Here is a 115343-nt window from a genome sequence, read left to right as displayed (position 1 = left end):
CTAACGATATCAACTATTCGCTGCCTTATTCTAAACTCATCATATTCACATTCATTGCACAATTGTCTGAAGCTGCCTTCTTCAAGTTTTATCTGCTTTATAGCTAATCTGATTTCACCCTTTCTTAACGCTCTTTTATTGTCAAGGCGCCATGCGGTAACAGGAATAAATCCTTTCGGTTCAATTACTCTATCTTGCCCAAAATTAACCATCATACCCTCCTTATCGTCTATCGTTTTATTAGATTCGTCATATCTAAAATCATCTCCGTCAAATGATAACAACCTTCTGCCCCGCCAAACAAAGAAACAACCTGTTTTTTCTCCACCTGATACATATTTTCTCCAAGTAATTTATTTGAATGAATCGCATTTTCAAAGCAGGCTTTCCCGGGAGCTCTGCAAAACTCAATATTGGCAGTTACTATATTTCCACTGGATTGGGAAAAAATAATATCTACATTTATCTCGTGGAAACTGTCCGAGAAAGAGCCTGTCATCACACAAAATTCTTTGTTCTTTTCATATACTCTGTAATTCTTCATCCGGTTGAATAAGTTTATTTTTCGCATCAATGGGGGAACATAATCCATCCACTTCAAATCCATTTTATCCGGTCGACTATACATTCTGCATCCGTTTTCTTCTGCTAAATCCCAATACGCATTATATTCTTCCTTTGTTCTAAAGCCTCTTTCTTGATATACATATGTCTCTGACTGAATTAGTCCGTTGATACACTGACCGAACAGGTATTTAAGAATTTCACCTTCCGGCAATTTTAACAAATCATTTAATTTCTTTTTCCCTGCTATATAACCCATTTCTCCTTCTAGCAGTTTACTTTTATGTATACCGGGCCTTAAGAAGGTCATGCTACCCGAATCCACTTTTAAAGTCTCCCAAAAAGCTTCTTGTATTTGAAAAGAATAGATGTCCACGATCATTGTAGCCGTAATTTCTAAGTCCCTATTCAGTAAAGTTGTTTTTGAAATCAGGTTTTTATTTTTATGTTCAACAGTATTCACTATGTTTTCCTGATATATTGTTTTCATATTTACCTCATTTCTGTTGATGGAAAAATTAAATTTACTGATTTATCTAACTGCTGTTATAAAACTATATTTAAATAAATGCAAGATTCATGCCTTTTTGGTTCAACAAATAATGTGTTGAAATTTCAACATTCTATAAACAATCACCTCTTATATGATAGCATTATCGACTCAAATTTCGATTCATTCGAACCGAAATCAGTTCAAAATTTTTCGTCATTTATTTATAAACAAATAAAGACCGCACAGGTTGGCTGTACGGTCGTAATTCTTGTAGCTCTATTATTGCTGATTATACTGTTTTGTTTTCTCCCTTTACATTAATTTATTTAATACATATGTATTAAATCTCTGTAGATCACAACAACACAGGTTAATTATTTTTCCGCTTAGTCTTCAAGCATGTCCTGTACAAGTAGTGCAACCATCTTTGCAGTTTGAGCACGGGTAGCCTTCTCCTTAGGAGCAAAGCTTCCATCGCTTCCTCCGCTAATAATACCTGCACGCTGCATCGCGGTCACAGAAGAAGAGGCATAAGAAGAAATCTTTGCACTATCCGTAAATTCTACTGCTTTGTTGGTTTCCGTCAGCTGATACTTCGCAACCTTTTCGACATAACGCGTCAGCATTACAGCAATGTCCTGACGGGTAAGCGTATCATTCGGATTGAACTTGCCGTCGGAACCATAAACAATGTCGTTTTCATATGCCCATTGGATAGCCTTGAAATACCAATCACTTACTGCCACATCAGAAAAGGATGACGCAGCAGCCCCTCCCACATAATTATCTGAAAAGTTTGCAAGAATCATCACAAACTCAGCTCTTGTAATATTCGCATTTGGGCTGAATTTTCCAGCACCGGTACCGTTTATAAGTTCTCTTGCTGAAAGGAAGTTGACATAAGGTGCATACCATCCGGATACATCCGAAAATGCAACGTCGTTATAACCAATCGCATAAGATGAGAAATGGGTGGTTTTAAACGTTACCGTTCCGTTCGATTCATCATAGATGCAATCGGGAATCATCGTGAGTTGTCCACTATTTGAAATATAATAAATAACTAGTTTACTTGTATCCTCTCCTTTGACAGGCGTATATGGTATACTTACCGTTGCCGTACCTCCACCAAAGTCTGTTATGCTTGTACTGCCGGAGTTTATCTTCAAATCATACACCGGTCTATCCCCTATCATTGCCTTATCCTCATTAGAAAGGTCATCCACATTTGCTTTAAGTACCGTAATAGTAAGCTCTCCGGCTATATTTTTTCTAATTTGATTCAACACGTCCTTATCCAAGTTTACTGTAAAAATAGGAGATGAAATGATGAGTCCATCTGCACCATCGGTCAATGTGGTGACTGCTTCCTTTGGAATAGTTACAGCTATACCGCTTACGGTCTTATCCGGCTTGACCTTAATTTCCAGGGCTATTTGCTTATTCTGCTCCTGCGCTTTTTCCTTAGCTGATTTGATCATGTCTGAAATCTGATCCTTGGTCACACTGCCCGTCGCTACACCGTTTGTCCCGGTGACTGCCGCGATGGTTTGCGTTACGATAGCCTTACTGTCGTTTGTCGTTACCGCAAGAGAGCTTGCCGCCGCCGAAGTGCTTACGCTAGAGGAGCCTCCTGACTTAGAACCGCCTGTATTTCCGCTGGAAAGATCCGACACAGTAAGCTTATACCGATCTCCGGATGCCTTCACATACCTTGTGTAGAAAATATTTATATCGCCCGTTGTCGCATCCTGAGCGTAAGTAACCGGATTCCCGTTCACATCGGAGAACACAGTCGTGTCTATATTATAGTTATACATCGGTTGATAATTAACATAGGAAGTATACGCCAATGCCTCCCCCATCGTTGTTCCCTTGGCAAAATAAATAGGATAGTTCGCATCTTCGATCAAGTTGGGCCCATTCTCAAATCCCATATTTTCGCCGAGATATTGATAAACCTTTACCGCAGAGCCTACCTTAACCGATACCTCTGTATCAGAGTAGGTTTGATTATTATACCCTACCGTTACCTTCACGATATATTCTCCCGGAGCAAGGTCTGCTTTGCTTTTCAGTAATCCGTCTCCACTCACTGTAAAATTTGCATCCGAAGCGGAAAAGGTTGCGCCGGATATGGTTTTTCCATCAAGCGCTGCTATCAACTGAGTCTCCACATCCGTCGTCGTTTCCTCTACAGGAAAATATTCTTGCTGAGTTTTAACCATCATGCCCATCTGGGTCGGAACAGCAATGCTTTCAAAAACACCGGTGATAACCGTATCTTTTGTTACGTTAAACATGTAGGTATCAGGGACCTTAACCATGACGTGTTCTTCATTAGGTAACTCTAATTCTTCCAATTTCGTTGTACCATCCGTTGTTTTAATGCTGACCGATATGGACTTTGTTATTTTATCTCCCGATGCATTATTCATGCCAAAGGCTTTCAGAACCAACATATTACCTGATGGCACCTTTACCTTTTCTCCTATCGGAAGAGATTTCAGCCCTATAATATCAAAGGTATTTAGAACCCCTCCTTTGACATTTTCAATGGATACCGTTACTTCATCAACCTGAGGTTCCTCATTGGAAAGAGCCGGTACTGTAAGCGTATACCGCTGTCCGGATTCATTGACATATCTGGTGTAGAAAATATTTACATCATCTGTTGTCGCAATCTCGTCGGAAGTAACCTCATTTCCATCTGCATCGGAAAAAACAGCCGGGTCTATGTCATAGTTATACATTGGTTGGTAATTAAGCGCGTAAACCTTTTCCAATGCCTGAGCTATTGTTGTTCCTTCCGCAAAATAGACAGGATACGGGTCTCCTGGATTGCCTTCTTCTACCACCAGGTTCGGTCCGTTCTCAGCTCCCATATTCTCGCCGAGATACTGATAAAATTTTACCGCAGAGCCCACTTTTACCGATACCTCTACATCGGAATAGGTTTGATTGCCATACGTCACCGTTACGTTAACGGTATATTCCCCCGGAGTCAGAGCCGCGTTGCTTTCCAGTATTCCTTCTTCAGTGACTGTAAAATTTGCATCCGAAGCGGAAAAGATTGCGCCGGATACAGTTTGCCCATCAAGTACCGCTGCCAACTGCGTTTGAACCTCTGCATCTGCTCCTGTCACCGGGAAGTACTCTTGTTCGGTGTAAACGGACATCCCCTCCTGTGCCGGAACAGCAATGCTTTCAAAAACACCGGTGATAACCGTATCTTCGGTTACGGTAAACATATAGGTGTCAGGCCAACCAGGAAATTCTGTCAACGTTTCTGTTTCAGTCCCGATTTTTGTACTCACCGATACAGATTTTGTTATTTTATCTCCCGACGCATTATTCATGCCAAAAGCCTTAATAACTAACATATTACCGGAGGTTATCTTTACCTCTTCTCCTATCGGAAGAGATTTCATCCCTGTCATATCAAAGGTATTTATTACTCCTCCTTTGACATTTTCAACCGATACGGTTACTTCTTCGGCTTCCTGAGCGGATGTTACCGAGCTGCCAAAGTCTGCCGCAAAGGCGCTGCCCATTCCGGACAAAACCATGCATAGGACAGCCAATAAGGCGATTGCTTTCTTCATGTTCTCACTCTCCTTTTATTTTTAATCCTTTTTCCCTCTTCAAAAGGGTGGATTATCAAGGGGGTATCCGGTTAGCTTATGCTAACCTTTCGTCAATATTTATCCTCCCGTTTAAACACCAAATAAACTATGTCGTGTCTTGCTGATCCCAATGCATTTCTCATTCCTCTCTTCAAACTTTATACGACTATTTTTAAATAAACGGTCGTATAAAATCTATCATTTATGTTTTTATTTGTCAAGGAAAATGTAACCATCCTGTCAATATCGCAAGCGATATTGACTATATAATAAAAAATAATTGAATGGAACGTATCTTCAATGATAAAATAGGATTGCAATCAACAAGATTCACTTGAACGCTATGATTTTATACGGAAGGTCATGTTGACATGAAATCTTGATTTTAGAAAGGAAAGCACTCCATGTCTCCTAAAATATTTACACTTAAAGAAAGAGATGCTGCAAGAATAATGATGCTCGATGCCGGATTTGACCTCATTAAGGAATACGGATTAACCCATACCTCTGTTGACAAAATCACAAAAGCAGTAGGATTGGGTAAAAGTACATTTTACAACTTTTTTCAATCGAAAGAGATGTTTGTTTACGAGATTATCAAATATCAGCGTGACCGTGCAAAACAAATTTTTGTGGACACACTGGGTGGACGAGATAAGATGACGATTTCCGAAGCGAAGGTATTTCTGAGAAATATCATTTTTAGTGAAGACAGCATTTATCAATACCTAACTCCTGAAGATGTAAATAAGCTAAAATCCGCACTCCCACCTGAATATCAAGTCAGTTCCGAAGGAGAGACGACCATTATGGATGTTCTGTTTCGGCATATGGAAGGGGTGAAACAGGATCTTGACTACCTGGTCATTGCCAATCTGATCAAAATCATGGCACTCATCATGTGCAATCAGGATTCCCTTCATTCGGATGCTCTAAAAAGAACGCTGGACAGCATCTATGATCTTCTTTTTTCTCACATATTCGAGGAAGAGTTGTATGATATAAAATAATTGAAGGCTGCCAATTCAATATTGACAGCCTTTGAAACATGTGTAAAATTATATTAAATTTGAATCTTCATTAGCTGTTTGCACTGGCTACAATAGTTCATCAGCTATTACATATTTTTCAGCTTCATCATCCATCATTTTCTGATTTTCTATAAACAAATCGGAATGATGCTCTTCAAAATAGTCCAGTAATTCTCTTAAATTTAAATACTCAAAAAATATAGTCTTTGAGACTTGTATTCCTAACTCATTTTCTATCTCTTCGGTCATCTCTAGCATCATGAATGAATTAATACCATACTCCTGAAAATTCATTTCTAAATCAAACTCTTCTAATGGTATAGCGGTATATTTCATGATGATTTCTTTCAAAAAATTTTCTATTACATTTGTACTTTTCATTATTTCTCCCATCCCGCGCCGCATCCCTTGCGGCACAAATAATCTATTAACATGAATGTTCCTAGTACACAAATACATTGGCATAGTCTGAATTGATCACTTGTTCTAGAACTCTGCATCCGGTGTTGTTCTCTATCGGGTATTTTCCTTCTTTCAGATATTTCTCAAGCATATAATCGGGCATTTTCATACCGCCGTCTTTCCAATATCCCCATCCAATCGATGCGATATGGAAGCCTGCCGGTGTGCTGCTTGCTAAACGATTGACGAATCGATTCGCATAGGCATAATCACACTGTCCAATCAGACCCATTTCAGCTGAAACAGAAGAGAACAGGATTAAAAATTTGATCTTGCTGTCTTTAAAAAGTCTATAGCTATTAATGGACCCTAATACCTTCACTTCAAGAACATCTCTGGCTTGTAAAAAGTCTTTATTCATTATAAACGCATCGCTCGTGATACCGGCGCAATTAATGACCCCATCGATCCTGTCCTTATATGGTGCGATTTGGGAAAGACTTGACTTATAATCGGTTATGTCCATTTGTACATAAGTAATTTCTATTCCATATTTACTCATATCTTTCATAAACCGGTCCGTATCTTCATCGAGCCTTCTTCTTCCGGTAAAAATAATATTGGCTTTATACTTCGATATAAAGAATTCAATCAAGGTTCGGCCAATATGTCCGTTTCCTCCAATGATTAAATAGGTATCCCCGTTGTTCATGCGAAGACTGGAACTGTTCAGCTCATCAAGCTTTGTCAGTACGTTTTCGCTTCTGGACCAATGGTCATTGTATTTAATCAGGTTATTGGCGAATCCACTTAAAGCCTCTGTGCCAATGGCCTCTTCTAGTTTTTCTTTATCCATAGAAGGGACTTCCAGTATTTTATAAGTGATCTTTGGCATTTCATTTTTCACAACTCTCATGAAACTTTCTAACGATTCATTCAGCATATTGGATATGCCATTTCCAGAGAAATATACAAACATCATTTTTATCTTTTTAGCCTTTACTCTACTTATGCTCTTTATAAAATCTAAAACTCTTTCAAATGCATCAAAATAAGAATTGTATTTTTTATCAAGCATAACAAGTACACTTAACGCCTCCGTTTTTTCCTTCCATTCAATACCGGTTGTGTTCTCATGCTTCGTTATTTTTATGGCTGTAAATTCATAGTTCTCATCGCTGATCAAAAGATCAAACGTTACCTCTGAATTTGGTAAATCAACAGGATTATTTACCGGCTTCCATAACGGTGTGTAGAACCCTACTGTTTTTTTAGCCGTTGCTAATTGAAAGCCTTGTATTTTACCCAAATAGTTCTTTTCTTCATCGAACAAATGAATATTTATCGAATTATTCTTCGCATAACCCAATGCGTAGATTTCTTTCTGCTCGTCGATTTCAGGCAGCAATTCCATTTGTGACAGATAATAAGGCACAATTGCTTGTTTATTATTTGGGCATAACATATAGGCCATAGAATGCATTGCTGAATCCAATAAATAGCAACTATTGTTTTCCGGATTTTTAGAAATGAGCCGGGCTAACGCATAATCCGTTCCATTCTTTTTTCCGAAATGAAGCGTTTCACATATCCGGTATGGCGTTCCAAATAAAATGTGCTGCGATCGATAAAAATCATACATACCTCTGCTATTTTCACGCTCATCTATATGATCCATTTCCAAACTTTGCGTACTGCCGAAAGCCTCTATTGGCAATGCTCTGCCTGTCGCTGCCAAAACACCCTTGTTTTGCACTTCAAAAGTCAGATTAGGTCCCTTTTCTTTAAATAGAAGCACGATTTCCACGGAGCCATTCACAACAATAGGATGAATAAAATAAATATTTTCCAACCGTATATGGGCAGAGTCTAATAAATAGGAGGCATACGTTCTGACTTCTTCGATAATGGCGGCAGCCGGCAACACTTTATTATCCTCTATGATGTGATTGCTGACGCGCTCCTCCGTATCCTTTATGCTTACACGATGAACCATTTCCTTTTTTATTTTAAGAGGTCCAAAAACATAGGTCGGTAATGAAATAACAGTACCGGCAGGCTCAATAAAATCTGCCCATACTATGTCTTTACCCGATTCATACTGTTCCATAAGAAATCTGTCCTGATCCGAAAGTGTTTCATAAAAACCACCGTTTTTCTCTTTAAAACCCGATTTTTTATAAGTCTCCAAGACAAGCATCAACTGATCTATATCCTTCACAACGAGCAATTTACGGAATTCTTTAAAATGGGTTCTTCCTTTTTGCAGCGTATAACTGATATCCTGTAGTTGCAGCCGTTCTTTATTCTTCTTGATATAATTCAATAGGGCCGCTGCATTCGCCTCAAAGGATCGTTTGGTCTTGGCCGATAAAGGGATATAGTATGTACCGGCGTTTTCTTCCTCCGACAGTTCTCTTTGCGGAGCATTAGCCAGCAGTACATTCGCATTGGTGCCCGAGTAGCCAAATGAATTGACCGCTACGATATTCTTCTTTTTACAATCAATCGGTTCCGCTTCTTTCGCGATATAAAACGGGCTTTCTTCCATATGCAATAACCGGTTCGGTTTTTGGAACTTAATTTGAGGGGAAAGAATGCCATATTTTAAGGATAAGCAAGCCTTGATCACACTAACGATACCCGCCGCTCCTATGGTATGTCCGGTATTTGCTTTCACACTCCCAAGCGAACAATACGGAACCCTGTCATCCGAACGCAGCACTTCCGACATCGCGTTAAATTCGATGGGGTCGCCTAATTTTGTAGCCGTTCCATGGCTCTCCAAATACCGAATCTCCCTTGCGTTTATGTTGGCGCGATATAGGTTTTTACGCAGTAACGCACTTTGTGCCCTTCCATTCGGAGCGGTTATCCCATTGGACTTCCCGTCTTGATTGCACAGACTGCCTTCAATAATGGCATAAATCTGATCCCGATCTCTGACCGCTTTTGAATAGGGTTTTAATAACACAAATCCCACCGCTTCTCCCGGTACAATGCCTGAAGCCGTGTCATCGAAAGGCAGGCACTCCCCGGTATCAGAGAACATCCCAAGCGCACTGGTATCCTCAAAAAATTGTTTAGAAGTAATGAGGTTGATTCCGCCTGCTACCGCATATTCATTATCCTCATACAAAATACTTTTGCATGCCTCGTGCACAGCGACCAGAGAAGAAGAGCACGCCGTATTGATCGTTACACTTTCTCCGTGCCAATTAAAGAAATACGACACTTTTGCAGAAATCATAGCCGTATCGTTCCCCATTTTATAATACTGGGTATTGGACGGTTCTCCCTGATGTTGATCTTTATAATGATCGGCTACCCCAATAAAGACGGCGATTTCTTTATCTTCCATTTCGCTCTTCGTCTTTCCGGCATCCTCTAACAATTTCCAAGTATACAATAACGCCTGTTTTTGTTCTTCACACATCCATTTTGCTTCTCTCGGAGCTATGCCGAAGAAAACAGGATCGAATTCATCGAATTCATCCAGATATCCCCCTGAAATCACACTGGAATCCGTTTGCATTCCGATCTCTTTTTTTCTCGCGGAAGGAAATTCTTCTACCAGGCACTTTCCTTCTGCTACTGCTTCCCAGAACGCTTCTGCATCCCGATTACCGGCAAAAGTTCCGCTGATACCGATGACTGCGATTTTTTCTTCTGCTTCCTGTTTCGAACTATTTTTCTCTTTCACGCTTTTCTGTGTATGTTTTAAATATTCGCCTAACATACGTATTGTCGAGTACTGATATAATTCGGTTACACTGAAATCAATCCCATAGAGTTCGCTTATCCGGTCCGCTAATTCGATCATTTGGAAGGAACTGATACCCATTTCATGAAAGGACGTATCGTCTTCCGGCTGACAATTTAAGACTTTCTCAAACAGCTCCGTCACCGTATGCTTCCCGTTGAAAGAATCTTGTTGCAGCATTTTTCGCAGTTCGGCAATATTGATTTTACCGGTCTTCGTTTTAGGCAGTTTATCAATGACAATCATTTTTTCCGGAATCATATAAGACTCGATCGTATTGGCCAAAAATTTTCGCAGCTTCAGCAGCTCCGGTTTCTCATGCTTAAACACGATAAACGCAATGATCTGATTTCGTCCATCCACCGTATCGGTAATGACTTTGCACTCTTTCACCTCTTCAAATAGATAGACGGCCTGTTCTACTTCTAACAGTTCTACCCTTTTTCCTTTTATTTTGCATAGAGAATCTTTCCGGTTACGGTATTCTACCAGTTCCGTTCCGGATAGGTAATTCCCATAATCGCCTGTTAATAACATCTTCTCATTCACGTCAGAAATCCATGTAAGCTCCATATGTTTCAGATTCGTTTCAATGGTATTGCGTTCCTTGAAATAGTAACAGGTGGCAATTTGTCCGATGATTCCTTTTGGAACGACCTGCTTGGCATCGTTCACGATTGTAACAAGATAGTTATCAATAGCGTGGCCAAGCGGCACTTTATCATATTTTTTTCGCTGCAAGTCGTCTGCTAATAAAATCGTATTGCATTCCGTCATTCCATAGTTGTTGATGACCTTTATATGCGGATATTTTTCCATAAATGCATATAACAGGTCTGCTTTCAATTCTTCGCCTAAAGGAACGGCATACTTTAAGGAATCGAATGAGAATCCACTGTTTACAAAATAGTATTCCATCAGTGTCGGAACGATTTGAATCCAGGTGATTTGCTTTTCATTGAGATACTGATTGAATTTTTCCGCATCAATCAATATTTCATCCGAAATGAGAACGGTTTTCAAGTCATACACAATTCCCAAAAAATATTCGGATAAAGACGGAATATGCTGTAATGGGGAACGCTGAGCGATACTATCATCGGCCGTAAAGTGGCATGCTTTATGATGCGCAGCAACAACATTCATGATCGGGATCTGATTATGTTCGACAATCTTTGCGGTACCGCTGGTGCCGGAAGTTTGCAGCACACAAATGGTGTCCGTCAGCGATGTATTTTTATTTTCATATACGTCTTGATAGGCCGCTGATTGTTTATGAATTTCCCGATACTGCAAGCAAACGATAGGTTGGTTGATCTTCTCGCTGGCGGTATCGGTCAGGATAACCGCAATATGTAACCGCTCTGTGATATCGGTAAGCTTCGCTGCCGGTATACTGTCATCCAGCGGTACATAGGCTCGTCCGGATTTAATAATTGCCAATAGGACAATAATTTGTTCCAGACTCCTCTTCCCCATAACCGCTATGTATGTTGAGTCACACGTTAAATCGTCGAAGAAATGGCAAATTTGATTCACTCTCTTTACTAGTTCTGCATTCGTTATGAATGAATATTCATCTTCCAATGCAATCCCGTTCGGATTCTGTACGGCATTCTCTTCCATATATTGAATAACGGTTTTATCCATATCGCTGTGGTTCAATCGATTTATGGAAGGATCATCCAACGGAAAAGAACGGTTTGATACGTCCGTCTCCATTTCCTTATATTTAAACACCGTATGAATTCCATCAAGGATACATTCTATACTGCTTTCTACATATTGATTTTTATAATATATTTTTAGCTCCGCAGCCCCTGATTGCATTAAAAACAACAGCATAATATCCGGACAATCCGATGAATACTTGAGCTCTATTTCTTCTGCCTTTACCCCCGTCAAAAAAGTCACACCCAATTCCGGATTTGTCTGGGAAGAATTTTTATATAGTTTAACTGGATTATAGATAAACTCCTTTATGGTTGTTTCGGTAATATTCGGATCAATCAGCATATTAAAGTGCATGCAACTACTGCTCTGCGGATTCTCCGGCATATAGACCGCATAGGTAAAATGGACATTCCCTATCAACCTATAAAACAAAATATTTAACGCGTTTATCCAGCATTCAACCGGATAGTCTGCAGGACCCCACCGGTGAATTTTCTCAAGCATAGGCTCCGCCTGCCGGCTATTGTATCTCGGAATACAGTTCGACGCGTACACAACATCGGACTCCTCTGCTTCCTGAGCCTTTTCAACCATTTCAATCTTAGAATCCATCACCATGTTGGCAGATGAATGGTCTATCATCAACCTGTTTTCTTTAAATTCCAACTGAATTTTCTTCATATTATTTTACCTCATCTATAAAAAAGACGTTCTCTTTCTCAATAAATCGCTTAATTCCCTGGAAAACTTCTTCACTGATCACATGTTCTATCCGGCAAGCATCAAGTTCCGCACGTTTTTTTGAAACTTTCGCTATTTTTTGGAAAAACAGTGCTAATATCTCCTGCTTCTCACAAACTCTCAGTGCAATCTTACGCCCTGTTTCCGTTAGTTCCACCGTCCCATTATGGTTTATATACAAATATCCTTCCTTGCCAAGAATCCGAACTGCTCTGCTAATACTGGGCTTGCTATAATTCAAACTTCTTGCTATATCAGCACATCGCACATTACCATTCTCACCAGATAACTTGTTTATGGTCTTTAAGTACATTTCTCTTGATTCATTCACTATCGATTACTCTCCTTCACCTTAGTCATTCCGTTCTCCTCTCTCTTCCGATTCTGATAATTGCGTCTTTTCCTGCTTATGCGTTGTTTCTCCATTTCTACAGGCCCGGATTCCTCTTTATTCAGCCACTTTTCAAGCGTATGGATAGAAGGATAGTTTAAGATATCCACCATTTCAATATCATGTCCGGTGTATTTCTTGATCTCGATCTTTAATTTGTACAGCAATAAGGAGGTTCCTCCTTGTTCAAAAAAATTCTGCGTAATGGATACGTTCTTTACATCCAATGCCGCTTGCCATGCTTGGATCAATTTCAACCGAAGATCAGAGCCTGATACCGTTGCCGTATCTTTTGCTTTAGCAGTAGTAACGGAAAGTTCGTTTAAAAGCATTCGGTTTATTTTTCCGTTATTATTCCTCGGCATTTCTCGTAAAAATATATAGGTTCTGGGGATGGCTGTCTCACTGACATAAGATTTGAGAAATTTTTGTATCTCCGGATGGTTCACTTCTTGTCCTGTGCGTGTTGTATAAAAGGCAACAAGATGATGATCGAGCACATTCACGGCACAGTGCTCGATCTCCGGATATCGGCTAAGGGCATGTTCCAACTCTTCCAGTTCAATTCTCTGCCCGTTTATTTTTATTTGATGATCTTTTCTCCCTATATAATAGACTCGGCCGTCTTCATCGTAAGTTGCTAAATCCCCTGTGTTATATAATCTGTCTTCCATACCAAAAGCATTGGAAAGAAATTTATCTTGATTTAATTCTGATTTCGTATAGCCGTTGATTAATCCTTCCCCGCCTAAATAGAGGGTTCCGATCATACCCGGCAGACACAGATTCCCCTTTGAATTGAATAGATATAATTTTTTTCCGTTTATGGGACAGCCAATCGGCACTTCATCCATCGGCAGCAATTCCTTTTTACTGCAGTGATAATACGTCGATACGCTTGTGCATTCCGCCGGACCATACACATTGGCAAACCGGGCATTGCATCGATCCAATCTCGCCCACTTTTTTACCGCAGACGGCTGAAACGTTTCCCCCCCTAAAACAACCTCTCTTACCGATTCCAAGTCCGAATAATTTTCAATCTCGACGGTCTTTAATAGGGCATCAAATAACCCCGGCACACAGTTTAAATGGGTCACTTTGTGAGATGCAATAATGGCTTTTATGTCAAACGTATCAAATAAATTCTCCGGTCCCATTACAATCCGGCCTCCGGCCATAAGCGGAGCATATATGTTTTTAATAGAAGCATCAAAACTAAAATTATTGAGGAGAATAACGTTCGATTCTTCATCTATTTTAAACTCCTCTTGATACCACAAGCACATGTTTAACATATTTCGTTCACTGACCAAACAGCCTTTGGGTTCTCCGGTCGTACCGGATGTATAAATCAAATAACTTCCCTGTTCCTGCTGCAAAAGCTCCTGATTTCGCTCAATTGCTTCGGCAGCTTTATCGTCATTTACGCCTTCAAACGCTTTGATCGTCGTTCCCTGTAAAATATAACGCAGGCCGCTGTCAAGCAGAATACGTTCCCGTTTTTCAGCTGGTAAACTGGAATCCAGCGGGACAAATATCCCCTTTACTTTCGCAATGGCCACTATACTGATCAATAGCTCCGGATAATTGGCACATTCTACTCCGATGGCTTCATTCATGCGAACCTGTTTCTGTGCCAGCTGTTCCGCTAACAGGTGTGCTTTTTCATCCAACTCCTTATAGGTAAAACTTCGTTCTTTACCGGATACCGCAATGCGGTTCGCATAGTTTTCAACGGCCGTTTCAAACCATTCCGTAAAAGGTTTTATCCTTTCTGTCCGGGGTTTGCCCTGCCATTCATAACAGATTTTTTTTCGTTCCTCTTTATTCTCAAGACAATAACCATGAATAGGCCGATCGGCATAATCGTCAATTGCGGTTACGATCCGTTGAAATAATTCAGAAATCAACGGATAGATCCGCTTTTGAGACAAGGCATACTTAAAAGAGAGGATTCCTTCACTATAATATAGGATCAGTTTGCTTTTCTCTTCGGTCAGCTTATCGCCATACTGATGTTGAGCAACCGTTACATCATAACTTCCTTGTATTTCTGCTGATTTTCCTTCCTTGCTCACGCTAAGAAGCATTTGCATCAAACTCCGCAAGGTCAGCTCCTTATGCAGATCAACCTGAACGGATAAATTGGTCCACTTATTGGACCAATGGATGCTCACCTTGTCTTCATCATAAAGGTAATAATGAACGGCGATTAGAATGGCTGCGTACAGAATCTGTTCGAGTTGTTTATTTTCTTTCGTTATTTTCTTTACATGTTCATAGGTTTCTTGGCCTAATACTAATTCTTTTTCATACAAACTGATATCCTCCTCATTTGCAGCCTCTGCATACCGTTTTTATAATCTGCAGCATCTCCTGCTGATGGTCTGTCAAATAGAAATGTCCCCCGTCAAAAAAGGTTTCTCCAAGATAGTCAGAACTGCTGTTTTCCCATGTACGCATTTTCCCGATGGATATACTGTCATCCTGTTTTGCCCCAAACAGATACAGCGGGCACTTCAATTTTTCTTCTCCGTATTTCCACTCATAATTGCTGAACAAACTCAGATCCTTTGATATGACCGGCAAATAATATTGCATAAAGAGTTCGCTGCTATACAATTCTCGATCAGCATCCCCCAAAAGATATAACTTTTCCCGTATTTCTTCCTCATCGAAAGGCGCTGTCACTTTCTTATCTTTTGGGTAGCTGGTCCCAGATACAAACAAACAGGTGCAAGGTCGTGCCTTTCTTTGCTGTAATGCATAGACTAATTCCAACGCAAAAATGGCTCCTAAACTATGACCAAAAACCGCATAGTTTTCTTGAAACAATTCTTGATTTTCCTGTAGAAATTCATCGACAACCGCTTCGATGCGATCCGGCAATTTCTCGCTATACCTGTTTTCACGCATGGGCAATTGAATCGGGAATACATTGATTTCCGGTTCGGCAATCTGCGCCCAATCCTTATATAACCGCGCACTTCCTCCTGCATGCGGAAAACAAAACAATTGAAGTCCGCCTTGAGGCGATCCTTTTCCGCTATATTTAAACCATCTGCTATTTTTTCTCTCCATCTGCTAATTCCTCAAGTATACCGTTGAATAAGGCTTCCGCTTCATCTTCTGGTGTGCTTCCTTCCCCGGCTCTTTCATTCATTTCCTTTTCCATTTCATTCAATTTCTGAAAATCTACTTTTCCATTTGAGTTCAACGGTATTTTCTGAACCTTCACCCACTTGTCGGGTACCATATAATCCGCCAAAACGTTGGAAGCCTCTGTTCGTAAATAGTGCGTACTGAGGTATGATGCGGAGGTATAATAAGCCGTCAATAAAAAGGTTTCGTTTCTTTTTTGAGGAAATACCACCGCTTCCTGGACGCCTGTGATCCCATTGAGCCCGATTTCGATTTCGCTGATCTCCACTCGAAAACCATTTAATTTTATTTGATTATCTTTTCTGTCAATAAAGTCATAAATCCCATCCTCAAACTCCGCTACAAGATCGCCGGATTTATAATATTTTTCTCCTTCGTAGAAAAAGAAACGTTCCCGATTCAATTCCTCTCTTCTATGATATCCTTGGCCCAGACTGAAGCCTCCGATACATAATTCACCGGGGTCCCCTTTTTCTACAGGATGATGATGTTCATCCATAACCAATAATTTTACATTTTCTAAGGCTTTTCCTATTGGCATTCGTACTCTTTCGAAGTCCTTTGCGTTGATTTCATGTATTGTTGTATATACCGTATTTTCAGTTGGACCATACGCATTAAAAAGTCTTAAGGAGGGGCAGGTAATGTACACCTTTTTCAGATGTTTCACACTGGCGATACTCCCGCCTACGATTAAGCAATGCAGATTTCTGAAAATTTCAGGTTCCATTTCACTCATTTGATTAAATAAACTTGTAGTGATGAACATATCGGTTATGCCAAACTCATCAATCGCACTTTTTAGCCGCTCCGGATCTAATATTTCTTCTTTATCCAAAAATACAACTTTTCCACCCCACAATACCGGGCACCATATTTCATAGGTACAAGCATCAAAGGCCGGTGAACCCATCTGCAAAATAGTAAGTTCCGGAGAAAAGTTTGTAAACAATTGATTCAGGGTAAAATTCAACACATTTTTGTGTGTGATGGAACAGCCTTTCGGAAATCCGGTCGTTCCTGACGTGTACATCCTGTATATCAGCTCATTTTGATTGTCACAGCAGATATTTTCATCATCTTCCACGAAGCACTCCTGCATAAACAAAAGTGCTCCTTCATCCTGAAATATATCCTTTTTATCCGCAGAACACATACAAACATATTGAATATCCGAATCCGCCAAGCAATGCAGAATTTTAACTTTACTCTCTTCATCACTTAAGGGTACATAATAGCATCCGGCTTTTAGAATACCTACTATTGCAATCAAAAAATAGAGATTTCTGCCGGAATATACGCCCACTGCCGAACCACTAACGGCTCCCAGTTCAAACAATCTTTTTGCAACGGTATTGGAGTAGGCATTGATCTGACTATAGGTATAGGATGTCGACTTCCAGACAGCAGCAGGATAGTCGGGATAGGCCTCAACCATTTCATGAAACCGCTCCGTTACACGGTTATAGGTCAAACTCTTCGTATTCAAATTCCTCCTCCTTTCTTATAAACTCCCCTATTGTTTTCTCTAAAGAGAACGCCAAGAACCGGTATAACATCCTCTCAAAGGAAGTTCGTATATGTTGAACATAACCCGTTTCAAATTTCCCCTTCTTATAAACAAAGCTGGCTCGGAACTGGCTGTCCTTCTTTCCGATAATCAATTCAAAATCGCTGAGTTGCTGCTGTTTAAGGAAATTCAGATTGTTTACAATAAGATCTTCCGATACGCGATCTTCGTATTCTTCTTCAATGTAATTAAAATGAATTTTATGAGGCAATTCCTTCCACGCTTTATCGTTGTCAATCATTTCGGCTATATATCCAAAGGGGAACACAGAGAACTCAATATTTTCAAAAATTTCCTGTTGGTTCCTTTTAACAAAATGAAATATCGATTCTTTTTCATCGACAGCAGTTGTCGAGATACTCTGACTCACATATAGTCCCGGCTCCGTACTTGCTCCCGACTTTGCTCCTGCGCGTATTGGAAAACCAATCAACACATCGTTTTTATTTGTAATTTCATAAATAAGAAGCTTATAGAGACTTAAAAAAATACTGTAGAGAGAACTTCCGCATTCTTTTGCCATACGGTGTAACTGCCGCCCTTCGTCTTCTGTAATCTGAAGTTCGACATATTCCGGTTCTTGAAACGCTCCGGTATCCTCATTGTGCATGATTTTCAGTGAACTTATATTGGTGGCCTCCGCTAATTTTTTATTCCAAAACGCCATATACGGTTCCTTCTCTTCATTCTGCTGCAGGATACTAAACTGCTGATAGGCAAAAGAGGGAGGTAAGCGGTCCACGTAATCTTGGCCGGTATATGCTCTGTACCGGTTCCAGATTCCATCCAGCACTATTTTTGCAGTGCTTTCATCTCCCCATATATGATGAAGCCCGATAAAAAGCCGGCTTTCCTGTAAGCTTGATTCTTTATGATAGAAGACTACTTTATACCGGTCCGGTTCAATACCGATCACCTCGTTTAACCATAATTGAATGTCTTGATCGTTTGCGTCTCCGTCTCTCCATAAAAAACGAACCTTGTCTTCTGCCACACAATTGTAGAGATCTGTTTCTATTTGTATTTGAGTGCTGAATAACAGATAGCTTTCGATCACATCACGAATGGATTGCTTCAATCTTTTCTCGTTTACTTCTCCGTGAATATCAACCGAAGCGATAATTTTAAAAGCATTCGTTTTATAAAGGATGTCATGCGCTAAAATTTCCTTTTGCTGTATGGTCAGCGGAATCTTTTTGCCTGCATAATGCGCCAGTGATACGGTAGGGATTTCAGAATCTTTCGTTTTAATTTTATCGATGATCTCCTGAATGGTAGTGCTTGTAAAAATATCCGGATAGGATAGTTCCGCCTGATACCTTTCCTGCAGAATACTGATAATACGTCCGGCTTTCATGGAATCGCCGCCTGCAACAAAAAAATTGTCTTCTTTTTTCAGATCCCGGTTATTGCAAATCTGCCTGAATAATTCTAACATTTCATTCATCATCCCGCTCTCCTAGTCTCCTCTATTTGGGTCATTTCCCGTATCGTCGGATGCTGGAATATGTCAGCCAAATCAATCGTCAGAACCCCTTTCAGGTCCGTTATTAAATTGACACTTTTAAGGGAGTTCCCTCCTAAATCAAAAAAGTTATCATCCAAGCCGATCGGCGTAATTCCCAATACGTTTTCCCATATCTGCGCCACTTCTTTTTCCAAATTCGTAGCTGGAAACTCCTTCTTCTCCTTTTTGTCCAAGTAATCCGGGATGGTCAGTACCGATTTATGATATTTCCCGTTCTGATTGAGCGGGATTTCATTCAGCTTTACATAATATTGCGGCAGCATATATACCGGGATATTTTTCAGCAGGAAATTGTCGAGATATTCTTTATCCATTTTGTATTCGGAGGTGTACCACGCACACAGGATCTTGTCGCCTGCGTGATCATTTCGTACATCTACCACCACTTCTTTTATATAAGGATTTTTAAGCAGCGCGAGCTCCACTTCTTCTATTTCGATACGGTTTCCCCGTATTTTCACTTGATTGTCCGCCCGGCCCTCAAATAGGATGTTTCCATCCAAAAGAACCCTTCCCAAATCCCCTGTCCGGTATATTTTTTCACCTGTTTCACGAAGAATGCTGAATTTCCGTTCGGTCAGTTCTTTATCATTGGCATACCCTAACGCGATCCCATGTCCGGCACAGCAGATTTCACCTTTTGCACCGGTTGGGAGCAGGTTCCCCTCTTCATCCACAATATAAATTCTCGTATCCGCTATCGGTTTGCCGATTGGAATTCTAGGCAGGTTTTTCTCCAATTCATAAGTGGTTACAAATACGGTCATCTCAGCCGGTCCATAATTGTTATAGACGGTGTAGTCAGCCGGTCTGAATTTTGTTAATTTGTCGCCTCCGGTCAGCACACACTTCAGTCCTGTCGGGGAATATCTCATAAATTTTTCATAGATTTGAGTCGGTAAGAAGGTATGTGTAATTCCGTTTGCTTCCATATAGGTTGCTAACTGTTCCATATCATATCGTATATCGCGGGGTATAATATTGATTTTAGTGCCTGCTGTCAGCGGTGGGAGCATCTCCCAAACAGCGGCATCAAATCCGAAACTGGCATACCTAGTCATCGTACTTGAACAGTCAAACTTAAACATTTCTACCGTCTTCAGGCATAAGTGTTCAAGCCCTCCATGGGAAATCATAACGCCTTTTGGTTTTCCGGTCGTACCGGAGGTATACACCTTATATACGGATTGATTTGGATGGTATGCAACGTCCAAACCGGTTTCTGTCACATTATTTAAGTTACCCATGGCTAACTGTAGCCGAGTCTTTTTTCTTGTGCTCCGGCCGTCTTTATTGATATGAATCAACGCATCATACCGAAAACGTGTCAGCTCATTTTCAATCGTATGTATTTTGGAGGAGAACTCCACCTCGGCTATCGCCGGAAACTCGGCTTGCAGTTCCTCTAAAAAAGCACGGGAAATGAACAATTCTTCCGACCAATCGGTCTTTGTATTCTTATCGTTATGCAAAGACGCATAGCCGCGAAAATCCGCTATCAGTTCTTCGCGCAAGTCTAAATCCATCAAATCACCAAGGAAAATCAAGGCCTTGTCATTCGCCGCTTCGATGATATCTTTTATCACCTGTTTCAAGTAATTGTATCCGTTAAAGCATTGAATCACGCTGTTCAAAATGATGATATCAAACGAGTCTTCTTCCAGTTGTTTGAGCTGATCCGCCCGGCAATATTTCAATACGATATTTTGTATTTTCTTCTCTTTTATATAGGCTTGATTTTTTTTCAGGATGCTTTCTGAAAGATCAATTCCATAGTATTTGCCGACAAACGGTGCAATCCGAAACATCGTGATTCCTGACGCGCAGCCGATTTCAAGGACTTTAGAGGAATCACATAAATAGGGTTTCAGCTTCTGCAATGCGTTGTCGCCATATTCATTCATCTCCGCAGCACTAAGGTCTTCCCCGGAATAACTATTCTTCCAGCCGCCTCCGGACACTTCATCATAAGCGCGTTCTCCTACATATTCCCATAATTGCTTATTCATCAACCGATTATCCGCCTCATTTTCTTCGCACAGGTTGTGACTATCCATGCAAAAGATATACCGGAGGCTGTCACACATCCATTGAAGCCGGTTCATCGTACCCACATGGCGTTTGGATGAAATCAACAGCCCTGCGTTCGAATCCTTGATAATGTGCTGAATCCGTTCCAAAGGCAATTCCGAATCCAACGGAATATAGACTAATCCTGCTTTGATCACACTGAGGACTGCAATGAATTGCAGGATGGAATTTTCCAGAAGAATGACTACATCTCTTAATCCATTTTCTTCATAGATCCGTCGAATCAAACCAGCCAACCGGTCACTCTCCGAATCTAACGCCGCATAGGTCATGCTCTTTCCCTGCTCTTCTATGGCAATATGTTCCGGATATTTGCAAACGGTCTCCTTAAACATTTCAATAAAACCTTTGCCCGGCAGCGGCTGAATGTTCTTGTTGAATTGATGCAATACACGCTCTTTTTCGTCACAGGATAAAAAACTCAAATCGCAGATCGGAATATTGATGTTGGTTTCTATACTCCTAAGTGCAGCTATCAACCCGGATAAAATGCTTTCGCATTCTTCCCGGGAGTAGATCTGTTCATTATATTTCAGCCGTAGCATACCGGATTCATTGGTTCTTTCATATAAAAAGATCAAATCCGCATCCAGAACCTGACGCTCCACGTAATGGTCGTATAGATCAAAAAATAGGTTATATCCGCCCCATAGCTCCGGCGCATAGAGCTTATTAAGAATCGCGTCCAATGGACAATTTGCATAGTTTAGACTGTTTACGGCCTGTTCTTTTACTTCTCCTAACAGCTCGATAAAGGGCTGATTTCTCTTTATTTCATATTTAACAGGATAGTGATCGGTATGTTCATTTCCTTTTTCGGCACCTACGCCAACATAGGCCAGCCGTTCCCCATTGTAGACTGCCGCCAAACAAAGCAACAGACTTCCGAAGAGCAGTTTTATTCCAAAATCGGCATCATTGGTTCCTCTTTTGATCCATTCCGTATCCTGAATACTCAGTTCTTTTTTTATGTCCAGAAATTTACGTTCCTGCCCCAGCATGGACCGGCAGGATTTAAACGGAGCGATGCAGTTATTCAAAAACGATTTTTGTATATACGCCGTCCAGTATTCTTCACACTCCTTATAGGCTCCGGTTGACAACATGATCTTTTGTTCATATAGACTTTTCATTTACTTTACTCCCTTTCCGGTTGCTTTCATCCGCTCTTCTTTCCGCTTATAGCTCTTACCAGCTGCGGATTAAAAGAAAAATTGAAATCCGGATAACACTGCATCCGTTTGCTGTTTTTCCGTATCACAATAATCCATTCCCAATTCAGAAATCTTTTTTTGGTCATTTTCCAAAACATCACGCAGAATGGACAAATAGAGTTTTATCATACGATGGATCGTCTCTTGCTTAAATAATTTTTTCCAATACCGGATACTAAAGACGATGTCATCCTTGTCATGATAACCGGAAAATACCATATCAAATTTAGCAGTTTTATCTTCATTGATATATTGAAATTCGGTGTCTTCCAAGGTTTCTGCAGGCATCTGCAATTCCTGCAGAACAAATACACTGTCAAAAATCGGATTTTGATTGGCCTGCCGCTTTATGTTCAAGATGTCCACCAATTCATTAAACTGCGTATCTTGATTATGATAGGCTCCGATCAGTTTACCTTGCAGTTCTTCTAAAAACGCCTGATAGCTTTTATCCCCGGTTACGTTCATTCTGATCGGCAGCATATTGACAAACATTCCAACGATGTGTTCCATCTGGGCATTGCGTCTTCCTGTAACAGGAACCCCTACCACAAATTCATCCGTATAGCTGCTCTTCAATAACGTAATGTAATAAAAAGATAACAAAATCGTATTCAACGTCACTTTGCATTTCTTTGTCAAATTGCGCAAGCCGCTTATTTGTGAAGCTTCTATTCGGAATTGAAGAAGTTCTCCGTCATTATCCCGTTTAGCGGGACGACTGAAATCTTTAGGGAGCATCGCATCTTTCTGAATAAAGCCCTCAAACTCGTTCTTCCAATAAAGATCCTGCTTCTTTTTAATCTCTGTTTTAGCATAATTTCTCTGCCAATAAGCGAAATCTTTATAATCCACGGTATTAGTTTCTAAATGGCCCCCCATATACACCTTCCAAAAATCACCGCTGATAATGCCCATCGACGTCCCGTCTGAAATAATATGATGCATGTCCATCAACACCCAATACAATTTTGAATGAATTTTAATAATAGAGATCCGAATAAGCGGTGCTTTTTCCAAATCAAATTCTTGTATAAAGGTTCTTTTATACGTTGCCGCCTCCGTCTCGGAGAGCTCCAAAACCGCCACATTCAAATCAATATGGTCGTGAATCTTCTGCACCGGTTTTCCGTTGATAGAATGAAAGGTCGTCCGGAAAGCTTCATGGGTATCGGCAATGCGCTGAAAAGCAGTTTTAAACTTCTCTATGTCAAGACTTCCTTTAATAATCATCGTGGATGGCATATTGTATTCTGTTTTGTCCTCTGCAATACTGTTCATGAGCCACATTCTCTCCTGCGCATCGGACAACTCATAATACGCACGAGGCGTCAATGGGGTAAGGGTATATTTATCAGCTGTTTGAAGACCCTTTTTCTGCCGTTCTGAAACAATATGCTCCGCCATCTCCGCGATAGTAGAATAGCTGTACAGATCGTCCATTTCAAATACATCCCCATACAAACTGTTAATCGACTGCACCAGCTTTATCCCGACGATGGAATTTCCTCCTAACTCGAAAAAGTCCTCTTCCGGATGAATCTCCTTCAGACCTAAGCACCTTGACCATATCTTTTTAAGCGAATCCTCAAGGGAAAGCTCGGTTATCGCCTCTGCGGCGGCCTCCCTATCGTGGAGCACCGTATGGTTGGCTTTGCTCTTTATTTGGGGCCAGCAAGAGATTCGTTCAAACGGAGTCGCCGGTAAAGGAACTTTTGAAACAAGCTGCTTGTAATACTTCTCCCAATGAAAGTTCACGCCTTTTAAATAGAGTGCAGAAAGAAACTCTTCTTCATCCGATGCCATTACCATTCGGTCTGGATCAACTTTACGGCTTACCATATCGAATAGTTCGCCTTCCGCTTCTAACACTACATAGACGATATCGGGCTTGTCCAATTGTTCCAAATATTGATGAACGCTAGGTTTGTCTAACGGAAGGGCTTCAAGTTTCGCAAACTCCCGACTGATCTCCTGCAAATTCTCTTTTGCAGACCATACCCTTGCCGCTATATTTCCGCCTTGACCCCCTATGATACCGTCCATTTGAATGCCTAATTCATCTGTAAACCTTTTTAGTCGGTCATAAAAATAGGCGTACTGCTCCTCAGCGGTCCCCTCTTCGTGCCCGATCTTCCTGACAATGTTCCACTTTTTCCATAGTGCATGCTCGCCGTCCCGCAGGCCGCTGCAAACAACATACAGCTTGGGAGCGGCTGGAACATGCTTAACCACAACTTTTTTTAACTGCTCTGCTAGCTCTTCTTTGTCCCTATATACTACCGACACCCGATACGGATAGTGGACTCTTCCCAGCGTAAGCGTCTGCGCGATAGCCTCTTCTTTTACCGCCGGATTTTCCTTTAAAAACGCAGCCATATCCGCCGCATATTCCTTCAGCAAAGGCTCTTTTCTGGCACTCAATGTAAAAATATGTTTTTGATCGGTATTGCGTTCCTCCGGTTTATTCCATCCCTCCAGAAGAATATGTACATTGGTTCCGCTTAGTCCTAATGCGGTTACCCCGGCCCGGGGTACCGGTTCTTGAAACTGCCGCATTTCCGCCAGGGGAGTAATAGGTGTCCGGTTCCAATCAATCAGGGTATTTCCCTTTTTAAAATGAACTAACGGATACATTTCATGATGATATACACTTAATACCGTCTTTATAAAGGAGGCTGCGCCTGCTGCCATTCCCAAATGCCCGATATTCGTTTTAGCAGCTGTAATGTATACCGGAGCTGCCTTTTTTATGCCGAACACATTCGTCAGTCCCTCTATTTCGATCGGATCACCGATTTTAGTACCGGTTCCGTGTGCTTCTATCATTTCAGGAAACTGACCGGATTTCAACAAACGATCCCATGCCGTTTCGACAACTTCCTTCTGCCCTGCCGGGCTGGGCGCAGCCATACTATTGGACCGGGCTCCGCTATGATTGACGGCTCCGCCTTTTATCACGGCATAAATACCATCTTTATCTTTAATGGCATGCCGCAATTTTTTTAACACTACAAAGCCTGCCCCTTCTCCGATTCCTGTGCCGTTCGCCTCTTCATCAAAGGCTTTGCTCCGCATATCTTTTGACACCACTCCGGTTGCGCCATGATCCATTTCCCTTTTGGCTTTTGGCCTCACGATCAGTGAAACACCTCCTGCCAAAGCCATATCGGCTTCATCCTGGATCAGTTCTCCGCACGCTTGGTAAACGGCCAGCAGAGAAGACGCACAGGTGGCATCAATCATATAGGCTTTTGCTCTTAAGTCCAGCAGATAAGCAATATTCCCCGCTATCATTCCGGGATTGTTTCCCATTTGAGCGACGCTTGCATTTTCTTCGGATAAATACTCCTGATACCCGCTGTTACCCGCGGATAAAATGACAGCGGTTCTTGTTCCCTTGATCTTGTCAAGGCTGTACCCGGCGTGTTCAAATGCCTGGCAAGCCAGCATCATGGCCATTCGTTTCTGCGGATCCATAAGCACCGCTTCCCCTTTACTAAAGCCAAAGAATTCGTAATCAAAAAGATCGATTCCTTCCACATAACCGCATTCAAGATAGTCTTCATTCTCGTCTAACCCTAACAATTTGAGCCTGGATTTAGGCGCACTTCGGATACTATCCTTTTTCCTTCTCAAGTTGTTGCAATACGTCTCTATATCATCGGCTTCCGGAAATACGCCGGCCATTCCAATCACTGCGATATCTTCCCAATCTCTCATGTGAGCACTCCTTTTGTATTTAAAACATATGAATCTGTACGGAACTGTCTTCTTTGCGGTTTCCATTTTTAGAGCTGATATACTCTGCGATCTGACGAATCGTTGTGTATTCAAACAGATGCGCCATTTTAACGGAAGCATCATACTTGTCATTTAACTTTTTAAGCAGCTGAAAAGAATTGATGGAGTTCCCTCCGACATTGAAAAACGGCTGTGTCACCGAAAATTGGCGGTGCCCTAAAATATCTGCCCATAGTTCCGTAATTTCGTTTTCCGTTTCCAGCCTGTCCGTCACGTTATGTTCCGAAATCAGATTTTCAGAACATGTTCTTTTCCTGAAACGCTGAACAAACCGGCTGCGGTATTCCTCCCTGAAAATGTCTGCACCGTTTAAAACCAAATTTAATAATTCAACATAGTCATCCCTCATTTGTATCATGTCAGATTTGGTAAAGTACTCCCGTGCATAACTGAATCCCATGGAAATTCCATCTGTTGTTTCCACCACCGTCAGCATAAGAGCAAAATTGGTCGTTCGGTATCTGGAATAGTAAGGGGAAAAACGAAAAGAATGATGTTGAATCTTTTTGCATTCTCCCATCCCGTTTTTCATTAAGTTTTTGCCCTGCATGGAAAACATCATATTAAACAGCGGATTATGATCAATAAGTCTAGGTACATTTAGTTCATCCACTATCCATTCAAAAGGAATATTGGCGTTCTCTAAATGGCTGACCATCTGATCTGTAATACGCCGTAAATAGTCCCCATAGTTTTTTATATCTTGAACGCCCGATTTGATTACAACCGTATTGGAGAAATAGCCCACCGTATTTAACTGATTGGCGGATTCCCTGTTTAATACCGGCATTCCTACGTTCACGTTTTCTCCGTCATTATAAATTTCCAGCAGATATAGCAAAACGGATAATAATACGTTATAGGTACTGGTCTTATTTCTTTTTGCAAAATCATGTATGTGGTGCTCTATTTCTTTATTTGGCAGAACATACACGTTTTCGGCGATATGTTCAGGATTTTCTTTTTTTTCCAAAGGGATTCCGGTTAAATGTCCGTCCAAATAAGTCTTCCAGTACGCCATTTTCTCCCGGCTGCGAATAAGTGTCTTCCGCTCTTTCAGTTCTTTTATATAATCAAAATAGTCATAATCCATGCTTGCTGGTTTCCTCACTTCATCGGACAGCAGGCCTTCGCACTGTTCATAAAATTCTTTTAGAAGGATTCCGATGGACCAGCCGTCATGTGCGATATGATGGATATTGAGCACGTACCAAACTTCGTTTTCACGCTGTACATACCATGCCTTTACCGGGATCTCCGAATCAATATAAATCATATCCAAACAGCACCGGTCAAGCTCTTCTTCACTCATCCTGCGTCCATCCAGAAATTTGGACGAGAAGCAAGGGATGTCGTTCCATGTTTGAAAAGGGATGCCTTCAATGGATAAATACGTTGTCCTCATGATCTTATGACGCTCGATCAGATTCCCCATCACTCGATCTAAAAGTTCTTTCTCAAAATTCGTATCGATCACGAACCGGAAGCGGCTTATATAGCCCGTATCTTCCTTATCCAGATGGTATAAAAACCACATTCTGCTTTGCTGGGGTGAGAGCGTATAAAGCCTATACTTCTGTCCATTTTCCTGAACCTTTTTCAGCATTTCCTTTTGTTTGTGCAGTGGTAACTGTGCAATTTTCTCTGATAAATTCATCTCTTCACCTACAGTTCTTCAAAAAGCAACCGGATATCGCCTTCTTCTGTGATAAGTTCTTCGGATTGCTCCGTCTTTTCTTTGCCGGAATGATCCTGGATCTCCGCTGCCAGTTCATGGATATCGGAAAATTGATACATTTGTTCAATTTCTATTTTATAGCCAAATTCTTTTTCAATTTCTGCGATAAGCAGTAACAGGGACAACGAATCAAATTCTTCTATAAAATGAGGGGAAATATCCGGCATATTCAGTATGTCCGATATGATCTTTCTGAGTTGGGCCGATATACTGCCGTTTTCTTCTTCCTCCGCCTGCTCTTCGTATCCTTCCGGCAATAGCAGTTCAGCTTTCGGATATTGTTTTTCCCAATCCTCCTTCATCTTTTGAATACTGCCTTTCGAGTAATCCGCCACTTCACAAATTTTAATATCGTTGTTTTTTCGAAGCAATTCTTGTTTTCTTTCCGATATTCCTTCGCTGACATAGGCTGATTTCTCGGATAAGCCACCTTCTGTTTTTGGCTTTTGTCCGATAAGCAGCATGGCGTTCGATTGGTCTTCCTTCCCTTTTTGCGGAAACGTTTCTATTTGTTCAATTCCGCATTCACGCCAAAAATCAATCCAGCCTTGATGCGTAAAATAAGGCATGCGGCGGTTATAGGAATCCTCCCGATAATTCCACCAGCCAGGGGAAAGTCCAAAGATCATTTCCTGTAAATCATGGATGCGGTATAGCTGTACCATGCAAAGATATCCATTTGGTTTCAAAATATCCAGCAGATTGTTCATGGACAGCTTGATATCATTCGTTGCCTGAATGACATTGACCCCTAGTATCATATCGATACTTTCTCTGCCGATCTTCTGTTCAACCAGCGGTCTTGTTATATCAACTTTTAAAAATTCCACCTTCTCTAGCAGGTCGGCAGATAGTTTCTTTTTATAAATGGCTAGGAATGCCGCACCGATATCGGTAAAATAGTATTTGATTTTTCGGTTTCCAATTCTGCTTAACACCTGATCGGTCAGTTCGCCTGTACCGGCCCCTATTTCTAAAATGCGAATTGTTTGTTCACACTCCGGCATTAGTTTATCTACCATATCGGCTGCAAGCTTGCAGTAGATTCCTTCCGCCGTACCATTTTGCTCGATTCCTTTCAGCATGTCATAGCTTCCATTCGGATACAGCACTTCACTCCCTGTTTTTTCTCCTTGAAACACCTCCATATAGTGTTCCGAGCAGTACACCAAGAGCTTCATCAAGCCATAACCGTCCGGCAAGTCCGCTTTGATCTGAGCCAGTTTATCCTGAATCAACGGTTCGATATCCTGTTCCATTTCGTTTTTTAACCGTATCGTTTCTTCGTCGATTTCCACCAGTCCATATTTCTGAGATGCCTCCATGATAAACGTTACAAAGTGAGTGAAGTATGCATCCACACCGATTTCTTCCAGCACCTGAGACAGGTTCCTTGTGGTTTTCTCCTCAAAAACACCCGTCTGCAGCCAAAACCGTTTGAGGCATAAGAGACACATCTGATTGATTTGCTCTTCCGCCTCCGGATCCCTGTGAAGAAAATGCAGCTGTTCTTTCCTTATGTAGTCATTCTCCAGCTCCGTTATCACTTGTAAAAAATTTTTCGGTTTTATCCATTCAATCGGTTTCTCCGGCTCTTTCTTTTTTTCAAATACCGTCAATGCCATATTCTTCTGTTTTGCTAAATACTTTGTCAATTCGAATCGGCTGTCAGAAAAGGCATCCACAATCCCAATCGGTGTTTTTCTATTTTTTAAGTCCAGCTGCGGCATAAAGAATGTATGCCGCTCAAACGCATAAACGGGCAAACTTATTTTGTATGGCACGTCTTTAAAAAGGGTTTTCCCATCATGAAACCTTCCTGCAAGCCATGCTTCTGCCACGGAAACCGCGTCTCTTAGTGCCTCCCCATCCGCTTGTTCGAATCCATCTCGTTTTAGCTCTTTTCTGCTGTCAAACTCGTATAGTATCTCTCCCCTGCCGCTGCATATAAAGAACGCCCGGCAGCTAAAGTGTTCCCGTCCAGTCCATGATACGTATGATATCTTTTCAATCTCATCCGGATGTTCCAAAATAAACTGCCTGATATTTTTTTGGTTTGCCGCTAAACTTCCGTCTGTCTTTGCAGTAACCGGTATAATATAAAACGGATTTTTATTTTTTACCGGCTCTTCCATCGGCGGTTCTTCGAGGATGATATGGCCATTCACTCCGCCGAACCCGAATGAGCTTACTCCGATTATGTTCAATTTATCATCGGGCAATTGATAGGCTTGATCGGTTACGGTTAACCGGCCGGATACTTTCAATAGTTCCGGATTCGGCGAATCATAGTTGACAGAAGGCGGAAAATACCCATGGTTCAATGCTAAAACACTTTTCATGATGCCCGCAATCCCTGCTGCCGTATTTAAATGTCCTATATTGGATTTTACGGAACCCAATATACAGCTATAGTCCCCCTCCTTTATGTACTGATAGGCTTTATCGATTGCTCTTATTTCCACACTGTCTCCCAATGGTGTCGCCGTACCGTGACCCTCAATACAGCAGATATCTTCCGGAAAACGCTCTGCTGTTTCCATCGCCCGGATAATAGCTTCGGCCTCGCCTTCTACACTGGACGCATGGTAGCCTGCTTTTCGATTTCCGTCATTCACAACTGCAGAGCCGGTAATAACGGCGTAAATGTGATCGTTGCTTTCGATTGCATCGTCCAGCCGCTTTAACGCTACCAGTCCCAGACCATTTCCCGGAACGAAACCGTCTCCCATCGCATCGTAAGCCCTTAGCTGACCATAAGCGGAAGACATCCCTTCTACGATGGGGTATCCCGACTCTAACCATTTGATATTGACACCGCCTGCCAGCGCCATATTGCAGTCAAAATTGAGCAGGCTTTCAATTGCCATATGTACGGCAACCATAGAGGTAGCACAAGCGGCTCTTACCACAACAGCAGGTCCTGTCAGATTCAGATTATAGGCAATCCTGCTTGCAAGGGTATTTTCTAAAAACATCCCGATGCGGTCAACCGATTCATTTTTTAATAATTTTTCGAATACATGATTCCAAACATAGAACGTTTCATCTGCGCCAATAAAGAGGCCGATACTGCAGTCCCTGTCCGGATTACCATATCCGGCATCTTCTAACGTATGGTATGCGCACTCTAAAATGCACCTGTACTGAGGATCGATATGGAGCGCATCGGATGCATTCACATTAAAAAACGCATGATCGAAATATTCCGCACCGTCCATCAGCCCTTGCGCATAAATAAATTTTCCGTCTTCTTCCCCTTTTCTGGTTATGCACTCTCTTCCGTTGATTAAGTTCTGCCAGAACTCATTTAAATCGTTCGCTTGAGGCATCCTGCCATTCATGCCGACAATGGCAATATCCGTATCCCGAAAAATCCGTTCTTCTCTTTTCATTTCATGATCACCGTTCTTTCCAGATATGCCATTACGTCATCCGCTACCTTTTTCGGTTCTCTATCAATAAAGAAATGATCTCCTTCGTATGATAAATACTCGATTCCATAATCGGTATAATTTTCCCAGTCACGTACCTGAGAAAACGGCTGTAGTTCCAAATCGGAGTTTCCATATAAAACGCATATCTTGCATGGTATTTTCTTTACCTCTTTTGGACTGTAATTTTCACACATTAAGCTATCCGCTCTCAGAATCGGGAGAAAAAAATTGCGGTAATTTGCGTCCCAGCTTTCCACAAGTTCCTTCACCCCATAATGCGCTAAAAATTGGTCCTGCTCCAAATCCTTTGTGCTTATCATATTCACCTTTCTGGGAGAAACCGCGGAGGAAAGAAAAGCGGCAGCCGGTGAAACTCCATAGTGTTCTTTTGCCGCAATTCCCACTTCATAGGCCACATGGCTTCCCATACAATGACCGAACAACGCATACGGCGCCTCAAATAATTCTTCACTCTCCGTTATGAATTGTTTCGCTAATTCCTGAATGGTATCCGGCATCGGCTCCGTCATCCGGTTATCTCTCATCGGGTACTGTACCGGCAGGATATTAAAACGTTCGTCGAAAAAACGAATCCACCGTGCAAAATATCCGGAACCGGCTCCCGCATAAGGAAAGCAAAGTATATTGATTTTTCCTTTTTCGGCACCCTTACAGTGATTTATCCATTTCATACGCTGACCTCACTTTCTCTTATCGCAAGACTTCATGGAGTATCTCCTCGATATACCGTTCTCCCAGATTATGAGGAAAGAAATGATTGCCTTGAAATTCTTTTATTTTGAAGCTTCCATTCGTCACTTCTTCCCACGGTTTCATATGTTCGTACCTTGAATCAACATCCTCTGAACCGGAATGGGCAACAATGGGCGCATGGATGATCTCACCGGTGTATTGATAGTCTTCATGGAGGGCATAATCATCCCGTATGATCGGTAAAAAGAAATCAACAAATTCCTCATTCTCATAAATATAACTGTTCTCCGGGTTTAGCTTTTTCACTTCTTTCAGCAAAGCCTCCTCTCCCATGGACACTCTAAAATGTCCGGGGTCCTCCATGGCAGGAGCAAACCGTCCGGCAACGATCACTTTATTCGCTTTCAAGTGATACCGGTGTTCAAGCTCATGTTCCACCGCAAAAGCTAAAGCGGCTCCCATACTATGTCCAAAGAACGAGTAGCTTCTGTTTTTTACCAAATCCGCCACTCCGTCTACGAGATCCCTCACAACATCATTGAACCGGTCGAGAAGGGGTTCCCTCCTTCTATAGCCATGTCCGGCCAGTTCGACCGGTACAAATTCCGCCGGATGTCCGGTATGAACTTTCATCCAGTTTCTAAAAGCTGCTCCGTTTCCTCCTGCATGATGAAAACAAACAACGACATGTTTTTCTCTATCGCCTAATTCCTTATTATAAGGAAATAATCGTGCTCTTCCTTCTGCATCCATCTTCGATTCTCCTTCCCTGTTATAGTTGCTCCCAATCGTTTTGTACGAATTTCTCCATCTCTTTCCGGTAGTCTTCAAACATGGCTTCTATCGTTTCCCGGCTGAAAGCCTGCTCTACAAAATCCCAGCTAAAGAATAATTCTCCGTTTCGCATATGGATCTGATGGTCCAATACTACCTGCGGGGTTTGGCTTAACGCATAGGTTTCCTCGATCTTGTCCAGATAAGGATGTTCCTCCTGTTCAGATACTTCACCTGCCAGCATACTGGTAAAAACAACAGGCATCACGGCCTCTTCCGGATACTGTTTTTCAATTTTCCGTAACAAGTTCACACCGCTGTAAGTCCTGTATTCAATATGCCGCCACAGCTCTTCCTGTGTCTCCAACAGCTCATTTAGTAAGCCTTTTGAATCATCCGCATAATAGGACAATAACGTAATATTGGTAAAATCGCCCAATACACGGCTGATGTCCGGACTGATGGGATGTCGGTTGAACAACGTCATATTGACGGTCAAATCCTTATTGACGCTCCACCTCGATAAAACCCTCATATAGGCTACGCAGATTACTAACGATAACGTCAGCTTATATTTTTTGGCCTTATAGGCGATAGCATCGATGTTCTTTTTGTCCAGCTCAAACCCAAGCCGTGCATAATGCGGTTTTTCAATTTCCGAGAGCGGACGACTATAGCGGAACGTCGGCGCACCGGGAATTTCATGGATATGCTTGTCCCAATAGTCCTGTGCCGCCTGATGATTCCCATTCATACCGAGCCATTCCTTTTCTTTTAATAGGTATTCCCGGAAGGTAAAGTCCGCATATTGCTGCGGTGCACCATAATACTCTTTAAGCACTTGTTCCATGAACATCCGGACACTCCAACCGTCCAGAAGAATGCAATCCAAACTTAAATGAATCCGGTTTTCTCCATCCCTGTCACTTAAGAAAAGGGAAAACATCGGCCATTTCCCTAATTCATACTGATGATGATCCCACTCATTTCTCAAAGCAATCAGTTCGTCTTCCGTGTGGAGTTTTCTGCACGCAATCGAATACGTTGGATTCTCGTCCATTACTTCCTGGGTTCCGTCTTTATATATCCTTGTTCGGAGTGCCTCATTGTTGGCAATCACGTTGTTCAATGCAATTTCTAATTTGTTCCTGTTGATTTGTTCACACGTAAACTCCAAATAATAATGGGAATTCACATTTCCAAGATCATAGGTCTTTTCCCGGCCAAAAATATAAGCTAATTGTATCGGTGTCGTGCTAAAGGTTCTTTTTAATTCAGCCGCTGTGTTATCGCTGGCAAGGTAGGCAATCACATCCTGCTTGTACAATTTCAATTCCAGAAGAAGTTCTTGATCGATCCGGTCTTTTCCGGCCTTATACTTTAGTTTTCCCTGTTCATGCCATAACAAAATTCCTTTTTCTGCGCAGCGTTGTATCAATTCCAATGCGTACCGGTTATGCGTTTCCGGCAGCTGCCCCTTCTCCATGTCTTCCGAAGGCTGTATTTCTTCCCGTCCCGCATAAAAATCGACCAGTTCCTGAAAGGTATCATAACGCATCATTTCTCCTACGGACGGACGAACCCCATATCTCGTTTCCAGCTCATTGGCAATATTCATGATTTCCACAGATGAAACGCCTAGCCGGAAAAAATTATCCGTCACTTGTATGTCATTGACGTTTAAAGCATCCTCTAAAAAAATTAACATGCCATTGTTCGCTGACTTTGAAAACACCCGTTTTTCTAATTCTTCCTGAAGGAGTTTTTGCTGAATTGCTTTCTTAAATTTCCCGGATTCAAGCCAATCTTTTATCTTCTTATAACTCAACGTTTTTACGATGACCGAAAGTTCATCTGTACGGATCTGCTCCAGCTCGTCTTCCACCACTTCCGGTTTTTCCTGAATGGCTGCTGTCCGGTAATACTGTACCAAGCCGGATAAATTCGCATACTGCATCATTTCCCCTACGGTCGGCCTATGGCCGAATTTTTTATCCAGTTCATTGGCCAGCCCGATCAATTCCATAGAAGAAACCCCTAAGCTCGCAAAGCTGTCTGTATTCTTTATGGATTTCATGTTTAACACGTCAGAAATGATATCCAGTATTTCATTTCCTTCTTCGGTCACAGGCTCCGCTTCTCTTTCCTCCGCCATCTTTTCCAGCATCTTCCGATCAATTTTTTTATTGGCGGTCTTAGGAATCTCATCAATGACATAAATCGGATCAGGGATGGCATAGGAAGGCAGCATCTCTTCCAGCTGCTTGCGCAGATCATCGGTTCTGCCCTCTTCTTTGATAAATGCGACGAGTTTTTTGTTTTCCATTTTTCTGCCAAGAGGCAATACAACGTATTCGGTAATTTGACACTTGCTAAAAGCCTTATTGATCTCACCGATCTCAATGCGGTATCCGTTGACTTTTATTTGAGTGTCTTTTCTCCCCAGAAATTCAATCACGCCATTTTTATCATAGCGGCCATAATCCCCCGTATTGTACACTCTTTCTTTGTTAAAGGGATGTGTATAAAAAGCTGCTTTTGTTATATCAGGCGCATTGGCGTATCCAAGTGCCAGCCCTTCCCCTTGTATATGGAGCAGGCCGCTGACATAGTCCGGGCACGGTCTGCCCAACTCATCAAAGATATAAAACTTCTGATTGGCCAATGGATAGCCATAGGGAATGGAGTTCCATGTTTCTTCCAGCTCTTCCACTTCATAATAATTGGACCAAATGGAAGCCTCCGTAGCCCCGCCCATACTGGTCAGCTTCGCCTGGCCGCAATGATCCTTTATCAACCCCACTAAGCGCAGCGGAATCCAGTCACCCGACAGAAAAATTTTGTTTATTAAGTGGTTCTTCTTTTCCTTGCTTGCTAAATAATCCAAATAGATCTCACAATATTTCGGTACGGTATTCCATAACGTCACGTCATGATTCACACATAACGAATCGATCAATGCCGGATCAATCTTTTCTTCTTCTGTGGGTATAACGAGAGAGGCTCCGATGTTTAACATGCCAAAGATATCATATACGGACAAATCAAAGCTCAGGGACGACAAGGCAATCGCCCTGTCGAAACGTCCGACATGATTCCGCTCATTGACGTCCAATATCGTATTCATCGCTGCCTGATGGGTAATCATGACGCCTTTCGGCTCCCCTGTACTTCCTGAAGTAAAGATCACATAGGCTTCCTGGCTGATCCGGCCTCTTAGGATCGGATACATCTCCGGCTTTCTCTGAGCAACCGATAAGATTCTGCAATCCTCTAATTCTGCTCTCTCTGAATCAAGAAAAATGCCGGCTGCTTCCGCGATGTTATAAATGGTCCGAATTCTATTGGACGGCAAATTGTGCATCACCGGTACATAGGAACACCCATAGCATAAAATACCCATAATCGCTGCGATTGCTTCAAAGCTGTTTCTCATGGCAACCATCACCCGTGTCTGCTTGGGAATTCCTTGATGTTCAAGCATGGCGGCGATATGTTCGGCCGCATCCGTTAACTGTTTGTAGCTGTACTCTTTTCCTTGATGAATAATGGCACACTTGTCGGGCATTGCTTCTGCAATTTCCCACGTTCTCTCGTGCAGCATAGTGAGTTCAAAATCCTTTTTGGTGTCATTAACTTTATTCTGCGTATCGATGGATTCCTGCGTTCTGAAATCCCATATCGTCTGATTCCAAAAGTCAGGGTCTTCTATGCTTTGATTGAATAACTCTGTATATTTACAAAACATTTGATCCAATACGCCTGGAATAAACGCATCCTCTCTGCAATCCCAAGCAAGTACAACGCCGTTTTTATAGGGAAATATCTGATGGTCTAGAATCACTTGAGGAGTGGTGGATTCGACCCAAACAATCTTGTCCTGAAACCCTCCTTTCTGGGGTTTTGAACCAACACCCAGACCACTGGTAAATACAAAAGGATAGTATCTGCTTTCCCCGTTTTTTTCATAAATGGTCTTTCTGAAACCGGTCGCATCATAATCCACATGTTTGATATGCTGCCAAAAGGATTTCTGCATAGCCCCGGCATTTTCTTTATTGGGCTGCTCACGGATTTCAATAGGAAGCAACAGCACTTTTGTAAATTCACCTATGATATGGGGAACGTCTTGATGAATCCGTTTTCGATCCGCAACGGTTACTGCTACGGCGAAGTTTCTTCCGCCGCCCCAAGCCGACAGGATTTGTGAATATAAATACAAGACGGCTATGGAAGGTGTGAGCCCTGCGGATACGGCTTTTTCACAAAACAGTTTCCACCGCTTCGGATTAATTCTTAGTTGTCTTCTATGAAATAAATCCGTAGGGTTCTCGCCGTTCGTCACATTGGCCGGAAAGCCCGGAGATGTGGGAAACAGCTCTGCCTGATGTTCCCAGTACGCCCTATGTCTTTTATACGCATCCGTCTTTTCATAGTCTTCCAGCACGTTCATATACTCCCTAAACGTATAGTTCGGTTTACTGGTTTCTTTCCCGTCATAGGCTCGGCTCAACTCTCTGAAAAACAAATGCATGCTTCCCAAATCAGCCATTACCATATCTATTTTGATAAGAATGCTAAACCGCTTATTGGGTTTTTGAATAATATGAATATCAAATAGCCGCTCGCCAATCGGAACTTGCTCATACTTCATTTTCTTTTTAAGCGCAGCAATACAAGCTGCATAATCTTTTCGATTGCTATAATCATATAGTTTAAGAGGGATCTCTGCTTCCTCATCAATGACCATACGCATATCCGTCTGCACAACAGCACTCAGCATAGGCTGCGAATCAATCACTTGCTGAAGACTCCGCCTGAATCGGTCGGGGTCCAAATGATTCATTCGTATTTCAAATACGGCCTGGCAGCTGCATCCGCCCCATTGGATTTCTTTCCCTCTTCCCAGCCAATATGCTTTCTGCAATGCATTTAAATTAAACAACGTGCTTTTATCCATCCCTATACCTTTCTCTCTTACCAAAACATATAGCACATTCACCATTTAGAAATGAACTGATCGAATTTGTTTGCCTGATTGCCTCAAGCTGAATATTTTGAACTAGTTGATTCAATGTATCTCGCCGTCTCTTCAATGGTAGGAAAATTCATAATCTGAGCCAATAATTCATCGAATGCTATACAGTCCCCTTTGATACTTAAAATTTTGTTGACCGCTCTTGAAAGCGACAAAGAATCCGCACCGTAATCGTAAAAACTTTTATTTTTATCATCCATTTTTTGCTCCAAAACGGTTTCTACTATGACACGAAGCCACTCTTCCTCAGCAGACCATGCAGAAGCTTGTTCTGCCAAATTCACAGGATGCTCCTGAAATTGAGCGATTATTTTTTTCCGGTCAATCTTCCCATTGCCTGTAAGCGGCAGCTCTTCTAGAAACAGGAATTTTTTGGGCACCATATAAGTCGGCAACGCCTTCTGGGCTAATGAAATCAACTCATTTTTTTGCTCCGGATGACCGCACACACACACCGCAATCTGTCCTTGATGAACAAAGGCAATGACATGCTGCACCTTGCCGCCAACTAAGAGGGCCTGTTCAATCTCACCCAGTTCGATCCGGTGTCCATTGATCTTTACTTGGAAATCGCTTCTTCCCAAAAACTCAATTTCCCCGCCAGCCAAATATTTTCCTAAATCCCCCGTATGGTACATTCGTTCCCCCGTCTGTGGATGTTCCCTGAATTTCTGTGCGGTGATAACCTTATCGCCAACATAGCCTTTCGCCAGTCCCGAGCCCATAATATACAAGTCACCGGGAACTTCCACCGGACAGTCACGTAAATTCTGATCGAGGACGGCAAATCGTTGATTCGCAAGGGGTAACCCATAAGGAATACTCTTTCTTGCATAGTCCGCTTCACTGCAACTATGATAAATCGACCAGATGGCTGCTTCCGTTGCCCCACCCATCGAAATGACGGTGACTTCCCCAAGGACCTCTCTAATCTGCTTGATAAGAGGAATTTTCACCCAATCGCCCGACAGCCAAATTTGGGTGATCGCTCTTGAAGCTGCTTTATTGTTGCATTTTAAATATTCGATATAGATTTCCATTAAAGACGGTACGGAATTCCATAAGGATACGTTATGACTAGTCACCAGCTCATCCCATAGTTCCGGCTGCAAGTAATTTTTGCCGGTTGGAAGAACGATTTTCCCGCCGATGGACAACATCCCAAATAGATCAAATACCGATAAGTCAAAATTAAGCTTAGAAACGGAAAGTACACTGCTTCTTTCATCCACTTTAAACCGGTCCATCACATCTATTATCGTATTCATCGCCGCCGCATGAGAAACCTCCACCCCTTTCGGCATACCGGTGCTCCCGGATGTGAAAATAATATAGGCGGTATCCTCCGCATCTCCCAACAGTTCCAGCGCACTGCCGTTCTCGTCTGTTAATTGTGAAAACTCAACACATCTGAACTCTTGTTTCAACGGATTCTGCTGATCATCCACAATCAGAAATTCGATGTCTGCGCTTTCGGTAATCTTTCGGATTCGATCGATTCCTTGCTCTGAATCGATCGGAACATAGGCTGCACCAACAAATAAAATACCTAATACCGCCGCAATCTGTTCGACGGATTTATTCATAGCAACACCGATTTTCATGCCCTTTCGTACCCCTGCTTTATTCAGACCCGTTATCAGCTTTGATACCAGTACACCGGTTTCGTGATAAGTCAGCTGCCTTTCCTTATCCGCAACAGCGGTTCTATCCGCATACGTTTCCAAACTGCTTAAAAAGCCTTGATGCAGCAATGTTTTTTTAATTTCTTTCTTGGTGTCGTTGGCACTCATTCTTTCTTTTAATTGCCAATCAGGAATTTCGCGATTCAGCACACTGTCTACGGATAATCCTCTTTGCGCTAACTTGTCCAAAATATTGGTGAAGCAACCAAACATATCCTCAATAATGCCTTGTTTAAAAAATCCTTCCCGTATATCCCAATTAATATTTAGTCCAAATTCGCCATCCATGGCCTGGCAATCCACTAAAACCTGCGGCGTTTGAGTGAGCCCTCCTACATATTTTCCGTTGAGTTCTATTCCGGAATTGGTGATAATCCCCAACGCACTGGTAAAAGCGATCGGATAAATGGAATTCCCACCCCTCTTTTTCGATAATTCGCGTAAGAACTCTACACCTGAATAACTTGCATGATCGATTTCACTGAATAAATTCCGGTTCACCTGCTTCACCCTTTCGGCAAAGCAGCACTCCTGAAAATCAGTCCAATCCACTTCATGCATAATAATGGATGTAAAATCTCCAATAATAGCTGCGATATCCGGATGTACCGGTTCTCGATTCAATAAGGTCAGGTTGATCGCAAACTTTTTATTTTCGCTCCATCTTTGCATGACATAACCATATACCGACAATATCATTGCGGTAGGCGTTACGCCTATAGCGCCGGCTTTACGCTTTATTTCCTGCCACGATGCCTTATTTAACGTATAAAACAGTCTGCGGAACGTTTTCTTATTCCTTTCGTCTTTTTCATAAACCGGAAGCCTCGGCGGATCAGCAAAATCAGCCAATCTTTTTTCCCAATAAGCTTTTGCCTCCATATAGGCCGGTTTGGACTTCTGCTTTTCTTTATGAATGACATAATCTCTGAAAGTTAATGCCGGGCGGTTTATCTGCTCTTGGTTAAAATACATCTGTTCAAATTGATATAACAGCAGCCACATACTCGTCCAATCCGCTATCAGAAATTCCATTGAAAAATGAAGGATTGATTTTTCCGGAAGATCGGTAATCGAAATATCAAATTGTGGCCATACGCCATTTTCATAGAATTTTCCTTCCAGTTCACGCCGTACTTGTCCAATTACTTTTCCTTCAAAATCATGATCTTCCTGATATCCCACAGAAAAAGCCGGAAGTTCTTTTAACGTTTCCTGCATCCCATCTGCATACACAACGGTATGAAGCATCGGATGATTATGTATCAGGGAATGAAATACCGATTCCACCCTTTCTTTGTCTAAATGCTGATATTCAATTTCCATATATGTATGGCAGCATACGCCTCCATATTTCAAGTTATCGCTTTTGCCTAGTGAATAAGCCCGCTGTATCCCATTTTGCGGAAATGGCAAATACCGATGCTCCGGCTTTAACACGATTTCCCCTTCTTCCTGGACGGATTGAAAATACGCTATGATTTCCAATTTATTGTTTCTCATAAAGTCCATATCCTGTTCATTAATGGTACCTTTGAAAGCTTTGTATTTCAGGTTTTCACTTTCTGTCCAGATTTTTATTCCTCTCTTTTTAAGGTTATGAATCTCCTCTTTAATCACTTGTACATTATTCATTTCTTATCTCCCTATGAGCCCCCTATTAACCAATATCCTACTTGTCCTTTCTCTGTTCTTATTAACCTCATATATAAGTACGGAACCATCAACCTAAATAACTCCATATTCTTCTTCCATCTCTATGGGATTATTGATATCGGCAACTATATTTTCATCTTTGCAAACCCCTTCATATATCATCACCGGATCATTAATCGCCACTAAAGGATACCGCCCTTTTACCACCTTATTCTTTAGAATCCCGTCCACAACCTGCATGACTACAAGTGCTGATAAGTAGTTCTGTCTTCTTGTCATTAAGCTCAATGTTCTACCTTGTCCGCTTCTGTTTTTTTTCCATCTGCTGCTCACTAAAAATTTAATCGCCGGTCCATAAATTTCCGCATCCAATTTAGAGGCATTGCATATTTTAACAACGGTACTTTCTTTGTCTGCAGCTGCTTCGTAGCGTGCTTTTTTGAGAATCTGGTTAAAATAGGTCCCTTCTACCGCAAAACACCAGCTCCCGTTGATAATATTACTGTTCTTCACGATATAATCCGATTCTTCATCAAAGAAAGGGTAAAAGCATACGGTCCTGTCATAAAAATGATCATGCTGCAACTGAAGGATTCCTGTAGAAACAATCTCCCCCTTGTTGTATACAGACATGGGTTTATTCGATCCATCGTTAATTCCGTCCAAAAAATCACTGGCAGCGGAATGAGTATAAGAAGATATACCACCAAAGGAATATTCAAAATGTTCGACTTCTTCTATCCCTTCAACCGCTATTCTCTGTAAGATGCCGGATAGCCCCTGAGCCATTCCTGCACTATGTATGGATACTGTGTTTACAGCAGTTCGATAACGTGCGTTTTTTATGGTTCCTAAGTCGACACAATGAACCCCCATTCTTTCCGCTTCTTCCAAAAAATGCGGCGTAATCAAATGGGATGGGCCAACGCAATTGATAACAATCTCACAGTTTTCCATAAATCGGCGCAAGCTTTCCGAATCATAGCAATCCACATGTTGAACGGTAATACGTTTTGAATCCATCAAATGTGTATCGATTCTATAAATGTTTCTGCTGCCCACTTTAACTTCCTGCGCTGTTCTCCTTAGCAGCAGTTCAACGACTTCACTTCCTATGTCACCGGTTCCGCCAATCACTCCTATCATAATTCTCCCTCTTCAAGCTCTTCAATCGAACTCCGTTGTTCAATTAGATGCGATACTTCCGATAGTCTTGAGTTTTCTAACATTTCACGCAATGAAATAGAAACATCATATACCTGTCTGATCTTGCCCAGAAACCGAGTTGCCATCAAACTGTCCCCGCCCATTTCGAAAAAGGCTGATTCTCGTCCGATCTCCTCTTCTCCCAATAGTTCCTTCCAAAAACCGGCTACCTCTTTTTCAACTTCTGTAAAAGGAGCTTCCAGCGGATGATGCCTTTCATAACTGATCCCTTTCAATTTCTTCTTATCGACTTTCCCATTGCTGCTCAACGGTTCATCATAAAGGACAGCAATCTTTTCAGGGATCATATACGCCGGAAGTTTGGTTCTCAAATTCGCTTTCAATTCCTCTTCCGTATAAAGTTTATTTTTATGATTTGCCGCCGCTTCCAATAGAATCGTATTTTCTTCGTTATTGGTCCGGCCATTTATGATATTGATAAAACCTGCTGCGGATAAGTAAAAGCTCCATTCATTTGCAGTAAGCATCGGAGAATATCGTTCACTTCTTCCCATATAATGTTCGAATCCATTTTCAAGTACCACAGAAGAAATCAGCCCGACCGCGGGCAAATGTTCCTGCTCGATTGCATATAATTTGCCCTTATCCTTCAAAAACGCATAGGCCATTCTCAGTCCTGTCTCCGGATTTTTAAATTGATGCATCGCATTGTTTGCCACAACAAAATCGTAAGAAAACTCTTCATTTTCCATGATTATATAGTCTTTCACCAGTTCAAACCGTATCTTGTAATCACCGCATGTCTTTTTTACCAGATTATATTCATATACATTATCAAACCAGCAAACGGTTTCCGTCTCTTCCAGATTGATACGTTCAGCGAAAGACTGAACAAAATGACTGTCCGGTTTCATCAATGCCACCTTGCAGTCCGGCTTTAATTCTCTTTTCAAGATTTCACACAATTCTTTTATCGCTGATTGGGTGGCCGCATCTCTTTTATATAAGCTGGTTATTGAAAAATAGTTGTCATTCAGCAACCAATACGGAGAGAGTTCACCAATTGCCGTACCAATAAATTCTTCTCTTCGTTCATTCAACATTTGCATAAACGCTTTATCTAGAACATCTGCTGAATCAAACGATTCCAGCCAGCATTTCCAGGCTGCTGCGATTGGAGTATCCCCTTTTATTCGCTCGTCTCTTATCAATGTTTTTAAAAACTCATAGATTGAATTGGCAACCGCTTCATTCTGCCCACTCCATCTTTGTTTTTCATTTGCTTTTTTCTTATAGAAGATCGGAGACTCTCCTAATAATTTATAGGCCGCTTTTAACTGAGCCCTGTCATTCTTTCGTTCCACCCAAGCATACGCTTTCTCCTTGACAAGCTCTGCTAGTTGAGCTTCTAATTCTCCCAATTCAATCCGGTATCCGTTAATTTTCTCTTGGTCATCGATTCTTCCCAGAAAAATGACCCGATTCGACTCGTCGTATTTCCCTCTGTCACCCGTGAAATACCAACGTTCATTATCTAGCACGCAAAATTTTTCCTGTGTAAGCTTTACATCAGAAATATAACCGTTTGCAACACCTTTGCCGCCTATCCACAAATGTCCTTCGATCCCATTTGGCACATCATTGCCCTGTTCATCGGTAATCCGCATCTTCTGGTTTGCCAAAGGATAGCCATACGGTATAGCGGTCCATTCCGGTTCTAATTCATTTACGATGAAATAGTTTGACCAAATGGACGCTTCCGTTGCTCCGCCCATTGCTACAACAAGCGGATACGCCAACAGATTCTTCGTCTCTTTTATCAATTGCGGCCGCACCCAGTCTCCGGATAGCAGGATCGTCTGTAAGCTCCTGACCTGTTCCTTATCACTCACATAGGACAAGAACATCTCCCACAACTTAGGGACTGAATTCCAAACGGTGACCGCTAATTTTTCCACCAATTCAATCCAAATTCCTGCCTCCTGGCTTTCTTCTTCCCTTAGTAAAACTAAACTGCCTCCAACCGACAGCATACCGAATATGTCAAATACGGACAAATCAAAATCCACCGATGAGACTCCTATGGCGATGTCCTCTTCTCCTATGTCAAAGCGCTCTATGACATCTGCCAAGGTGTTATGCGCTTCTTCATGGGTGATCATGACGCCTTTTGGTTCTCCGGTACTTCCTGACGTAAATATGACATAGGCCAAATCGTCAATACGCTTTTTGGGGAGCGGCTTTATGGCATCACTTTCTAAAGCCTGCTCAATGGAAAGAAGGGTCACCCCTGCAATGCTTTCGTCACCGATAAAGGCATATTTCATTCCGGCCGTTTTACACATCTTTTCCTTCCGCTCAAGAGGCTGTCCATATCGAATGGGGGCGTAAGCACACCCGTGCATGGAGATTCCTAAAATCACCGCAATTTGCTTCCAACTTCTGGGAATTGAAACGCCAATGATCTCTCCTTCTCCAATTTGGTTCTCTGCTAAGTAAGCGGTTACGCGAAGTGCGTATTCCCTTAATGCCCCATAGGACAAGGTGCCTATCGCTCCGTTTTCATTCCAATATAATGCGTTCTTGTCAGAATTTGGCTTGCTATAAGCCAAAAAATCATGCCAAAGAGGTTTCCCAGGCAATTCTTTTTGTGTTTGATTTACTTCTCTGCTAATCGTTCCCTTTTGTAATTTCATTTTGTTCCCCTCATATTTTCTTAAATTTTCCTTTTTTGTATTCAGGTTATGTTTGCAAATCTAAGCTGGAAAGTTGAGTTATAGCATTTTACGCCGCCGCTTTCATCCGCTTGGTGCGCACACATGCAATGGCAAAAAGAAGAACGGCCAATAGGATAACAGCACCGATATAAGGCAGCGCAGGAACGATACTGTTTTTTTCCTGAATAATTTCAATACTTTCTGTAATCCACCGCTGCGGGAAAACGGTTCCTACTTTCTGCATCCATACCGGCATATTTTCATAAGGAAATAACGCACCTGAGAATAAAGCCATCGGGAAAAAGATAAAGGTTGATACACTCCATAAGGCCCCTTCCTGATTAATTACAGATGACAGGAACGTAAATACCCCCACAGAAAATACATTGGTGATAAGAACCATCAGCAGAAAGTAAGCACTATACTGCATGCCGAAATCAAACCGGAAAATCACACAAAAAGTGTAATAAATCAAAGCGGTTGCCGCCATAGCGCCAAAATGGATAATGGCACGTCCAGCGAGATAAGAGGAGGATTTGATTCCGCTCATAAAGATCCTTCCCTTCATGCCGTTATTTCGGTCTACTATAAGTAATGCAGCTAACGAACTGCCGGCTGTTATAAATTTAAACAACATCAGCCCTAGCGAATAGGTCATGGTCAGCCCTTTTTCTCGGACTTCATTCACTTTTACAGGCATACTGCCTTGCTCTTCTATTAAAGAAGTATTGATAATTGTCTTTATGGCCTGTTCCACCTCCGAACCGCTGGCTAACCGAATCAGGTCCGATTCTCCTGCATCGTGGAGAATAACCCCCAGCTCAATATTGCCTGCCAATATCTTTTCGGTCATTTCATCCTCTTTAACCTTTATCAATTCAAGACCTTCTGTTTCTTGAATATTTTTTTGAATGATTTTTCCTGTACCGTCTGTCGAAAGATCGACAACAGCAATTTTATGACTGGTGGAATAGGCTAAGGTAAACGTTAAAAGCAAAAGCAGGATAATCGGCCATATGGTGATGGAAGAAATAAATCCCTTCGTATTTTTCAAAATCAGCCATGAGTTTTTTATGATTGCTTTCATTCTTTTCCTTCCTTTCTGTACTATTTATGAAGACATTACGAAATGGTTAATGTTGCTTTCTTAATCTGCAGTTTATAAATCAGCAAGAAAAGTAAAGTCAATCCGAGGGATACACCAATGCTTACAAAGGTATTTGTATCAACAATGTTGACATACAAGTTTGTAAGTGCCCGTCCTGTCCAGTAGAGAGGGCTGATTTTTACAATCTGATTTAAAATATTGGCATTTTCCAGAAGGTAGATAGGCGATAACGCACCACCAATATAACCGGACAGCATGACCGTCATCAAGATTGTATTATCTGCAATCGCTTTATTTTTGCTGATCATGCCGATCACAACGCCAAAGATGGAACTCATAAGTACAAGGCATAAAAGCACTAGAAACATGACCGGTGCCTGTGAACCCCAATTTACGTTTAATACAAATGTGGAAAAAGCCCATACCACTGTCATTTGTAAAACACCGATCAACAGTCCCAATATCACTTTGCTGAACAATAACGCATTTAAACCGACCCGGGAAATCTTGATTCGTTGAATGGTTCCATAAACCCTTTCATCGTTGACGCTGTGTCCCGTCATCAACGCGATAAATAGAATGACAAAAGCAAGATAGGTGAACGTCGCATAAGAGGTGGAATCCACCGGCGTCGTTTCCAGTTCGATCACATGAACAGAGTCGTTCAATATAGAGGTATTTTTACCAATGCATTGCTCGAATAGGCTGTGAACAATTTTCCCGCCGTTCGTTTCATTGTACGGGGAACGATAATAGCTCATGTTATCGCCGGATATCTTAATAATTCCAAAAGCCTCACTGCTATTTACAGCCTGTATCCCCTCCTCATAGTCTGATACCTCCTGCATCACAACACCTGTGGATTCCTGCAATAAGGTTTCAAACTCTTTGAGTTTTCCAGCATTGACTTCCGTTTGTTCTTCATAATAGTAATATACTTTACCCTCATCAAACGTGTGGAAATCCGTGTTCATATAACCTTCGAGAGCCGAACTCATTAAAAGGATCAGCAACAGTGGCAGTCCAAAAACAAATATCCAATTACCTGCACTTCGGAAATAGTTTTTTATTTCCTTCTTCAGTATTATTCCAACCATTTGAAACCTCCTTAATCCCTTAATTCTTTCCCCGTCAGCTCAAGGAAGATTTCTTCAAGGCTCGGTTCGCTATGAGCAATGTTTTTAACGGCTAAGCCTGCCTGTGTGGCTGCCATGAGAATTGAATGGATCGCATCGGATTCCGAACACCTTATCAAACAAGACTTTTGGTTAAACCCTTGTTCTTCGTCTTCGTGTTCCTGCACCTCGGACACCTTGTCCAGCGCGCCTACTCCCTTTAAAAATTCATTCCATTCCCCTTTTGTTGAATCCACGCTTACCAGATATACCATGCCTTGTCCCATCATTCCCATGATTTCTTCTTTCGTTCCATTGGCTATGACATTGCCTTTATCCATGACAGTAATCGTATTGCAGATTGCTTCGACTTCTTCCATATAGTGTGTGGTATAAATGACCGTTACGCCTTTTTCATTTAATTGCTTTACATTTTCCAGAATTCGGTTACGCGACTGCGGGTCAATCCCGACCGTAGGCTCATCCATAATAATCAGCTTAGGAGAATGGGTAATCGCACAAGCCAAATTCAGTCTTCGCTTCATTCCCCCGGAAAACTCCGAGGATTTTTTGTTCCTTACATCGGTAAGTCCGACAAAATCCAATGATTGCTCCACTTTATTCTCCAGCTCACTGCCTTTCAAGCCATAAAGAGAAGCAAAGAATTTGATATTGTCATAAGCGCTCAATTCAGGGTAGGTTGCTAATTCCTGCGGTACATAACCAATATTCTTGCTCCACTTTTTGATAGAAGCTTCCCCTTCATATACGATTGAGCCGCTGTCGGGGTCATTCAAGCCGACAATACAGCTTATTAACGTACTTTTACCGGCACCGTTAGGGCCGAGAATACCGTGGACATTGCCCTCGTTGATAGATAAACACAAAGCATTTACAGCAACTAGATCCTTGTAGCTTTTCGTTAGATTTGTAATCTTAATAATTTCCATTACCACGCCGCAAAACCTATGTAGGTTCTGCTGATCTCCTTTCTATTGTAAAAATACATACTTTAAGTAATATTTTGGTATGTTTATTATTTTTTAGTTTATACCTTCAGATAGTGGAAGTCAAGAGTAAAGTTAGCAATAGCTAACCAAAATTTTTTATAGTATAAAATTTTACCTGTTTGATAGCGGCGAGATGCATACAAGGTACGTTGTTTTCTTGATATCCAATAGTATTTATGATATTTTAAAAGTACGTGAGTTGCTATTGAATCGGAGACTGCTCCACTACTCATAAAAAACGAAAAATAAATAATCTCATGAAAGGATATATATGGTAATCCATAAAAAATGATTACTATATGGGGATAAAATGCCGGCAATTTTTAATCAGGAAAATAAAAGTATGTATGAGCAACGCCTTTTGGAAGCAGGGTTGGAACTTATTAAACAAAACGGTCTGAAAAGATTGAGAATAGAAGATATTGCACGAAAATCCGGATTTGCAAAAAGTACCTTTTACACCTTTTTTTCTTCAAAAGAAGAATTTGTCTGTAAAATAGCCCTATACGAAAGAAAAAAGAATAAAGAGGCCGTACAACAATTATTCAATGAGAATGAAAAGATGAATAAGGAAGCGGCAAAGCAGTTCTTCAAAATACAATTTCTAAGCGATGCGAATATTTATCCATACTTGAGTAAAGAAGATTATGAATACCTAAGAGCCCGATGTCCTGAGTTATATCATCTTGACCCAGAATCAGATGAAGAGAATACAAAATGGTTACTAGGGAAAATGGATACGGGACAAGTATGTGATTGGAAGTTGTTTTCAAATTATGTAAAAGCCATTGTGACTGTTACCATGAACGCAGAGAATTTATATGGTGATATCTACAAAGAGACCATTGAACTGATGATTAACGGATTAGTTGATTTTATATTTGAGTAGCATCCATTGACAAGCTATTATCTATTTCATTTTTTCGGCCGGCCCTAGTCACGGCTGACTTTTCTCTCAGTATATCAAAAGTGCTGAAATTCCTTGTAAATCCCGGAATTTCAGCACCCTATATCACATTTTTAATAGTCCTTCCTTTTTATATTTAGTTCTCTGTCGATTAGTTCATTATTCACTTCGAATAAAATATCATTTCCAATTGGTTCTTCGGTACATATTGCTAATTTATAATCACTTCGATAATCAAAGCATTTAAATTGAAGAGCACCTTGCATCTCTTCTGAATTGAAATATTCGATATCATTATCCTTTATTTGAAATCCAAAAGAGTCCAATGGGTAATACAATCCAGTACCTCTATATTTTATGTAACTTTCCTTTAGCGTCCATAATTGATAAAAGTAATCTTTTTTATCGAATTGTCCAGACAAATCTTGTGCTTCTTTTGCGGAAAAAAAACGTGTTCCCAATGTCAATAATTCTTCTGTATCTCGCATTTCTTTTTCCTGTATATCTACCCCGATTTCGGAATCCCCCAGTGCACATACGGTAAACTTACCCGAATGCGAGATATTGAAAAAAACATTTGGTTTTTTCAAATAGGGTTTTTTATGTTTTCCATAAAAGATCTCCAATTCCTCGTAATAACCATACATATCCTTAAGCCCGTACCGTAACAATATTTCGCCTAATAAAGATAATAAAAGGTCTTTTTTAAATCTGTAGCGTAACAGGTGCTCCTTCTTCTCTATCGGTAATACTTGTATAAAATCATTGTAACAATACTCTTTTTCCTCATCTATTTGTGCAATATAAACCCGAATCATAATGTCTCCTCTTTTTCGTAGCAGGTAAGTAGCATGTAATAAGTTCTGGTACTTAGTATAATACACGTCATACCTTTTATAAACTCTCTTTCTCTTTTCTATTTCTTTATAGCCAGCGTTTTATTTGACTTATGAATTGTATTATGTTAGCCTTAAGGAATATATTTATCTAAGGAGTGGTTATTGCTATGCCTCGAATTTTTGATGAATCCGGACGGGAAAAACTCCGGATGCAGCTGCTTGAAAATGGATTTCAGCTGATCAAGCGTTTTGGTCTGAAGAAAACCTCTGTCAAAGATATAACAAAAGCCTCCGGAATCGCGACGGGTACGTTCTACAATTTCTTCAAAACAAAAGAGGAGTTCGTTTATCAAATCATTCTATACAAGCGGGAGCAGTCAAAGACGAAATTCCAAACTCTGATTGAACAGAACAAAATGCTGGACAGAATGGTTTTTCGAGAATTATTGCAGTCGATGTTCTTTGCTGATAACAATATCTTTGAATATCTGAGTCCGGAAGAAGTCGCTATGCTATATGCCCGCTGGCCCGAAAATTATATGAAAAAAGAAGGAACTGCCGAACAGACTACCATGTGGATATTGAATCATGTTGCTCATAGACGGCCGGATTGTAATTGGAAGGTTTTTGCGAATTTCTGCAAGGCGGTATCCCTCATTCAATATGGAAAAGAGAACCTATACAGCGAAGCTTATGACGAAATGATGGAGCATATCATTGATATGGTTCTGGATTATGTGATCCCAGAGGACGCCTGAATATGAAAAAGGAGCCGTCTAACCCAGCGTGTTTTAAACAGCTGGTTTTTTTTCGCCTATTTCAATACATTTCTGTCATCTGAGCAAAATAATTGTAAAAAAATCCCTGTAAAACAGCATCCGTTGAAAATAACCGTCCATTTTACAGGGACTATTTTAGTTATAGCAGCTCCTTTTTATAAAAAAAGCTCTTTTATTTTACATCCGCCAACGTTACGGCCTTCGCTGCATCCGCTGCACCGACCTGATTGAGATCAGTCGGACCGTTCATGCCATCACCATCGCAAGAAACAACTGCGCTGTTGCGGAAGGCGTAGCCCAGAATGGAGCCGACGATTACGTCGTTATCTGCCGTGATGTTCCCGCTGGCTGTGCAGTCCACGATATGGATCGCGGAAGAAGCCGGATAGTAACTGTTGTAATTTGGACCGCAGAAGCCGCTGCCCACGATACCGCCGATTCGGTTCGCTCCGGCATCCGCCTGAATATCCACATTGGTAACTTCACAACCCTTAATGAGGGTGAATCCTTCAGGATCGGTGGTATAATCTCCTTCATTGACAACACCGGAATACCCCAGCAAACCGCCTACCATAATCGCATTCTTTCCGACACTAATAGTAACGTTTTCTACCGTGCAGTTGGTAACCTCCTGGCTGTCGAAAGCACAGCCGGCCAAACCGCCGACGCCGATAACTCCGAAAGTTACTCCTCCATAATTCATAGCTTCAGTTGCGGTAACCGTACCAGTTGCATAACAGCCGGATAAGATACCGCCCTCAATGCCGCCGCCCAGAATACCTGCGCCGTTGCTGACAGAGCTCATGATCACGTCAGCCGTTGCGGAGCAATCAATAATATTGGTATCTTGGGCACTGCCGACTAGGCCTCCCACAGAGCCGCTTCCGGTAATTTTGTTAGTACCTGACAAGGTGATATCCTTGATCGCGTTTTCATTGGAAGACATGGCCATGCCGACAAGTGCGCCGGTGCAGGAACCTGTGGAGAAAACTGTTGCATTCTCGATTATCAGGTTCTGGATAGAAGCATCGCCTCCAATGCCGCCGAACAGGCCGGTACCGGTCATATTCTCCGCGTTAAGATCGTCTCTTGTAATGGTCAGATTATAAATAGTGCAGCTGCCGCCGTTAAAGCTGCCGGTAAACGCGTAATCGGGGTTGGCACTAAAGTCTTTGGATGCTGCATCGTTCGGTACATATGCACCGATAGGCGCCCAATTGTAGCCATCCAGATCAATGTCCGAAGTCAGAACGAAATGTCCATCCAGATGCTCTTGGATAAGGGCTAGCTGTTCCTTAGTAGCAACCTGCCACGGGTCTAAAACCGTACCCGTACCACCTGCAAAAACTGCTCCGGACGTGGTCACCTTTTCGGTCACAGATGGACCCGTATACGACCCTATCGACTCAGCCTCCTGGGACTGAACCGAATCTACATCTGCCAGTGCTACAGCTTGAGCCGCGTCCGCTGCGCCCACCTGATTGCTCGCGCCGGTTATACCGCTGCCATCGCAAGAAACAACCGCGCTGTTGCGGAAGGCGTAACCCAGAATGGATCCCACGATCACGTCGTTATCTGCCGCGATGATTCCACTGGCAGTGCAGTTTACAATATGGATCGCAGAAGAAGCCGGATAGTAGAGATTGTAATTGGGGCCGCAGAAACCGCTGCCCACGATACCGCCGATACGGTTCGCACCACTATCCGCCGTAATGGTCACATTGACAGCTTCACAACCCTTGATGAGGGTAAACGCTTCGGGATCGCTGGCGAAATATCCCTCATTAACAACACCGGCATACCCCAACAAGCCGCCTATCATGATCGCATTGGCGCCAACGTTTATCGTAACGTTTTCTGCCTTGCAATTGATAACCTCCTCGCTTTCAAAAGCGCAGCCAGCCAGGCCGCCGATGCCACTGACGCCCATCGTTTCTGTGGCTTCGGTTGCGGTTACCGTACCAGTTACCGTGCAGTCACGGAGGATACCGCCTTCAATGCCGCCGCCCAGAATACCTGCGCCGCTCCCGCCTGCTAAAGTAATGGTCACGTCAGCCTCTGCAGAGCAATCAATGAGATTGGTATCCTGAGCACTGCCGACCAGGCCACCCACATAGAAAGGTCCGGTAATTTTATTGGTACCTGACAGGATTATTCCCTTAATCGCGTTCTCATTAGAGGACATGGCCATGCCAACAAGGGCACTGGTGTTGAAACCCGTAGAGAAAATTTCTACATCCTTGATTGTCAGGTTCTGGATAGAAGCATCGCCTGCAATGCAGCCGAACAGGGCCGTACCGGTCATATCCCTCGCAGCCAGATCCAAATCTCCCCTATTAATCTTCAGATTTGAAATCGTATAGCCGCCGCCGTTTAAGCTGCCGGTAAAGGCTTTTTCCAGATTGGCACTATAATCCGCTTCCGGCACATATGCACCGATAGGCGTCCAGCTGGCATAACTGGACAGATCAATGTTCGCAGTCAGAATGAAATGTCCATTCATATAGCTGTGGACACGGTCTAGCTGTGCCGCAGTAGCAATCTGCCACGGGCTTGAAGCCGTACCTTCACCACCTGCAAATCCGTTTGTAGAGCTGCTACTGCCGCCGGAAGATTTACCGCCGGAAGAAGTAGTAGTACTGGAAGAACTACTGCCGTTTGCAGTTACGGTACCTGTCCCAGTTATCGAAGTTACTTTCCCTTCACCGCTGGTAGTCATATTAACGGATGCATTAAGCTTATCTACTTTCGCATCCTTTGCTACTTCTAAGTTTGTGCCTGTAGCGGTGCTTGCCACTTCTACAGACTTCACGGTGCCGGTTACCGAAAGAGCAGACTTAGGCGCTGCATTGGTTAACGTAGCAACGGTACCTGCTACTGCTACTTTTGCACCTTTTGCTGCCTGAGCAATAGTTACAGTTGTTACAGTTGCTCCCTTTGCTACCGTAAGATTCGCATCTTCTGCGGTAACATTTACTGTAGTAATAGTAGCATTTTGCACTACTACGGGTATATTTTCCACCGCAACTTGAAGAGTTCCAACCTTACCTTCTACGAATACATCCTCTTTACCATCATTAATAACGATTACGCTTACCGTTGCATTTCCTTCAACTGCAACTCTGACATTACCGTCAACTTTAGCAATTACGATGCTTCCAACAGAACTGTTCCCGGTAATAATAACCGAATTAATACCACCGCCTCTTACAATGGTTTTTCCTGTAACTTTAACACTGTCCAGTGTGATTTCTCCGCTGCCAACACCATCGCCAACGATTAAATCCCCATCAATAGTTAGATTCTTAAGTGTAACTCCCGCTGTATTAACCATCACATTTCCGGAAGCTGCTACTTCTGTAACCGTTCCGGCTTTATTGATATACTGCTTCACCATGTTATCCATGATTTTTGCAAATTCAGCTCTTGTGATATTGGCTGTTGGAGTTAACAAGCCATTGTTCCCCGAAAGTACTCCGTTCTCAACGAGTGCACACATACTTGGTGCAGCCCATGAAGCAATACTGTTTTTATCATTAAATGCATTTAATGCTGTATTTGAAGAATCTGTTGCTTCCATTTTAAAAGCTCTTGCTAAAATGGTGCACGCTTCCTGTCTTGTAATTTTATCGTTCGGTCTCATCGCTGTATCAAGCTTCATTGTGCCCATGTGAACGGCTTTTGACATATCTGCTGCATACCATGAATTTGAAGCCACATCATTCACTCCGCTTAAAGCGGTTGTTTTTTCAGCTCCAAATGCCCGATTCACTACAGTAGCCATTTCAGCTCTGCTCAGCGTGCCGCTTGGCTTAATATATAAACCATCTGTTTCTTCGTACCCTTTAAGCAGGCCATTTGCTGCAGCATTGGAAAGCGCAGTAGCAGACCAATCATTTGGCATGTCTGCAAATGCAAACGTTTTAGCTTCTGCAGCAGTTGTTACTTCAGTATCAGCAAACGCCATACCGGGCATATAACAAAATACCACTGCAAGAGCCAAAAAAGCCGCTAAGAATCTTTTTGTTCTTTTCATTTTTTCCTCCTTTAAATACAGTTTACATTATTACCATTGAGAACTCAGTCTCTGTAAACGCTCAAGCTATCAATGGGATGATCCTGCCAGGACAACCCGAGTAGCACCGTTAGGATTGTCCAACACAACGCTCCTATTTACTTGAAAATTGCTTATATGAATAGATTTTCACTGCAAAATATGATTTAATGAATATATAATACAATTTGTTCATATAGGCACAATCAGGTTAGCATAAACTAACTCGATTGTCAATATATATCTTTTCTGCTAAACTATTACCGGCTCGGTATCAGCAACATGATAAAGAATGTGATTTCTTTTTAACAAAAAAATCATATATTGAAAAATTCTGCCCTATAGTCTATACTAATTCCGTACTTATATTGTTGAATTTCCATACTTTACAACTCATGAGTCAAACTTTAAATTGTAAGCATACTAATAGCATACAAATTTTATCAATCGGAAGGAATATTTATTTTATGCAGAACGATTCATTAAAAAAGTCCATTACTACAATTGAAGCTATGGCGATTGTAGTGGGTATGATAATCGGCTCCGGTATATTTTTAAAGCCGGGCATTGTTTTAACCAATGCAGGCTCTCCTTTTATGAGCATTGTGGCTTGGGTAGCCGGGGGAATTATCACGCTGGCCGCTGCTCTTTCTGTTGCCGAGATTGCTGCTGCCATTCCAAAATCGGGAGGACTGTATACCTATCTGAGCAATACTTACGGCAATCTGACAGGCTTTCTTTTAGGCTGGGTACAAACCATCGTGTCCTATCCTGCTTCTGTAGGAGCCTTAGCCATTGCCTTTGCCACCTATTCAGGTTTTTTCGTTAGTCTGAACCCTATGCAGGAAAAATTGCTTGCAGTTGCAGCTCTATTGTTTATCTTGATTATGAACATCATATCTACAAAATTTGGAGGAATTATTCAAGTGCTGGCTACTGTGGGCAAGCTAATTCCCATTGTGGCTATTATTCTATTCGGCTTGCTATCCGACGTGGCTCCCGTCTCCAGCAGCATACAAGCTCCTCTTGCAGGAGCAGGCTTCGGGGCCGCCATTCTGGGAACACTTTGGGCTTATGACGGCTGGATCAGTGTTACTAATATGGCAGGCGAATTGAATAACCCTTCGAAAACTTTGCCTCGGGTCATCACTTTCGGTGTTATTTTTGTCATCATCGTTTACGCCGCCTTTAATCTGACTATATTTCACGTTTTACCGGTTGAAACTATTGCAACTTCAGCCATACCCGGCTCCGATGCGGCAGAAGCGATTTTTGGCAAAAGCGGCGGAGTCTTTATTACTGCAGGGATCATGATTTCTGTATTTGGTGCCCTCAACGGCTATCTTATGACAGCCGCAAGAGTACCCTATGTCATGGGTCAGGAAAAAAAGCTTCCTTTCTCAGGATTTCTTGGCAAAATTCATCCCAAGTTAGGAACTCCTGCCAATGCACTGATTGTTGAAAGCCTGCTTTCTGTTGTTTATATTTTTACAGGTACCTTTAACACCTTAACGGATCTGCTTATCTTTGTTCTGTGGATTTTCTTCACCATGGGCGTGTTTGCAGTATTTATTCTCAGAAAAAATACACCTTATGAGAAAGGGAATTACAGGGTTCCTCTTTATCCATTGACTCCGATCGTCGGTGTAATTGGAGGTGTTTATATTCTAGGCAGTACCCTTTTAAATGATCCGATCAGATCCTGTATCGGTATCGGCATCACTCTTCTGGGCATTCCGGTTTACTATTTTATTCAAAAACGCTAAATCCTAGTAACAGAGTTTGCTGGATTAAAAAAAAGTCTGTAGACAAATTTGTCTACAGACTTTTTAATGTATTGTCAGTCAAATTTTTCAAACACCCAGGCTGTCAACTCATTCAGTGAAGGATGAATTACCATAGAATCGCTGATGGGGACATAAGTACCCATTTGAGGGCACAGCATTCTCAAGCCTTCAATTCCTTTCTTTTCCGCACAATCTTCTGCCTTTTTACTGCACTGGTATCCTTCATTCATCAAGTATACGAAGGTCTGCAATAAAATAGATGCCTGAGGGCCGACGATATGAACTCCTAAGATTTTCTTATCCTGGCCTATGATCATTTTAATGAATCCGTTATCTTCATCACTTTTTCTGTATCCCATTGCAATTCCGCCCACAACCTCGGAATAATAGTTCTTCGCAGCCTTATATGGAATCCCTTTGTGTTTCACTTCTTTTTCCGTCATCCCCACATGGGCTACCTGAGGATGGGTAAAGATTGTCCACGGAACAACGTCATAGCTGGCTTCTTTTTTCTCGCTGCCAAACAAATTTTGGCTCAAAATTAGTGCTTCATGATTGGCTTTATGCCGAAACTGATATTTTCCATTGATATCTCCCAGTGCCCAGATATTATTCTGAGAAGTTTCCAAATAGGAATTGGTACGAATCCAGCCTCTCTCATCCACTTCTATATTGGTATTTTCCAGAGATAAATTATCTGCATTGGATTGAACACCGGAAGCAACAAAAATTTCTTCGCAGGACACAGTGATTTTCTCTTTTGTTAATCGGTTTTCCACTGTTACATACTTCAAATTCTGATCCTTAGAAACAGACAGAACAGAGCTGTCAGTCAGCACATCAACGCCATTGCTTGTAAATTGTTTTGTGACGAACTCAGCTATTTCTTCTTCCTCTTTGTTTAAGATAAGGCTGGATCTTGCAACGATGGTCACCTTTGTTCCAAAAGAAGAAAAGATATGTGCAAATTCCATACTGATGGCGCCCCCTCCGATAATAGTTAGGCTTTTCCACGGCTTTTGGGGGAATTTTTCTCCAAAAAAGGTTTCTGAGGTCACATATCCAGTCTCCTCTAAGCCTTCAAATGGCGGGATAAAGCTTCTGGCACCTACAGCAATGATAAATTTATCTCCATAGATGATATCATCCGGTCTGTTATCTTCGTATCGGATGACCATACTATCAGGCCCGTTGAAGGCCCCTGCTCCTTTATATACATTCAGATTGGGCATGTCTAATAAATTGCTTTCAATTTTTTGATGAAAATTAATTTGCTCCCACATGTTTTGGGAAATGGTATCCCAGTCAATTTCCGGTCGGCATGTGTGAATACCAATTCGGTTTGACCGTTCTATTTCTCGAATGAAATCCGCAGGGTAAACAAGCATTTTAGATGGAATACAGCCCTTGGTCAAACAGGTACCACCAAATTTTGCTTTTTCAATGATAGCACAGTTCAATCCTTGATTCAGTGCCTCTTCCAAAACCATTAATCCAGCTCCGCTTCCTACAACGACCATATCGTACCGTGTCAAACGAATCCCTCCTATCCTTCTTTAAAGCGATATTAAAAATTAAGCTCTTTTTAAAATTATCATACCATAAATTCCCTTGTAACAAAACTGCTATAAACAGACTAGGTATTCCTAGCTAGTCTTCTTCGGTGAAAATTAATCGTGATTGATTTATATATAAATTATTTTTATTCACATGAAAAGTTCATACAGAAAATCCCCAAGCAAGCTTGGGGATTTCTAAACAGTTTTCTTGTAATATTGTCATCCGTTGTACATTACATCTTAATCAAACCGATACACACAGTATTTTTCTTTATTATATTTATCTTAGAATTACTAAAAACCGCCGGCCATGCCCGCCATAGTGCCCAGAAGGCTTCCTGCAAAGGCTAAGAACAGCACTATCACTACCGCTAACAACACTAAATAAGCTTTGCAGAAATTTCTTAATGATTCCGGTAATTTACCTTTCATTCCAAAGGCACCTACAGCTATAAGAACTATATATGCAATATTCCCGATTACAGGAATTAAGTTAATAAGCCCCATCAACCAGAACAGTAACCACTGACCCATTGTGACAACATTGGTATTGATGGATTTTTGATTTGCCACACTGTTTTGTGCACTTTGCTCGCTTCTGTTTTCCGTGTCTCTGAATAGTTCATTGTTTTCCATAATTAGTTTCCTTTCTTTTTTGTTAAGATGTAATATACTGAACTAATTAGCACGACATATTTCAATTATTTTACTATTATAGCATATATTATATAAATTGTATTATTTTAATAAACATTTATGAATAAAAACCGCTATTTCTAGCGGCTTATCTTTGTAACCTTGCAGATCATTTATCTTAGATCGTTTCTCTCATATACACCATATTTCAGGATATCAACATACTTTGCAAACAACTCCGCATAGTTTTCTATATTTTTACTGATTTCCTCCTTGTTTGTTGTCGTCAGAACCTTTCCTTTCAGATCATTGAAGATCAACTGACCCACATAATAGGAAACCATGTGCAGCAGATCGTCTACCAGCCGAATATCGATTCCCTGGCGGAAACCGACTGTGTTCATATGCTGGAACATATTGTCGTGAGCTTTATTGTGCCTGGCATCAACTTCTGCTTTGAGTTCTTCCGGCGTATTGATGAACGCTTGCAACATAAATAGGAAAACTACTGGGTTTTTCTGCATTAATTCTTTATAGTACTCGCCAAGATTATCAAAAATATCAATATTGATGACCGGTTCGAGTGAACCAAAATAATCTTTAACGACAATCTCCATGATGTACTCTACAAGATAAAGATATAAATTTTTTTTATTCTTAAAATAGAGAAATAGCACACCTTTGGAAATTCCCAGCCGTTTCACGATCGTATTGGTGGAAGTATTTTTGTAGCCGTTTTCAACAAATTCTTCCAGACATACCTGTATAATCTGATTTTTTTTGCTGTCCGACAGTTTCTCGAAGGTCTCATACATGTTCTTCTGACTCCTTTTCCGCTATTATTTTATCGCGTATTTCTGCGTCAGGGTCATCGGCTACTTCTCTGCCGGCCCTGTTTTGATCCGCATCCCTTCCTCGATGCTGTTGTCCGGAGAGGATAATACGGTCTCCCCGGCTTTCAAGCCATCCGTGATTTCGGCAACGGATTCGTTTTGGATTCCTCTTTTCACCGTTCTGAGAACAGTTTTTCCCTCTTCCACGGTAAATACGCAGCTTTCACCCTGATAATCGAATACAGCACCGACCGGTATGATGATCACATCATTCTTTGTTTCCGTAATCACTCTGATGTCCACCTCGGATCCCGGTTTTAGAGAGACTACAGATTCGAGTGGTTTTATGGTTACTGCGACCTTCTTCTGTTTTACACCAAGGGATGAAATCTCGTCCTCGGCTGTGGGAGCGATCTTCACGACAGTCCCTTTTATCTCCTGCTTATCATTCGTCCGGGCGGTGATCACCGCTTTGTCTCCAATCTTAATATCGACAGCATCTTCAGCCAAAATTTTGGACTCTATCTCAATATTTTCCGTGTTCCCTATGACAAAAGCCGCAGTTCCGGGTACGCCGAACGCGTTGACTTCAACTTTTTTCTCAAGAATCTTGCCATCAATGGGCGACAGGAGTTTCTGCTTGCTCAATGCAAGGGAATTGTTTTCTATACTTAATGCTGCCTGCTCCAGTACAGCCTTATACCCGGACCGGGCTGCTTCGGCGCTTTTTAACGCGGCTTCCTTCTGGGTCAATTCCCACTGACTTACAGCTCCTTCGCCAGACAAAAGTTTTGTGTTGTTATAGTCCTTGAGTGCCGTTTGATAAGACTCTTCGCCGGCTGCATATTGCGCTCTTGCTTCGTTAAGACCCTTTTCCGAATTTTCCAGAGAAATCGCGGACTGCTCCTGCTCCATGCTTAAAAGCAAATCCCCTTTTTTCACCTTCTGATCCTCTTCAACAGGTATACTTTTTATAAGTCCGTTTCCCTCCAGATATATCGTCACAGCGTCTTTACACTTTACTTCGCCGATCTCCTCCACATATTTTTGGATGCCGCCGTGTTCTGCTACCGCTGTTTCCGCCGATACGCCCTGATTGGAAAAGATCCAGCCCAGGCTGACTGCCAACACGAGAGCAATGCCAATGATAAAAGGCAACTTTTTATTCTTTTTTATGTTTGCAAACCTCTTTAAATCGATGTTGAATTTCATTTTTACACCCTCCTTCATTCGGCGCTTTTTAAGGATTCGACCATATTAATTGAAGTTATTTTATTCCTGAGCAGGAAATTAGCCATTGCCGTGAAAGTCATGAGCAAAAACGCGGCAATCAGGTAATTGGACGGTTCCATGATCAGCGGCATCTGCATGCTGTCGGTGGCCTGCGTTCCTATCGCCAGCTCAGCGAGAATTCTGCCCATCGGTATACCGATCAGCATACCAAAAGCACTGATAAAGAAATTTTCATTAAAAACAAGACTCTTGAGTTCTGCAGAAGTGAAACCCAGTACCGAAAGCGTGGCAATTTCTCTTCTACGTTCAAAAATGTTGATGTTTGTAATGTTGTAAATTACAGCTATCGCCAGTATGCTGGCTCCGGACATCATGAAAAGGATAATGGTGTTCATCGATTGGAGCTGCTTGCTCGTGTTGGCGACCACTTCGGATTTTGATTGGATCGTGCTGATAGTCAGAATATCCTTCAGTTTATCTATCACTTCTTTTTCGTATTTCGGATCATCCAGCCGGATATGGGCCGCATTTGCCACGACGCCTTCCTCCAGCAAGTAATCAACATAATCCATGCTGCAAACCGCGCTCTGCCCAATGAACTGTGAGGTTTCCCCTTTCACGGTAACTGTTTTCTTGTTTTTTTCTTCACTCTTTCCCGGGTAGTAGGAACGTAAAGTTACTTGATCTCCCGTATGCAGTCCCATGGTTTCCATGAGCCGGACCGGCAGAAGAATTCCGTCCTGCGGCAGAATAGCCGGATTTCCACTCCGGTCATACACGCCGTACAATTTAGATTCCCTGTCAAGGGCAAGGACTCCGATATCCTTCTTCTTCCATCCGTTTGCGATCTCCATTCCGGTTTCCATGACCGGCTCGACGGATTCAACGTGATCCAGACTCCGGATATAACTAAGCTCATCGGTATCCATCATCTGTGTTAAGGTAATTTTCAAATCAAATTTCTGAATTTCTTCATACTGCACCTCCATCACATAGTCCATAGAGCTCCTGAATCCAAGCGCAATGAGCAGCAAGGCCATGGAAAAGATGATTCCGGTGGAGGCCATAACCGAACGGCGCTTATACCGGAACAGATTTCTGAATATAATTTTCCAGCTAAAGTTGATGCGCCCCCAGAAAAATCGAAGATTTTCCAGTAATATCTTTCTTCCGGAAGCAGGCGGCTTCGGTCTCATAGACTCGGCCGGAACCGGGCGCAGTTCTTTACGGCAAGCGTTATAGCCTGCGAAAACACAGAAAAACAAAGCCATCAGTGAAGCCGGTACCACGATTCCCAGATGTATGGGAAGATGCTCTGTGGGGAGATTGTAAAAGGCATTAAATATGTTAAGCAGTCCTTTACCGATGAAGACTATCCCAATCAGAGAGCCTACTATGCTTCCCAGAACTCCCACCAGCAGCGGATACGTCTGATAGTGAAGCATAATATTCCAATCACTGTATCCCAGGGCTTTCAGTACGCCCATCAGTGTCCGCTGATTTTCTATCATTCTCGTCATGGTAATATAGATGATAGCCGCAGACGCTATAAAGAACAGCATGGGAAAAATTGCCGCCATGGATTTCAGTCCTGTTTCATCGGAATGAAACATGGCGTAACTGGTCTGATCTTTCCTCTCCACAGTGCTTGTCAGACCATACTGATCCAGAATTTTTTTCATCCCATCTTTGACCTTGTTGATATCGCCGTCCCTGTCAAGGAGTACACTGATATCATTGACTGATCCTCTGAAATCAAGGATCGTCTGCAGATATGACTTTTTCACATAAACTACACCGAATTTCTCATGATCGGGGAACAGTTCTGCCGCATCCCGTATCTCATATATGTATTCAGGACTTTTGGCCGTTCCCACAATAGAAAGCTTCACCCGTTCCCCATTGATGATCGGTTCGATGGTCTGACCGATAGTCATATGATTGGCTTTAAAGAAGTCTTCGGATACGATGCACTGATTTCCCTCATTGGCTGAAAAATAACTGCCCGATTTCATCATGATGTCATTGACTATATCCCTTTTTTTGTCGGGAAGAGAGATGAGTCTGACCATGGCATTTTTGTCCTCCATAGAGATCCGCACATCCTGTACGACTCTTCCCTCTGACATTTTGACTCCGGGAATTTCCTCAATCCGTTTGACCGCTCCTTCCGGAGCACGATATACTGTGCTCCACAAGTCTGCAAGCCTGTACTCTGTGAAATATTCATGCCCTGCACCGGAAAGGCCTTCCAGAGCAGAATACATGCCGGTATAAAACATGACCCCTATGATTACCACTGCAAGGACTGACACGAACTGCCCCTTTGATTCTTTCAAGTCCCGCAGGAATTTTTTCATGAAAATAATCATTACCATTCAATCCTTTCGATGGACAGAGGATTTTCATTGATTTCAACAGCCTCCACCTTTCCGTTTTTTATTTTGACTACTTTATCCGCCATCTGAGCTATGGGGCTGTTATGAGTGATGATCATGACTGTTTTATTATAATTGCGATTTACATCGCGAAGCAGCTTCAGGATGGATTTTCCGGTGACATAGTCCAACGCCCCGGTGGGCTCGTCGCATAAAAGCAGTGTAGGGTTTTTCGCAATTGCTCTTGCAATGGACACACGCTGCTGCTCTCCGCCGGAAAGCTGAGCCGGAAAATTGCTCATCCGCCCGCCAAGGCCAACATTCTTGAGAATCTCGGAAGCTACCAGAGGATCGTCACAGATCTGCGCCGCGATTTCAACGTTTTCCAGCGCGGTAAGGTTAGGCATCAGATTATAGAACTGAAAAACAAAACCGATATGCTTTCTCCTGTACAGCGTCAACTCATTCCGGCTGAACTTGGTGATATCCCTTCCGTCGACAAAGGCCTCTCCGGATGTGGCACTGTCCATTCCTCCCAGTATATTCAGTACGGTACTTTTACCTGCGCCGCTGGGTCCGAGGACCACCACCAGCTCCCCCTGACCGACCTCAAAAGAAATTCCATCTGCCGCTCTGATGGTAATTTCGCCCATAATATATTCTTTTACTACGTCTGTAAGCCTGATAATCGGTTCCAATTCGTGTTCCCCCTTTACTGAAGCAGCTTGTTCTGCAAAATTTAGTTTATTACGCCGTAAGTTAGTTGTAGCTAACCTATGACCACATGGTCATTATATGGCATATTTTCTCACTTGTCAATGGTCACTTGATCAATTTTTAATTTTTTTTAGCAGCCTTAAAAAGATAAACCTACTTTACTAATAAGAAGGAAGCATATGTACGATTCAAAGCATCGAAAATTCAACGCATAAAATAAAAAACTGCTACTTTTAGCAGTTTACCTTATAGTCGAGATGTCGGGAGTTATTTCGTGTTGTATTTTTGCGTATAACACGCATTATCAAACAAACGTTCGCAAGTCTTTGTAAGCGTTTGAAACAGTTGCGCCATTGAAATTTCAACGCGCAAAATAAAAAAACCGCTATTTCTAGCGGTTTATCTCATGGTGGAGATGGCGGGAGTCGAACCCGCGTCCGAAAGCATTTCCACATGAACTTCTCCGAGCGCAGCCAATGTTTTATTGCTTCGCTTCTCCGATCGCCCGTTGGCAGGCTATCAGGTCTGCTATCCTATTGTTCCCCTGTGCTACTAGGAGCTCACACAGAGTTTTCCCGTATGTCGACGCCGGGTTCCACACCTACGGGTGAATGTGGGCCGACGACGCTACCGCTATGCGCGGCGCTGAACTATGCAGCTAATGCGTAATTGTTATTATTTTTAGCGTTTATATTTAACGTGCCATTTTTAACGCAGACTTGGCAAACTGCGGCTCGCTTATCAGGCTTCTACACCCCCGTCGAAACCTTTACATCCCCATACTATGGGGCAGGTTTTTAAACGTTTGCGTTTTTATTTATATTGTAATTATACACTAACCATTGATAAAAATCAACGTGCTAATCCTCAATTTTTGCGCCAATTCTTGCATGATTACGATACTTTTTCTAAAAATAAGGTGTTATTTTTTCATCAATAATTTTTAGAACTCGATCGTAGCCTTCCACACATTCCCAGTCATCGTGGATATTATATTTTATCAAATCATTAATCCAGTTTTTATAGGAATCCAACGCTTCCTCCTTTGTCGAAATGCTTTGTTTAATTTGCCGCACATCGACTTCCGCATATTCTATATTGATGCGGCAGCGCCGCTTTTCATTTCCATCTGTCACATCATAAACAGTTACGTCACAATTGTTGTGAAAAGGCGCATCCGGCACCATTTTTATCTTTCTCATGACTTCCTTCTCCTTGCTTTCTCCTATGATTTTATATGTGTATGAAAAACTCTTTGATTACATTTTAATTTTCACGAGCATTCCTTTTCATGGCTTGCTGCATTTTTCGATCTGCATCCTTCTTCGCAATCGTATCACGCTTATCATAGTTTTTCTTACCTCGAGCCACGGCAATTTCCATCTTTGCTCTGCCCTGAGGATTGATGTACATCGTTAAAGGAACCAAGGTCAGTCCCTTCATAGTAATCAGACCAATCAGCTTCCGGATTTCCTGCTTATGCAGCAGCAGTTTCCGGGGTCTTAGGGGGTCTACATTAAAACGGTTACCCTGCTCATAAGGGCTAATGTGCATCCCATATATAACCAGTTCTCCGTCTTCAATCTTTGCGTAGCTCTCTTTTATATTTACTTTCCCGTTACGAATGGATTTTATCTCTGTACCGGTAAGTACTATACCTGCTTCATAAACATCCTCTATGAAATAATCATGCCGCGCTTTTTTATTATTCGCAATTAATTTCTTTTCTTTCATTTCAGCACCATTCATTTCAATCATTCAATCTAATGAGTTATTGAATGCTTCCAATATCCTTTATCGGTAATAAACGCAAATCCACTTTTCCTAAAATAGTCTTTATATCGACTTGGCCTACCACAACATCTCTGCTGTCAAGACTTGAATTTCTGTTGTCTCCCATCACAAAAATTTTGTCTCTTTCAACAATAATTTCCTCCATATTATCGTGCCTTTCAGTAGAGTTCACGTAATTTTCCTCTACCATTTCACCATTTCTCAAGAGCTTTCCATCCTCTATAGAAATTCGATCTCCTTCGACTCCTATTACTCTTTTTATCAAGAGTTTCCCCTCCCCTGAGTCGGTATAAATATGAGATTTAAACACAACAATATCGCCAACTTTCGGTTCCTCTAGTAAATAAGCCACTTTGTTCATCAGTACCAGCGACTGATCCTTCACGGTAGGATACATGGAGCTGCCCTGAACCCATGATGGCTGAAAAATACTAGATACAACTAAAGCTGACAGAATCCCTAATAGTGCAACAATCGCATATCCCAATATTCTTTTTTTCATTTGCATTTCCTCTTGCTTCGCCTTGATTAAGCTTGCAAAAGCAACTCCCCTTTACTTAATCAAGCAAATTTCATTAAACGGATAAAGCCTTACAAAAGCTTTCCCAAGCACCTGATCGATTTTAACGCATCCGACGTCTTCTATACGGCTGTCAATGCTGACCAATCGGTTGTCACCCATTACAAAGAGTTCTCCCTCCGGTATCTTCAGATTATCTATATATCCATCAGTATACCCATCCTTCGTATAATCTTCCGTCAATTCTTTATCATCAATATAAACTTTTCCCTCGGCGATTTTAATCGTCTCACCAGGTAATCCGATTACTCTTTTGATCAACATTTTTTCTTTTCCGTTTTCAAGCTTCAGCCCTGTATGAAATACGATAATATCGCCTCTATTAGGTTCTCCAAAATGATAGGCTTGTTTATTCAGCAATATGTAATTGTTTTCATAAAGTGTAGGCTGCATAGAAGCCTCTTTTACAATAGTAGGCTTTATGAACTGCATAATGACAAATGCTATAACGACTGCAATTAAAATCTCTTTAAGTAACCCTTTCATCTCTAAAATCTCCCCCATTTCGGTCAATAGTTCTTAAATTAAACAGAAATTTTCCGCATATTTCTCTAACGCTAATGGAATTATTTTTTCATCCTTTATCCATGATCTAATCAAATAAATCATGTCTTATCTTTTCAAGATTTTGCGGAAGCTTCCCCTCTATATTTTTCCCAATCATATATTCTAACGGTTCTACTGCATCATGAAAAGAGAGTTTATAGGCATGCAAAAATTGTGTGGTTAATCCAAACTGCTTGTCAATTTTTCTATTCGCAGATGGATCTCCATACTTCGTATCCCCCATCACCGGATATCCTGCTCCCCCAAGGTGTGCACGAATCTGATGCGTTCTTCCCGTCACCAATTCCACTTCTACCAAAGTATATCCATTTTTTGAAACAATGGGCCTAGCAATGGTTTCCATCACTTTACCGCCTTCTTCCTCCATCGGCAATACCTTGACCTTATTTTTCCCTTGGTCTTTTTCCATTTTATCCTTTAAAATCAATTCCTTTTTAAGTTCTCCGATAACAACCGTCAAGTAATACTTACTTACGTACCCTTTATCTCGAACCATCTTGTTCAGTGCTTGCAAGGATCCACTGTTCTTCCCGAACATCACGAGTCCCGTCGTATTTCTATCCAATCGATTGACAGGCGAAGGAACAAAAGTCCTTTCCTTGCTCGGTTTATAATCGCCCTTTTCTATCAAATAAGAAATCACTTGATTCGCCAAATGGTTTTTCTTTTCATTGGAATCACCATGCGTCAACAAGCCAAATGGTTTTTCTACAATCAAAATATGCTCATCTTCATAGGCAATGTTAAACTGCTTTTTTGCTTTTTGCAAGCTCTTCTTCTTTTCCATAAGTGACTGCAGTTCTTCCTCACTTATATAGAAGGTCAGTTCATCTCCTTCTGTCAGTAGGGTTTCAATACTCCCCCTTTTGCCATTAATTTTTACATCTTTTCGAATCATTTTGTAAATATAGCTCAGAGAGGCATTCTTTAAATACTTCTTTAAAAATCGGTCTAACCTTTGCTGTTCTTCATTTTTTGCTATTATTAATTTTACCATAACGCAATTATATAACATATTCTGGCTGAAATATACATTGTAAATAAAATTTAATAAAAAACTCCGGCTATTTAATTGTTAAAAATCTTTATATATGATAAATTAATAGAAGGGATTTATAGCAAATAGAGGGGGATTTTGTAGAATGTCAAAATTTAAAGATATCATTTATGACATAAGTGACGTGATTGTAGCTTTCTGCATTGTAGTCGTAGCAGGCTTTGTTATATGGGGAAGCATTGGACATATCATGGATTATCCATCTATGGTAACGGCCTCTGCACAAGAAGGAAAAAATTCCAATTTTGGACTTGCCGTTCCGGTTGGAAGCAATTCTACTTCCGGCAGTGCTGTCAACGAAGGTAAAGATCAAACTGCAGATTCAACAGATGACACTTCTGTCGATACTTATGCAGTTTACATTAATCCGGGTGAATCGACTACTTCCATAGCACAGAAATTTGTTACTGTGGGCTTGTTCGACTCGGTTGAACAGTTTAACTCACTGCTTGCTCAAGAGAACGCCGCTTCTAAAATAAAAACCGGAAACTTTATCATTCCGTCCGATTCGACTCCGGAAGAAGTCATCATTCAAATTACAACAACAACAGGACAGTAAAAAATGAGCTTGGTTTTTCCGTCTTTTTTAAGGCGGCAAACCAAGCTTTTTTTATGTTTTTATTCTTCAAGCACCTTTAGAAGCCCATCCAGCTTTTTTTTCTGCTCTGCTGACATCATAGGCCGCAGTGCCTTGATCATCTCCATCTGCTTGTCAAAAGCAGCTTTGTCTTTCTTTAACACAGATTTCAATTTCATGATTTCCGATAATATTTGATCGTCATTTTTATCCGCATACTTGCTTGTCGCATCATTGATAAATTCTGCAGTACCCTTTTTATTTTTTCCCATTCCGAGTTGGCCTGCTAAGTCCATCAACATTTTATCATCTATCGCCATATTATATCCTCCATTATCTCTGTAATTATCGCGTAAATAAATTTATCGCTTCTGTTACTACACTATATGCACAAACTCCTTCTTTATTTCATATTATGATAAATAAGATTGCAGTTGATAAACTGTGCCTTTGGACTAGGAGGTATTACATATGAACCCTGTTATTATTTTTGCCTTGTTCGCGCTTCTTTACCAAGAAGATAATCATTTTCCGAATTACTTCGATACATTTAAACTGGAACAGACTGTAGAAAAATTCAATCATGTGGTTGTCTCATTGAATCAGATTAATCATCTCAATGAATTGGCACATCAGCCCTTAATTCCGGGAAAGATAGCACATACAATAGAAGATTCCATACATACCGTTAAACCTCTTCTGCCTGAAGGGAAAAGGCGGCAGCAATTGGACAGCGTCGCCTCCGTGCTCGATGGAATGAAGAGGTTAGGCGACTTCCAGAACTTAGCGAAAACAATGGGACCCGTAATGAATATGTTGGGCAACCTAGATACGCAAGAAGCGTCTGATGAGGAAAATGAGGAAGAGCCGGCAGGAGAAGACTAATCAGGTTATGGCGAAAAAGAAACAAACAAAAAACAAAGGCGAGAGAACGGCCGCTATATACCTGCCGTTTCCTCGCCTATATTCTCCGCGCATTTTTTTCGCCTCTTCTTCACGTTTTGATGTACAAGCCGTATTTTTCAGCAAGGCGTATTTCTTACTTGAATGATATAATATAGGTTATATTGTCAACTTTTGTCGAATTCTTCATTACTATTTTCATGGAGCTTTTTTGCCACCACAGCAAGCCTGCCGTTTTTCGTCCAATAGTCGCAGGTCGAAAGCGTAATCAGAGAATCTCCATACTGAGCTGTTTTGCCTGTTTCATAGAGCGCTATCTTTTTTATATTCCCTACGTACTCATCAAACTGCTCCTCTGTCTCTATGTCGGTATATTGATAGTACTTAAAAATATCTTGATCCTTTTGATATACTTGAGATAGGAACACTGCAATAATTTCATAGGTTCCCTCTTCGTAGATAGTATCCAATTGAATCTGAGGATGTGCTTTAAAAAAGTCTTCTTTCTTGTAGTTTTCCAGCATTCCAAACATACTTCCGTCCGGGAAATAATGTCCATAGAGAATCCAATTGGTATTTGAATTCAACAGGTTGCTGTTCACATCCAAATAAATTGCTCCGTACTTGCTCTTTCTGCCGTCCGGACCATGGGTAAGGTAAAAATTATTATCTTCCGCTGGCTTCATCACCGGATAGTCCATCATGGTATCTGCTATTTTAATCCACCCTGCGAACGCCGGATTCTCTTCATAAATAGTCAGGAACTTTGGCAAGATCTCAGCTCCATTGACCATCTTACCCTTGATCTGGCCGTTCTTATCTTCCTCTATCTGTTTACTCAGCTCCTGTTTCACCTTGTCCGAAAAATAGGAATCCATGGTCGTATAGACAAGGTAGGCGGTGCTTATCAAAAAGAGGGAGAGAAAGATGAGGCTTAAAATTTTCAGCTTCATTCTAAGGCTGCATTCTCCTTCTTCTCCATGTCTCCGTAAGAATCAACCCAAGGCCTGAAAGAACTGCTAAAGAAAGAATCCATCCGATAGGTAAGAAGTTTCCACCTGTCTTCGGCGTATCATCCCAATCTGCCGGACCCGTTGGAACATCTTCATCAATGATCCAGCCTAACGGTACATCTTCCGGATCAATTTCAGAAATTTCTGAGCTGTCTTTCTTGTAATTCTTAAAGTCCACGCTCACATCCCGTTTTCCTGCCTCATCGGTTAACCAGAAAGAATACAGTTTGTCGCTTGCCTTATATCCTTCTGGGGCTGATTTCTCTCTGAGCGAATACTTCACGCCCAGATCCAGATTATCAAAGCTGATAATCCCATTTTGGTCGGTGACTGAAGAAGTTCGAATGACCTGCTTGTTTGCATCAAGCAACTCAAAGACTGCTCCTGCCAAGGTCTGTGAAGTTTCACCATCCACTTTGACAATTTGAATGCTTCCCTTGCCTTCCTCCGTTGGCGTAATAGGACCAGGTGTTGTGATAGGTGGAGGAGTCGTTATACCGCCAGGAGTGGTTATTCCTCCCGGTGTAGTGATGCCGCCCGGTGTGGTTTTTTCGTCAGGCTTGCCGCCTCCACCACCGCCACCGCCACCGGTGCCAGGGGAAATCACTTTACTGTTTTCAAGGATGTACTCAAAAGTTCCCCCCACCTGCTGGGCTTTAAGAAGCGTAAACGTCTCTGAAGAACCTAGTTGATATCCGTCCGGAGCCGTGATTTCCTTCAGCGTATACGGTACGTTAAAGTTCAGCTTGCTAAACTTCAGTTTTCCATCGTTTCCGGTGATTCCGCTATCCATACGAGAACCGAATTGATCCCATAGCTCGAAAGCTGCTCCTGATAAAACGACACTATTATCCGTTTTATCCACTTTGACAATGGTTACACTGCCAAGATCTGAAGTCGCCCAGCCTCCGCTGCTCTGCTTTTTAATTTGAACAGAGCTGGAAGTAGAACTTTCCACCACGCGTTCTCCATCAAAAGAGATGTGATTGGTAACCGATGTCAGCGTTTCATCCGTAATAATCGTTCGGAAAGTCAATACATAGGCACCTACCACAGGCGTAGGAATTTTAAAGGTAAAAATCCTATTAACATTATCATATTTAATATGTTCTCCGGTAAGCCCTGTCACTAGTGTGCCCTGCGTGATTACCCCAGTGGAAGGATTCACAACGCCTTTATACAGCTTGACAGAAGCAGTGTCTAGCGCAAGTCCCGGAATCAGCGTATCCGTCAGCGTAGCGCCATCTAGATCCACCGCATTGGAATTAATAGGAACTTCCCAATCCACATATAAATTCCCCGGCGTTTGCGTTCCCTTTTTGCTAATGACTACATTTCCTATTTTTTGCGTTCCCTCACTGGTGATGCCACTAACCAACTTATGAGATAAAATGGCGCTGTTGGTTACATTCTTGTCCCCATTTTTATCAAATAGGGTCAGATCGGTGATCTTTGTTTTAAACGCAATCTTTAAATCTTTTTTAGTGACTGTGTCTAACCAAATCTTAAATTCTTGTGGGTTGATATCTTTGTCATAAAGATACCCAATTCCACCTCCCGTACTGGAAATGGCTGATCCTGGTGTACCATCAATAACGATGGATTCCGGTATCAGCTCCTGCCCATTCGGAATGGTATCGGTAATCAAAACGTCTTCTAACTTCATTCCATTCTGATTTACCGTAATAAGCCACGAAACCTCACGGGTCACATAGTTATAACCGTTTCCCTTCTTTTCGATGACTTTACTGTTTACGTTTACCTTTCCTTCCACCGCAGCCGGCGAGATGTTTGTACTGGCCAAAAGCGCGCCATTCGTTACGGTCGGATTTACGTTAGAGGCCGACAGATTTGGATCGGTCAGCTTGGTCTTAAAAATCAATTCCTGCTTATCAGTAATATTACCAAAGTTATACACTAACGTCTTAGCCGCATCATCGTAATAGTATGTCCCTACTGCCGCAGGACTGCTCGGATGCGCAATACCTGCAATACCGCCCACGGTTACCGGTCCGATGAATTGCTGGTTGCTCGGAATGGTGTCGGTAATGACAGCATCATTGATCGCAATCTCATTCTTGTTTACAGTAACAGTCCAAGTAATCTCCTCCGTTGCTGAGTTGTATGAACCGGATTTTTCAAGAATACTGCTGCTCACGCCAACGCCGTTGCTGGTAGCCCTTACAGCACCACCTGATGTGACCCCTGTTCCGGTCACGTCTACACTATTGTAGAACGTTTTACTGCCATTTTTCTTAAAATAGTCCGGATCAGTGATCTTAGTGGACAGGATGATTGTCGTGGCAGATGTAATATCTCCAAGGGTATAGCTAAACTCTCTGGTGTTGTCATTATAGGTATAGTTTGCCGTTGATAATGGCGTACCATTCACACTGACTGCGCCACCCGATAACGTCAACCCTGCCGGAAGCGTATCCGTCACCTCCACCCCTGTCAGATTGCGGTTGGTTTTATTTACTTCAATCGTCCAGTCCACAGTTTTGGCAGCAGCGTTATAGGTTCCGCCTTTTGTCAGAAATTCCGTATTCACTTTTATTGACGCGTTACTAGAAAGAATAGGACTTCCCTCCTTACGAGTCAACACTCCTTGATTGTACAGGGTCACTTCTTTCTGCCCTGTATCAAAGACACTGTCCAATACTTTCGTTTGGAACGTTATCGCATACTGAGTGGTAATGGTAGCTGGAAACGTATAGATAATAGCTCCTGTTGTCAACGTGCCCGATGGATTATCGGTATAAGCCAAAGAACCACTCGGATCAGGCGTTACCGAAAAAGATCCTGTTACATACTCCTGTCCGGTTTGAATCTCATCGGTAAATACGGCATCCTCTATGGTCACCCCTATTGCATTCATCGTTGCAGTCCACGTGATCTTATTTGTTATAGGGTCGTATATGCCACTCTTTGCAACTGTCGGATCAGGCTGTTTAAATTTGATTTCAAGATACTGAGAAGAGCCGCCGATGTTAAAATAAATTTTAACCGGATTGCTGTTTCCAATTTCTTCCTCGTCAAAATACGTCGTTATGCTAAATCCGCCTTGTATTTCACTTTTACTATCCATGTACGTTTTGTTATTAAACGTTATCGTACCTTTCCCAGATGTCCCAATGTGAACCGTTGCCACTTCCACACCATCTCCGTCTATCAGAGGTCGATCAATAGCCGCCAAGATGTCAATTTGAGGTGGAATATCTATGGCATACACTGCCCCCTCGGATATGGATTCGGTATTTGGAATCTTCCATTCAAGGGAAAGCTTCACATAACTTTCCTTGCTCACATCGGTTGCCGTGGTCAAATCTACTCCATCTTTATCTTGAAGCGTTACCTTCGTAACAAATGGAAAAGGGGGGTCGTCCTCTTCTGCCCCATACGCCACCGGCGTGAACAGGGAAAACAGCAGCATCAGCACAAGGATAAATGCAATGGGCGATGCCGGGCTTCTCTTGTTTTGTCTCATCTTCATTCCTCCTTCGAATATTTACACAAAGTAAGATAACAGATGAAGATTAAGCCGGTTGCACTACTGGCTCTTTTTATACGAAGTGCCCAAATACCGTATAAAATTCTTTGCCTCTCAATTGTCCTGTGGTCCTACTTCTTCGCCTGATTATATACGCCTTTGCTCACAGAACCCTCACAAAACAATAGATTACTTCCTTAATTTTCCGATGAACGTTTCATAGGTCTTTATGGTAGCCTCCCTTGGCCCAATATGTAATTCTCTTTTTAAATATTCCTTAAAATGCTTATAGCAATGAACCAGCTGCACCTTATTTCCCGTCAAATAATAGACCTCCATCAACATTACCACAGCCTCTTCATTTTCCGGCTCGGTGTAAAGGATCGCCTTTAGATTCCTTTCTGCCTGATAATAATTTTTATATTCCAGATGGAATGCCGCCAGCTTTGCTCTTCCTTCTAAATAACGTCTTTTCGTGCGCTCACTTCGTTCCACGGCCCATAGGTATCCCTCTGATTCGAATAAATCGCCTTGATAAATATCCAACACCTTTTCAAAGTTCAAGACATTCTCTTTGGTTGCGATGGGGTTATGACGAAAGTAGACACGCATCTCCTCCGCATCCCATAAAAGGTTCTTTAAATCAATGGAATACTTGCCTTTATTGCACTGAATATCCGTCTCAATGCCAGCCGTCTTTAAAGCACCTTTCATCCGGTTCATGGTACTATGCAGGCTGTGTTCGGCTTTCTCCGGCATAGCGTCCGGCCAAAGGATATCACAAAGATACCACTTATCCAGCTCCCGCTCTTTTTCACAAAGAAAGTAAGCAAAAAGTTCCTTGGCCTTTAAGGTTGGCCACTTGACCGGTTCCCCGCTATTCTCTCCGTACACCTGAAACGTTCCCAAGGATAGGATTTTATTTTGCTTTCGCATTTCCCAGCGGCTCCTCAACGGTTTATAATATTTCAGCAGGCGCTTTACGGCCGTATTCAAGCTCTCCTCTGTAATAGGCTTGAGAATATAGTTCGCTGCATCCACTTCAAATGCATCCAGCGCATAGTGGTCATAAGCCGTCACAAATACAACCTGAATGTCTTCCCGCTCCTTAATCTTTGCGGCAAGCCGAATTCCGTTTAAATAAGGCATCTCGATATCTGCAAAGATCACATCCGGCAATAGGACATCCATCTGCTTCAACGCCTCTTGCCCATCGGTAAATTCACCCACAATCTCAAGATTTTCGTTTTTGCTGATTACTCTTTTCAAAAGCTCTAAGCTGGGTCTCTCGTCATCTATAAGAAGCGTTCTCATCTGCTTACTCCTTCCATCCCTGATCTTGCTTGATTCTGAGGATTACCCTGGTGCCCTTCTCCTGCTCGCTTTCTATCTCGATCTGCGATTGTTTCCATTTGCCCATTCTCTTGCTGATATTGGAAAACCCGATTCCTCCCTTTACCTGATCCAAGTTGCGAAGAGTATGAAGTTTTTCTGCCGATATGCCCAAGCCGTTATCCCTTACCTCTATCTTCACATCAGCGTCCTCTTTTTTGACCGATATCCATACTGTGCCACCTTCCGGTTTTCTGTAAAGTCCATGTTTGATCGCATTCTCCACTAACGGCTGAATGCAGAGAGGAGGAATCTTGATATGCAAAAGTTCTGAATCAATATCGTACTGCACGTGAATCTTCTCCCCAAAACGAGCCTGCTCAATCGCCACATAGGCCTCGATCAGTTCAAGTTCTCTGTGAAGAGGTGCCAGCATAAGCTTATGATCTACATCAAAGGTCAGCCTCAAATATTTACTGAAGTCGATGAGCAATTTCGCCGCCTTCTCACTGTCCGTATAACAAAAAGAAATGATCGTATTAATGGCATTATAGACAAAGTGAGGCTTAATCTGTGCCTGCAGAAAAGCCAGCTCACTTTTCATGGTCTCTTCGATGGATTTCTTCAATTCAATCAAGGTTTTCACCCTTGCCTTGATCTCTGATTCACGGAAAGGCTTTATAATAAAGTCATTGGCCCCTGCCTCCAGCCCAAGGGTTAAATCATATTGATCCATCCCTACCATAGAGATTAAGATAGGTAATTCAATCAGAGAATAGGTCTCTCTTATTTTTTTGCAAATTGAAATACCGGAAACGCCTGACATCATGGCATCCAAGATGATCAAGTCCACCTTCTGATTGGTCACCATTCTCAGGGCTTCTTCGCTGGAAAATGCCGTTAGAATCCGGTAGCCTTCCCCGCCTAACACATGGCGAGCCGTTTGAATATTAAAAATTTCATCATCTACAACCAGTACGGTGTTTTTGGAATCCTGCTCTTGATCCGTTTCATCATCCATAGATTTGTTTGTAAGCGAATGAAATTTTCCGGGAAGCTTTCTTTCTTTTTTTTGTCCTGCATCTATCTTATCATCCTTTACTGCGGCTTCCGGTAAAAGGAGTACAAACCGGCTGCCTTCCCCCGGCTTTGACCATTCCACATAAATCTTGCCGTTCATCAGTTCCACCAGACGGCTGGAGACATACAACCCTAATCCAATACCTTGGGCATTTAACGTCATGTATGGCTGGAAAATTTCTTCCCACTTTTCTTCCGGAATACCCGCTCCATTATCTTCTACGAAAATACCAGCTTTGCCTTTCTCCTGTTTCCCACGAATCCATATGATTCCCCGCTCCATGTTCTGCAAAGAATTGAGTATCAGATTCCATAAAATCTGTCTTATTCTGGTTTCATCTGCCTCTACAAAGAGGGAGTCATCAAGCTCTGATATGATTGTAATCTTTCTGTTTTCCACCAGTTCTTTCATACTGTCAATGACAAGCTCTGCGCAAACCTTCATATCTACAGGCGATAGTTTCAGCTTTAACTGATCATTGTCCAGCAAAGTCAGATCCAAAGAAGTGTTTACGATATTTAATAATCTTTGAACCATGTTTTTTGTATATGTGGCATTTTTCATGTAATTTTCTTTATTGTAAACATCCGCTGGTTGATCTTTGATGATATGATCCGAAATATCTAAGATGCTGTTTAATGGTGCCTTTAACGCATAAGATGTTTTGACCATAAATTCATCCTTGATCTTGTCCATCTTTACCATATTTTCATAGCTAACCACATATCGGAAGGCGAGAATAATCTGTGACAAAAGAATAAAACCGCAAAGCCCAATGGATCCGAAAATCCGATTGGAGCACCACGTAAGGTTATAAAGAAAATTATTGAAAAAAGCCACAAATAAGCACGCAGTGCAAGATAAATACAATAAAATTTCTTTTCTTAAGGTTTTATCTGTCCTTACCTTATCGTATGCCATCCATAATTTCACGATCATATACAAATATATGAAACAAATAAAAATATAAATAATCCCATTCAAATAACTGGAATATCTATAATCCACCAGGAGCATAATGAAAAAATAAAGACAAAAAACGAAGAATATCAAACGGGCTAACCGATCTGAGATCACCCATTTTTCTCTATAATTGGTATACGCCACCGTAGAAAGGGGGACGCCTATCAGACTGGAAAGTTGAAGCTTACAAAACAGCTCAAAAGGAATACCAGGGAAAAATCCATAAATCAGCTTCTGCCCTGTAAAAAGTAAGAGGACTGCAAGAGAAAAAAATTGAAGAGCAGAATACAACGCACCCTTATCCCGGCCTTCGGTATAGCACAGGTATAGATAATAAACGCCAAAGAAAAAGGACAATGCCGCTCCCGATAACTCTATGGAAGTAACCATCGTCTTTTGTAACTCAATATTCTCTTGACTTCCTAAAAGAATGGAATATAAACTGTCACTACTAAAAGGATAATCAAAATTGGCTTTTTGGAGCACAATTTCAAGATCTTTCCCATCTACATTAAAATAAGCATTATAAGCGGCATTTTTCGGTACATAACCTTTATCCTCTTCCGCAGGATTGCCGCAAGCGCCTTCCACAGTACCATTGATGTAAAGCCGATTGCTCATTCGAATGTTTTCAATCTTCAGCCCAAAAGGCTCTTGAGAAGGGCTGATTTCTACGTTTAGCCGAAAAGTTCGGACTCCCTCTGGACTCAGCTTTAATCCGTTGAGATTTTCAAGTCTGCTCGCTGTTAACTTGGTGTATCCCGTCAATTTCGGCTTGTTTTCTGTTTTTCCTAGAAAATCTTCCGGCGTAAGGAGCTGCCCGTCATAACATTCCCATTCGCCGTTCAGCTTGACGATACCCCCTTCATAAAAATCCCATGAAGAAAGATTAAGCTTTCCTTGCTTTGCAGCAGGAGAATCCTGGATAAACAACAAATCTGATGTGTACAGCAATATGATTAATAAAGAACATAAAATAATGGTAATTATTTTAATCAGATTTCTCATAGTCCCTCTCCTGATTCCACGAACACTTCCCTGTACAGTCACCAACGACCCTTCATGGACTTTCTGCCTTATTACCATAGCCAATATAACGCATGGGTTACAGCGGGAAAGTCCATGGGGAAATATTCAGCATACCATTTTGGGGGATCTAAACGTTCCTTCTCCTCTTCCGGCGTGTGGTTTACTTTATCTTTGATTGGATGAGTTCAACACATTTTTAATCTTATGCTGAACCATTTGCTGAATAGCATCTCTTGCAGGTGCAAGATACTTTCTTGGGTCAAACTCTGCCGGATTTTCTGCTATGAATTTTCTTACCTCTGCAGTCATCGCCAATCTCAAATCTGTATCAATATTGATCTTACAAATGCTATACTGGGCAGCCCTTCTGAGCATTTCTTCCGGAACGCCCTGGGCTCCCGGAATATTTCCTCCATACTGATTGCATTTGGCAACAAATTCAGGAAGTACGGTTGACGCACCGTGTAATACAAGCGGTGTGTTAGGAATCAACTTAGAAATCGTTTCCAATCGTTCAAAATCTAAGAACGGTTCACCCTTAAATTTATACGCTCCGTGGCTTGTTCCGATTGCAATCGCAAGAGAATCAACACCTGTTCTTTCAACAAATTCAGCTGCTTCATCCGGATCAGTAAATTTAGCGGAACGCTCATCCACACTAATATTGTCTTCAACACCGGCCAGCTTACCAAGTTCTGCTTCCACTACAACACCCTTGCTGTGTGCATATTCAACAACTTGTTTTGTCAACGCGATGTTTTCTTCAAACGGATGCTTTGAACCATCAATCATAACAGAGGTAAAGCCATCATCGATACATTTTTTACAGATTTCAAAATCTTCACCGTGATCTAAGTGTAACACGATATCTAAACCGGTATCTTCAATAGCTGCTTCTACAAGTTTCATTAAATAAGCAGGACGAGCATATTTTCTTGCTCCTGCAGAAACCTGTAAGATAAGTGGTGAGTTCTCTATTTTTGCAGCATCAACGATGCCCTGAATGATTTCCATATTATTTACATTGAATGCTCCAACCGCATAATCTGAAGTCAGTGCCTTGGCGAATAGTTCTTTAGAAGTTATTAAAGCCATTTTAGTACCTCCCTTTTTCCATACGAATAATTCCTTCCGATGCACTTCCATCGTCACGTGCATACAATTATATTATACACTTTATTTGGAATATTTCACTAATAAATTTTGAAAGTTTGTAGTTCCCTATAATCTCTTTGTTTTACACATAACGTTAAAGAAAGAGACTACTCCTTCTGCTGTTGAAAGGTTAGCCTCTTTCCATCATATAAATCTTCTAATTTTACTTCCTTGTTGTTGAATTCTGAGTCGTTACTGCATCGTTTGTCGTGGTTTGATTCTGGGTGGAAGTAGACCGCTGTCCATTCATTCTGTCTTGGCGCATCATTCCTCCTCCCATACCGGCTTCACTTGCAGATAAGTTCGTTACTACGCTATCGGACGTAAAGCTCGCCAATTCCGTATCTCCTGCCACAATTTTATAGCTTTCCCCGCTTTGAATCAGGGAAGAACTGATGACAATATGAGAAAATTCTTTTTCAGGAGTAAACGAGAGAACCGTTTCTCCTTCGCTGTTTACCAGCTTGACTTCTGTTCCGGCCGCTTGCACATCAACCATTGTTGCAACGGTATTGATGGTTGTTCCGGAGCTTGGTGTCTGAGCCATACCCGAAGCTCCGACTGCGAGCAGGGTTCCGCCTGTTACTTCAAATACACCGTCATAGTCCAGCGCAGCGTTTCCGTTATTCGTAGGTCCGCTCACAGTTACAATACCGCCTGTCATATAGCCTGAGCCGTTCATATCGAGGCCGTCACCGGAAGCATTCACATCAATTGTACCGCCATTAATCGTCAGTGTCTGCTCCGATTCAGAGGTCTGAGTAAAGGAATCTGTTCCCTGCGGACCTCCCATCGAACTGCTGTCATTTCCACCTGCAACATTGATCCCGTCGTCACTGGCTACAACTGTGATTTTCCCATCGTTAATAGTAATTTTTGCACTTTCAATACCTTCGTAAGATTGTGTAATATTCACTTTTCCGCCATAGATGTCTATAGAAGTGTCGGCATGTAAACCATCATCGCCTGACGCAATTTCAATATTCGGAGTCGCCATTGCGAAGGTTCCGTTTGAATGAACGGCATCATCCTGACTGTCTATGGTAAAATCTCCGTCCTGAATCACAATTCGGCTTCCGGCCTTCAAGGCTTTCATGCTTTCCGTTTCCTCCGCAGTTGTATTGCTGCTTATCGCATCACCGCTTGTGGTTTTTGGCTGTTGCATCTGAGGCTGCTGCCCCATCCCTCCGGAGCCCTCCGGTCTTGCAGGTCTTCCAGAAGAACCTTGACTATTTGCATCCGGTGATGTTGCTTGACTATTTGTGCCCGGTGATGTCGCTTGGCCATTCATGACCGACGGTGTCATATTTCCACCTGAATCATTTCCCCCTAGAGGCATGCCTCCACCCATGTCATTCTTGGATGCTGCTGCCGCTGCTCCTTCTCCGGTGGTTATATCATACGTTCCGTCTACAATTAATAAAGTACTTTCTGCCTGTATTCCATCGTTTCCTGTGGATAATTTAAAAGCGCCATCTGCTATGACGATGTAGCCCTTCGCTGCATCTTTGGAATTGGTCGATTTGATTCCATCGCCTGCTGCTTGGATCGTAATATTGCCTCCGCCTATTGCAACACTGTCTTTTCCGACAATTCCGTCGTCTGCGGCATTTATCACTAAAGTAACTCCGATTATTTCAATATCGTCTTTGCCCGTTATACCATCATTATAGTTGGCATTTACGGTTAAAGCCCCTGTTCCGTTTATAATCAAATCTGATTTAGAGAATATGGCCGCACTTGGCTCCGTTTTCGTGTCTGTTTCCTCTTCGGAGGTGCTGACCGCTCCTGTTGTCGCGGCCGAAGTTTCACTTTGGCTTGTCGTCACATATTCATTTTGATAAACACTGCCGTCTGTAATGCTATTGTCAGTGCCTTCCGGTAAAGACAGAATCACATTCTTTCCACATTCTTTTACATAAACAGCCGCACCGTCCTTACAAGTAATATTCGCATTTTCCAGTACCAAGCGAACATTATCTTCCGCAGAACTATCGACAATAATCGAACCGTCTTCCAGGGTTCCGCTTATCACATAAGTGCCGGGTTCCGTAATGAGTAGATCTGTTCCGGACACTTGCGCCCCTGTTCCCTTGAATTCAATACTATTCCCGTTCAGTGTGACCGCTTGATACTCACCGTCTTTATAGTCACTATACGTTTTTATTGAGGTCGCCTTTTTTACCATGGCCGCCAGTTCTTCATCCGAGCTGTATAAGTTTATGTTGCTGCTTTTGGATGCGGCCTCTGATTCACTATCAAATGAAAAGGCCGATATCAGGAGACTTCCCGTGATGAGCACTGCGACTAACACTCCTGCCAATATTTTTTTGCTTTTATCTGTCATTTTTGTTTCCTCCTATTAAATGGACGTTTCAAATCCTTATGAAGTTTTGATCGCCAATCTGCATTTCATTATTCCGACTGCATCGTCAATACAATGCTTAAATTTCCGTTTTTTACCCGTAAATCATCTATAAAGTCTTTTTCTGTAAATTCCGGTTTTAAAGTAACCTGATAATTTGCTTCAAATAACGAACCAAGATCTGTCGTTCTTATTCTGTTAAGTTTATAGTGGCTGGTATATTTCTCAAGCACATCTTTGAAAGCATCTTCATAGTTTAAGTTCTCCGGTATAGTCACTTTTAAACTTTTCGCCGTACCGCTTCCGCCAAAATTCAATTTTTCCAAGAGGAACATAATCAAGGACATTACAATGACGAAGGCTGCACCGCCTGCATACATGCCTACTCCACAAGCCAGTCCCGCGGCGGTTGCGAAAAAGATATACCCAATGTCCTTTGCATCCCCAGGCGCACTTCTAAATCGGATAATGGATAAGGTTCCTGCCAAAGAAAAGGCTCTGGCCACATTTCCCCCTATAAATAATATGATTACTGAAAGAATGGCCGGCAACATGATGAGCGTAAGGGCAAAACCTCTTCGATTTAGAGCTGTTTTATTGGTCGCCAGATAGCAAAGAGCAATCATCATGCCCAGCCCTAAGGCTGTACACATGGCGACGATTACTCCTGCCGTCGTTGCGTCCGTACTAGTTGCTGCATTTGTCAAACTTTCTGTTAAAGAATTAAGCATATATAGCCTCTCTTTCATTTTTGTTATTCATATATTTCTTATACTCTGTGCCGTATTTTGAAAAGCTTACTTGGTTGATCTTTTCTTCGGTGAGCAACTTGGTAAGCCACAAAGGCATTGCACTCGCTGTTTTTATTTCCATAAGCCAAATATTCGGTTCCAAAAGAGCAACTCCATAGCTTCCTTCTTCCAGTTTCACATGATCTCTCCTGCTTCGAATATTGGTATCAAAGGATATTCTTAAATCCGAATTACCCTTCTCAAAATAAGCTAATCGGTCATATGCGATCATGACCTTAGGCTGCAGTTTATAATGCTGTACCATATAAGCAAGCTCTTTCAAAACCTGTGGATTCATTTCATCGGTTAAAGCAATTTTACCACCATTTTCTACAAAGCGATAAGCCTCCTGTAAGCCGATGGTTGTTCTCCGCTTATTTACCACACGATTGACCTTCTTTTTTATTTCCAAAAAAGCCTTTTCATCTTTGCTAGGCGTTCCGTATGTTCTCAATCTTAACTTCTCCTTATAATCCGGCTTAGCAAGAGAAGTTCGAATCAAATAATCGTCTTCTGTGTCAAAATAAATATTGCATATAGAATAGGTCTGTCTACCCTTATTGAACTTATCCGGTGTCATATGCTTTTCAATTTCATCCAGCACCTTTACCATCTGATCTCCTCTGACAAAATATTTTTTTTCAACTCGGTTGAATACCTCGATTGCCATACTATCTCTCCTTCCAATTTCATTCACTTTCATGAATGTCTCTCATCATATATTGCTAACACAATTTCGTTTTCGATCTCGGTTTATTTGATCTTATGGATTTATCATACAGGCATATTATGTAAGTTATCGCATCGTTTTGTGAAAACAAAGAAAGAGACATGTGAAGAATTGGTAAAGAAATGCCCTCACTTTCTTGCAAGATAAAAAAACGCGATCCATTTGCATGGATCGCGTTCTATAATATAAGTTACTTTTTATATATGCTGATATTCTTCTATGAGTTTATGCTTCATCTCCCATAGGTCGTGAGATAAATCCACGTAGTATATCTGCGGATTTTCAAATCGAAGCAATTCATCCCATAAAGTTCTTATTTGTTCCTGACAGTAATCTTTGATTTCATCAATGCTTGGCTTGTCATAGATACATTTCCCCTTTTCAAAAATAGGTACTAGTAGATTTTTCGCATAGAAGTTTACTATTTTCTTTCTCTTCCAAACTGCTTGCGGATCAAATATTTCATAGCAATCACCACCAGGGGCTTCTTCTCCGTTCAACGTAATAACGTCCGCCACTACTTTATTCGTATCCTTGTCAAACAGGCGATACACTTCCTTAAATCCTGGATTCGTGATTTTTTCAATGTTTTCACTGATCTTAATCTTCGGAATCATCTTCCCCTTTTTTTCAAGCGCAACTAACTTATAAACGCCTCCAAAAACAGGTTCGGATTTTGAAGTAATCAGTCTTTCTCCAACACCAAAAGAATCAATACAGGCTCCCTCTAGTATCACGTCACGTATGATATATTCATCCATTGAATTGGAAACCACAATACTGCAGTCACGAAGACCTGCTTCATCCAGCATTGCCCTAGCTTTCTTTGTTAGATAGGTAACATCACCGCTATCTATCCGGATGCCCATTTTTACAGGCTTCTTCTCTTGAAATACTTTTATTGCATTTGGAACGCCGGATTTTAGCACATTGTACGTATCCACTAGCAAAACACAGTTATCCGGATATATTTCTGCATACTTCTTAAAAGACTGATATTCATCATCAAACGTCTGTACCCAGCTATGGGCCATCGTACCAAGTGCCAAAATGCCATAATCCCGTTCGGAAATCGCACAGGCGGTGCCCATACATCCGCCAATATAAGCTGCTCTGGATCCCAGAACGGCTGCAGACGCACCATGCGCCCTTCTTGTCCCAAATTCCATGACAGAACGTCCCTTCGCGGAACGTACAATTCGATTAGCTTTTGTTGCGATAAGGCTTTGGTGGTTGACTAATAGTAAAATCATCGTCTCCACAAACTGAGCCTGCATTAGGGGCCCTCTCACTGTAATTAAAGGTTCACCCGGAAAAATAGGAGTTCCCTCAGGTATTGCCCAAACATCGCATTCAAATTTAAAGCCTTTTAAATACTTTAAGAATGCCTCGCTAAACATGCCTTTCCCTCTTAAATACTCAATGTCCTTATCTGAAAATGATAAATTTTCAAGATAATCAATAACCTGCTCTAGACCTGCCATAATAGCAAATCCTCCACCATCTGGAATCTTTCTAAAGAACATGTCAAAATATGCGATATCATTAGCCATGTCCGTTTCAAAGTATCCATTGGCCATGGTGATTTCATAGAAATCTGTCAACATGGTCAAATTAAGACTCTGATTCATTGGATAATTCCTCCATTTTCCCTTTTTCTTTAACTACTACATATCCCGCTGAAATAACTACTATCCCGCCTATAATCTGCAGCAAAGAGATGGATTCCTTCAAAAATATCCATCCAAAAAAGGTTGCTGCAATAGGCATAAAATTTGAAAACAATGATGTGGTTGTCGGTCCAAGGATATAAAGTGATTTTACTTGTATGATGAATCCTAAACCGGCAGTAAACACTCCAAGGTATATTATGCCACCTATCACATCAGGTGTAAAGACTTCAATCGGAGCGCGATGCTGCACGGCATAAGGAAATGTCAATAATATAGTGCACAGTAATTGATTAAAAGTCAAAGTGATATCTGAATATTTCCCACGCAGCGAAGCGGTTACAAAGTTGTAGGCATTCCAAGAAAAGATTGCCGCAAAAACCAGTAAGTATCCTATTATTCTTCCCTTTAATAAAATTTTAAAGTCCACACCGATAACGAATGCTACGCCTAAGATGCAAAACAATAATCCAATGAGCATTTTTCTGCTTGCCTTTTTTTTGTAGACGATTCGTTCTATGATCATTGATACACCAGGCACAAAGGCCAGTATAATGGTGATCAAAGAAATCGGCATGTAAGACATAGCCGAATATTCACAATAAAAGTAAAAAATCTCACCTGTTATGGCGCAAAGAATAAAAATCGGAAAATCTTTCAGATTAAACACGATTTTACTCTCCTGTTTCAGCTTAATCGCCCATACCACCAAGAATCCCACCAGATATTTAAAGAAAAGCAACGATAAAGGTTCGAGTACTTCCAGTGCTTTCTTTGCAACCACATACTCCAATCCCCATCCTGTTACTAACAGTACCATTAGGAAACAAGTTATTTTTCTTTCTCTTTGAAGCTCATTCACGATTTCACCGCCAAATCTTCTTACATCTGTGCGTTTCAACGAGGCAGGGAGATATTCCCACCGCCTGTGAAAAAAAAAGTTGTACCCACCACCTAAAAAGGTGGTGGACATCTAACCTCATTATAAAAGTTTATTCAAAAATTCTCCGGTATATGAATTAGAGTTGGATGCAATCTGCTCCGGTGTTCCGATGCCAACAATATTGCCTCCTCGGTTTCCTCCGTCAGGGCCGAGGTCTATGATATGATCGGCCATCTTGATGACTTCTAAATTATGTTCGATGACCACTACCGTATTCCCTGCGTCTACCAGTTTTTGCAGTACCTGTATTAACTTATCGACATCGGCAAAATGCAAGCCGGTGGTCGGCTCGTCCAAAATGTACATGGTTTTACCTGTACTTCGTTTGGATAATTCAGAGGCTAATTTAATTCGCTGGGCTTCTCCGCCGGACAGTTGAGTAGAAGGCTGTCCCAATTTAATATAGCCAAGACCGACCTCTTCCAAAGTTTCCATCTGTCTGGATATAACGGGAATATTCTTAAAAAACTCTGCCGCTTCCGATACATTCATATCCAATACATCATAGATACTTTTTCCCTTATATTTTACTTCCAAGGTCTCTCTGTTATAACGCCTTCCCTTGCAAACTTCGCAAGGAACATATACATCGGGTAAGAAATGCATTTCAATCTTGATGATACCGTCACCGCTGCAAGCTTCACAACGTCCGCCCTTTACGTTAAAACTGAATCGGCCTTTTTCATAGCCGCGTACCTTGGATTCGGGAAGCTGTGAAAACAGATCACGAATCGGTGTAAATACACCGGTATATGTGGCCGGGTTTGATCTCGGCGTTCTGCCGATGGGGGATTGATTGATATCAATAATTTTATCGATATGTTCCATTCCGGTGATTTCATCGTGTATACCGGGCTTGTCTTTTGCTCGATTAATCTTATGAGCAAGTCCTTTATATAATATCTCATTGATCAGACTGCTTTTCCCTGAGCCGGATACACCTGTCACGCAAACCAGCTTCCCTAAAGGGATTTCTACGTCAATATTCTTGAGGTTATTTTCTCTGGCTCCGATGATCTTAATCCATTGACCGTTGCCTTCTCTTCTTTCCTTGGGTACTTCAATCACTTTGGTTCCTGACAAATACTGGCCGGTTAATGATTCGCTGCAAGCCATGATATCTTGAACCGTGCCTGCCGCAACGACCTCTCCTCCGTGGATCCCCGCTCCGGGACCTATATCAACAATGTGATCTGCCACATACATGGTATCTTCATCGTGTTCCACAATAATAAGAGTATTCCCGATATCCGTCAGATGTCTCAACGTTTTTAACAATTTTTCATTATCTTTTTGATGAAGTCCAATGCTCGGTTCATCTAATATATACAGCACCCCCACCAAACTGGAGCCGATCTGCGTAGCTAATCGAATTCGCTGCGACTCTCCGCCGGATAGGGTCCCCGAAGCTCTGGATAACGTCAGATAATCCAATCCCACATCAATCAAGAAGCCGAATCTGGCTCGGATTTCTTTTAAAATCTGATGGGCTATCAGTTCTTCCTTTGTGCTGAACTGTAAGCTGTCAATAAAGGCCAATGCCTCTCGAATGGATAAATCCGAAAGCTCCGCAATGTTTTTCCCACCGACAGTAACCGCCAAGATTTCCGGTTTCAAACGTTTTCCATGGCACTCGTCACAAGGAATAATGCGCATGTACTGCTGCATTTTATCTTTAATAAATTCAGAATTGGTTTCCTGATATCTTCTCTCCAGATTATTGATAACTCCTTCAAAAGGATGATCTCGATAGGATTCTGAATTATTGTTTCTGCTTTTATAAAAATATTTAAGATGCCGCGTTCCGGTTCCGTAAAGGAGTTCGTTTTTAAACTTTGCCGGAAGTTCTCTGTACGGCGTATTCAAATCCACTCCATGCTCATTGGCAAGCGCTTCGATCATTTGTCTGTAAAATCCGGTGATTTCCATCGATGCAAAGATATTACCTAAACAGCCGTCTACGATGCTCAAATGTTGATTTTCTATGATCAAATCGGGATCTATTTTTTGTGTAAAACCCAGCCCATTACAGGTTGGACAAGCACCGAACGGATTGTTAAAGGAAAACATTCGCGGTTCCAATTCTTCGATGCTGATTCCATGTTCCGGACAAGCCAGTTTCGTTGAAAAAATCTTGTCATGCGTGATCGTCTCGGAACCTTCTTCCGATTCATTGCCGTCACTTCCCCGTTCAACCTGTTGTTGAATCTGCGCCAGAACAAGTCCGTCTCCATGAGAAATACAAAGTTCAACGGCTTCCGCCAATCGGCCTTCTGCACCTTCCTTGACAATGATTCGGTCGATGACAATCTCTATCGTATGCTTAAAAGTTTTTTCAAGCTTGATTTCTTCTTCAGAGATATTTACCAGCTCTCCATCGATTCTTGTTCGGGTAAAGCCTTCTTTTCGAATTCTCTCCAGGATTTTTTCATGTTCTCCCTTGCGTTCTCTGACAACCGGCGCAAGCATTGTAATTCTGGTCCCATTGCCCATCGCCATTAAGCTATCCACGATTTGATCCACGGATTGGCTGGATATTTCTTTGCCGCAAATCGGGCAGTGAGGAATACCGATTCGAGCATATAAAAGTCTCAGATAGTCGTGTATCTCCGTAACGGTCCCTACGGTTGACCGGGGGTTTTTGCTCGTCGTTTTCTGATCAATGGAGATTGCCGGGGAAAGTCCTTCGATGTATTCCACGTCCGGCTTTTCCATCTGCCCCAAAAACTGTCTGGCATACGAAGATAAGCTCTCCACATATCTTCTCTGCCCTTCTGCATATATCGTATCAAATGCAAGGGAAGATTTGCCCGAGCCGGATAGCCCCGTGAAAACAATCATCTTATCCCTTGGTATTGTTAAATCTACATTCTTTAGGTTATGTTCGTTTGCTCCTTTTATTTTTATTTCGTTTGCCATTTCTTCTCCAATTCCACCCATTTTTCTGCTTATTTTTACATATTTAATATCGTAAATAAGCGATCTTCTTGTTGTTTCGCCATTTTTCTTCTATGATACCACATTCAGAACGTATGTTCAATATTAATAATGTTCGCTTACAACGATAAAATTTTACCATTCAATTTATATTGGCTCTAAGGCAAACCACATACTATAATCTATAATCGAAGTTTGTATTCAAAAATCTGATCTCTTAGCTGGGCTGCTCTTTCAAATTGTAAGTCTGCAGCTGCCTGCTTCATCTCTTTCTCCAGCTTCTTGATATATTCACCCAATTCCTTCTTGGTTAATTCCAACGGACTCTTTCCGGCATAATATTCAGCCGACTCTTCTGCTGCTTTCGTGGCTTCTATTATAGCGCGAACGGACTTCTTTATCGTAGTCGGTGTGATGCCATGCTTCTCATTATATGCCTGCTGAATTCCCCTTCTTCTTTCCGTTTCTGCCATAGCCACTTTCATTGCCGGGCTGATTGAATCCGCATACATGATGACTCTGCCCTCTGCATTTCTGGCCGCACGGCCAATAGTCTGTATCAAAGACGTTTCTGTTCGGAGGAATCCTTGCTTGTCCGCATCCAAGATAACGACCAAAGACACTTCAGGTATATCCAGCCCTTCTCGGAGCAGATTGATTCCAACCAGTACATCAAATACGCCGAGTCTCAAATCTCGAAGGATTTCCATTCGTTCCAAGGTATCAATCTCTGAGTGCAAATACTTGACACGAATACCCACATTTTTCAGGTAATCGGTTAAGCTCTCCGACATCTTCTTCGTAAGGGTTGTAACAAAGACTCGTTCTCCTTTTTCGGTTACCTGATTGATTTCTCCAATCAAGTCATCGATCTGCCCCTCGCTTTTGCGCACGGAAATCACCGGATCCAGAAGTCCTGTCGGGCGAATCACCTGTTCAGCCGAAACACCGTTGCTATGCTCTAACTCATATTTTGCCGGCGTAGCACTTACATATACAATCTGATTGGTAATTCCCTCAAATTCTTCAAACTGAAGCGGCCGGTTGTCCAGTGCCGAAGGCAGCCTGAACCCGTACTCCACCAGAGATGATTTTCTGGAACGGTCACCGGCATACATGGCCCTGAGCTGCGGCAGCATCACATGAGACTCGTCAATAATAATCAGGAAATCTTTCGAGAAATAATCCAGTAAGGTATAGGGCCGGTTGCCCGGCGGTAAGCCGTTAATATGCCTGGAATAGTTTTCGATTCCTTTGCAGCTGCCTACTTCACGCAGCATTTCTAAATCATAACGGGTCCGCTGTTCAATACGCTGTGCTTCTAAAAGCTTGCCCCTATCTTTAAACCAAGTAAGTCGGTCCTGCAATTCCTCTTCAATGGTGCAAATGGCACGTTCCGTGTTTTCCTTGGACGTCACATAATGCGAAGCAGGATAGATCGCCACATGATTTCGGAGGCCAATAATTTCCCCTGTAATCGGATTAATTTCCTTGATACTTTCTATTTCGTCGCCGAACAATTCCACGCGAACAGCATTTTCCGCACCGGCCGGATAGACATCGATAATATCGCCTCGAACTCGGAAGCATCCTCTGGCAAATCCCAAGTCGTTTCTTGTATATTGGATATCCACTAGTTTTCGAAGAATATCATGCCGGTTCTTTTCCATACCCGGACGAAGCGATAGCATCTGATTTTCATAGTCAAACGGACTTCCCAAACCATAGATGCAGGATACGCTGGCTACGATGATCACATCTCGACGTTCTGCAAGTGCCGCAGTAGCGGAGTGACGAAGCTTTTCAATTTCTTCATTGATATCCGAATCCTTCTCAATATAGGTATCGGTCGAAGGCACATACGCCTCCGGCTGGTAGTAGTCATAGTAACTAACAAAATATTCGACGGCGTTATCCGGAAAAAATTCTTTAAACTCACCACAAAGTTGTGCTGCCAATGTTTTATTATGCGAAATCACAATCGTCGGTTTTTGCACCCGTTCGATCACATTCGCCATGGTAAAGGTTTTTCCCGAACCGGTTACCCCCAGTAAGGTCTGATGTTTTTCTCCGCGCAAAATCCCCTGCGAAAGTCGTTCCACTGCCTCAGGTTGATCGCCCATTAATTTGAAATCTGAAATAATTTTAAACTCATTCATAATAAGTAAATTATACTCCTTTTTAAACCCCTTATCAAATGCAATTATTTCATTTATACCCTTGTTAGAAACGATTTAACGTGGTATACTAATAAAATAATTGTGTTTTTGGGCTACTGAATAAATATCCTGTACTATTTAACGTAATTTAAACAGCAACATTGTTACAGTTTGCTGTGGTATCTGTTAATCGATATTGTTTTCAGCGATATCGATTTTATTACGGGAATAATTGTATACATTTATACATTTTGAATTAAATCTAATAAAATATTCGTTGAGGTGATTGTTATGATGAGTATATATGATTCTTTTGCAGCTGAAAAAGAAAGTCTGATCGACGCTTTATCTGCAGAGAAAGCATTCTACATGAGTAAGGCTAAAAGTCTAAACAAAAACAATGTGATTCCAAATGAGCTTTATGCTGAAAAAGACGTAAAGCGCGGACTTCGTAATGCAAACGGCACAGGCGTAGTAGTAGGACTTACAAAAGTTGGTGAAGTGGTTGGTTACGAACTGGATGAACAAGGGAATAAAATTGCTGTTGACGGAAAGCTCTACTATAGAGGCTACAACATCGACGATATTTTTCATGACTGTGTTCGCTGCAACCGTTTCGGCTTTGAGGAAGTGACCTATCTATTGCTGTTCGGTGAACTTCCTACGAAGCAAGAGCTTAAAGAGTTCACTGAAATGCTCGGTTCAAAGAGAGAACTGCCAAAGGGTTTTGCCAGAGATATGATTCTTACCGCTCCTTCTAAAAGTATTATGAATAAATTGGCAAGAAGCGTACTGGCTCTCTATTCCTACGATGATAATCCGGATGATACGTCCATTGAAAACGTGCTTCGTCAATCCATTTCATTAATTGGATATTTCCCTGCACTAATTGCCTATGGATATCAGGCTAAACGTTCTTCTTTTGACAATGAAAGCCTGCACCTGCATAACCCGATTCCGGAGCTGAGTACAGCGGAAAACATTCTAAGGATGCTTCGGCCTACAGGAGAATACACCGACATTGAAGCAAAGCTCTTAGATCTTTCCCTCATCTTGCATGCGGAGCACGGCGGCGGGAATAATTCCAGCTTTACCACACACTTGGTTTCTTCTTCCGGTACGGATACATATTCTGCTATAGCGGCGGCCGTCGGTTCTTTAAAAGGGCCGAAGCACGGTGGCGCCAATATTGCCGTAATCAATATGATCAATGACTTGAAAGCGCATGTATCCGATATTACCAATGAAGCAGAAGTAGAGGATTATTTAGTGAAACTCCTTAGGGGAGAAGCAAATGACGGAAGCGGTCTCATCTATGGGTTAGGCCATGCGATTTATACCATCTCCGATCCAAGAGCCGTACTATTAAAAGAGATGGCTCAGAAATTGGCCATCAGCAAAGGCTTGGAAGATGATTATAACTTGTGCCGTTTTATCGAAAAACGCGGCGGAATGTTATATAGCGAGTTGAAAGGTACGGATAAACCAATGCCTGCCAATGTAGATTTGTATTCCGGTTTTGTTTACAGTGCATTGAACATTCCGATCGATATCGCCACACCACTTTTTGCAACAGCACGTCTTTCGGGTTGGTGTGCACATCGATTAGAAGAATTAACTGCAGGAAAGAAATTGATGCGTCCTGCTTATAGAGGGGTACAGCCTTATTTGGATTATGTACAAATCTGCGATCGATAATAGTTGTTTTTAGGAGCTGTCCATTTGGACGGCTCTTTTTGATTTAATAGGAAATGTAATTATTGACATTTATTTACATATTGTATAAGATAGATTTAATCTTATACAAAGGAGGTATTCAGCACTGCCAACAAGGCAAGCTGCGCATCGGATCTATGTTATATTTACTACCATTTATCGTTATTGGACTTATTGCATCTTTTATACTTCTTACTCTTTTTAACCGAATCCCGATTGCTTGGTTCTGCGATTACGATGAAAAAGAACCGGATACATCCTATAAAAAGCAGCTTCAAGTTCTGCATTGGTTGTTGCCCTTTACTCTTTTTCTGGCATTCTGCTTCTATTTCCTATTAGCGCATTATTCCTTTCACAAAGCGCTCCTGCTCTTTTTTGTCATTTGTATTTTAATCCACGTATCTCTTTCCGATCTGCTGTATCGAATTATTCCGGATCAGCATGTTATCGCATTGGTTGTTTTAGGTGTCTTATGCATTCTCCTAGAGGGCCCCTCCTTTACATTTCATTTTATCAGTGCTCTAATCGGAGGAAGCCTATACCTGCTTGTGGCCTTCATAGGTTTATTGTTTAAGCAGCAAGATGCTATAGGCTTTGGAGATGTTAAGTTAATGACTGCTCTTGGCTTCATAACAGGTGTGTATAACATTTTGTCTATTTTTGTACTCACGACATTATTAAGCACTTTATTCCTTATCGCAGGTTTACTCGCTAGGCAAATATCCCTGCAATCTCTTTTACCGCTGGCTCCCTTTATTTCCATAGCTTCTATCATTCAGTTTCTGTTATAAGGTTCTTCATTTATCTATATCAATCCGAACTTCTTGCCCCGGATTGACACTGCAATCCGCCGGAAGCAACGCTTTCACTTTGACGCTTTCCCTATTTTTATTTGCTGAAGTCTGCAAATCTTTTGGCGTATACTCGGATTTCACATCTATAAACTTAATGATCCCTTCCACACTTTTTGAATCTTGCTTTGCGTTGTGAGGCAAATAAACGGTTATGGTTTTATCGTATGTCAGTTGTTGCAAATGATCTTTCGGGAAATAAAACACCGCATATTTCTCGGATGCATCGGATACGTCTGCCACATCATAGCCAAGCTGCACCATGTCTCCCTGTTTATAATTCAAACTCATTATCGTTCCATCACAAGAAGCAGTAATCGTATACTTCTCTAAATTTTCTTGCTGCTGTACCAATTGACTTTGCAGCAATGCAACATCCAAATTTGCACTATTAGATGCCGTTTGATCCGTGATATTATCCAAAGAAGATTTCGCTCCTTCCAATGCGCTGGCTGCAGAATCATAAGCTAGCTTAGCCGTATCCAGCCGTTCCTTTGAAATAGCCGCGCCGGCAAATAAATCTTGGGCTTTCCGGTAATCCTCACTCGCTTTGCTTAAAGACGCCTGTGCATTTTTATAAGCCGCTTTTGCTGCGCTATAATTATTATCGGCCGTACCGCCTTTGCCAATCGTAGTACTGCCTATAGCTAATTGGGCTTTCTGTACATTTAATTCGAGTTGCTCAACCATATATCGTTGCGAGGTATCATCAATCACGGCGATCACATCGCCTGTCTTTACCGGACTGCCTAATTGAACAGGACAGGATACAATTTTGCCGGAAACCTCCGACGCATGTGTAACCATAGCACTCTCCACTTCGCCGATTATTCCGCCTTTTTGTTTCCCTTGAAAATAAATAGCGATTATTGAAATAATCAATACAATGACAATAAACATCACCACTTTCTTTATTTTCTCTTTCTTTCCATGTATTCCAATCTGGTTTCCCATAAAAGATCATCCTCCTACTATCTATCTGCTCTGCGCACACTATTTTCTGGCTAAATACTTCGATATCTCTTTAAAAGCTTCGTATTGACTACCATGAACAAAAGGGAAAGAAAAAGCAATACCGCCAGATCCGGCAGAATATCAATCAGTCCATTCCCTTTCAGCATGACTTGTTTTAATGCATCCGCCGAATAATACAGCGGCATCACATGACCAATCTTCTCCCAAGAGGGTGACAATTGAAACAGTCCTGCAAAAAACACCTGAGGCACAATGATGATGGGAATAAACTGTATCATTTGAAACTCCGAATTCGCTGCGGTGGACATCAGCATTCCCAATGTCAATGCCGTGATAGCAGTCAATAAAGTGATTAAAAGAACCAGCCAAATAGAACCTATCATGAATACGTTTAATACATACACGACGTAAACCGAAATGATTACTGATTGCAGCACATTGACTAATCCAAATCCCAAGACGTACCCGGTGACAATCTCCCACCGTTTGATGGGAGTCGACAGCATCTTTTCTAAAGTCCCTGTGGTTCGCTCTTTAATAAAGGAAATTCCCGAAATAAGAAATACCAGAAAAAATACTAAAAATCCGATTAAAACTGCCGCGAAATTATCAAACTGTGACAAATCCTCCGAACCATATATATATCTTATATCTGAATTCAAATCCACTCGGTTGACCATATTTTTTATCTTTGCTGCTTCAATGGCCTTTAATGCTTTGCTTGCATCGGTGGAATTGCTTCCGTCCACCAAGGCTGTGATCTTACCGGATTCCATATCCACGATCGCAATAAGTTCCCCTTTTTCCAGATCACCGAGCGCTTCTGCTTCGTTGAGATATCGAACAGGCTTTGTATTTTGGTCATATAAATTATCCACATATTTTTCAGGGGCATTCAGGACTCCTATGGATACGGTCGTTACCATTCCTTCAAACACGAAATAGATGAGCGTCAAGATCAAGAGCGGAGCCATCAGCATAAGTGCCAGGGTTCGCTTATCGTTTCTCAGCTGCATAAGTATTCGTTTTGCTAAAGACCTAACTCTCACTTGCATTCTCCTTTCCATAATGCAGGAATGCCTCTTCCAAACTGGAGGCACCTACACTCTCTTGGATTTGCTTTGGCGTTCCGCTTGCAATCAGCCTTCCTTCTCTCATCATGGAAAGTTGATTGCATTTTTCCGCCTCATCCATTACATGTGTAGTCACCAAAATGGTAATTCCATCTGCAGTCAGCTTGTAGAGTTCTTCCCAAATATCTTTCCGAAGCACTGGATCTATGCCTACCGTCGGTTCATCTAGGATCAGCACTTCCGGTTTATGGAGCAAAGCCATTGCCAGCGATAATCTTCTCTTCATGCCTCCGGAGAATTCATCTATTTTCTTGTTTGTATCTTTTAAGAGATTGACTAATGTTAATACTTCTTTGATTCTTGCATCTAACGCCTTCCCTTTCAGGCCGTATAAAGCTCCAAAAAATTTTAAATTTTGATTTGCTGTCAAATCCCCATACAACGCATCTGATTGAGCCATATACCCAATTTTATGAACCATTTCTAACTGTGGCATCGGCTGCCCCAAAACATAGGCTTCCCCGGAGGTTGCTTTTGAAATAGCCGCCACGATTTTAACGGTCGTACTCTTCCCGCATCCGGAAGGTCCAAGCAGTCCATATATCGCCCCATAGGGTACTGTAATGCTCACGTCCTTCAATACCTGTTTATTGCCATAACTTTTACAAATATTTTTTAAGACAATGCACTCCTTCTTTTCATCCATACGATATCACCCTCAACAATTTCTTAAAAACTGTTGGATTATAATAATTATCACTTGAATCCAACAACTTGTTGTCATATTATAAGGATACCCATTAATCAAGAAAAATGAAATAAACAATTTTTAAAAAAATGTCGGAGTATCACCGTTAAATGATTGGAGGTTAAAAATGAATCAAGATTCCCAAAGGGTTACTGAAACAAAACAAAAAATAAAAAAAGCTTTTTTAGAGCTATATAGAGAAAAAAGAATTGAAAAAATCAGTATCAAAGAAATAACCGATAGAGCTGGTGTTAACCGAGGAACATTTTATACTTATTACTTGGATATTTATGATTTATTGGAACAGATAGAGGAAGAAGCGACTGAAGCAATTAAAGCTCAGGCGGAGCCTATTATAACTATGCTTCTAAACGGGTCCAAATCCTTTACGGACCTCTTACCTGTGGAGTTTTTTAAAAATAATAAAGAACTCTTAGAATTGTTTTTTGGGGAACAGGCCAATCCTCATCTTCTGGCACGATTAAAAAAAATGGCTCAAGGCATTGCTATATCAAAGCTGAATTTAAACTGTGATGATGGTACTTTGGAATCCATGAGATTGCGTTACGCCTTAGAATACATTTCCTCTGGTCAAATAGGATTAATCACTTACTGGTTTAAAAATGAGATGATGCTCCCTATGTCCGAGTTGGGACGCTTAATAGAGGACCTAAACCTTCACGGAGCATTGACTTATTTAATAAATCATCGAGCTGATTCATGAATAAATAAGGATTCCTATGAATAAAAAACTGCGAAAATATCGCGGTTTTTTATTCAGTCCTCCTGTCCCGTATAACCCCGCCGGATCATGTCCAGCCCTTTTGATAGATTAAGCTACTTCTTTTTCACGCTTGGGCCCCGTTTCGTTACCGCACTGTCCAGATATTGCACAGCGACGTGAGCGGCATCGCAAAACGGTTTATTTCTGGATTCACCGCAACGGCAAAGCGCGACACGGTTCCGAACTTCATACGGCGTTCCGTCAGCTGATTCAATCAGAATATGTCCTTTGACAAAAATACCTGCACTCACACGCCTTTCCGGATCCTGAATGATATCAATCGAGGGGATATACTCGTTCTCATACTCTGTTCCATCCATATCAACAGCAGTCAGACGCCCAGAGGGACAGTCGCATGCGGCACGAATGGCTTCTTCGCGATTATTCCCGGCATCCGAATGTTCAACCAGCTCCCATGCGTCCCCATTTCGTCTATGGCAAAACCGCGCAAATGCGCAGCGCCCGTCATCCAAAAGATCAACCCCTGGCCCTTCCATCCTTTCGGCTCTCTCGTGGTATCGATTTTTAGACGCCGTTTCTTTCCCACGAAAATTGTGGTTATAATGGCTGCCGTCGCAAAAAGGCGCATTGGTGGATTTGCCGCAGCGGCAGAGCGCATATGCTTCCGACTGAGGAAGTTCCCGCCCTTCCTGAAATTCATATCCACCGGCTTTCGGGATAATGATTTGTTCCGAAATGGGAACGTTCCCCGAAACAAGGTATGGGCCGCCTTCAATAATCCGAATCTTACATTTAGCATTTATATCGCTCATTTGGAATACCTCCATTCATTTAATTTGTAACCCGCTTTGAGCATTCAAGCCTTCCGTTATTAAGTCCAACTATAGAATAATATGAAAAGACTAACAATAAAAGTCGTCCCTTTATTATGGCATAGCCGTAAAAAAAGTACCATTTATAAATTGAAAAAATATATACGACTAAATTTAGATTTCAAGAGAAAATTTTCTCCATACAATAAAACACCGCGATATTTTCGCGGTGTTTTATTAAAAACCATTTAATGGTCCGGGTTATTTCATTTCGGCCAATCTCTTGTACCCTTCATACTTGTCTTTTGCATCTTCTTCTGTCATAGCAAATAATTTTTCTGCTACATCAGGGAATTCACTTGCAAGAGAAGAATATCTCATCTGACCTAGGATAAAGTCTTTAAAGTTTGCAGTCGGAGCCTTGGAGTCTAACTGGAACGGATTCTTCCCCTGCTTTTTCAGTTCAGGATTGAATCGGTATAAGTGCCAGTAACCTGCATCTACTGCATCTTTGATATTTTCCTGTGTCTTTCCCATCCCCTTCTTCAAGCCATGGTTAATGCATGGGGAGTATGCGATAATGAGGGATGGTCCATCGTAAGCTTCTGCTTCTGTAATAGCTTTCATCAGCTGGTTCTTGTCTGCACCCATACCTACCTGAGCAACATATACATAGCCATAGGACATAGCCATCATACCAAGGTCCTTCTTCTTGATTCTCTTACCGGAAGCGGCAAACTTCGCAATGGCAGCAACCGGAGTAGCCTTGGATGCCTGGCCGCCCGTGTTGGAGTATACTTCTGTATCAAATACCAACACATTGATATTTTCTCCGGATGCGAGTACGTGGTCGAGTCCGCCGTAACCGATGTCGTATGCCCATCCGTCTCCGCCAAGCGCCCATACGGATTTCTTCACTAAATAATCCTTTTGATCAACAATTCTCTTGCATAGTTCTGCAACTGCGGCATCGGAAATTGTTGTATTTTCAATGACATTTATTAGGTTCTCACTCTTTATTCTTGATGCCGGTCCGTTTTCCTTCACTTCAAACCATTCTGTAACTGCTTCTTTTAATGCTGCAGGAGCATCTAATCCAAGAATGGCCTCCATTGCCTGTTCAAGCTGTTCTCTCATCTGCTTTGTCGCAAGAAGCATACCGTATCCGTATTCTGCGTTATCTTCAAACAGGGAGTTTGCCCAAGCCGGACCTCTTCCGTTTTCATCCTTGCAGTAAGGCATGGCTGGAGCAGATGCTCCCCAAATAGAAGAACATCCCGTTGCATTCGCAATAAGCATTCTGTCTCCATACAATTGAGTTACAAGCTTAATGTAAGGAGTTTCTCCGCATCCTGCACATGCTCCGGAGAATTCAATATATGGCTTTGCAAACTGACTTCCCTTTACGGATTCTTTATTTAACAGGCCATCTTTAATGGAAACCGTTGTGGAGTAATTCCAATTATCTGTCTCTTTCAGTTCCTGTTCAAAAGGCCTCATAATCAATGCCTTTTCCTTCGACGGACAAATATCCGCACAGTTTCCGCAACCTAAACAGTCAAGCGGGGAAATCTGAATTTTGTACTGATATCCTTCTAAGCCTTTGCCGATTGCTTTCACTGTTTCAAAAGAAGCCGGTGCTTCTGCCTTTTCTTCTTCTGTAAGAAGAACCGGTCTGATAGATGCATGCGGACAAACAAAGGAGCACTGATTACACTGGATACAATTATCTTTGATCCATTCCGGTACTTTAACCGCTACGCCGCGCTTTTCGTAAGCAGCAGTGCCTGACGGGAATGTACCATCTTCGATATCCTTAAATGCACTTACAGGGAGATTATCTCCTTCCTGTCTGTTCATTGGAATTAATACCTGTTCAATAAACTCCGGAACTATTATGCCTTCTTCTTCCGTGTCTACGGAGTTGCTCCATTCTGACGGAACAGTTACCTTCTTGATACTTGTTACACCAGCATCCACAGCCTTCCAGTTCATTTCTACAATGCTATGACCCTTTTTATGGTAAGTCTTTTCGATACCTTCCTTCAAGAATTCGATAGCACTATCTAGCGGAATTACATTTGTCAGCTTAAAGAATGCAGCCTGCATGATCATATTGATTCTGTTTCCAAGCCCGATTTGAGTAGCAGTGCTCACAGCATCAATCGTATAGAAGTTGATTTCTTTATCAGCTAAGACTCTCTTTACGCTAGCCGGAAGATGATTAGCAAGTTCTTCTTCAGACCATATACAGTTTAATAAGAATATGCCGCCCTTCTTTAAATCCTTCAGCATATCATATTGTTTTATATAAGCTTGATTGTGACAGGCAACGAAATCCGCCTGATTAATCAAATAAGTGGACTGAATAGGATGTGCACCAAATCTTAAGTGAGAGATCGTTACACCACCGGACTTCTTAGAGTCGTAAGCAAAGTAACCCTGTGCGTACATGTTTGTCTTATCACCGATAATTTTAATCGCCGTCTTATTCGCACCAACTGTACCGTCGGATCCAAGTCCCCAGAACTTACATTTAATTGTTCCTTCCGGTTCTCTTGCAACACCATCATCATAAGGAAGGGAGTGTCCTGTTAAATCGTCCTCGATACCGATTGTAAATGCGTTTTTCGGCTTCTGAGCCGCAAGATTTTCAAATACAGATAAGATCATACCCGGTGTTGTATCCTTGGAACCAAGACCGTAACGGCCTCCATACACTTCCGGTGAAATTTCTTCATCATAAAGCATCGTCTTAACGTCTTGATATAATGGTTCGCCTAATGCGCCAGGTTCCTTTGTTCTGTCAAGAACAGCAATTCTTTTAGCGGTCTTAGGAAGAACATCCATGAAAAACCTTTTCACAAAAGGTCTATAAAGTCTTACTTTGATTAAGCCTACCTTCTGTCCTTCTTGAAGCATTTGAGTCATTGTTTCTTCAATCGTTTCACAGACAGAACCCATTGCAACAATTACGTGTTCTGCATCCGGTGCACCAACGTAATCAAACGGCTTATAACTTCTTCCTGTTAATTGGCTGATTTTATTCATATATTCTACAACAACTTCAGGAAGCTCATCGTAGAATTTGTTTGATGCTTCTCTTGCCTGGAAGAATATATCCGGATTTTGAGCCGTTCCTCTGATAACAGGATGTTCCGGATTCAATGAACGGTCTCTGAACGCTTGAATGGCATCCCAATCTACGAGCTCTTTAAATTCATCGTATTGAATCACGTCAATTTTCTGTATTTCGTGAGAAGTTCGGAAACCGTCAAAGAAGTGAAGAAACGGAACTCTTGACTTAATGGTAGCCAAGTGCGCGATACCACCAAGGTCCATAACCTCCTGAACGGAGCCGGAAGCAAGCATAGCAAAGCCGGTCTGTCTTGTCGCCATAACGTCGGAGTGATCTCCGAAAATACAAAGCGCATGTGTCGCAAGAGTTCTTGCCGCTACATGAAATACACCCGGAAGCAATTCTCCGGCGATCTTATACATATTTGGAATCATCAGCAGCAATCCCTGCGATGCTGTATAAGTAGTCGTAAGCGCACCGGCCGCTAAAGAACCGTGTACTGTTCCGGCAGCACCTGCTTCAGATTGCATTTCTGCAATTTTAACTTTCTGATCAAAAATATTTTTTCTGCCATAAGCAGCCCACTCATCAACAACTTCTGCCATTGTGGATGAAGGAGTAATCGGATATATAGCTGCAACATCTGTAAACGCATATGATACATGAGCTGCTGCCGTATTACCATCCATAGTTCCCATTTTACGTTGTGTCATTTTTTCCCCCTACTTCATAATAAAAATCGTATTAGACCTTCTACTTAATTTCATCAATAAAATTTTCCTATACTATTTCGCCCAAATTGTGTAGTTAACTATTGCAAAACAAATGAATTGATTTCTATTTTAAAATAATCAAATTGGTTTTGCTTCTTATTCCGCAAAATAGTACTTTTTTAATCATATTTTTAACTATTATATTCATAAATAATGTTTTTACTTTATACTATATCAAAATAATTGTCAAGCATGCACAGAAAATTATACAATATACAAGACAAAAAAATATCAATCCCATAATTTCAACAATTATGAAACCCCTTTTGACAAGATATCTTATAAAACTTTCTTACTCCTTTGTATATTTTCACAATAACGTTTAAAAACATTATGATTTTGTACAAATTATTTGTATGTTTATTCAAGTATTTATAGTTTTTATCCATCGTAAGGAGGTAGATACCCTTGAAAAGATATAAAATAGAATAATAGAGCAAATTAATGCTATTATAGTTTTTTCTTATAGTTTTTTCATGTAATTTTTTACTCTTTTCAAAAAAACAAAAGGAGTGCCTCCAATGAACTTCTATCAGGCAGTCAACACTGTCCAAATAATCCGTATCAATAAAGAGACACCCTACTTTATTTTCTGTTCCCTATGATAAATCATCTATTCCTTATTCAGCGGAGGAAACTTTTCATCAAACAATACTTCATCCTCGCCCAGAATAATACTTTTTCTCGTCATTCCCATCTTCTTATGTGCTGCGTATATGGATATCGGTACGAAAATAGCAACAAGAGAAATAATGACTACGGGCATTCCGCCATCCTCAAAAGCTAAAAGAATCATAGCCCCTACCTGAATAATAATGGCAAAATAAGCAAGTCCGGGAAAAAACCGCGCTTTTACCGTTAAACAAGTTTTCGGATTATAGCCTCTTTCTTTAAGCTTCTTTCTAAAAATGATCTGTGACCAGCAAATCCCCACCCAGCATAATGTGCCTGTAAATCCGGATATTCCTAATAAGTTCGCATACAGAGGAAGTCCGTTTTTCCCCCAAAGCCCTAACACATCGGATGCAAACCCCAGTATAAACACTACCCAAATAGGAATCAAGGTGAATATGGTTGCATTATGCGGCGTGCTGAATCGATTTAACTGAGATAAACTCTTCGGAGCCAGCCCTTCGACGGACAATCCGTAAAGTGCCCGTACTGTCCCATAAAATCCGGAGTTTGCGCAGCTGAAGGCTGCGATTAATGTCACGAGGGTGAACAAACCGGCCGCCCATTTCAGGCCATAAGCCCCTAAGGTATATGCAAAAATAGATTGATCTAAACCGGCCTGCGCTGACGGAACGATTAACGTTAGCAGAAATACCGGAATTAAGTAAATTAATATAATTCGATAGGCCACACTCTTGCAGGCAATAGGCACATTTTTTTCCGGATCTTGCGTCTCTGCCGCGGACAAGCCTACAATTTCTGAACCTTGGAAATTGACTAAGGTCCAGATCATATACGTGATAATCACAAATCCGCCGGAAGGAAATAGTTTATGTATCCCTGAACCCTCACCGCCCAATAACACTTGGGTTCCGATCAGTCCTGCTCTTTCGGTGAACGGATGCAAGTTTCCGCCGATGATTCCGCACCAAATGCCTATTCCGCAAATGACAAAAACCACGATCGCTAAAATTTTCAGAATGGACATAACGGACTCTATATGCCCGAACCATTTCACATGATACAGATTTACCGCCGTTAAAATGGATAAGGCAACGCTCCCCCATATAAATGTACCGATGGCTCTATTCTCAATAGGAATAAAATAGTTCATAAACACGGCGCATGCCAATGCCTCAGACGGCACATACGCCACCCAGTTGCACCAGAACGCCCATCCGATTCCTGCAGAAGCCGTATCTCCCAGGAATTCTCTCGTGTACGAGACAAAAGAACCTCTTCTCGGAATATTTACTAATAATTCCGCAAAAGACTGCATGACGCCGTATACCGTTAATCCGGCAACCGCATAGGCAATCAATACTGCTCCGGCCCCCATTTGAGAAAAGGTTAACCCTAACCCTAAAAAATAGCATGAACCAATAATTCCGCCTAATGCTATCAGCGAAACGTGCCATGGCAGGATGCCACGAGCTAGAGTACGATGGCTTTTCTCCGAACTTCTGCCATGTTTATCACTCATATAATTTGTCTCCTACAACCTAAATTTCACGTATTTTTACCATACATACTGCCACTGATCTTACAAATCTAAAATCAAGCCAATACTACATACTCTAACAATTATACTTAACCATATAGTTTCATAGGTTGCTTGTCAACAAATTAACCGAATCTCCGTTAGCTTCTTTACCTGCCTATTTATCTATAGCAAAATAGGGCTAACAGGACTATTCCGGGCAGACCAAGGGTTCCTACTCCGAAAGCAGAGATGATGTTTAAAGGCAAATGCAGCCCAAAACTACCACCTATTATGTTTATCAATATAATTGAAATACCACCACATAAGCTATTTACTACTATTCTTCGAATTACTCGGCCAGAGAACGAAAATATTTTGGCCAAAATAAAAATAACTAACAACCCCGCTGCATATGATAGAAATATAATTATTTCCATACCCGAATCCATTTTACCTCACCGCCTTTGTATAAAATATGAGAGCGTTGACTAAAATAGAATTAAAGGGCAAAAAAGAAAGGTGTGAATAACATGTCAAAACTAAATAGCGTTGCAGACTCTGCAATAAAAGCCTATCGCAAGGTGTTTCGGCTGCCTAGTCCGCCAGGTGATGATGAATCTCTTCTGATGTGTATCCAGTCCTCATCGTCAAAAATTTTGTCTGCCGAATCACTTTTCAATGAAATTACTGACGATGATTTAATAGACTACGCCACTTATGACATACTAGCTGAAAAAGCGCGATATTCTTACTTAATAAAAAAAGCAAAAGAAAAGAACCTACACGCATAGATCATCAGCGATCTATCTCCATAGATTCTATTGGATAGAGCATACTGTCTAATTATTTATAGACTTCTGCGTCCTTCCATTGCTTTGGACAAAGTAACTTCATCGGCATATTCCAAATCACCACCTACCGGAATGCCGTGTGCAATTCTCGAAACAGTTATTCCGGACGGTTTGATCAGCCTAGCTATGTACATAGCGGTTGCTTCTCCTTCAATATTTGGATTGGTCGCTAAAATGATTTCATGTACATCATTCTCTTGCAAACGTACAATTAAAGATTTCAGATTGATATCTTCCGGCCCGATCCCTTCAAGCGGTGATATGGCCCCATGCAATACGTGGTACATGCCATGGAACTCTCGAATTCGTTCCATCGCAGCGACCTCCTTGGGGCTTTCCACTACGCAGATGACCGAAGTATCCCGTTCCGTATCGGAACAAATCGCACAAGGCTCTGTATCCGTCAAATTGCCGCATACGGAGCAATACTTCATCTTTGTCTTAGCATCGATAATAGCCTGGGCAATGGCAAATGCATCTCTATCGTCCATATCTAAAATATTAAATGCCATTCTTTGCGCCGTTTTGTTTCCAATGCCTTGCAACTTGGAAAGCTCATTTATTAATTTATTTAATGGCTTTGCATAGTATTTCATTACATTAATCCTGGAATGTTTAGTCCACCAGTGATTTTACTCATTTCATTCTGTGCAATTTCTTCCATTTGCCGAAGGGCTTCGTTCGCTGCTACTAAAATCAGGTCCTGCAGCATTTCAATGTCATCCGGATCCACTACTTCCGGCTTTAATTCAACCTTTATCAGTTCTTTAGCACCGTTAACGGAAATCGTCACCGCACCGCCGCCTGCCGTTGCAGTTGCTTCCATTTTTTCAATTTCAGCCTGCGTTTCTTCCATTTGTCTTTGCATCTGCTGCATTTGCTGAATCTGCTTTTGCATATTCGCACCGCCACCCATGCCACCACCTGCACTTGGCTTTTTTCCTGCTCTCATACCTTTTCCCATTTCTTCCTCCTTATCTATGCAATGCTGCATTATACTAATTCAATATTTATGCCCAATTTATTTTCTGCATTTTTCTTTATGCTTTCGATATCTATTCCATTCTGCGTAGGTCCGTCGCAGTTTCCTTTTACCTTACAAAGCAACTGACGCCGTACTCCCGTATGCTGCTCCATAATATCTTCCAGTTCCCTTTGTTTATTCTTTACATAATCGGCGGTCACTGTATTGGAAGCCGTTACCGAGAAGGTATGAGCGGTAACTTCCGCTAATTCAGTCCCGACTCGTATCAAATTAAAGCTTGCCGTTGCTGCTTCGCCGGTTTCGAAAATAGCATGCCATAGCCGATCTTTATCCAGATCGTCATTTGCTTCTCCGCCATTTGAGACAAGCTCTGCCGGAGCACTTGGCTTTGCCTCCGTTTTCGCTCCCGAGATAACGGTTCTTTCCGCTTTTATTACCGTCGTCACAGCTGCATCATTTCCGGATGGCAGTGTGCTTTTTTGAAGCAGGCCTGTTGCCATCTTTACAATACAAAGTTCCAGCAAAATCCTGGGCTGGGTAGACCATTTTGCATCCGACATGGTTTTTGCCAGCTCCATAATGTGATTATTGATCTCCGCCACATCGATCCGTTGGCTCTGTTCGCAAATTCTCTCTATGTTTTCGCTGGACATGTTTAACATATCTTCTGCTTTATTGACAAATTTCGTTATCAGCAAATTTCGGTAATGCGACATCCAATCTTTCATAAACTGCCGTACATCTTTGCCGTCTGCTAATACCTTATCCAACATAATCAGTGCTTCTGCCGTATTATGCCGCATCACTGCATCGGTGATTTCCAAAAATACTTCTTCTCCTACGGTCCCCAATATTTCTAACACGTCTTCCCTGGAAATATCTTTGGAGCCGGCAGATAAACATTGATCTAAAATACTGAGACCGTCTCTTACCGAGCCGTCCGCATTGGCCGCTACAAGTGCTAACGCACTGTCTGTAATCCGAATCTCCATCGCCGCACAAATGGATTTCATACCTTCCAAAAGAACCTTTTCGGGAACTCTTCTGAAATCCAGTCTTAAGCATCTGGAAAGAATCGTTGCCGGCAGCTTCTGAGGTTCGGTAGTTGCTAAAATAAACAGGACATTTTCCGGCGGTTCCTCTAACGTTTTTAACAATGCATTAAAAGCCCCGGAGGATAGCATATGAACTTCATCGATGATATATACTTTTTTCCGCCCGACTACCGGAGGATATTTCACGCTCTCCCTCAGTTCACGGATATTGTCGACACCGTTATTGGAGGCTGCATCAATTTCGATCACGTCCATAAAGGTTCCGTCCTTGATGGCTTTGCAATTTTCACATACGCCGCAAGGCCGAACATTTTCGGACGTACAGTTGACCCCTTTCGCCAGCAGTCTGGCGGTTGTGGTCTTACCTGTTCCTCTGGTACCGCAAAATAAATAAGCATGCCCCGTGGAATCAGCTGCAATTTGATTTTTCAATATTTTTACTATGTGCTCTTGACCTAAAACCGTATCAAAGGTTTCCGGCCTGTAAGCTCGATACAAAGCAGTATACATTCTATCCCTCTTTTAATCAAATAAAGACAAAGAATTGCCCTTTAAAAGCTCCACCGGCAAGGAGAAGGCTAATCTGCGGCACATAAGAGCTTCCACTTATTGCTGCTTCCTTCCGGACCTGACAAGATTCGCAGAGTCCTATTGCGCAGGACCCAAACCTAACCAAGCGGAGCTTTTAAAAGGCAATTCACATCTAGTTAATATACTATAAATTTTGTTGAAAGTCAAGCTATTTTATCCGTGCACGCTCCTTGGGAAATTTTTATTATGGGAGCGAAGCGAGTCAGAGGCGAAGCCGTTGAGCTCCTCGCAGAGGCTTTTTTTATTTTACAACCTTATAGAGCTCATCCGCCTCAGGCGGCGCAATCGGTTGCAGGTCATTTTCACTGTTCAGCATAACACCAAAAGCTCTTTCTTTGATAACTCCGATGCAAGAGACAGCTATTCCAGCTTGGACCAGTGCCTCTTCCAGCAAGGGGCGCTTTTCGGGCGTTACTATAATCAGCATACAGCCGCTTGAAATAAGCCGTAAATAATTTATTTGAAATCTATTGCAAATCTTTTTGGTGATATCCTTTACCGGAACTTTGTCCAGCCACAGTTCTGCACCATTTCGGGAGATTTCACACATCTCCCACACGGCTCCCAGAACACCGCCTTCCGTAATGTCATGCATCCCTGCCGTACCGATTTTCCCGGCAATAACGCCTTCGCGAACCACACTGACTTGACTTAGAAGTTGCTGGGCCTCTAAAATTTCTTCCTGAGAGCAGACATTTCGAAGTTCTTCTTCAAAATCCAGGGCCAGGATGCCGCTTCCTTCAATGCCGGCGAATTTTGTCATTAGGATAAAATCTCCTGGTTTCATTTCGCTTGCATTCTGCGAGTCGCCTTTTTTTGCCCGGCCAATCGCAGTGGACACAATCACCGGTGTATTCACAGCAGGAGTAACCTCCGTATGTCCCCCGATAATTTCGACGCCAAGTTCTTCAGCCGTTTCACCCGCATGGCCCATAATCGTCTTTACATCTTCTTCAGTGGTTCCTTCCGGAAGCATCACCGCAAGCATGATGCCTAAAGGTTCTACTCCATTTGATGCAATATCGTTGCACGTAATATGAATCGCTAATCTTCCGATTTCACTTACTGCCGCTGTAATAGGATCTGTAGACATCACACAATCATAATCACCAAAATCCACGACTGCACAATCTTCTCCGATTCCGGGCCGCGTTAAGACTTCGGGTCTCTTGTATGTTATCTTTTCAAATACAATCTTCTTCAATAAATCACTATCCAGCTTGCCTACTTTAAGCATCAAATTTCACCTCATATTTTATATCTACAAATTTTTCAAATTCCAAACTTCCTTATAAATCGTTTATTTGCGATTGACAAATTCCTTGTTTTCTCAACATCTGCGTGTAGTTGCCATCGACATGCCCTAAAAGGTATTCGTGTTTATTCGATTTAAAAACTCTTCCTCTGTTAGAATCTCTACACCCAGTTCTTTTGCTTTTTTATTCTTGGAAGAGTTCGACAAAATGTCATTATTAATCAGATAGTTTGTCTTTGATGTGACCGAACCGGTCGTCTTTCCGCCCTTATTCTCGATGAGTTCTTTTAACTCTTCTCGGTTTTCAAAATGTTCAAGAGCGCCGGTTATTACGAAAGTAAAGCCTTGCAGTATTTGTTCTCTTTCATCGGTAATAATCGAATCAGATTCTAATTCAATCTCTTTTAATATGTCCTCTACGATCATTTTGTTCTTTTCATCGGAAAAGTAAGACGTATAGGCATCTGCCATCTTCGGTCCGATTCCGTCGATCTCCATCAGTTCTTCTTTCGTTAAACGATGAATTCTAGACCAGTCATTGTTGCAAGCCTTGCAGATTACCTTTGCATTTGCAACCCCTACATTCGGTATGCCTAAGCTGTATAGTAAACGGGTAGGTGTTGTTTTTCTCGCTTTATTAACCGACTCTACCATATTCTCAAAGGATTTCTCGCCAAACCCTTCCATGGAGACAATGGTTTCTTTAAACCTTTCCACATGAAATAAATCGGCAAGTTCCTTAATCAACCCTTTCGCAATAAACTTCTCCATAGTTGCTTCCGATAATCCGTCTATGTTCATCGCATCTCGGCTTACAAAGAGAGTAAAGGCTTTGATCTGCTTCGCTAAACACTTTTCATTGGTGCAGACGAGTACTTCCACATCATTTTCCTTACGGATTTCAGCCTTCCCGTCACAAACCGGACAGACATCCGGAATATCTTCTACGCCGCTTCGAGTCAGATTATTTGCAATTTGCGGAATAATCATATTGGCTTTATAGACCTCAATGGTATCTCCTACCCCTAACTCCAGCTGTTTCATAATGCTGATATTATGCACGCTCGCCCTGCTCACCGTCGTTCCCTCCAGCTCCACCGGATCAAAAATGGCTACCGGATTAATGAGGCCTGTTCTGGACGCGCTCCATTCGATCTCTTTTAAAACGGTTTCTTTAATTTCGTCTTTCCACTTAAATGCGATCGAACTTCTTGGAAATTTCGCCGTATTTCCAAGGGATTCGCCATATTGTATATCGTCTATTAGCAATACCAGCCCGTCTGAGGGAAAATCGTTCTGTCGAATCTGCTCTGCGAACCATTCGACATCCTCATAAATACTCTCCGCCGTCGTCAGCCGGTATTCGACAACCTCAAAACCTTGTTTCTCAAGCCACTCAAACTGTTTTTGTCTCGAATTCTTCTGCTTCAGTTCTGCGAGTTCGACAAGTTCTCCGTCCGTCTGCCGTTCATTCTTCTGTTTTGTTTCACCGGCATTCTCTGCCTGAACCAATGCGAATGCATAAAAACGTACATTTCTCTCCGCCGTAATCTGATTATTTAACTGTCTTACACTGCCGCTGCACAAATTCCGAGGATTCTTGTATTTCGCTTCCGCTTCGATAATCTGACTGTTGATTCGTTCAAACTCCGAATACGTAATAATCGCTTCCCCCCGCAGCACTAATTTCCCTTTAAAAGGGATGCTCACAGGAAGGTTCTTAAATACCTTCGCATTATTCGTGATTACTTCACCAATTTCTCCGTTTCCTCGGGTGACTGCCTTTGTCAAGATACCGTCTTCATAGGTTAAAACGATTGTCAGGCCATCTAATTTCCATGAAAGCAGTCCTTTTTGGTTGCCCAAAAAGCTAGCCAGTGTGTCCACATCCTTGGTCTTATCAAGAGAGAGCATTCTCCCTTGATGAGCTTCTTTTGGCAAATCGCTGAGGACTTGATAACCGACATTCACTGTAGGGCTGTTTGCCAATGTGATACCGGTCTCTGTCTCCAGTTGTACCAACTCATCATACAGTTTATCGAATTCAATATTGGGTATAATTTCGGCACTTTCTTGATAATACGCTTTAGAGGCTTTATTCAGCAGTTCAATTTTACTTTTCATTTCTTTTATTTTTAAATCCATTTTTGGTTGAACTGAATTTCCCATATTGTCTCCTTATGAAATTGAAGATTTATCCGTTTAACACGCTAAAAGCTACCCTTCAATCTTTTTAATTGGGGCGATATCCTTCGCAAGCTTTTTAAGCCCTACCGTATCAAACATGACACTGATAGTCTTTCCATTTACCTCGATTACCATACCTTGGCCAAATTTTGCGTGATTTACTCGGTCACCTGCGGCAAAATCTGCATGTATACTCGCCATACCGCCTTGTTTCACCTCACGTTTTGCATCGCCTAGCTTATCAAAAGGCTTATAAGGCTCTGCTTTTGCATAACCGTCGTTCCCGCCTCTGGCGGAACCTCCCCAGCTGTTTCCTGTAGCACTGCTGCTCGAGCCTCCCCAACTGTTCCCTGTAGAGCTGCTGCCACTGCCGGAATCACTCCAACCGCCGCTGCCGCTTCCAAAACCACCTGACTTCTTTTCGTAAATAGCATCACCTGTAATCAGTTTTCTGTCAATCTCTTTCATAAACTGAGATTCTCGGGTATAATCGGTTTTACCGTAAAGTGTTCTCATCTGTGCGCTCGTCATAAATAGACGCTCTTTGGCTCTGGTCATGCCTACATAGCAAAGCCTTCGCTCCTCTTCCAATCCGGTAGGCTTTTCCAAGGCTCTCCATCCGGGAAACAGCCCATCTTCCATGCCCGGCAGAAAGACAACCGGGAATTCCAGTCCTTTTGCGCTATGCATCGTCATAAGAACCACCGCATCTTCGCCTTCGTCCAAATTGTCCACTTCGGCAACCAAAGCGATTCTCTCCATAAAATCAGACAGCGAAAGCTGCGGATCATCTTTCTCATAATTATAAATAACGGACTTGAATTCCAGTAAGTTCTCGATTCGTCCCTCTGCTTCCACGGTATTGGCATCTTCCAGCGCTTTTAAATAGCCGGTATGTACCATCAGCGCATCATATATGTCCGACACTCTTAGGTTATCCTTTTCCTGACTATATTCGACGATGGTATTCACCATGCGTTTTACGCTGTCCACCGATTTGCTCGGTAACCCTTCCACCACGTCTTCGTCCGTAAGGGTTTGGAATAGGCTTTCGCCCCGGACCATGGCTAAGGCCTTCAGTTTATCCAGCGTCTTTTCGCCGATGCCCCGCTTCGGTTCATTAATAATTCGAATCAGGGCCACATCATCCGACGGGTTTTGAACTAACCTCATATAAGACATAATGTCTTTGATTTCTTTTCGGTCATAATATCTCAACCCGCCCAACACTCGATACGGAATTTCTCTGGAAGAAAGCGCTTCTTCAAAATTTCGGGACTGTGCATTGGTTCGATACAGAATGGCAAAATCCTTATACGGAAGCTGCTTATTGTGAAGTCTGTCGATTTCTTGGGAAATATATCTCGCTTCATCTTTTTCATCATCCGCTCTGTAATATGTAATTTTCTCTCCCGGCTCTTTATCGGTCCAGAGCTTTTTTGCTTTTCGTTGAAGATTCCTTTCGACCACACTATGAGCGGCCGCCAGAATATTCCCGTAGGAACGGTAGTTCTGCTCCAGTTTAATGACTTTGGTTCCTTTGAAGTCCTTTTCAAAGTCCAGAATATTTTTGATGTCCGCCCCTCTCCATTGATAAATACACTGGTCATCATCACCTACTACGCAGATATTATTATGCGCCTGAGCGAGCAGCTTGATAAATCGATACTGCATATAGTTGGTATCCTGATACTCATCCACCATCATGTATTTAAATCGATTCTGATATTTTTCCAGAACGTCTTCATGCTGTTCAAAGAGTCTTACCGTATTCACAATCAAGTCGTCAAAATCCATGGCGTTATTCTTTTTCAAGGTCTTACAATATTCTATGTAAAGCTGTCCGATAACCTTTCCTTTAAAATCACCCTCATTCAGTCTCATGAACTCCTCAGGGGTGATGGCCTTTTCCTTATTATCGCTGATAATACTCAATATATAATTGGGGGTAAATTTTTTGTCGTCCACATTAGCGGCTTTCAGACAAGTCTTTATCACCGTTTTTTGATCGGTAGGGTCATAGACAACAAAATCACGGGTATAACCCAAAAGATCTGCATGCATACGTAAGATTCGAAGGCATGCAGAGTGAAAGGTCAAAATCCACATGTTCAGACCTTCTCCGATCAGACTTTCCACCCGGTCTCTCATTTCCTTTGCTGCTTTATTCGTAAAAGTTACAGCAAAAATATGATAGGGCGAAACCCCTTCCTCCTTTATGAGGTAGGCGATTCTTCTCGTCATTGTACTTGTTTTTCCGCTTCCTGCTCCTGCTAGAATTAGCATAGGCCCGTCTTTATGCAGGGCAGCTTCTCTCTGTTTTTCGTTTAAACTCTTTAAATAATCCATTGTACTCCTTATCGTTTTCTGCTTCTATCGGCACATTTCGCAGGCAATTTGGGACGCCAAAGCTGCATTGTTCAGCACAAGTTGAATATTCGACTTCAAACTCTCTCCCTTGGTAATAATCTGAATTTCATTCAATAAGTAAGGTGTAGTTTCTTTCCCTTTGATACCAAGCTTTTCAGCTCGTTCTACTGCTTCTTGAATGGATTTTGAAATCGTTTCATGATCCATCGCATATTCCACCGGAATAGGATTCGTTACAAGCATTCCGCCTTTTAATTTCAAATCCATTTTAGCAGTAAAGATAGCTGCAATCTCTTTTGGGGTGTCTGCTCTATAGTCCACTTCAAAGCCGCTTTCTCTCGTATAGAACGCCGGCAGTTCTTTCGTTTGATAGCCGAGTACCGGTACTCCTTTTGTTTCTAAATATTCTAAAGTAAGACCTAAATCAAGAATCGACTTTGCTCCGGCGCAGACAACCATTACAGGTGTCATTGCCAGTTCTTCTAAATCTGCAGAGATGTCCATCGTTGTTTCTGCGCCTCTATGTACGCCTCCGATGCCACCGGTTGCAAAGATTTTAATTCCCGCCATAGCAGCTAATATCATGGTTGTAGCGACGGTCGTCGCACCATCCTCTTGCTTTGCGATTAAGACAGGAACGTCTCTTCTGCTTGTCTTAATGACAGCAAGACCCTTCTTCCCCAAATAATCGATTTCTTCCTTAGAAATTCCTACCTTCAATCTTCCCTTAATAATTGCTATGGTAGCAGGAACTGCACCATTTTCGCGAACAACTCTCTCCACCTCTAATGCTGTTTCAACATTCTGCGGATAAGGCATACCATGAGAAATAATGGTGGATTCTAATGCGACAACAGGCTTGCCTGAAGCTAAAGCCTCCGCCACTTCTTCCGCTATATCTAAATATGAATTGAAATTTTTCATCATTACACCCTTTTCCCTTTCCCACTTAACATTCTGTCCGGCGCTTTAGCGACGCTTGACAGAATTTAGGCTAGAAAATCATAAATCTTTGATTTATAGATTTTCATCGTCTCATTTTTGCAGATTATATTGTATCATAACTTTGCTATTTTAGCTATAATACCAACAAAAATAGGCGCATTCTTTCCCTGCTGTCCGTTTAACATTCTGTCCGGCGCTTTAGCGACGCTCGACAGAATTTAGGCTAGAAAATCATAAATCTTCGATTTATAGATTTTCATCGTCTACTCAAAGTTTAGAAAAAAAGGCAACGCTTTCAGCTCCGACTCGCTTTGCTCCCTGCTGTCCGTTTTTTCACTGCGGCTAAAGCCGCGAAAAAAAGGCAATGAACTTTCGCTCACTGCCTTTTTAGGTTTATATCATTTTTTAATTATTCGATTACGGATGCTACTACTCCGGAACCTACTGTTCTTCCACCTTCTCTGATCGCGAATCGTAATCCTTCTTCGATTGCGATTGGATTGATTAGTGTAATTGTCATCTGGATGTTATCTCCAGGCATACACATTTCTGTTCCTTCCGGTAACTGCAGATCTCCTGTGATATCTGTTGTTCTGAAATAGAACTGTGGTCTGTATCCGTTAAAGAATGGCGTATGTCTTCCGCCTTCTTCCTTCTTTAATACGTATACTTCGGAAGTGAACTTTGTATGTGGGTGGATTGTTCCAGGGGCACATAATACCTGTCCTCTTTCGATTTCTGTTCTCTGAACACCTCTTAATAGCGCTCCGATGTTGTCTCCTGTTTCTGCCTGATCCAGTAACTTTCTGAACATTTCAATTCCTGTTACTACGACCTTTCTTCTTTCTTCTGTTAAACCGATGATTTCTACTTCATCACCAACTTTTAACATACCTCTTTCTACTCTTCCTGTAGCTACTGTTCCTCTTCCTGTGATGGAGAATACGTCTTCTACCGGCATGATGAACGGCTTATCGTTGTCTCTCTGTGGTTCAGGAATGTATGTGTCTACTGCTTCGAACAATTCGATAATCTTATCTCCCCATGGGCCTTCCGGATTATTTAATGCTTCTAATGCAGATCCTCTGATGATTGGTGTATCA

General features: G+C 41.7%; 74 protein-coding genes, 2 other RNA genes and 1 riboswitch (1 of these 77 running past the window's edge). Of the genes, 10 read left to right on the top strand and 66 right to left on the bottom strand.

Going from position 1 to position 115343, the window contains the following annotated elements; all coding sequences use genetic code 11:
- From JYB65_RS11295 to JYB65_RS11285, 3 genes are all read right to left on the bottom strand, one after another.
- Positions 1–212: the 5' end (the start) of a sigma-54 interaction domain-containing protein gene (locus tag JYB65_RS11295; RefSeq protein ID WP_206582788.1), read on the bottom strand. 1912 nt of this gene lie to the left of the window's left edge; the window shows 212 of its 2124 coding nt (coding positions 1–212); the start codon lies at positions 210–212; its stop codon lies off the left edge, out of view.
- Positions 213–229: 17 nt separating this feature from the next.
- Positions 230–1054 (bottom strand): DUF2889 domain-containing protein, encoded by an 825-nt coding sequence (locus JYB65_RS11290; protein ID WP_206582787.1) that lies wholly within the window; start codon positions 1052–1054, stop codon positions 230–232.
- A gap of 389 nt (positions 1055–1443) precedes the next feature.
- Entirely contained in the window at positions 1444–4662 is a 3219-nt protein-coding gene (locus tag JYB65_RS11285) for an S-layer homology domain-containing protein (protein WP_206582786.1), read from the bottom strand.
- A gap of 425 nt (positions 4663–5087) precedes the next feature.
- Between JYB65_RS11285 and JYB65_RS11280 the strand changes: the two genes are divergently transcribed.
- Positions 5088–5693: a TetR/AcrR family transcriptional regulator gene (locus JYB65_RS11280; RefSeq protein WP_206582785.1), complete on the top strand. Its 606-nt coding sequence runs from the start codon at positions 5088–5090 to the stop codon at positions 5691–5693.
- Between the two features lie 87 nt (positions 5694–5780).
- On the opposite strand, the gene JYB65_RS11275 is transcribed toward JYB65_RS11280, so the two are convergent.
- From JYB65_RS11275 to JYB65_RS11180, 20 genes are all read right to left on the bottom strand, one after another.
- Positions 5781–6107 carry an acyl carrier protein gene (locus JYB65_RS11275; RefSeq protein ID WP_206582784.1) on the bottom strand — a complete coding sequence of 109 codons (327 nt, stop codon included), beginning with the start codon at positions 6105–6107 and terminating at the stop codon, positions 5781–5783.
- A 49-nt stretch (positions 6108–6156) separates the two neighbouring features.
- Positions 6157–12234 (bottom strand): SDR family NAD(P)-dependent oxidoreductase, encoded by a 6078-nt coding sequence (locus tag JYB65_RS11270; RefSeq protein ID WP_206582783.1) that lies wholly within the window; start codon positions 12232–12234, stop codon positions 6157–6159.
- Between the two features lies 1 nt (position 12235).
- Positions 12236–12625, bottom strand: coding sequence for an iron dependent repressor, metal binding and dimerization domain protein (locus JYB65_RS11265; RefSeq protein ID WP_206582782.1), 390 nt, complete (start codon positions 12623–12625; stop codon positions 12236–12238).
- A complete protein-coding gene (locus JYB65_RS11260; RefSeq protein WP_206582781.1) occupies positions 12625–15006 on the bottom strand; it encodes a non-ribosomal peptide synthetase in 2382 nt (793 codons plus the stop codon). Before JYB65_RS11260 ends, JYB65_RS11265 begins: the two co-directional genes overlap by 1 nt.
- 13 nt (positions 15007–15019) lie before the next feature.
- Positions 15020–15769, bottom strand: a complete 750-nt coding sequence (locus JYB65_RS11255; protein WP_206582780.1) for a thioesterase II family protein — start codon at positions 15767–15769, stop codon at positions 15020–15022.
- Positions 15753–17339 (bottom strand): AMP-binding protein, encoded by a 1587-nt coding sequence (locus JYB65_RS11250; RefSeq protein WP_206582779.1) that lies wholly within the window; start codon positions 17337–17339, stop codon positions 15753–15755. Before JYB65_RS11250 ends, JYB65_RS11255 begins: the two co-directional genes overlap by 17 nt.
- On the bottom strand, positions 17314–18870 hold the full coding sequence (locus JYB65_RS11245; protein ID WP_206582778.1) for a condensation domain-containing protein: 1557 nt from the start codon (positions 18868–18870) through the stop codon (positions 17314–17316). Before JYB65_RS11245 ends, JYB65_RS11250 begins: the two co-directional genes overlap by 26 nt.
- The gene (locus JYB65_RS11240) at positions 18867–22172 is read right to left on the bottom strand and encodes an AMP-binding protein (RefSeq protein ID WP_206582777.1); all 3306 of its coding nucleotides are present in this window, start codon (positions 22170–22172) and stop codon (positions 18867–18869) included. The genes JYB65_RS11245 and JYB65_RS11240 overlap by 4 nt, the downstream gene beginning before the upstream one ends.
- A 69-nt stretch (positions 22173–22241) precedes the next feature.
- Complete coding sequence (locus JYB65_RS11235; protein ID WP_206582776.1) at positions 22242–25976, bottom strand: condensation domain-containing protein; 3735 nt, start codon at positions 25974–25976, stop codon at positions 22242–22244.
- Positions 25977–25995: 19 nt separating this feature from the next.
- Positions 25996–27714: a condensation domain-containing protein gene (locus JYB65_RS11230; protein WP_206582775.1), complete on the bottom strand. Its 1719-nt coding sequence runs from the start codon at positions 27712–27714 to the stop codon at positions 25996–25998.
- 8 nt (positions 27715–27722) lie between these two features.
- Positions 27723–31190, bottom strand: coding sequence for a beta-ketoacyl synthase N-terminal-like domain-containing protein (locus JYB65_RS11225; RefSeq protein WP_206582774.1), 3468 nt, complete (start codon positions 31188–31190; stop codon positions 27723–27725).
- The gene (locus JYB65_RS11220; RefSeq protein ID WP_206582773.1) at positions 31187–31924 is read right to left on the bottom strand and encodes a thioesterase II family protein; all 738 of its coding nucleotides are present in this window, start codon (positions 31922–31924) and stop codon (positions 31187–31189) included. The genes JYB65_RS11225 and JYB65_RS11220 overlap by 4 nt, the downstream gene beginning before the upstream one ends.
- 19 nt (positions 31925–31943) lie before the next feature.
- Complete coding sequence (locus JYB65_RS11215) at positions 31944–32699, bottom strand: thioesterase II family protein (protein ID WP_206582772.1); 756 nt, start codon at positions 32697–32699, stop codon at positions 31944–31946.
- Positions 32700–32718: 19 nt separating this feature from the next.
- Positions 32719–37680: a non-ribosomal peptide synthetase gene (locus JYB65_RS11210; protein WP_206582771.1), complete on the bottom strand. Its 4962-nt coding sequence runs from the start codon at positions 37678–37680 to the stop codon at positions 32719–32721.
- Between the two features lie 83 nt (positions 37681–37763).
- A complete protein-coding gene (locus JYB65_RS11205) occupies positions 37764–41078 on the bottom strand; it encodes a non-ribosomal peptide synthetase (protein WP_206582770.1) in 3315 nt (1104 codons plus the stop codon).
- Between the two features lie 93 nt (positions 41079–41171).
- Positions 41172–42245, bottom strand: coding sequence for an SDR family oxidoreductase (locus tag JYB65_RS11200; protein WP_206582769.1), 1074 nt, complete (start codon positions 42243–42245; stop codon positions 41172–41174).
- Positions 42242–44962 carry an amino acid adenylation domain-containing protein gene (locus JYB65_RS11195; RefSeq protein WP_206582768.1) on the bottom strand — a complete coding sequence of 907 codons (2721 nt, stop codon included), beginning with the start codon at positions 44960–44962 and terminating at the stop codon, positions 42242–42244. Before JYB65_RS11195 ends, JYB65_RS11200 begins: the two co-directional genes overlap by 4 nt.
- Before the next feature lie 88 nt (positions 44963–45050).
- Positions 45051–46070, bottom strand: a complete 1020-nt coding sequence (locus tag JYB65_RS11190) for an ABC transporter permease (protein ID WP_206582767.1) — start codon at positions 46068–46070, stop codon at positions 45051–45053.
- A gap of 35 nt (positions 46071–46105) precedes the next feature.
- Positions 46106–47188 (bottom strand): ABC transporter permease, encoded by a 1083-nt coding sequence (locus JYB65_RS11185; protein WP_206582766.1) that lies wholly within the window; start codon positions 47186–47188, stop codon positions 46106–46108.
- An 11-nt stretch (positions 47189–47199) separates the two neighbouring features.
- On the bottom strand, positions 47200–48156 hold the full coding sequence (locus tag JYB65_RS11180) for an ABC transporter ATP-binding protein (protein ID WP_206582765.1): 957 nt from the start codon (positions 48154–48156) through the stop codon (positions 47200–47202).
- Positions 48157–48559: 403 nt separating this feature from the next.
- Here JYB65_RS11180 and JYB65_RS11175 point away from each other — a divergent pair, with 403 nt between their 5' ends.
- Positions 48560–49105 (top strand): TetR/AcrR family transcriptional regulator, encoded by a 546-nt coding sequence (locus tag JYB65_RS11175; protein WP_206582764.1) that lies wholly within the window; start codon positions 48560–48562, stop codon positions 49103–49105.
- 131 nt (positions 49106–49236) lie between these two features.
- Here JYB65_RS11175 and JYB65_RS11170 read toward each other — a convergent pair whose 3' ends face one another.
- Positions 49237–49941: a 4'-phosphopantetheinyl transferase family protein gene (locus JYB65_RS11170; RefSeq protein ID WP_206582763.1), complete on the bottom strand. Its 705-nt coding sequence runs from the start codon at positions 49939–49941 to the stop codon at positions 49237–49239.
- Positions 49942–50129: 188 nt separating this feature from the next.
- Here JYB65_RS11170 and JYB65_RS11165 point away from each other — a divergent pair, with 188 nt between their 5' ends.
- Positions 50130–50720, top strand: coding sequence for a TetR/AcrR family transcriptional regulator (locus JYB65_RS11165; protein ID WP_206582762.1), 591 nt, complete (start codon positions 50130–50132; stop codon positions 50718–50720).
- A 193-nt stretch (positions 50721–50913) separates the two neighbouring features.
- Here JYB65_RS11165 and JYB65_RS11160 read toward each other — a convergent pair whose 3' ends face one another.
- Positions 50914–54777 carry an S-layer homology domain-containing protein gene (locus tag JYB65_RS11160; protein ID WP_206582761.1) on the bottom strand — a complete coding sequence of 1288 codons (3864 nt, stop codon included), beginning with the start codon at positions 54775–54777 and terminating at the stop codon, positions 50914–50916.
- Between the two features lie 485 nt (positions 54778–55262).
- Between JYB65_RS11160 and JYB65_RS11155 the strand changes: the two genes are divergently transcribed.
- Entirely contained in the window at positions 55263–56561 is a 1299-nt protein-coding gene (locus tag JYB65_RS11155) for an APC family permease (protein WP_206582760.1), read from the top strand.
- Between the two features lie 74 nt (positions 56562–56635).
- On the opposite strand, the gene JYB65_RS11150 is transcribed toward JYB65_RS11155, so the two are convergent.
- From JYB65_RS11150 to JYB65_RS11095, 12 genes are all read right to left on the bottom strand, one after another.
- The gene (locus JYB65_RS11150) at positions 56636–58117 is read right to left on the bottom strand and encodes a dihydrolipoyl dehydrogenase family protein (RefSeq protein ID WP_206582759.1); all 1482 of its coding nucleotides are present in this window, start codon (positions 58115–58117) and stop codon (positions 56636–56638) included.
- Positions 58118–58435: 318 nt separating this feature from the next.
- A complete protein-coding gene (locus JYB65_RS11145; protein ID WP_206582758.1) occupies positions 58436–58777 on the bottom strand; it encodes a hypothetical protein in 342 nt (113 codons plus the stop codon).
- A gap of 173 nt (positions 58778–58950) precedes the next feature.
- The gene (locus JYB65_RS11140) at positions 58951–59592 is read right to left on the bottom strand and encodes a TetR/AcrR family transcriptional regulator (protein WP_206582757.1); all 642 of its coding nucleotides are present in this window, start codon (positions 59590–59592) and stop codon (positions 58951–58953) included.
- A gap of 60 nt (positions 59593–59652) precedes the next feature.
- Positions 59653–60822: an efflux RND transporter periplasmic adaptor subunit gene (locus JYB65_RS11135; RefSeq protein WP_206582756.1), complete on the bottom strand. Its 1170-nt coding sequence runs from the start codon at positions 60820–60822 to the stop codon at positions 59653–59655.
- Between the two features lie 14 nt (positions 60823–60836).
- A complete protein-coding gene (locus JYB65_RS11130) occupies positions 60837–63215 on the bottom strand; it encodes an ABC transporter permease (protein WP_206582755.1) in 2379 nt (792 codons plus the stop codon).
- Positions 63215–63919 carry an ABC transporter ATP-binding protein gene (locus JYB65_RS11125; RefSeq protein ID WP_206582754.1) on the bottom strand — a complete coding sequence of 235 codons (705 nt, stop codon included), beginning with the start codon at positions 63917–63919 and terminating at the stop codon, positions 63215–63217. Before JYB65_RS11125 ends, JYB65_RS11130 begins: the two co-directional genes overlap by 1 nt.
- Before the next feature lie 426 nt (positions 63920–64345).
- Positions 64346–64717: a transfer-messenger RNA gene (gene ssrA / locus JYB65_RS11120) on the bottom strand.
- Positions 64718–64846: 129 nt separating this feature from the next.
- Entirely contained in the window at positions 64847–65140 is a 294-nt protein-coding gene (locus JYB65_RS11115; protein ID WP_206582753.1) for a hypothetical protein, read from the bottom strand.
- Positions 65141–65204: 64 nt separating this feature from the next.
- Entirely contained in the window at positions 65205–65687 is a 483-nt protein-coding gene (smpB, locus tag JYB65_RS11110; protein WP_483413777.1) for an SsrA-binding protein SmpB, read from the bottom strand.
- 22 nt (positions 65688–65709) lie between these two features.
- The gene (lepB, locus tag JYB65_RS11105; RefSeq protein ID WP_206582751.1) at positions 65710–66234 is read right to left on the bottom strand and encodes a signal peptidase I; all 525 of its coding nucleotides are present in this window, start codon (positions 66232–66234) and stop codon (positions 65710–65712) included.
- 51 nt (positions 66235–66285) lie between these two features.
- Positions 66286–66798, bottom strand: a complete 513-nt coding sequence (gene lepB / locus JYB65_RS11100) for a signal peptidase I (RefSeq protein ID WP_245156664.1) — start codon at positions 66796–66798, stop codon at positions 66286–66288.
- 106 nt (positions 66799–66904) lie between these two features.
- The gene (locus JYB65_RS11095) at positions 66905–67876 is read right to left on the bottom strand and encodes an RluA family pseudouridine synthase (RefSeq protein ID WP_206582749.1); all 972 of its coding nucleotides are present in this window, start codon (positions 67874–67876) and stop codon (positions 66905–66907) included.
- A gap of 145 nt (positions 67877–68021) precedes the next feature.
- Here JYB65_RS11095 and JYB65_RS11090 point away from each other — a divergent pair, with 145 nt between their 5' ends.
- Positions 68022–68495 (top strand): MltG/YceG/YrrL family protein, encoded by a 474-nt coding sequence (locus JYB65_RS11090; RefSeq protein WP_206582748.1) that lies wholly within the window; start codon positions 68022–68024, stop codon positions 68493–68495.
- A 59-nt stretch (positions 68496–68554) separates the two neighbouring features.
- Here JYB65_RS11090 and JYB65_RS11085 read toward each other — a convergent pair whose 3' ends face one another.
- Positions 68555–68833, bottom strand: coding sequence for a hypothetical protein (locus JYB65_RS11085; RefSeq protein WP_206582747.1), 279 nt, complete (start codon positions 68831–68833; stop codon positions 68555–68557).
- Positions 68834–68984: 151 nt separating this feature from the next.
- Between JYB65_RS11085 and JYB65_RS11080 the strand changes: the two genes are divergently transcribed.
- Complete coding sequence (locus JYB65_RS11080) at positions 68985–69398, top strand: hypothetical protein (protein WP_206582746.1); 414 nt, start codon at positions 68985–68987, stop codon at positions 69396–69398.
- A 185-nt stretch (positions 69399–69583) separates the two neighbouring features.
- On the opposite strand, the gene srtB is transcribed toward JYB65_RS11080, so the two are convergent.
- From srtB to uvrB, 12 genes are all read right to left on the bottom strand, one after another.
- The gene (gene srtB / locus JYB65_RS11075) at positions 69584–70369 is read right to left on the bottom strand and encodes a class B sortase (RefSeq protein ID WP_206582745.1); all 786 of its coding nucleotides are present in this window, start codon (positions 70367–70369) and stop codon (positions 69584–69586) included.
- Position 70370: 1 nt separating this feature from the next.
- Positions 70371–73916 carry a collagen binding domain-containing protein gene (locus JYB65_RS11070; protein ID WP_206582744.1) on the bottom strand — a complete coding sequence of 1182 codons (3546 nt, stop codon included), beginning with the start codon at positions 73914–73916 and terminating at the stop codon, positions 70371–70373.
- A gap of 43 nt (positions 73917–73959) precedes the next feature.
- Positions 73960–74043, bottom strand: a riboswitch (cyclic di-GMP riboswitch).
- Positions 74044–74108: 65 nt separating this feature from the next.
- Positions 74109–75233: a response regulator gene (locus JYB65_RS11065; RefSeq protein ID WP_206582743.1), complete on the bottom strand. Its 1125-nt coding sequence runs from the start codon at positions 75231–75233 to the stop codon at positions 74109–74111.
- 4 nt (positions 75234–75237) lie between these two features.
- Positions 75238–78303 carry an ATP-binding protein gene (locus JYB65_RS11060; RefSeq protein WP_206582742.1) on the bottom strand — a complete coding sequence of 1022 codons (3066 nt, stop codon included), beginning with the start codon at positions 78301–78303 and terminating at the stop codon, positions 75238–75240.
- 186 nt (positions 78304–78489) lie between these two features.
- Complete coding sequence (fba, locus tag JYB65_RS11055) at positions 78490–79419, bottom strand: class II fructose-1,6-bisphosphate aldolase (RefSeq protein WP_206582741.1); 930 nt, start codon at positions 79417–79419, stop codon at positions 78490–78492.
- A 223-nt stretch (positions 79420–79642) separates the two neighbouring features.
- The gene (locus JYB65_RS11050) at positions 79643–81826 is read right to left on the bottom strand and encodes a carbohydrate-binding domain-containing protein (protein WP_206582740.1); all 2184 of its coding nucleotides are present in this window, start codon (positions 81824–81826) and stop codon (positions 79643–79645) included.
- A 68-nt stretch (positions 81827–81894) separates the two neighbouring features.
- Positions 81895–82575 carry a DUF4956 domain-containing protein gene (locus JYB65_RS11045; RefSeq protein ID WP_206582739.1) on the bottom strand — a complete coding sequence of 227 codons (681 nt, stop codon included), beginning with the start codon at positions 82573–82575 and terminating at the stop codon, positions 81895–81897.
- The gene (locus JYB65_RS11040; protein ID WP_245156663.1) at positions 82568–83305 is read right to left on the bottom strand and encodes a polyphosphate polymerase domain-containing protein; all 738 of its coding nucleotides are present in this window, start codon (positions 83303–83305) and stop codon (positions 82568–82570) included. Before JYB65_RS11040 ends, JYB65_RS11045 begins: the two co-directional genes overlap by 8 nt.
- Positions 83306–83562: 257 nt before the next feature.
- Entirely contained in the window at positions 83563–84996 is a 1434-nt protein-coding gene (locus JYB65_RS11035; protein WP_206582737.1) for a nicotinate phosphoribosyltransferase, read from the bottom strand.
- The gene (locus JYB65_RS11030) at positions 84980–85936 is read right to left on the bottom strand and encodes a DMT family transporter (RefSeq protein ID WP_206582736.1); all 957 of its coding nucleotides are present in this window, start codon (positions 85934–85936) and stop codon (positions 84980–84982) included. The genes JYB65_RS11035 and JYB65_RS11030 overlap by 17 nt, the downstream gene beginning before the upstream one ends.
- Positions 85937–86017: 81 nt before the next feature.
- Entirely contained in the window at positions 86018–88897 is a 2880-nt protein-coding gene (gene uvrA, locus JYB65_RS11025; protein WP_206582735.1) for an excinuclease ABC subunit UvrA, read from the bottom strand.
- A gap of 200 nt (positions 88898–89097) precedes the next feature.
- Positions 89098–91074 (bottom strand): excinuclease ABC subunit UvrB, encoded by a 1977-nt coding sequence (uvrB, locus tag JYB65_RS11020; protein WP_209010512.1) that lies wholly within the window; start codon positions 91072–91074, stop codon positions 89098–89100.
- Positions 91075–91365: 291 nt separating this feature from the next.
- On the opposite strand from uvrB, the gene JYB65_RS11015 reads away from it, so the two are divergent.
- Both JYB65_RS11015 and JYB65_RS11010 read left to right on the top strand, forming a co-directional pair.
- A complete protein-coding gene (locus JYB65_RS11015; protein ID WP_280634499.1) occupies positions 91366–92772 on the top strand; it encodes a citrate/2-methylcitrate synthase in 1407 nt (468 codons plus the stop codon).
- A 62-nt stretch (positions 92773–92834) separates the two neighbouring features.
- Entirely contained in the window at positions 92835–93581 is a 747-nt protein-coding gene (locus tag JYB65_RS11010; RefSeq protein ID WP_206582734.1) for a prepilin peptidase, read from the top strand.
- Positions 93582–93587: 6 nt separating this feature from the next.
- Here the strand turns inward: JYB65_RS11010 and JYB65_RS11005 are convergent, their stop codons facing one another.
- From JYB65_RS11005 to JYB65_RS10995, 3 genes are read right to left on the bottom strand one after another with little or no spacing between them, the layout of a single operon-like run.
- Positions 93588–94595: an HlyD family secretion protein gene (locus JYB65_RS11005; protein WP_206582733.1), complete on the bottom strand. Its 1008-nt coding sequence runs from the start codon at positions 94593–94595 to the stop codon at positions 93588–93590.
- 50 nt (positions 94596–94645) lie between these two features.
- Positions 94646–95683 carry an ABC transporter permease gene (locus JYB65_RS11000; protein ID WP_245156662.1) on the bottom strand — a complete coding sequence of 346 codons (1038 nt, stop codon included), beginning with the start codon at positions 95681–95683 and terminating at the stop codon, positions 94646–94648.
- Positions 95655–96395, bottom strand: a complete 741-nt coding sequence (locus JYB65_RS10995; RefSeq protein ID WP_206582732.1) for an ABC transporter ATP-binding protein — start codon at positions 96393–96395, stop codon at positions 95655–95657. The genes JYB65_RS11000 and JYB65_RS10995 overlap by 29 nt, the downstream gene beginning before the upstream one ends.
- 169 nt (positions 96396–96564) lie before the next feature.
- Here JYB65_RS10995 and JYB65_RS10990 point away from each other — a divergent pair, with 169 nt between their 5' ends.
- On the top strand, positions 96565–97161 hold the full coding sequence (locus JYB65_RS10990; protein ID WP_206582731.1) for a TetR/AcrR family transcriptional regulator: 597 nt from the start codon (positions 96565–96567) through the stop codon (positions 97159–97161).
- 113 nt (positions 97162–97274) lie between these two features.
- Here the strand turns inward: JYB65_RS10990 and JYB65_RS10985 are convergent, their stop codons facing one another.
- The 4 genes from JYB65_RS10985 to JYB65_RS15290 all read right to left on the bottom strand — a co-directional run bounded on the left by JYB65_RS10985 (position 97275) and on the right by JYB65_RS15290 (position 104438).
- Positions 97275–97994, bottom strand: a complete 720-nt coding sequence (locus JYB65_RS10985; protein ID WP_206582730.1) for a CDGSH iron-sulfur domain-containing protein — start codon at positions 97992–97994, stop codon at positions 97275–97277.
- Positions 97995–98255: 261 nt separating this feature from the next.
- The gene (nifJ, locus tag JYB65_RS10980) at positions 98256–101786 is read right to left on the bottom strand and encodes a pyruvate:ferredoxin (flavodoxin) oxidoreductase (protein WP_206582729.1); all 3531 of its coding nucleotides are present in this window, start codon (positions 101784–101786) and stop codon (positions 98256–98258) included.
- A 673-nt stretch (positions 101787–102459) separates the two neighbouring features.
- Positions 102460–104001: an amino acid permease gene (locus tag JYB65_RS10975; RefSeq protein WP_206582728.1), complete on the bottom strand. Its 1542-nt coding sequence runs from the start codon at positions 103999–104001 to the stop codon at positions 102460–102462.
- Positions 104002–104180: 179 nt separating this feature from the next.
- Positions 104181–104438: a pro-sigmaK processing inhibitor BofA family protein gene (locus JYB65_RS15290; RefSeq protein WP_425331130.1), complete on the bottom strand. Its 258-nt coding sequence runs from the start codon at positions 104436–104438 to the stop codon at positions 104181–104183.
- A 93-nt stretch (positions 104439–104531) separates the two neighbouring features.
- On the opposite strand from JYB65_RS15290, the gene JYB65_RS10965 reads away from it, so the two are divergent.
- Positions 104532–104792: a DUF2508 family protein gene (locus JYB65_RS10965; RefSeq protein WP_206582725.1), complete on the top strand. Its 261-nt coding sequence runs from the start codon at positions 104532–104534 to the stop codon at positions 104790–104792.
- A gap of 56 nt (positions 104793–104848) precedes the next feature.
- On the opposite strand, the gene recR is transcribed toward JYB65_RS10965, so the two are convergent.
- The 9 genes from recR to JYB65_RS10920 form a co-directional block, all read right to left on the bottom strand.
- Positions 104849–105448 carry a recombination mediator RecR gene (recR, locus tag JYB65_RS10960; protein ID WP_206582724.1) on the bottom strand — a complete coding sequence of 200 codons (600 nt, stop codon included), beginning with the start codon at positions 105446–105448 and terminating at the stop codon, positions 104849–104851.
- On the bottom strand, positions 105448–105816 hold the full coding sequence (locus JYB65_RS10955; RefSeq protein ID WP_206582723.1) for a YbaB/EbfC family nucleoid-associated protein: 369 nt from the start codon (positions 105814–105816) through the stop codon (positions 105448–105450). Before JYB65_RS10955 ends, recR begins: the two co-directional genes overlap by 1 nt.
- Positions 105817–105845: 29 nt before the next feature.
- A complete protein-coding gene (gene dnaX, locus JYB65_RS10950) occupies positions 105846–107402 on the bottom strand; it encodes a DNA polymerase III subunit gamma/tau (protein WP_206582722.1) in 1557 nt (518 codons plus the stop codon).
- A 16-nt stretch (positions 107403–107418) separates the two neighbouring features.
- An RNA gene (gene ffs / locus JYB65_RS10945) (signal recognition particle sRNA large type) lies at positions 107419–107644 on the bottom strand.
- An 80-nt stretch (positions 107645–107724) separates the two neighbouring features.
- Entirely contained in the window at positions 107725–108720 is a 996-nt protein-coding gene (locus JYB65_RS10940) for an AIR synthase family protein (protein ID WP_206582721.1), read from the bottom strand.
- A 126-nt stretch (positions 108721–108846) separates the two neighbouring features.
- Positions 108847–110883 carry an NAD-dependent DNA ligase LigA gene (gene ligA / locus JYB65_RS10935; RefSeq protein ID WP_206582849.1) on the bottom strand — a complete coding sequence of 679 codons (2037 nt, stop codon included), beginning with the start codon at positions 110881–110883 and terminating at the stop codon, positions 108847–108849.
- Between the two features lie 72 nt (positions 110884–110955).
- Positions 110956–113274, bottom strand: a complete 2319-nt coding sequence (locus JYB65_RS10930) for an ATP-dependent helicase (RefSeq protein WP_206582720.1) — start codon at positions 113272–113274, stop codon at positions 110956–110958.
- Positions 113275–113298: 24 nt separating this feature from the next.
- Complete coding sequence (locus tag JYB65_RS10925; protein ID WP_206582719.1) at positions 113299–114222, bottom strand: pseudouridine-5'-phosphate glycosidase; 924 nt, start codon at positions 114220–114222, stop codon at positions 113299–113301.
- A 427-nt stretch (positions 114223–114649) separates the two neighbouring features.
- A partial coding sequence (locus JYB65_RS10920; RefSeq protein ID WP_245156661.1) for an EF-Tu C-terminal domain-related protein occupies positions 114650–115343 on the bottom strand: 694 nt, incomplete at its 5' end.

This window comes from Clostridium aminobutyricum (assembly GCF_017255415.1).
In the GTDB taxonomy this organism is placed as follows: Bacteria; Bacillota; Clostridia; order Peptostreptococcales; family Anaerovoracaceae; genus Aminipila; species Aminipila aminobutyrica.
Note: the sequence above shows the minus strand (reverse complement) of the source record. Positions and strands in the feature narration are given on the sequence as shown.

Coding starts and splice junctions, on each gene's coding strand:
- JYB65_RS11170 (WP_206582763.1), bottom strand. CDS start 49,941: ATGATTCGGGTTTATATTGCACAAATAGATGAGGAAAAAGAGTATTGT.
- JYB65_RS11135 (WP_206582756.1), bottom strand. CDS start 60,822: ATGAAATTCAACATCGATTTAAAGAGGTTTGCAAACATAAAAAAGAAT.
- JYB65_RS11130 (WP_206582755.1), bottom strand. CDS start 63,215: ATGATTATTTTCATGAAAAAATTCCTGCGGGACTTGAAAGAATCAAAG.
- JYB65_RS11040 (WP_245156663.1), bottom strand. CDS start 83,305: ATGGCAATCGAGGTATTCAACCGAGTTGAAAAAAAATATTTTGTCAGA.
- JYB65_RS11070 (WP_206582744.1), bottom strand. CDS start 73,916: ATGAGACAAAACAAGAGAAGCCCGGCATCGCCCATTGCATTTATCCTT.
- JYB65_RS11165 (WP_206582762.1), top strand. CDS start 50,130: ATGCCTCGAATTTTTGATGAATCCGGACGGGAAAAACTCCGGATGCAG.
- JYB65_RS11000 (WP_245156662.1), bottom strand. CDS start 95,683: ATGGAAAGGAGAATGCAAGTGAGAGTTAGGTCTTTAGCAAAACGAATA.
- JYB65_RS15290 (WP_425331130.1), bottom strand. CDS start 104,438: ATGGAAATAATTATATTTCTATCATATGCAGCGGGGTTGTTAGTTATT.
- JYB65_RS11220 (WP_206582773.1), bottom strand. CDS start 31,924: ATGAAATGGATAAATCACTGTAAGGGTGCCGAAAAAGGAAAAATCAAT.
- JYB65_RS11050 (WP_206582740.1), bottom strand. CDS start 81,826: ATGACAGATAAAAGCAAAAAAATATTGGCAGGAGTGTTAGTCGCAGTG.
- JYB65_RS11090 (WP_206582748.1), top strand. CDS start 68,022: ATGTCAAAATTTAAAGATATCATTTATGACATAAGTGACGTGATTGTA.
- JYB65_RS11270 (WP_206582783.1), bottom strand. CDS start 12,234: ATGAAGAAAATTCAGTTGGAATTTAAAGAAAACAGGTTGATGATAGAC.
- JYB65_RS11185 (WP_206582766.1), bottom strand. CDS start 47,188: ATGGTTGGAATAATACTGAAGAAGGAAATAAAAAACTATTTCCGAAGT.
- nifJ (WP_206582729.1), bottom strand. CDS start 101,786: ATGACACAACGTAAAATGGGAACTATGGATGGTAATACGGCAGCAGCT.
- JYB65_RS10975 (WP_206582728.1), bottom strand. CDS start 104,001: ATGAGTGATAAACATGGCAGAAGTTCGGAGAAAAGCCATCGTACTCTA.
- JYB65_RS11235 (WP_206582776.1), bottom strand. CDS start 25,976: ATGAGAGATTGGGAAGATATCGCAGTGATTGGAATGGCCGGCGTATTT.
- JYB65_RS11200 (WP_206582769.1), bottom strand. CDS start 42,245: ATGATAGGAGTGATTGGCGGAACCGGTGACATAGGAAGTGAAGTCGTT.
- JYB65_RS11140 (WP_206582757.1), bottom strand. CDS start 59,592: ATGTATGAGACCTTCGAGAAACTGTCGGACAGCAAAAAAAATCAGATT.
- JYB65_RS11205 (WP_206582770.1), bottom strand. CDS start 41,078: ATGAATAATGTACAAGTGATTAAAGAGGAGATTCATAACCTTAAAAAG.
- JYB65_RS11095 (WP_206582749.1), bottom strand. CDS start 67,876: ATGGTAAAATTAATAATAGCAAAAAATGAAGAACAGCAAAGGTTAGAC.
- JYB65_RS11065 (WP_206582743.1), bottom strand. CDS start 75,233: ATGAGAACGCTTCTTATAGATGACGAGAGACCCAGCTTAGAGCTTTTG.
- JYB65_RS10995 (WP_206582732.1), bottom strand. CDS start 96,395: ATGGATGAAAAGAAGGAGTGCATTGTCTTAAAAAATATTTGTAAAAGT.
- lepB (WP_245156664.1), bottom strand. CDS start 66,798: ATGAAAGGGTTACTTAAAGAGATTTTAATTGCAGTCGTTATAGCATTT.
- srtB (WP_206582745.1), bottom strand. CDS start 70,369: ATGAAGCTGAAAATTTTAAGCCTCATCTTTCTCTCCCTCTTTTTGATA.
- JYB65_RS11240 (WP_206582777.1), bottom strand. CDS start 22,172: ATGAAAAGTCTATATGAACAAAAGATCATGTTGTCAACCGGAGCCTAT.
- JYB65_RS11210 (WP_206582771.1), bottom strand. CDS start 37,680: ATGGATAAAAGCACGTTGTTTAATTTAAATGCATTGCAGAAAGCATAT.
- JYB65_RS11015 (WP_280634499.1), top strand. CDS start 91,366: ATGATGAGTATATATGATTCTTTTGCAGCTGAAAAAGAAAGTCTGATC.
- JYB65_RS11190 (WP_206582767.1), bottom strand. CDS start 46,070: ATGAAAGCAATCATAAAAAACTCATGGCTGATTTTGAAAAATACGAAG.
- JYB65_RS11195 (WP_206582768.1), bottom strand. CDS start 44,962: ATGAAATTACAAAAGGGAACGATTAGCAGAGAAGTAAATCAAACACAA.
- JYB65_RS11280 (WP_206582785.1), top strand. CDS start 5,088: ATGTCTCCTAAAATATTTACACTTAAAGAAAGAGATGCTGCAAGAATA.
- recR (WP_206582724.1), bottom strand. CDS start 105,448: ATGAAATACTATGCAAAGCCATTAAATAAATTAATAAATGAGCTTTCC.
- JYB65_RS11225 (WP_206582774.1), bottom strand. CDS start 31,190: ATGAAAAGAGAAGAACGGATTTTTCGGGATACGGATATTGCCATTGTC.
- JYB65_RS10990 (WP_206582731.1), top strand. CDS start 96,565: ATGAATCAAGATTCCCAAAGGGTTACTGAAACAAAACAAAAAATAAAA.
- JYB65_RS11230 (WP_206582775.1), bottom strand. CDS start 27,714: ATGAATTTATCAGAGAAAATTGCACAGTTACCACTGCACAAACAAAAG.
- dnaX (WP_206582722.1), bottom strand. CDS start 107,402: ATGTATACTGCTTTGTATCGAGCTTACAGGCCGGAAACCTTTGATACG.
- JYB65_RS11180 (WP_206582765.1), bottom strand. CDS start 48,156: ATGGAAATTATTAAGATTACAAATCTAACGAAAAGCTACAAGGATCTA.
- JYB65_RS11215 (WP_206582772.1), bottom strand. CDS start 32,699: ATGGATGCAGAAGGAAGAGCACGATTATTTCCTTATAATAAGGAATTA.
- JYB65_RS10940 (WP_206582721.1), bottom strand. CDS start 108,720: ATGCTTAAAGTAGGCAAGCTGGATAGTGATTTATTGAAGAAGATTGTA.
- uvrA (WP_206582735.1), bottom strand. CDS start 88,897: ATGGCAAACGAAATAAAAATAAAAGGAGCAAACGAACATAACCTAAAG.
- JYB65_RS11045 (WP_206582739.1), bottom strand. CDS start 82,575: ATGCTTAATTCTTTAACAGAAAGTTTGACAAATGCAGCAACTAGTACG.
- JYB65_RS11155 (WP_206582760.1), top strand. CDS start 55,263: ATGCAGAACGATTCATTAAAAAAGTCCATTACTACAATTGAAGCTATG.
- JYB65_RS11290 (WP_206582787.1), bottom strand. CDS start 1,054: ATGAAAACAATATATCAGGAAAACATAGTGAATACTGTTGAACATAAA.
- JYB65_RS10965 (WP_206582725.1), top strand. CDS start 104,532: ATGTCAAAACTAAATAGCGTTGCAGACTCTGCAATAAAAGCCTATCGC.
- JYB65_RS11145 (WP_206582758.1), bottom strand. CDS start 58,777: ATGGAAAACAATGAACTATTCAGAGACACGGAAAACAGAAGCGAGCAA.
- JYB65_RS11080 (WP_206582746.1), top strand. CDS start 68,985: ATGAACCCTGTTATTATTTTTGCCTTGTTCGCGCTTCTTTACCAAGAA.
- JYB65_RS11085 (WP_206582747.1), bottom strand. CDS start 68,833: ATGGCGATAGATGATAAAATGTTGATGGACTTAGCAGGCCAACTCGGA.
- JYB65_RS10955 (WP_206582723.1), bottom strand. CDS start 105,816: ATGGGAAAAGGTATGAGAGCAGGAAAAAAGCCAAGTGCAGGTGGTGGC.
- smpB (WP_483413777.1), bottom strand. CDS start 65,687: ATGAATGGTGCTGAAATGAAAGAAAAGAAATTAATTGCGAATAATAAA.
- JYB65_RS11035 (WP_206582737.1), bottom strand. CDS start 84,996: ATGAATCAGAGTCTTAATTTGACCATGTTGACAGATTTCTATGAAATC.
- JYB65_RS11160 (WP_206582761.1), bottom strand. CDS start 54,777: ATGAAAAGAACAAAAAGATTCTTAGCGGCTTTTTTGGCTCTTGCAGTG.
- uvrB (WP_209010512.1), bottom strand. CDS start 91,074: ATGAATGAGTTTAAAATTATTTCAGATTTCAAATTAATGGGCGATCAA.
- JYB65_RS11245 (WP_206582778.1), bottom strand. CDS start 18,870: ATGATGAATGAAATGTTAGAATTATTCAGGCAGATTTGCAATAACCGG.
- lepB (WP_206582751.1), bottom strand. CDS start 66,234: ATGAAAAAAAGAATATTGGGATATGCGATTGTTGCACTATTAGGGATT.
- fba (WP_206582741.1), bottom strand. CDS start 79,419: ATGGCTTTAATAACTTCTAAAGAACTATTCGCCAAGGCACTGACTTCA.
- JYB65_RS11005 (WP_206582733.1), bottom strand. CDS start 94,595: ATGGGAAACCAGATTGGAATACATGGAAAGAAAGAGAAAATAAAGAAA.
- JYB65_RS11285 (WP_206582786.1), bottom strand. CDS start 4,662: ATGAAGAAAGCAATCGCCTTATTGGCTGTCCTATGCATGGTTTTGTCC.
- JYB65_RS11275 (WP_206582784.1), bottom strand. CDS start 6,107: ATGGGAGAAATAATGAAAAGTACAAATGTAATAGAAAATTTTTTGAAA.
- JYB65_RS11175 (WP_206582764.1), top strand. CDS start 48,560: ATGTATGAGCAACGCCTTTTGGAAGCAGGGTTGGAACTTATTAAACAA.
- JYB65_RS10930 (WP_206582720.1), bottom strand. CDS start 113,274: ATGGATTATTTAAAGAGTTTAAACGAAAAACAGAGAGAAGCTGCCCTG.
- ligA (WP_206582849.1), bottom strand. CDS start 110,883: ATGGATTTAAAAATAAAAGAAATGAAAAGTAAAATTGAACTGCTGAAT.
- JYB65_RS11115 (WP_206582753.1), bottom strand. CDS start 65,140: ATGAGAAAGATAAAAATGGTGCCGGATGCGCCTTTTCACAACAATTGT.
- JYB65_RS11255 (WP_206582780.1), bottom strand. CDS start 15,769: ATGGAGAGAAAAAATAGCAGATGGTTTAAATATAGCGGAAAAGGATCG.
- JYB65_RS10985 (WP_206582730.1), bottom strand. CDS start 97,994: ATGAGCGATATAAATGCTAAATGTAAGATTCGGATTATTGAAGGCGGC.
- JYB65_RS11060 (WP_206582742.1), bottom strand. CDS start 78,303: ATGAGAAATCTGATTAAAATAATTACCATTATTTTATGTTCTTTATTA.
- JYB65_RS10925 (WP_206582719.1), bottom strand. CDS start 114,222: ATGATGAAAAATTTCAATTCATATTTAGATATAGCGGAAGAAGTGGCG.